A 111,889-nucleotide genomic window follows, 5' to 3' on the forward strand; every position below is an offset into this window, starting at 1 on the left:
TCCCGCCAGAATGGGACGCCTGCGCGCCTACGGCAATGCCATCGTCCCGCAAGTCGCGGCCGAAGTGATCGGCGCCTACATGGAGATCGCAGCATGACGAACCCTGAAACCCCCTCCCCCAAGAACAAAATGGCGCCGTCGCCCGTGGCCTATATCGCGCCGGACATATTCGAGCGCTTGAAGGCTGGCCAAGGCGGCATGTTTCCAATCTCAAACAGCAAGTTCAGAGACGAGGAACTAACGGTCCCCCTATACGCCGAAGCGCCACAAACGAATTTGGCGGGAGGGCAGGCCCTCGCGGATATTGCTGCCGAACGCCGCCGGCAGATCGAAACGGAGGGCTGGAGTACCGCCCGCGACGACGAGCATACAAATGGCGAATTGGCTCTTGCAGCCGGCAGCTACTGCGAAAGTGCGGCGCGATCGAAGCTATTGGCCCGCAAGCCCGGCGGCGCGTTCGCAGTTCCGAAGCTCTGGCCCCTGTCATGGAGCCGGGATTGGTGGAAGCCGAAATCGCCCCGACAAGATTTGGTCCGGGCCGGTGCCCTTATCATCGCCGAGATCGAGCGCCTTGACCGCGCTGCCGCCAGGGGGAACTGAAATGTCTAAATTAGACTGCGCCAGCCCGAACCCATTGGAGCTCGCCATCCACCTCCGGTGCAATTTGAAGATCCGGAATAGCTTTGGGGTACGTCAACATTCTATCCATCGTCTCTTCTACCGTCGGCTTAAACTCCTCGTCATCGCGAACGTCATCCGTGATGCCATGTCGCTCCGAAAGCAAGGCCCGCAGCCTTCGAAAGCCGAACGGCACGCCAATGGGCATGTCCCCTACAAGCGCGTGGACTGCGTCCGTGACGCTGGCCTTCTCCAACTCAGAAAGCATTGTCTCGCTCCCCTACAATCCGAGACCGCACGCTACAACCAAGGCTTGATGAAGGGAAGCTCCGATGCGTAGCTTGGATCATTACCCGAACTGCAAACGCGAGTTTTATGCCAACGCGCAGGACGCCTACTGCGAAGAGTGCTGGCGCGCATGGTGCAAAAATGACGGGACGTTCGAACAGCGCACCAAGCCATGGGCCTCGTTGATCGAAACACCCTCCCCCAAGAACAATGTGGTTGGATGGGTCACCGTCCGCGTCGAGGACACTGGCGACGGTCTCATCATCAACGCAGATGACGCGAAAGAGTGGCGTCTTGCGTCTGACCAGCATTACGAGGGCAGCTTTTTGCCGGATGGCAGGTATCGGATCGCCATCCCGTGCCGCGCCGCCTGCGCCACCACGGAGGGCTCCGACCGTGGATGATAGCAAATTCCCCACCTGGATAATCCATCAGCGCTACGGAATGGTGCCAGATAAAAAAGGCCCGTTCCACGAGACAAAGCGGATCGAGGAATTCCTTCGCGACCTATACAGCCTTTATCCCGGCAGCATTTGCATCGTGGTCAACGACCTCGGCGCGGCCGGATGGCACCCACAACATGGTTTCGAGTGGCTGGATGAGTTTGGCGACAAGCGCCGCCGGCATCCTCGAAAAGATGCGCATGACGGTCAGACTATGCCGATTGGATACCTGCGTGGTAGCGACCGCGAGATGCTCAAGACGGGGTCAGTGTGCCTCTACAAGCGCCGGGACTGGCAAGCCCATATTCCTGTCTACGCCTATCCCTCCCCTGAGACGAACGAGACCTTTACCCGCGAGCAGATGCTTGCCGAGGTTGAACGCCGGGTTGATCGCGCCCTGGCTGCGCAACAGGCTCTGTCGTCGCCCAAGGTTAATATGGATGCAAAGGTCAGCCTACAGCAGCAGTTGGCCGAAATGCGAGCTGAGCGCGACTTACTGCAAGACATCCTTGATAGCCGTCCCGCGATCAATGCTGCTCTTCCTGAAAGCTACAATCGGTGGTCGCAAGCCATCTATTCCGGCGATGTGGTTCGCGCCGCCGGGGGAGGCTCTGATGCTCCGTAAGCTCCTCTGCTGGATTGGCTGGCACGACTTCCAGCCGACCCGTTTCCTCACCTGCAATCCCAGAGACCGGGGCCGGGTCTGCCGGCACTGCTACACGGAGGACTCCGATGTCTGACCACGAGCACCTTTATAGTTTCTGCCGTGTCAGCTTTTGGAAAGACTGGACGGCGTGCAAGGGCGGCGATGACTGGACCCGGTGCACGGTCAGTCCTCTCGGCATGTACACCTACGGCGAGCAGTCTTTCGAAAACAATGACCAAGGCATAGCAGCCCGCGACGCACTCATCGCCTTTCTTGACAAGGCCTACGAGATTGGTCGGTCCCACGCGAAACGCGAGATCCGCGAAGTCCTCGGCGTGAAGGAGCCCCGCTCATGACCGACACACCCAAGGACAATGTAACCGGTAGCCCATTCGTGGCAAGCCTTTCGGCCGACCAGTTACGCATCCACGAGGCGCTTTGCGACAGCCAGTTTATTGCCGGGGCAAAGGCCGGGTGGAATGCCGGGTGCATTGCTGATCCAGAAGCGGCAACAGCAGCGTTCGGTGCGCTCATCAAATCACGCGACGGCCATCTCGAAGGATTTGCCGACGCGAAAGCCGCCTTGGCTGCGCAGCAGGCACCCAAGGATAATTTGCGGGTGGACGTTGACCGCCTTGCCGCTCGTATTGTGACTGCCGCTTGCGAACTGGACGGCCCTGCCGATCCGGCCAGCGACGACACGATCTCTATCACCATGAAAGATTTAGAAGCCGTCGTGCATCGCCACGTCACGGCAGCTGTGGAGGGCGACAAGCTATGAAGCTCATGCTCGGCGACTGCCTGCAGCGCATGCACGAGATCGAAGACGCCAGCGTCGATATGATCCTCTGCGATCTGCCATATGAGACGACCCGGAACGAATGGGATTTCGAAGTCCATCTTCCTGCGTTATGGGCACACTATCGACGCATCTGCAAAGGCGCGATCGTCCTGACGGCGCAGACGCCATTCGACAAGACCCTTGGCGCGTCGAACCTGCGCATGCTGCGTTATGAGTGGATTTGGGAAAAAGGTAACGCGACGGGGCACCTAAACGCGAAGAAGATGCCGATGAAAGCCCATGAGAATGTGCTGGTCTTCTATGATCGCTTGCCGACCTACAACCCGCAGAAGACATTCGGGCACCCGCGAAAGACAGCCCTGCGTGAGGTCAGCGCCAAACAGAGCACCAACTATGGGCGCGTTGAAACCAAGACGCCCTACGACTCAACAGAGCGATATCCGCGCAGCGTCCTGTTCTTCTCGAGCGACAAGCAACGGTCGAAACTGCACCCGACTCAGAAGCCGGTCGCGCTCATGGAATATTTCATCAGCACCTACACCAATCCCGGCGATGTGGTTCTCGATAACTGCATGGGCAGCGGCACAACGGGCGTTGCTTGCAAGCTGACCGGGCGCCAGTTCATCGGCATCGAAAAGGACGCCGAATTTTTCGCAATCGCAGAACAGCGACTTATGGCCGAAAGCGAGGCAGCATGACCGACACACCCAAGAACATTGTGGCGCGCGGCACTCCTGAATACGCTGCAGCCGAAGCTGCCTTCACCGAATACTTCGTCCGGAACTATCCCGGCCCCGACACCATCATCTTCGATCCACGTTGGCACGCACCGAAGCTTTTCGCGGCGGCTGTCCAGGCCGTGCGGGAGGCGCGATGACGATCCACCATCATGGCCTGCCGCTGACGCCCGAAGTGATGTTGCTCGACCTCGCCGGCCGACATGTCTGCATCTCGTTTGCCACCAAGAGGGATCCGCAGGTCGAAATGTCCTTGCGGATGATGCAGTCGATCATGTTCGATTGTGGCGAGTTCACGCACTTCCAGCAAGGTGGGACCGTCGATCGGGAGGCCTATTACAATTGGCTTCGGCCGATGCTGCGCCCTCCACATTGGGCAGTAGTGCCGGATCGGATCGACGGCACGGTCGAAGAGCAGCGTGCGCTTGTCGCGACTTGGCCATTCCCAAAGTCCCGAGGAGCGCCCGTCTGGCACTTGGGGCTGCCGATCTCCTATCTGATCGAGCTTGCGCGCCAATGGACGCGCATCTGCTTCGGTTCCAGCCAGCAATATTGGAAAGTCGGCTCGCCGGTCTGGAAAGGGCGCATGCACGAAGCCTTCGCGGCTCTCGAAGATGCGGGCCTCCAGCCGGAAATCCACGGCCTCCGGATGATGAATGAGGCAGGCAACTGGCCGTTCGCCTCGGTCGATAGCGTCAACATCGCCAGAAATTACAAGGACCGCGAGGATATGCCCGGCCGGATGGCCGACCGGCTGGACCGCGTCAACCCGCCAAAAATCTTTGTCCCTCAGAGGAGGCTCATCACCGATGTCGCTTAAAACCATCGTTTTGACGGCCGCCTTTGCGGCAACCATCCCGCTCGCAAATTGGATGATCGGCAATGTCGGCACGGTCTGCATTCCTGACGGCCCGTGCCTGTTGCCGGTCGGCTTTGGACTCACCGCCCCAAGCGGCGTGCTTGTCGTCGGCGCATCGCTGGTCTTGCGTGACATGGTGCACGAGGCCGGCGGCGCCAAGGCAGCGCTAATCGCCATCGGTATCGGCGGTGTCCTTTCCGCGCTGTTCGCCGCGCCGGCATTGCTGGTCGCCTCTGTCCTGGCATTCGTGCTGGCCGAACTGGCAGACCTCGCTGTCTATGCCCCGCTGCGCGAGCGCCGCCTGTGGCTCGCCGTGCTCCTCAGTGGTATGGCCGGCGCCGTTGTCGATAGCGCGGTCTTCCTGTGGCTGGCCTTCGGCTCGCTTGACTATCTGGCCGGTCAGACCCTCGGGAAACTCTGGATGACGCTCGCCGCGCTGCCGATCCTCTGGCTCGCCAGCAGCCGTCGGAGGATCGCAGCATGACCACCTCTCCCAAGGATAAACTGCTGGTGTCTGCCGATACGGCGGAGAGGAGCGGAGGATGAGCCGAGCTAGGGTATACACGAAGTCCGAAATCTCCGACGCCGCCGCCGCTGCCGCCTTGCATGGCGTCAGGGTCATCATGCATCCTAGCGGCGAGATCGAATTCTCCCCCAAAAGGTTTCCGGCTCGCGAAGGACAAGACGACAGCGCCGAAGCTGCGCTCGATAGGTGGGTAAATGGAAGGCAAGCTGGTCGGCGTGCATAAGTTGAGGGTGAAATTGGCCGATGGCAGTTTCGCAACATACTACTACGCATGGCGGGGCAAAGGCGCTCCCCGCATCATGTCGAAGCCCGGCACCAAGGCCTTCACTCAAGAATTCCTCCGACTTACGAAGGACCGGCAGAAAGACGTCCGAGAAGGCACGATCGGTTCGCTGATCGAGGATTTTCGGAAAACGGCTGGCTACGGGAAATTAGCCCCATCCACCAGGCGCGACTACGAACGGCAGTTGGCAACGATACGGTTGGAATATGAGACATTTCCTATTCGTGCGGTCGAAGCCCGCGGGAGCCGCATGATCTTCATGAACTGGCGCGATGGGATGAAGGAGGCGCCGCGGTCTGCTGACATGCATCTTGCTCTCCTTGCACGCGTTTTTGCCTGGGCCAAGAGCAATGAGATAATCCTGCGCAATCCGCTCGAACGGATCGAACGCCTTCACGAGGGCAGCAGACGCGACATTATTTGGTCGAACGAGCAACTGCGTAAGGTTCTGGACCATGCAGCGCCCCACATTCGAGACGTCGCCAAAATCGCGCTTTGGACTATGCAGCGCCAAACCGACATCTTGTCCATGCCTACCCTTGCCTTCGACGGAGAGAGAGTTTCCATCAGACAAGCAAAGACCGGCGCCAAGGTTCGCGTGGTAGCAGCCATGGATATTTTGCCTATCCTTCGAAAAGCTAAGGAGGCGCAAAGGCAGAGAATCCTCGTGAACTCTTTCGGGCAGAACTGGACGCCAAGTGGGTTCAGGGCCTCATGGAGGAAGGAAATGGCCCGGCTCGGAATCAAGGGCGTCACATTTCACGATCTGCGGGGGACTGCCATTACCTACGCCTACGCTCACCTAGACAGGTCGCACGACGAAAAAATCAAGCTGATCGCCGAGATATCAGGTCACTCCCAGGATGAGGCTGAAGTGATAATACGGAAGCACTATTTGGCAGGCCAGGAGGTGATAGACGCGATTGGTCGAGGAACAAAAAGAAAATGAAATTGTAAAATATCGTGGAACTGTAAAATGAGGCATCAGAACCGCCTCTAAGCGGTTGATTTGGTGGGTGATGTAGGGCTCGAACCTACGACCCGCTGATTAAGAGTCAGCTGCTCTACCAACTGAGCTAATCACCCGTTCCGTCCGCCCCGTTCCGGTGGCGTGATGCGGCGTATAAACAGGATCCGGAGGATTGTCCAGCGGCCTGGCAAAAAAACTTCACAAATTGCCGAAAAAAATTGGGATGACCAAAAAGGCGAGGAAAATCAGAGATCCAGAACGCCGGCCGCGACGCGCACCGCCTGTCCGCCGATGCGTGCCGCAGCGATATCCTGGGCTTCGACGTCGATATGAAGGTGAATGAAAGACGCGCGCCCCATCTCGACGCCCTGCTCGATCACAAGGGCATGATGGCCGTCCGGCAAGGCATCGAAATGATGGATGGGACCGGACAGGGCCGCCACCGCCGAGCCCGTCGCCGGATCCTCCGGAATGCCCATCTCGGGCGAAAACATCCGCGCGTGGAACTTCGCGCCGTGATGGACCCCGCCGCGGCAATAGACATAGGCGGATGCCAGGCGGCCTTCGACGAAGGGCACGGTGCGCTCCCACAGGTGCGCGTCGAATTCCAGGCGCTGCGCCGCACTGAGGTCGTGAACGGGGATCATCAAAAAGGGGAAGCCGGCGCTCCAGACGGAAGGCACGTGGTTTTCAAAACCGATTTCCGTCGACTTCAGGCTCAATGCATCGGCAAGCGCCTGCCGGTCCAGTTTTGCGGCGATCTTCACCGATTTGCGCGGCAGGTCGAATTCCGCGAAACTCGCCTCCTCCGGCTTCAGGCGAACGGCGCAGCGCACCGGCCCGACTTTTTCGTCCAGCACGGACACCAGGTCCAGCGCGCCGGACCGGCCGGAATGCGCCCGCTCGGCAAGGGCGATCGCCGCGCCCACCGTCGGATGCCCGGCGAAGGGCAGTTCCCGCGCCGGCGTGAAGATGCGGATCGTCGCCGCGTGGCCGGGATTGGCAGGCGCTAGACAGAAGACCGTCTCCGACAGGTTCATCTCGGCGGCAATCGCCTGCATGGCCGCATCGCTGAGTCCATCGGCGTCGAAGACCACGGCAAGCGGATTGCCGGCCAGCCTGACATCCGTGAAAACATCATAGATGCTGTAGTCGCGCGCCATGCCGCTCTCCCTTGAATCATTCATCGGCAGTGGCTCAACCTGCCCCAGCCATCAGCTTGGCGCAACAGGCTTTTCTTCCGGCAGCCCCTCGTCGAAAAACAGCCGCAGGATCGGCAGCATCATGGCGTTGTAAGCATGGGCGTCGGCATCAGCGGAACGGATCGCCACCGCCCCGTCTATTTCCTTTTCTTCATCGACCAGCATATGCGCGGCGATGCGCTCCAGCATCTCCTCCGCCGAAAGATCGAAGCGGAAAAAGCGGAAGATGGTGATGCGCCGGTGGCGATGCAGGGCATGGTATCCGGAGAGCGGCTCGGCGACGGCGAGGTCGAGCCCCGTCTCCTCCAGGACCTCGCGCCGCATGTTGCCGGCGATATCGCAGCGGCCGTCGAAGACATCGCTGGCATCGAGCGAGCCTGCGGCGCAATAGACCTGCCCGGGATTGGCCGTATGGCGCCCCATGCGGATGGCGATCACCGCACCGTCGCGCGACACCGGGATCGCCCAGGTGAAAAGATGGACGCCGTCCGGCCGCGGCTTCTTGCGCCACCACATGAAGGTCGAGAACGGCACCATGTGCCCCTGCCCGCGCATGCGCCCGCCCTCAAGCGCCATGCGGGAAAAGAACACCATGGAGCCGTCGTAGAGCGCCGGGTTGGCGGCGATCTCGTCGCGCCAGTTGCGGGCGGCCGCGCCTTTTTCGGCAGCGTGGAACGGATGCTCGCCGGGCAGAACGGCAAGCTCGGCATCGGCGAGCGGGAAAATGGCGTCTTCCGGCGGCCAGCCGTGCGGGTAGTCCGCGGATGCCGGCATCAGACGAGGTCCAGGGTCATGACCACGGGGCAATGATCGGAGGCCTTGGGGCGGTCCCAGCCGGTGCGCGGATACCGCTCCACCTCCTGCCCCGGCGGAAACACCGTGCGGAACGGCTGGCCGCCGCGGATGATCTGCGGCACATGGGTGGCATTGCTGGCCGCCAGCGATGGCGACAGCCAGATGTAGTCTAGCTGGCAGAGATGCTGCTCCTGCGGCCCGCGCGCATGATACAGCGTCCAGCGATCCATGACGTCGCGGCGGCGCATGACGTTTTCGGCAAAGCCGTCATGGCTGAAGACGTCCAGCGCGCTTTCGGGCTCGTCGTGATGAACGAAGCGATAGCCGGTGCGCCGGGTGCCGATCACTTCGATGCGCTCCTGGTAATCGTTCATGTCACCGCAGATGACAAAGCGTTTGTTGGCCGTGTGCCCCTTGCCGAAGCGCCGCTCGATGATGTGGCGCACGGCAAGCGCCTCCGCCCTGCGGATGGGCATGGTCGATTCACGGCCGTCCAGCCCGTCGCGGCTGGAGCCCATCGACTTGAAATGCACCACATAGAGGGTCAGTGGCTGGCCGCCGATGCGCAGGTCCAACTCCAGGCAGTCACGCTTGAAGATCTTGTCGCCGAGGTTTTCCGCCGGGAAAGGACCCAGTTCCGACGGCATGTCGAGAAAGGTCATCATCGCATGGCTCTGCAGGTCGACGAGCTCGATCTTCTGGCCATCGATCGTTTCCTCGCGCATGAGCACCGCGACGTCGATGCCGCGGCTGTCGTTTCCCTGCACCAGGTATTTCTGGCGATAGCCGTTGCCGACCATGCGGAACAGGTAGCCGTATTCGAAGGCCTGCAGGGCGCCCATGTTGTCCACCTCCTGCAAGCAGATGATGTCGGCATCGGCCTCGGCGATCGCCAGCGCGCTGAGCTGGCGGGTATCGTCGGTCGAGGCGATCGTCCGCGCTTCCTCCAGCCGGCGATACTGCTCCTCGCCATTGACCTCGAACAGTTTTAACACGCGGTCCTGCCGCAGCTGGTTGCGAAAGCCGGTGAAATCGAACCGGGTCATGAGGTTTTCGATGTTGAAGGTGGCAAGACGAAGCGACATGAATCAATTCCGATTGAAGCTCCGGCAGTCTAACGGCAGGCGACAGGCCGGGAAAGGCCAACGTCCTGCCGAAAGAGAGAAGGCAAAGCCTCCCAAAAATAGTCGCCTCGCCGCGTTTAACGACCGATTATTTCCATTTCTCCAGACGTCTTTCAGACATATCGTGACAGGTGTCGGGGGACGCCGCCTGCCGCGACACCTGCAACCCATATTCCCTCCTCGGCTGATCAAGGACTCCACCATGAAGATTGGAATTCGCTCCCTTACACTGCTGATGACGCTGGCAGTCGCCGCCACATCCCTCCCGGAGCTGGCTTTCGCGGAAAGCTATGGCGCCATCGCCTATTCGCGCCGCACCGGCGCCCTCGGCTGGTCCTATGACCATCCCTCGCGCCGCAGCGCGGAACGTGCCGCCATGGGCAATTGCGGACGCGGCGACTGCAAGGTCCTGTGGTTCCGCGATGCCTGCGGCGCCGTAGCGGCCGGCCCGGATGGCTGGGGTTCCGGCTGGGGCACGAACCGCCGCCGCGCCGAGCGCGAAGCGATCAACAGCTGCTCGCAATATTCCTACGACTGCGAAGTCATCCGCTGGCAGTGCTCGGGCGCCCGTCCCTGATCGGCAGGGTTTTGCGAGCTGCCATCGGCACATCCGGGCGGAAATGGCCGTCCGACATGCGTCGTAGAAAGGGTCAAGCAAGGCGCCAGGCCGACAGGATGGCGACCGCCAGCTTCTCGCCGGGCGAAACCCTGGCGGCGCTGAACGCCCGCAGGATCTGGCCGTCCGGCAGCGCCAGCCGCAACGCGTAGCGCTCGCCCTCGTAAAGGGCCGAAACGACACGGCACGCGATGCCCTCGGGATCGACCACCACATGCTGCGGGCGGACGAGGATATCCGCGCAAGCGCCGGCGGCATGGCCCTGGAAGAGCGGCCGGAGGGCCGCCCAGTCGAGCAGCCGGGGCGTTCCCTCCGGCAGCGGTAGCTGCAGGATGGCGCCCTGCCCGATCAGGGCACCCGCCATCCGCCCTTCCGGCCTGGCATAGATCTCCTCGGGCGGCGCCAGCTGCACCAGCCTGCCCTCCGACATCACGGCGACCTCGGTCGCCAGCGCCATCGCCTCGCTCTGGTCATGCGTCACGTAGATCATCGTGGCGCCGGAGCGATTGTGAAAATCGCGGAACGTCTCCTCCATTTCCTGCTTCAGGTGGCGGTCGAGATTGGCCAACGGCTCGTCCAGCAGCACTACGTCCGGCGACGTCACCAGGCAGCGCGCCAGCGCCACCCGCTGCCGCTGGCCGCCGGAGAGGTCCGCCGGCTGCCGCTCGGCATGCTCGTGCAGCCGCACCGCCTCCAGCGCGTCGGCAACGGCCTTGCGCCAGCGCTCGCCGGAAATGCCGCGCACCTTCAAAGGATAACCGACGTTTTCGGCCACCGACATATGCGGCCACAGGGCATAGGACTGGAACACCATCGCCATGTTGCGCCGTTCCGGCGGCACCATCGAGGCCGCGTCGGCGAGCAGCCGGTCGCCAAGCAGGATGGAGCCGTCGCTCGGCTGCTCGAAGCCGGCGATCATGCGCAGCACGGTCGTCTTGCCGCAGCCGGACGGCCCGAGCAAAGCGAGGAAACCGCCGGCCCGCACATCGATCGACAAGGACGAAACGGCCGGGCGGCTGCCGCCAAAATCCTTGCCGACATGGTTGAGGATCAGCTTCGCCACGGCAGCACCCCTTTTGGCAGGCGTTTTCCGAAAAATTCCAGCGCCAGCATCATGGCCACCACCATCACCACCACCAGCACGGACAGCGCCGAAGCCAGATCGGAGCCGCCGCTGTCGTCGAGATTGTAGATGACGACGCCGAGCGTCTGGGTGCCGGCCGTCCACAGAAGCGCCGAGACGGTGAGTTCGTTGCAGGCGATCAGGAACACCAGGATGACGGAGGCCCCGGCCGCCGGCGCTACCAGCGGCACGACGATATCGGCAAGCCGCCGGTAGAAACCGGCGCCGGACAGCCGCGCCGCCTCCTCCAGCGCCGGATCGAGCTGCCGGAAGGCACTGACCACCGGTTTCAGGCTGACGGCGAAGAAGCTGGAGAAATAAGCGATCAGGATGATCCAGATCGTGCCGTACAGCGTGACGTTCAGCACCGGCAGGGGGCCGGCAAAAACCAGGATGAAGGCGACGGCAAGCACGATGCCGGGCAAGGCGTAGGGGATCTCCACCAGCGCCGTCAGCACCCGCGCCAGCACGCCGCGTCGCGATGCCAGCTGATAGCCGACCAGCAGCGTCAGCAGAAGCAGGCCGAACGCCGTCGCCGCCGACAGGAAGAGCGAATTGGCGAAGGCCGTGCGTGTCGCCGACTGGCGGAACAGCACTTCCTCGAAAGCATGGAACGACAGGGTCGAAAAGGTCAGCGGCACGCCGTAGGCGGGCACGAGGGCGCCGGCGAGCAACGCCATGAACGGCGCCACCAGCACGAAGAACAACAGCAGCCATAAAAGCGGCGCCACCAGTAGCCCGAGGCCCCCGAGCCGAAACGTCGCGACAGCACCGGCAAGGCCGATGACGCGGTAATCCCGCCCGCGCAGCACCCGTTCCTGGACGGCGAGCCCCACCACCGAAATCAGGGCGATGGCGGTCGACAGCAGCGCCACTTCGCCGAAGGTCCGGCTGCTGAAGGCGGAAAACTTCGAAAAGATCAGCGTCGGCAGCGTGTAGATCGACGCCGGGATGCCGAGGATGGCCGGTATGCCGAAATTGCCGACGCAGGACACGAAGGCGATGGCCGCGCCGGCGATCAGGCCCGGCATCGACAGCGGCAGGACGATATGGCGAAACACCTGCAGGCTGGAGGCGCCGGAAAGCCTCGCAGCCTCGATGCCGTCGCGCGGCAGCGCCATCAACCCGGCCCGCAAGGCAAGATAGACGAGCGGCGCATGCTGGACGCCGAACAGCAGCGCGATGCCGCCGACGGAATAGAGCGGTTGCGGCGACCCGAGCGGCGGGGCGATGTGCAGTGCCTTGAGCAGCGGGCTGGAAGGCCCGGACATCTGCACCCAGGCAAGCGCCGTCACCTGCGGCGGGATCATCATCGGCAGGACGAAGAGGAAACCAAGGACCGAGCGCCCCCTGAGGTCGGTCAGCGTCAGCAGGAAGGCGAAGGCCGCGCCGAGCAGCACGGAGATCGCCGTGCCGAAAAGCGCCGTCTCCAGCGTGTAGCGCAGCGACGACCAGAGGGCGGGGTCAGCCAGAAGCCCGCCGAGATCGCCGCGCCACAAGGCAACAAAACCGGCGACGGCAAGCCGCGACAGCGGCAGGACGCTCAACAGGGCAACGGCAAGGATGACGAAGGGAAGCAGCCAGCGGGGCTGGCTGCTTCCCGAAGCGGATCGGGTCATCTCGGTCTTAGTTCGAGCCGTAAATGCCGGAGAAGGTCTTGAGATCGTCGTCGGTGTTCTTCAGCGCCTCGGCGGCGTCGATCGGCAGGACCTTGATGCTGTCGCGGGCCGGGAAACCGTCCGGCAGCGCCATGCCGTTGCGGGCCGGGATGTAACCGAGCTTGACGAAACCGTTCTGGCCCTTCTCGGACAGGACGTAATCGACGAATTTCTGCGCAGCCTCGGCGTTCTTGGTGGAGGCGAGGATGCCGACCGGTTCGGTCACCGCCGATACGCCTTCCTTCGGGAAGACGAATTCGACGGGCGCGCCCTTGGCCTTCTCGCGGATCGGCATGTAGTCGACGACCATGCCGTAAGCCTTCTCGCCGGAAGCGACCGACTTCAGCACGGCGCCGTTGCCGCCGGCGGCGATCGCGCCGTTGGCAGCGAGGTTCTTGTAGAGATCCCAGCCGAGACCTTCGACGCCGGCCAGCGTCTGGGCGTGGATCAGGGCGGCACCCGAGGTCAACGGGCTCGGCATCGTCACCAGGCCCTTGGCTTCCGGCTTGGTCAGGTCGAGCCAGCTTTCCGGCTTCATGCCGGCCGCCGTGTTGTAGACGATGCCGGTGGTGATCAGCTTGGTGGAGTAATAATAACCGTCGGCATCATAAAGAGCGGCATCATGGTTTGCTGCTTCCGGCGATTTGTAGGCCAGCAGCTGGCCGGCCTGCTTCATGCGCTCCAGCGTCACGGTGTCGGCAATCAGCAGCACGTCGGCGACCGGATTGCCGGCCTCGATTTCGGCCATCAGCTTGGCCATGATCTTCGGCGTGCCGTCGCGCACCCAATCGACCTTGATGTCGGGATTGACGGCCATGAAGCCGTCGACGGTCGCCTGCGCGTCCTCGTTGGGCTGGCTGGTGTAGAGCACCAGATTGGCGGCGTTGGCCGAAAAAGCCATCAGGCCGAAGGCGGCGGCTGCGGTCAGGGCGGAAAGCAAGGTCTTCATGGCGGCGATCCTGTTTTTTGCAAGAAGAGAAGCCGCTAAACCACGGTCAGTTTACATCCATGTGACAGGCGTCACGGACGAGAGCCGTCCGCCGGGTCGCACCATCGCCAAATTGGCGCATGCTGTGACTTTTTCAGGTATCGGCCAAGCGCCAACTCGCTAACCTCGTTGCCAAATTCCGGTCGATCTGCGATTCGGACAAAAAGGAAACATTGATTTGGACTGCCTATGAGCAAGACTACGGGTTGGGGTGCGCGCCTGCGCTACGAGTTCGACAAGAGCATGGCCGCCGGCGCCATCGCGCTGATCGGATGGCTGGCGCTGATATCGGTCATCGTCATCATTCTCGCCGGCGCCTTCCTGGCGATCACGCAGATCGCCCCGGAGGGCGGCTCGCCCGTCAGCTTCATCGAAGGCGCCTGGGAATCGCTGATGCGCACCATGGACGCCGGCACCATGGGCGGCGATGCCGGCTGGGGTTTCCGTGGCGTCTCGCTCGTCGTCACCATCGCCGGCATTTTCGTCTTCTCCGCCTTGATCGGCGTGCTCAGCGCCGGCATCGAGGACAAGCTCGGCGAGTTGCGAAAGGGCCGTTCGCTGGTGCTCGAAAAGGACCAGACCATCATCCTCAACTGGTCGCCGTCGATCTTCGACGTCATTTCCGAACTCGTCATCGCCAACCAGAGCCGAAAGCATCCGCGCATCGTCATCATGGCGAACAAGGACAAGGTGGAGATGGAGGACGAGATCGCCGACAAGATCGAAGACCTCAAGAACACCAAGATCATCTGCCGCAGCGGCGACCCGACCGACCTCTACGACCTCGGCATCGTCAATCCGCAGACCTCGCGGTCGATCATCGTGCTGTCCCCGGAAGGCGAGGATGCGGATTCGCAGGTGATCAAGTCGGTGCTCGCCCTGGTCAACGATCCGAAGCGGCGCGAAAAACCCTACCAGATCGCCGCGGAAATCCGCGAGTCGCGCAACGCCGAAGTCGCCCGCATGGTCGGCAGCAAGGAATTGCAGCTGGTGCTCGCCGACAATCTCATTTCGCGCATCGTCGTGCATTCCAGCCGCCAGTCGGGCCTGAGCGCCGTCTATTCCGAACTGCTCGACTTCGACGGCTGCGAGATCTACACGATCGACCAGCCCGCCATCGTCGGCAAGCCGTTCGGCGCCGCCGCCATGACCTACGAGAAATGCACGCTGATCGGGCTTTGCGATGCCGAAGGCGCGGTGCATCTCAACCCACCGCCGAGCCGCATCATCGTTGCCGGTGAGAAGGCGATCATCATCGCCGAAGACGACGCGGCGATCAAATCAGCCTCGATGGAACTGCGCATCGAAAAGCAGGCCGTCCTGCCGGCCGTCAAACATACGCCCGGCCCGGAACGGACGTTGCTGCTCGGCTGGAACCGGCGCGGCCCGATCATCGCCACCGAACTCTCGCGCTACGTGGCGCCGGGGTCGCTGCTGACGATCGCCGCCGACACGCCGGAACTCGAAGCGGATATGGCAGCCCTGAAAGACATCAGCGGCAACCTGACGATCGACTACCGGATCATCGACACCGGCAGCCGCGCGGCGCTCGACGCGCTCGATATCCCGCAATACGACCACGTGCTGGTGCTCGGCTACAGCGACCACCTGGCGCCGCAGACGGCAGACACGCGCACGCTGGTGACGCTCCTGACCATTCGCCGCATCGCCGAAAAAGCCGGCCGCCACATCAGCGTTGTCAGCGAAATGACCGACGTGCGCAACCGCGAACTCGCCGAAGTCACCCGCGCCGACGATTTCGTCGTCAGCAACAAGCTGGTCAGCCTGATGCTCGCCCAGGCCTCGGAAAACGAGACGATGGCGGCGATCTTCGACGAGTTGCTGGATGAGGAAGGGTCGGAAATCTACATGCGGCCGATTTCCGACTATGTCGCCATCGATGCGCCGCGCGATTTCTACACCGTCAGCTATTCCGCCCTGCGGCGCGGCGAGATCGCGCTGGGCTACCGACGCCAGCGCCCGGAAGATGCCGATACCCGCAATCTCGGCGGCGTGGTCGTCAATCCGCCGAAAGGCAAAAAGGTATCGTTTCTCGAAACCGACCGCGTCATCGTCCTGGCGCGGGATTGATCTGCGTTACGGATCAGGCACTTGAGGCGGCGGTCTCTCGACCGCCGCCGTTTCTTTTACCGCAATCAGGCTGCGGCGATTTCCGAAGCGATGAGGTTTCCGAGGCGCTTGATGCCTTCCTCGATCATCTCGTCATTGGCGCAGGAGAAGCTGACCCGCAGCGTGTTGGCGCCCGATCCGTCGGCAAAGAAGGCCTGTCCGGGCACGAAGGCGACCTTGGCGGTCTCCAGCGACTTCGCCAGCAGCTTGGCGCCGTCGAGGCTCTTCGGCAGCGTCACCCAGACGAACATGCCGCCTTCCGGCTTCGTCCATTCGACGCCGGCCGGCATGTACTTCTGCAGGGCGGACAGCATGCTGTTGCGGCGCTGGCTATAGGCAGCCTTGATCTTGGCGACCTGGGCATCGAAGCCGTGTTCGGCGACATGGGCGATGGCCATCTGGTTTATGGTCGAGGAATGCAGGTCGGCCGCCTGCTTCATCAGCACCAGCTTGCGGATAACCTGGGCGTTGCCGACGATGAAACCGACGCGCAGGCCCGGCGCCAGCGTCTTGGAGAAGCTGCCGCAATAGATGGTGCGGGTTTCCTCGATGCTGCCCTTCCGGGCGATTTCCAGCGCAAGGATCGGCGGCACCGGCTCGCCATCGTAACGCAGCGACTGGTAGGCGGCGTCCTCGATGACGGCGATGTCGAGTTCCTCGGCCAGCGCCAGCAGTTTTTCACGGTCTTCGCGGTTGACGGTCTCGCCGGTCGGATTGGCGAAGTCGGCGGAGAGATAGGCGAACTTCACCTTGCCGCCGTTCTGTTCGGCCGTGGCGCGGTAGGACTCCGGCGTGCGGTTGCCGCCCGGCGTCAGTTGGTCGTAGGACGGCTCGTAGGCGTTGAATGCCTGAAGCGCGCCGAGATAGGTCGGCCAGGTGACGAGCGCCGTATCCTTCGGCGACAGGAACAGCTTGCCAAGATAATCCAGCCCCTGCTGCGAGCCGGACACGATGAAGACGTTGTCGAGGCCGGCCGGAATGCCGAGCTTCGCCAACTCCTTGATCAGCCATTCGCGCAGCGGCTTATAGCCTTCGCTGACCGAATATTGCAGGGCGGAATTGACCGCGGTGCTGTCGAAGATCTCGGCATAGGCCTGCTTGAAATCCTTGTCGGGAAACAAGGCGGGATCGGGGATGCCACCGGCGAACGAAATGATGTCCGGGCGGTCGAGAAGTTTCAGAAGTTCGCGGATTTCGGAGGCGCGCATGCGCAGCGAGCGCGTGGCGAAGATATTGTCCCAATTCAGCATGGGGTTTCCTCAGTGTGTTCTTATGAAGAGAAGAGAAACACGCCGCCCAATTTATGTCAACAATACTGACCTATTTTCTTGTCACCGTGACAAGTGACCGGCAAGCCGTTGCCCGGGCGAAGCATCGGCTGACCTGAAGTCACGACGTTTTCACACCAATCCGGCGGAAAAACGAAGTCTTACGACAAAGGCCGGAGCTTTCGCCCCGGCCCGATTTTCACTTTCGGCGACGATCTTAGTTGACGGCCTTGTCGACCAGCTTGTTCTTGCCGATCCACGGCATCATGCCGCGCAGCTTGGCACCGACTTCTTCGATCTGATGGGCGTCGTTGTTGCGGCGGATACCCTTGAAGCGGGCGGCACCGGCCTTCCATTCCTGCATCCACTCGGAGGTGAACTTGCCGGTCTGGATGTCGGTGAGGACGCGCTTCATCTCGGCCTTGGTCTCGGCAGTGATGATACGCGGACCGGAGACGTATTCGCCCCACTCGGCGGTGTTGGAGATCGAGTAGTTCATGTTGGCGATGCCGCCTTCATAGATCAGGTCGACGATCAGCTTCACTTCGTGCAGGCACTCGAAATAGGCCATTTCCGGTGCGTAACCGGCTTCGACCAGGGTTTCGAAACCGGCGCGGATCAGCTCGACGAGACCGCCGCAGAGAACGACCTGTTCGCCGAAGAGGTCGGTTTCGCACTCTTCCTTGAAGTTGGTCTCGATGATGCCCGAACGGCCGCCGCCGACGCCGCAGGCGTAGGAGAGCGCAAGTTCAAGGGCGTTGCCCGAAGCGTTCTGGTGAACGGCAACGAGGCAGGGAACGCCGCCGCCCTTCTGGTATTCGCCGCGAACCGTGTGGCCCGGGCCCTTCGGCGCGATCATGACGACGTCGAGCGAAGCCTTCGGCTCGATGAGGCCGAAATGGACGTTGAGGCCGTGGGCGAAAGCGATGGCGGCGCCGTCACGGATGTTGCCGGCGATGTCGGCCTTGTAGATGTCGGCCTGCAGTTCGTCCGGGGTCGCCATCATCAGGAGGTCGCCCCACTTGGCGGCTTCGGCGACGGTCATGACCTTGAAGCCGTCGGCTTCGGCCTTCTTGATGGTCGGCGAACCGGCCTTGAGAGCGATGGCCACGTTGGTCGCGCCCGAATCCTTGAGGTTCAGCGCGTGCGCGCGGCCCTGGGAGCCGTAGCCGACGATAACGACGTTCTTGGACTTGATGAGATTGAGATCGGCATCACGATCGTAATAGACGCGCATTTGAATGTCCTTCCCTTGTGCTTGTCTGTTGTACCTGTGTTTCGAGACGGGATCAGGCCGCTGTCAGGCCGGCTTCCGCCAAAGTCTTTGCAGTGCCGTGGAGCTTCAGGAAGGCGCGCACCGCCCTCTCCGCCCGCTGGCTGAAATCGGTCTCCGGGTGATCGCCGAGCAGCATGCGCACATGCAGGTCGGACACGATCAGGCCGTAAAGAGTGCGATAGGCTTCTTCGCCATCGTCGAAGGCGAGCAGGCCGGCGCGCCGGCCGGCGTCGATCAGGGCTCGCGCCCGGCGGTCGATCTGCCGGCGGCCATGCTCCATCAAGAGCCGGCCGAGCTTCGATCCGTCGCGGCTCGCCTGCCCCACCGCGAGGCGGTTGAGCGCCAGCGAGACATCACCGGACAGGACGTCAAGCAGATCCTTGGCGAACACTTCCAGATGGTCCTGCAGGCCGGGCACCGTCAGGCGCTCACCATCCCGCTCGAAGGTCCGGACCTTGCTGGCCTGGAAGGCGATCATCGCCGAGAGCAGGCCGTCGCGGTCGCCGAACCACTTGTAGAGGCTTTCCTTGGAGCAGTTCGCCGCCCGCGCCACGCCGGCCGTCGTCAACGCCTTCTCGCCGCCGTCGACGAGCAGCCGCAGCGCCTGGCTCAGAACGGCGTTCTGGCGCGGCGAAAACTCCGGTGCTGTCGCGCTGTCTGCCTGCAAGGCGCCTCTCCTCGATAAGTACCGTACGGTACGGTTCGTGGTCGTTATGCAGCAGGGACGCGCAGCGGTCAAGCGGGATTCTCGAGGGCAAGAAAAATTTCCGAACCGGTTCTGCCGCAACGAAGAAAATCTTGCCCCGGAACGTCTTGAAGAAGACCCAAAAATGAACAGCGAGCGAACGGGGCAGTATCGGCTTTGTTCCCTCACGCCGGATCCGCAACAGGTCTATAAGTCTTCACATATTCAGCTTTATCGTCTCGGAGGTTTTATGAGACATTTCGTCGCCGCGGCCCTGATTGCAGTTGCCGCTGTCTTCTCCAGCCTGCCCGCGCATGCCGACCAGGATACCGATGTCTTCAATCGGATCGAGGAGTTGCACGGCAATGCGCAGGCCTTCGAGGAGGCGTTCTACCGCCTGACGCAAGCGCTGAACAACGACGATGCGGCGGAACTGGCCGGCATCAGCAATTTCCCGCTACGGGTCCAGGCCAACGGCGAGAGCTACGACGTGCTGGAAGCGCAGGACCTGATCGACAATTACGGTTCGCTGATCATGCAGGAAACCAAGGATGCCGTCGCCAACCAGCGCTACGGCGATCTCTTCGTCAACAGCGAGGGCGTGATGGTCGGCAATGCCGTCTGGCTGAGCGCCGTCTGCGACAACAATTCCTGCAGCAGAAGCCACTGGGCGGTCATCGCCATCAACAATTGACAGGGGAACATCATGAAACGGACTTCTAAACTCGTGGCCGGCCTGCTGGTCCTGTCGGCAAGCGGCATCCCGCCGGCCAAAGCCACCGTCCTGCCCTCCTACGCCGGATCGTGGGATTGCGGCGTCGGCGTCTTCACCTTCACCCGCAACACCTACGACGCCGGCGAAGGCCCGCTGACGGCGCAGAGGGTGGATGTCGAGGACGGCAGCTATCATTTCATCTTCGACGACGGCTACAGCTTCTGGGTGTCGGTGAACGGCCGCGAGATGCAGTGGCTTTCCGATGCCTCGGGCGATTCCTTCACCTGCTCGCGCGTAACGAACTGAAAGCGACGACGATGAAAATGCTCAAGACCATCCTGGCTGCCGCCGTCATCATCGCTGCCGCCGCGCCCGCCATGGCCAAGAACCGCTGCGGCTGGATCCAGAACCCGACGCCGGGCAACTGGTCGCTGTCCGACAAGGACGGGACATGGGTGATCATGTCGCAGGGCGCTGGCGACGAACCGCCCGGCATGGACAACATCCCCGACATCTCCGCCCGCCAATACGTGCGCACCAACGGCAATTACGGTTATGCCTGCGCCTGCATGGAAGTGGATACCGACTGGAACGAAGGCCGGATCACCGAGATCTACTCCTTCCGCCAGTTGTCGCTGAACAAGTGCAACAACGACCCGGCACTCTCTTCGCCCGAATAGGATTTTCGGGCGATCCACAAACAACTTCGTGATCGAAACAGCTCTGTCTTTTTCGTCCGCCCCGTCGTAAAAGGAGGACGCCTCCGGTTTAGCCTTTCCCATGCTGACCGCTATTTTGGGCGCCCTGCCTTCTGCGGCGCGGATCTGCGCCGAATACATCAAGACATTTCATCACGGAGACTGACCATGCCTATCGCCAAGGGATATGCAGCAACCGACGCATCCAAACCGTTGACGCCCTTCACCTTCGACCGTCGCGAGCCCAACGAGGACGACGTCGTCATTTCGATCCAGTATTGCGGTGTCTGCCACTCCGACATCCACCAGGCCCGCAACGAATGGGGCAATTCGATGTTCCCGATGGTGCCGGGCCATGAAGTCGCCGGCACCGTCACTGCCGTCGGTGCCAAGGTGACGAAATTCAAGGTCGGCGACCGCGTCGGCGTCGGCTGCTTCGTCGATTCCTGCACCACATGCGCCAACCGCGACCTCGACTACGAACATTACATGCCCGGCCTGATCGGCACCTACAACGCCGTGGAAGCCGACGGCACGACGCCGACCTTTGGCGGTTATTCCGACTCGATCGTCGTTAGGGAAGGCTATGTTCTGAGCTTCCCGGACAACATCCCGCTCGATGCGGGCGCGCCTCTGCTGTGCGCCGGTATCACGCTCTATTCGCCGCTGCGTCATTGGAACGCCGGCCCGGGCAAGAAGGTGGCGATCGTCGGCATGGGCGGCCTCGGCCACATGGGCGTCAAGCTCGCTGCTGCGATGGGCGCCGACGTGACCGTGCTCAGCCAGTCCCTGTCCAAGAAGGACGACGGCCTGAAGTTCGGCGCTAAGGATTATTATGCGACCAGCGACGCGGAAACATTCACGAAACTGGCCGGCAGCTTCGACCTGATCATCAACACCGTCGGCACCGCGATCGACTGGAATGCCTATCTCGGGCTTCTCAAGGTCGACGGCTCGATGGTGCTGGTGGGGGTTCCCGAACATGCCGTGCCGGTGCACGCCTTCTCGCTGATCCCCGGCCGCCGCAGCCTCTCCGGCTCGATGATCGGCTCGATCAAGGAAACCCAGGAAATGCTGGATTTCTGCGGCGAACACGGCATCACCGCCGAAATCGAGACGATCAACATCCAGGACATCAACGAAGCCTTCGACCGCGTCGTCAACAGCGACGTCCGTTACCGCTTCGTCATCGACATCGCCTCGCTCTGAGGATCGGGCGTCATGCCGAGGGCAGGCCCCGCCCTCGGCGAACTCCTTTATGACGTCCGCGGCGCCGCCAGCCGGAAGGCGTCGCGGATGGCGTTGGCCATGCCGTCGACGACCCCGTCACTGCCGCGGGCCCCGACCAGCAGCACGACGTTGGAAAAATCGATGATCGGATAGCCGTCGGCCACGGTCAGTTCCCGGCACGCTTCCGGAATGCCGCTGCGCGATAGCGGCGCGATCGCCAGGCCCGATGTCGCCGCCGCCGCGAGGCCGGTGTGATTGTCGCTGACATAGGCGATACGGTAGGGCTCGGTGCGATCGTCGAGGCCGGACATGGCGCTGCTGCGGAACCAGCCGGTAGCAGCGAACATGGCGACCGGCACCGGGCTGCGCCGATGCGTTTCATGGATCGTCGACGTCACCCAGACCGTCGGATCGGTCATCAACACTTCATGATGCGTGTTGCTCGCCTGCTCGAAGACGACGGCGATATCCAGTTCTCCCTTGGCCAGGGCAGCGGCATTGGCACGCGAACTGCCATATTGCACCGTCACCTCGACATCCGGGTGCATCATGTCGAAGCGGCCGAGCACTTTTGGCAGGATCGAATGGCCATATTCCTCGGGAATGCCGATCCGCACCATGCCGTGCAACCGCGGCGCCTTCAGCGATGCCGCCGCCTCGTCCAGCATTGCCATGACGCGGCGGGCATAACCGAGCAGCTGCCGTCCCTTGGCCGTCAACGTCACGCCGCGTGATCCCCGCTCGAACAAAAGGTCACCGATCGTCTCTTCCAGTTTCTTGATCTGGATGCTGACCGCCGATTGCGTCCGCCCGGAAAGATCGGCGGCACGGGTAAAATTGCCGGTTTCGGCCACTGCCACGAAGGTGCGCAGCATATCGCTTTCAAGCCGCATGGAAGATGATCTCATCATTAAAAATTATTATGACAGACATATTTTCTATTCGTTTGTCGAATGTCAACTGCCGCCTCATACTGGTCTGGTTCGCAAGCGGGAGAAAGGTCATGGCGCAGTCGTTCAAGACTATCGGGTTTCTGGACATGTTGAAAGGATTGCCATCGAGGCTGTTTCGTAGCCAGGCGGAGACCGAGCGCGACAAGGCCCTGAACGAATTGTTCGCCCGCAACGATCCGCACCTTCTCGACGATATCGGCCTGTCGGCATGCAACAGCAACCAGCCAGACCTGGAGGAGGAACGGCGAAGACATCGGCCCTGGCAACTCTGATGGCATTTTAATGCCGGGCATATCTACGTCAAAGCCGGATTCCGGCTCGTCGCGGAGGAACAGCATCACATGTTCGGTCCTGAACTCAACGGCCAGACCTGGGTGCTGGACCTCTAGCCACCCCTTTCCAGCCAACGACATTCGCGCAGCCCGGCGGCCTCGAACGGATCGACCAGCGTACCGGAGACGATCGACGCCAGTAGCCATGGCGCCGGGGGCACGCGGGCGATGGTGGCGACCAGCCGGTCGCGCAGCCAGGCAAGTGCTGCGGAATCCGACTGGTAGAAAGGCGTGAACATCAGCGACAACATCTGGAAGAGGCGCACATGCGTGCGCCGCGCCGCGGCATAACTCGCCAGCGCCTGCCCCAGATCGTCGTGTCGCTCCAGCGCATGGGCGAGAGCGGCGACGTCGAGCAGGGCCATGTTCGCCCCCTGCCCCAGCTGCGGACTGGTGGAATGAAAACTATCGCCGACAAAGACCAGCCGGCCGCTATGGGGCGTTGCCATGGTCCGGTGCATATAGCGGGCGAGTGTCAGTTGCTCCCAGTCCTGCACCTGGTCGAGCAGCGGCGCGCAGGCCGGCCAGTAGCCCAGCACATCGACCTTCCAGCGATCGAGGCCGCGCCGGCGCACCTCATCGGCCTCGCCGACCTTGACGCTCCAGAAGAAGGCGGCGCGTGCCGGGCTGTCGGCAGACAGACGCCCGACCGGCAGCACGCCGATCATCACCCGCGCCTGATCGTAACGCTGCGTCAGCGCATGCGTATCGAAATGCCCTTCGGCGTGCTCGACGGTCGTCCAGAAGGCGCCGTAGGCCAGGTCGCGCACCGATGGCGCCACCGCAGAACCGGCTGCAAGTGCCGAACGGGCGCCGCTGGCATCGATGACCAGATCGTAAGGACCGCGCTCCTCGCCCTCGGCGCACGACAGGAAGACGCCGTCAGCGTTTTCCCGGGCACCGGTGACGTGGCAACCGGTCGTGATCGGCAAGTGCAATGCGGCGACCGCATCGTGCAGCACGGTGAACAGCGCGGCCCGGTGCACAGCCAGCCCATACCGCCCGCCCGGCCCGGCATCGTAACGGACATCGAGCACGGCGCGTCCGCTTGTGGCATCCGCGCCGTAGAGCCGGTCGATGCGGTTGCCGGCGGCATGGATCGCCGCCCCCAACCCCAGCGTATCGAGAACGGTCAACCCGGTCGGCTGCAGCATCAGCCCGGAGCCCACGGGCGCCGGCGCGTCAAAACGCTCGATCAGCTCGATCCCGTGCCCGGCGCGTGAGAGGAAAAGCGCCGCCGCAAGGCCTGCAGGCCCGGCACCGATAATGGCGACACGACATGGTTTCATCACTGAACTTCTGGATCAGAGGCTGATAGCATCGAAGCGGGCGCGGGCATGACGCACGGCCTCGTGATTGGCCTCCGCCCAATTCAGGAGTTTCGCCAGCGGCTCGTAGAGCGAATAACCGAGATCGGTCAGGCGGTATTCGACGCTCGGCGGTTTGGTGGGAAAAACCTCACGCTCGATATAGCCGTCGCGCTGCAGTTCCCGCAGCGTCTGGGTCAGCATCCGCTGCGAAATATCCGGGATCATCCGCCGCAATTCACCGAAGCGATAAGGTTTCGTCGCCAGTGCCTCGATCAGCAGCGTCGACCACTTGCCGCTGATCTGGTTCAGCATGTCCCGAACCGGGCAGTTGGCGAAATCCAGCTTCGACATGTCGATCTGCCGTTCCGGCTTGCCGGCCTTGTTCGGTTTCAGGCTGAAGATGGAGGCACCCATGATGGTTCCCTTTTGGTAACGTATGGCGAAAAAACTGCCTTCTTTACAGACGCCTGTCAATTCCTATTCTAGTGCTGGTCTCTTTTTGAGACCGCAACGCAGTGGCCGCCGATCCGCCGGCCCGTCGAACAGGATTAGACCATGAGTGAGACCATTCTCGTTACCGGTGCAGCTGGCCAGCTTGGACAGCGCGTGCTTCACCACCTGACGGAAACCTACGGCGTCGCCCCGGCCAGCATCGTCGCCGCCAGCCGCGATCCGCAGAAACTCGCCGCTTTCGCCGCCAAGGGCATCGCCACGCGCAAGGTCGATTTCGACGACACCGCTGGTATGGCTGAAGCCTTTGCGGGCGTCGATCGCCTGCTGCTGATCTCGACCGACGAGCTGGCCACGCCCGGCAAGCGTCTTATCCAGCACAAGGCAGCCGTCGAAGCCGCCGTCCGCGCCGACGTCAAGCATATCGCCTACACCTCGATGCCTTCGCCGGACGATTCGCTGGTGAGCTTTGCCGGCGACCACGCGGGCACGGAGCAGGCGATCAAGGCCAGCGGCCTCGCCTACACAATCCTGCGCGATGCCTGGTATCACGACAACTACCTGCATACGATGCCGCACAACCTGCAGGTCGGCACCTGGTACAGCGCCTCCGGCGACGGCCGTGTGGCTACGATCTCGCGTGACGATTGCGCCAGGGCAATTGCCGCGGCGCTGGCTTCGGGCAAGACCGAAAGCGCGACCTACACGCTGACCGGCACGAAATCGCTGACCGACAAGGAAATCGCCGCGGTAGCCGCCGACGTCACCGGCAAGCCGCTCGCCGTCGTCACCGTGACCGACGAGCAGTTGCATCAGGGCCTGACCGGCGCCGGCCTGCCCGAGTTCGTTGCCAATATGCTCGTCTCAGCCGACGCCAATACGCGCGCCGGCAAGTTCGACATCGTCACCGACGATTTCAAGCGCCTCACCGGCGGCGAACCGCAGCCGCTGCGCGACTTCTTCGCCGCCAACAAGGCTGCCTTGCTCGGCTAATCGTCAGATCGTCTCGCCGCAGGCACGGCGGAAGCGACGCACCGTTTCCGCCATGCCGTATTCCAGCGCATCGGCCGTCAGCGCATGGCCGATCGACACTTCGGCAAGATCGGGTATCCGCACCGCAAGCGCCGGCAGGTTACCCACCGTCAGGTCATGGCCGGCATTGACGCCGAGTCCGACGGCAAACGCTGCGTCTGCCGTCTCTCCCAGCTTCTCCAAAATCGCCTTGCCGCGCACCGGATCGTCGTAGCAGCCGCCATAGGGGCCGGTGTAAAGCTCGATCCGGTCGGCGCCGAGGTCGCGGACGATCTTCACCGCCTCGGCATCGCCGTCGCCATCGGCAAACAGCGAGACGCGGCATCCCTTCTTCTTGAGCTTGCCGACCGCCGTTTCCAGGAACGACCGATGCTTGCGGAAATCCCAGCCATGGTCGGAGGTCGCCTGCGACGGATCGTCGGGCACTAGCGTCACCTGCTCCGGCTCGCTTGCTTCGCACAGCGCCAGGAAATCATCGGTCGGATATCCCTCGATGTTAAACTCCGCCTGCGGAAACTCGTCGTCGATCAGGGCACGGATCACCGGCAGGTCCGAAAAGCGGATATGGCGCTGGTCCGGGCGGGGATGGACCGTCAAGCCGTAGGCACCCGCCTGCAGCGCGATCCGCCCGAGGGCCTCCAGATTCGGCCAGGGCAGGTCCCGGCGATTGCGAAGCATGGCGATGGCGTTGATATTGACGGAAAGCTTGGCGGGCATGGATCTCTTCCGGGTAACGGGACGAATTTCATCCTTCTATGCCAAGCGCCGCCATAATACCAACGCCTTTGCCGTATGAATATATTCGCGAAATTGATAAGCCTTGCCGGCCCGAACAAACCCGACAGATCGTCGCATAAGCAGCTGCGGATGGTGATGCCGGTTGCGTTGGGCCGGTAAACCGGTGTAATTCTCTGATACTTTGGGTGAGATGAGATTCACCCTCAGGGCCGTAGGGAGGCCTTCTGCAAGACAAGATGACACATCCCCGAACCATCGACGGCGAACTGGTCAGATCCAGCCTGAGCAAGATCCTTGGAAGCGAGACGTTTTCTCGCTCGGAACGACTGCGGACTTTTCTCGATTACGTGGTCAAGAAAGAGCAGGAAGGGCTGGGCCACCAGCTGAAGGGCTACACGATCGGCGTCGACGTCTTCGCCCGCACGGAATCCTTCGACCCGGGCGGCGATCCGCTGGTGCGCGTCCAGGCCGGCAAGCTGCGCAAGCTGCTGCAGCAGTATTACGCAAACGAAGGCGCCGAAGACACGATTCGCATCCAGGTTCCGGTGGGCGGCTATGTTCCTGTCTACGAATGGCAGGAACAGCAGGACGGCGGCTTGGAAAACCCGGCCGAAAGCCATGATGGGGATTCCGGAACGATCGGCATTCCCGCAGCGGACATTGCCGGGAATGCCGCAAGTGCAGGCCCGTGGGGGCGGTATCGTCTCGCCTCGGCGGGACTGCTGGCAGTCACCGTGCTCAATATCACCGCACTCGGACTGCATGCCACCAGCCGTTATCTCGTGCCGAAGGAAGCCACAGCGATCAGCAGCCCCTCGGGGTATTATCGGGAGGCCTCGGCCCTGCCCCGCATTGCCGTCGCCAACAATCATACGGCATCGCCGGTCTCCGCGCCGCTTGCCGACGCCCTGCGCCACGCCACCATCCAGCTTTCATCCGTGGAACTGGTCAGCAGCTTCAGCCAGGCGGATGCCCTCGTGCGGCAGGACGAGCAACTCGATTTCATCCTGTCGATCAGTCCCGTCGACGACCAGGGCGGTATCCTGCTGTCGCTGCACCACAAGCCGAGCGGCGAACTGGTCCATTCGGAAACGGTAGCGGAAAAAAGCCTGCATTCGGTCAGTGAGCGAGCCTTCGCGGCAAGCTCGTTTGCAAGCCATAGCCTCGCGGTCAACAGCTCGGTTTATGCTTATGCAGACCAGAATGCGTCCTCAAGCCGCCTGATGCAGTGCCTGAAGGCAACGCAGGATTACCATCTCGAGAAATCCCGCCAGACGTTCCAGGCCGCCTGGGGATGCCAGTCCGAGCTGGTGCCGACCGAGCATCCGGAACGCTTCATCAGCGAACTGGAAACCCTCACCTCGATGGCCCGCGAACGGGAAGCCGGACGCCTGCCGCTCACCGGCGCCTGATCGTCCGGACGCGCCCTGCCATCGACGAATACCGGTACAGCGCCTTGCTTCTTCTATTGTGTCATTCCGTTACATGCCGTATCCGGACGCATTTTTGCGCATCCTGTTTCAGGATGTGATTTACAGCTTAAATACATGAATTCTCTGATGAATTTTCCTTAAACCGGCAGTCTCCGGCAGCGCCGCGATGGTGAATAACTATCCGTTAAATCTTGGACTTACAATTTGGACAATAAACTCTACCGTAAGTCCCACGTAAAATTGACTTGTGTTGAAGGATGTCCGGAAGAGTTCATGCGGTTCGCGTTGCAACAAGGCAGTCGATCAAATCCTCCTTCTGCGTCTGAAGTACAATTTTCAGCGTATTGTTCGAAATACCGTCATGACCATGGAAGGGGTGTTCATGTCTGAAGATGCGGGGCGCTTGCGCAGCCTGGAACCATCGAAGAAGGGTCTCGCAGGTCAATATCGTTTCTTGCCGGATGTCGACCTGCCGCGAAACCTGCCGTCGGGAACCGTGGCCATCGCCGAGATGGCGAATGCCTTCGGCGTCACGCACCGCACGCTGCATTTCTATGAGGAAAAAGGCCTGATCACCGCCAGCCGCATCGGGCCGATGCGCGTCTACGACCATCAGGACGTACTACAGATGTCGGTGATCAACATCTGCCGGGAAATCGGCATGCCGATTTCCGTCATCCAGGAACTGATGGAGGAATTGCAGCAGGCGGAAACCCAGGAGGATGCCGACAGGATTTTCCGGGAGGCCCTGTCGATCCGCAAGCGGGAACTGGTTTCCGGCCTGTCCACGGTGCACCGCCAGATGCAGCAGGTGACGATCCTGCTCGACCGCCAGCCGGCCGAACCCGGCATGGCAACCAACGACAACCGCGAGATATCGCTGTTTTCCGCCGACGAGCAGACGTGCCTGCAACTGATGGCCGAAGGATACACGCCCCATCGGCTCGCCCGCGCATTCGACACCACCGTCAAGGCGATCACCGCGATGGAAACCGGCATCATCCAGAAGCTCAATGCCAACAACCGCTTCCAGGCGATTGCCAAGGCCGTGCTTCTCGGAATTGTCCACTCCTGAGAAAAATCGCGGTCAGCGCACGATGGTCAGCGTTTCCGCCGCACGGGTGACGGCCGTATAGAGCCAGCGTTCCCTCGTATCGCGAAAAGCCCAGCTTTCATCGAAGAGCACGACGTCGTTCCATTGCGAGCCCTGCGCCTTGTGAACCGTCAGCGCATAACCGTAGTCGAACTCGTCGTAACGCTTGCGTGTCGACCAGGGAATTTCGCCCTCGACATCCTCGAAGGCGGCTTTCAGCAGCTTGATCTTCGCCGCGCCGCGATCCATGTCGTCGTCCTCGGGGCGGATCATCAGGTTGATGCCAGGCTTCACGGTTTCTTTCGACGAACTCATCACCTGCCAGAGCGAGCCGTTGAGCAGGCCCTTGGCTGGGTCGTTGCGCAGGCAGACCAGCTTGTCGCCGGATTGCGGATAATCCGCCGTGAACCCCTTCAGTTCGCGAAGACGCTGGTTGTAGCGCCGGCGGGTCTTGTTCGTCCCCACCAGCACCTGGTCGGCCTCGAGCACCAGCGGCTGCGTCACCTCGTTCTTGGAAATCACCTTCGCCGTGCCGTAGTCGCCGTAGAGGATTTCCTTGCCTTCGCGCACATGCATGGCAAGCTGGATGATCGGGTTGTCGCGTGCCTGGCGATGGATGTCCGTCAGCAGGTAGTCCGGCTCCTGCTCGGTAAAATAACCGCCGCCCGAAACCGGCGGCAACTGGCCGGGATCGCCGAGCACGAGGATCGGCGTGCCGAAACTCATGAGGTCGCGGCCGAGCTGCTCGTCCACCATCGAGCATTCGTCGATGACGATCAGCGCCGCCTTGGCGACCGGGCTCTGGCGGTTGATGGAGAACATCGGCGCGATGGAAGTCTTGCCGGTCTCCTCGTTTGCCACTTCCTCCTCGCCGCGCGGACGATAGATCAGCGAATGGATCGTCTTGGCATTGCTGGCGCCGCGCGAGCGCAGCACCTGCGCCGCCTTGCCGGTGAAGGCGGCAAACAGCACCTCGCCGTCGACATGCTCGGCAAAATAGCGTGCAAGCGTCGTCTTGCCGGTGCCGGCATAACCGAACAGCCGGAAGACCGGTTGCCGCCCTTCCTTCAGCCAGCGCGAAACGGCCTTCAGGGCTTCGTCTTGTTGCGGAGCAAATTGCATGGCGGCGACTTGGCAGGATTCGGCGGCGATAGGCAAGCCGGAAAAGCCGCATGGCGGCAATCGTCCCTCGCCTCTTTCAGATCGGACGCCAGCGAAGCTCGGAGATCAGCAGCCCTGGCGCTCGGGATCATTGGCAAGCTCGATCGGCTGCCCGTGCGGCGTTGCCTCGGCTGCCCTTTGCCAGCTTGCCTGCAGCCTGGCGATATCGGCTTCGTGCATAACCCCAAGCCGGACGAGCAGCGCCGAAAGCGCCGCCACCCAGCATTCGAAATAATCGCTGCCATCTTCGGCCCGTCCCGGGCGATGAACCTCCGTCGCCAGCGCCCCGGCCCATTCGCTCCAGGCAAACAGGCCACGTTCGTGAAGATGCACCGTCAGCGCAAAAGCCTCCGCCATCCAGGGCTCGGGAAAGACCGGATCGCCCTCAGCCGACTTCGGCAGGCCCGGAGATTGCGTCAGGACGGAGCGCGGCTCACAAAGGCTCAAGGTAGCTCTCCCAGGCATCGATCGAAATCGTCAGCGTCGGATCGGCGCCCTCGCCCCAGATCTCCGGGCCATCGAAGACCACGGTATAGAGCCATTGCGGGTTTTCGCCGCGGCCGTGGGCATTGTCGTCGGGAAACACGAAAGAGCCCTGCACCACTTCGACGATGCCCTGTTTTGCCCGGGCATAACGCGGCAGGCGAGTGTGGCCGGTCGGGTTGAAATTACGGGTCCGCACCCGGTCCCCGACGGCAAAGGCCGGCTTCGTCCCGGTCGGCCGCTCGCACGGTCCGCCACGCGCCAGCGTCGCCGGCACGTTTTCAGCCTGCAGCACACGTTTGGGCGCCGTGCCGGCACCGGACATGCGGCCGGAGAACAATTCCTCGCGTGTCGCAAAACCATGGCGCTCCAGCAACATGTCGATGCCACGGATCCAGATCTCGTAATAACTCGCCGAAAGATAGTTGGCGGGCGGGATGTTTTCGCGGGCATGACGGCTTTCGTCGATGGTCCAGTGGCCCATCGCGCCGCAGCACAGCGTCAGTCCGAGCGCCCGCTTCTCCCAGTCCGCATGAAAGATCGGCTCGTTGTTTTCCGGCGCAATGGGACCGAAACCCATCTGGCCGCCAAGATCGTGCGGGCCGTTCATGCCTGTTCCTCCGGCGCGCGCACCACGCCGGTGCCGATCATCGCGTCGCGGCTGACCAGATCGGCAAGCGCCTCGTCATCGAGGTGCTCGGTGCCGGCCGGCCGCTCGGGGATGACGAGGTACCGCAGTTCCGCCGTCGAATCCCAGACGCGGATACGGGTCTGCTCCGGCAGCGCCACGCCGAATTCGGCAAGCACGCCGCGCGGATCGATGACTGCCCGCGAGCGATAGGCGGGCGCCTTGTACCAGACGGGCGGCAGGCCCAGCACCGACCACGGATAACAGGAACACAGGGTGCAGACGACGAGATTGTGGATGTCCGGCGTGTTGAAGACGGCCCGCATGTGTTCGCCCTGCCGGCCGGTAAAACCAAGGCTGGCGATCGCCGCCGTGGCATCCCGCTTCAGCCAGTCGGCAAATGCCGGATCGCTCCAGGCCTTTGCCACCACCTTGGCGCCGTTGCGCGGCCCGACCCTGGTTTCATACGTCTCGACGATCGCGTCGATGGCGGCCGGATCGATCAGCCCCTTTTCCGACAACAGGCTTTCCAGCGCTTTTACGCGCGCCTGCATATCGGAATAATGGTTTTCCGGATGATCGTGTCCCTGGTCGTGATCGTGCCCATGGTGGTGATGATGGTCGGCCATGCCCTGCTCCCGATGTTCGAACCGATCCTACTTGAGCATCGGCCACAAACTCAACACCAGCAGCACGGCCATGGTGATATTGAACCATTTGAGCCGCACCGGCACCGACAGCCACTCCCGCAGCGCCGAACCGAAACCTGCCCATGTCGAGACGCTCGGCAGGTTGACTATTCCGAAGGCCAGGCCGACAACCGTGACGGTGAAGAAATACCGCTCGGTGTCGGTATAGGTCGCCATGGCCGTCACGGCCATCACCCAGGCCTTCGGGTTGACCCATTGAAACGCCGCAGCGCCGAGAAACGTCATCGGCCGCGCACCCGCTTCGGCCTCGCCGATCGCCCGCGACGTGCCGATCTTCCAGGCGATCCAGACGAGGTAGATACCACCGGCGAATTTCAGGACTGTATAGAGCAACGGCACCGTGTGCAGCAGCGCCCCGAGCCCGAAGCCGACGCCGAGCAGCAGCGAGAAGAAACCGGCACCGATGCCCAGCATATGCGGAATGGTGCGCCGGAAGCCGAAATTCACACCGGAGGCAAACAGCATCATGTTGTTCGGCCCGGGGGTGATCGAGGTGGTGAAGGCAAACAAAACCAGTGCAAGCAGCGTCTCGAACGGCATTCCATTCTCCGCAAAGAAATTCGGCATACTGAAGTCGTTCCGGTTGCGCCAGACGGAAACTTGTCATTGTGACAAACCGCCTGGCCATTCCGTGGTTTCGTCGCGCTGAGGGCGGCCGCAAATCGCTGGCTGCATCAGGGGAAACCGGATATCGTCACCGCGCCTGCCCGAACGGCGCAACGGAGGAGTTTCATGCACGATCCCATCCCCACCGTCACCTTGCCTTCCGGCATCAGCGTGCCCGCCCTCGGCCAGGGCACCTGGAACATGGGCGAAAACGCCGCCGATGCCGCAAGGGAGATCGAAAGCCTTCAGGCGGGGCTTTCCCTGGGGCTGACCCTGATCGATACCGCCGAGATGTATGCCGAAGGCGGCGCCGAAAAAGTCACCGGTAGCGCCATCGCCGGCCGGCGCGACGAGGTCTTCCTGGTCAGCAAGGTCTATCCCTGGAATGCCAGCCGGCGCGGAACGATCGAGGCCTGCGACCGCAGCCTGCAGCGCCTTGGCACCGATCGAATCGACCTCTACCTTCTTCACTGGCGCGGCGATCATCCGCTTGCCGATACCGTCGCCGCTTTCGAGGAACTGCAGCGGGCCGGAAAGATCGGCGCCTGGGGCGTCTCGAATTTCGACGTCGACGACATGCAGGAACTGCTCGCTGTGCCCGGCGGCGAAAACGTCGCGGCCAACCAGGTTCTCTACAATCTCGGCCGCCGCGGCATCGAATACGATCTCCTGCCGTTCTGCCAGGAGCGCAACATCCCGATCATGGCCTACTCGCCGATCGAACAGGGCCGGCTGCTGCACCACCCTGATCTCATCGACATCGCCAAGGCCTATCAGGCGACGCCGGCACAGGTGGCCCTCGCCTTCGTCCTCGAACGCGAGGGCGTGATCGCCATTCCGAAGACCAGCCATCCGCATCGCGTCGAGGAAAACCGCGCCGCGCTCGATCTTGACATCACCGACGAGGATTGGGCCGTGCTCGACGCCGCCTTTCCGCCGCCGGCGAGGAAGACTTCGCTGGCGATGCTTTAAGCATTGTTACATGCCCTGCGGGCCGCGGTTCATCGCCGCGATCCCAGTGCGGCAAACTTCGATCAGTCCCAGCGGCTTCACGATCGCCACGAACTGATCGATCTTCGACGATTTGCCGGTGAGTTCGAAGATGAAATGCTCGACGGTGGCGTCGATGACCTTGGCATGGAACGCGTCGGCCAGGCGCAGGGCTTCCGCGCGGCTCTCGCCGGTGCCGGCCACCTTGATAAGCGCCACTTCGCGCTCGATCGGCCGCTCCTGCTTGAGATCGCGTGCACGTACCGTCAGGTCGACAACACGGTGGACCGGCACGATGCGCTCCAGCTGCGTCTTGATCTGCTCCAGAACGATCGGCGTGCCGCGGGTGACGATGGTGATGCGCGACAGATGCGATTCGTGCTCGGTTTCGGAAACCGTCAGGCTCTCGATGTTGTAGCCCCGGCCGGAAAACAGGCCGATGACACGGGCAAGGACGCCCGGCTCGTTGTCGACCAGCACCGAAAGCGTGTGGCTTTCGACCTTGGCGGTTTCGGGCGAGATGAAGTAGGCGGAGCCCGTGGGTTGAAGGTGTGCGTTCATGTCGTTTCTATCCGTTGTTTCAGGAATTAGGGTTTCAGGACGCCAGCTCGATGGCGGCGTCGGAATGCAGACAGGCGGGCGAAAATATTCGTATCAGCGGCCGTTTTCCTCATCCCAGCGCCGGCGCGCTTCCTCCTCTATGCCCTTTCGGATCATTTCGTCGGTTAGCGGTGGTCCTTTGTAGACAGGCCGCATCGCGAGAAACTCCTCCACCGTCAGCGTCTTCTTCGGCGGTTCCGCTTTCGCCTCCGCCGGCCGCAGCGTGATCTCCCTGCCGCCGTCGATGACCTCGAATTCGGTGCCTTCGGAAAAGCCATGCGCATCGCGAACCGCCTTCGGAAGCACCACGGCGCCCGCTTTCGACATCTTCGTTCTGCTCATGACATTTCTCCGAAAAAGAGGGGACACGATCAAAGTAACCGCATCCCCCGCGCCGATCAAACCAGCTGCCGCCCCTTCGCGTCGATGGCGTTGGCGACGGCCTCGTCGGTGGCTTCGTCGGGCAGCAGCATCTCGTTGTGGGCCTTGCCCGAGGGGATCATCGGGAAGCAGTTGGCGAGGTTGGCGACGCGGCAATCGAAGATCACCGGCTTCTTGACCTCGATCATCTCCTGGATCTTGTCGTCGAGCTCGCCCGGCTTTTCGCAGCGCAGGCCGACGGCGCCGTAGGCTTCCGCCAGCTTGACGAAGTCGGGCATGGCTTCCGTATAGGAGTTCGACAGGCGGTTGCCGTGCAGCAGCTGCTGCCACTGGCGCACCATGCCCATGTACTGGTTGTTGAGAATGAAGATCTTCACCGGCAGACCGTACTGGATCGCCGTCGACATTTCCTGGATGCACATCTGGATCGAGGCGTCGCCGGCGATATCGATGACGAGGGCGTCGGGATGGGCAACCTGCACGCCGAGCGCCGCCGGCAGGCCGTAACCCATGGTGCCGAGACCACCCGAGGTCATCCAGCGATTGGGCTGCTCGAAACCGAAGAACTGCGCCGCCCACATCTGGTGCTGGCCGACTTCCGTGGTGATGTAGGTGTCGCGGCCCTTGCTGAATTCATACAGACGCTGCAGCGCGTATTGCGGCATGATGACATCGTTGCTCGGCGCATAGGCAAAAGAATTGCGGGCCCGCCAGCGCTGGATGCTCGTCCACCAGTCCTGCGTCTGCGCCTTTTCCGGCTTCTTCGGCAGCGCCCGCCACAGGCGGACCATGTCTTCCAGGACATGGCCGACATCGCCGGTGATCGGCACGTCGACACGAACGTTCTTGTTGATCGACGACGGATCGATGTCGATGTGGATCTTCTTGGAGTTTGGCGAGAAGGCGTTGAGGCGGCCGGTAATGCGGTCGTCGAAACGGGCGCCGACACAGACCATGACGTCGCAATCATGCATCGCCATGTTGGCTTCGTAGGAACCGTGCATGCCGAGCATGCCGAGCCAGTTCGAACCGGAGGCCGGATAGCAGCCGAGGCCCATCAGCGTCGAGGTAATCGGGAAATTGGTGAGCTCGACCAGCTCGCGCAGCAGCTTGGAGGCCTCCGGGCCGGAATTGACGACGCCGCCGCCGGTGTAGAAGATCGGCCGGCGCGCCGTCGCCATCAGCTCGATTGCGGCGCGGATGCTGTTCAGGTTGCCCTGAACCTTCGGCTGGTAGCTCTGCTGCGTCAGGTGCTCGGACGGCGGCTCGTAGAAGCCGGTCGCAAACTGCACGTCCTTCGGAATATCGACGACGACCGGGCCGGGACGGCCGGACTGGGCGATGCGGAAGGCCTCATGGATGACGTGGGCCAGGTCGTTGACGTCCTTGACCAGCCAGTTGTGCTTGGTGCAGGGGCGGGTGATGCCGACGGTGTCGCATTCCTGGAAGGCGTCGGAGCCGATCAGCGAGGTGGGAACCTGGCCGCTGAGGCAGACGAGCGGCACCGAATCCATCAGCGCGTCCTGCAGCGGCGTGACGGCGTTGGTCGCGCCCGGACCCGACGTCACCAGCATGACGCCGACCTTGCCGGTCGAGCGGGCATACCCTTCGGCCGCATGGCCGGCGCCCTGCTCGTGACGCACGAGGATGTGCTGGATATCGTCCTGCTGGAAGATTTCGTCGTAGATCGGCAGCACGGCGCCGCCGGGATAGCCGAAGATATGCTCGACTCCATTGTCCTTCAGCGCCTTGAGAACGATCTCCGCGCCCGTCATCTGTTCTTTGCCCGTCATGCCTGTTTCCGTTCTGCTGCTTTTTCGGGTTGGATGGAAAATTTGGACATAAAAAAAGGCCCCTTAGGAGCCTGTCTGTCGCGCATGGGTGGCTACCGCCGGATGGTTACACCACCCTGCCCATGCGCGTTCCCACCACAATAAGGTTGCCAAAAATCTTCATAGCGCGAAGTGATAGACAGAAATATTCGGCACGTCAACGCGCTTCTTCATAAAACGATGCTGCGCCGCAGCCCGAAACCCGCACAACTGCCTACACCAGTTGTTAAGCCGGCACCGATATGGTCTGCCATGAGGAAGAAGGCCCGCGGCTTACCAATCCGCCCACCAAGCCTTCCTGTTTCCGTATCGGGAGCGACGTTGCTTAATAATGACCTCCAGACATCCGGCAAGGCCGGAGAAAGCGATCGCCGTGACGGGATGCACCCCGGCAACCGCTTTCTCGGAAGGGTCATTGCGTGCAACGGTTCGCGCGCCACCATTGCGGCGGTCGCCGAAGGCGGCGGCACCGATCTCACTGAACTCTGGTCGGTCGGCAGGCTGATCTCCATCTCCGTCGGCAAGAACCGCGTCGTGGCGCTTGCTTATGCCATGGCCGTCGGCGAAAAAAGCTGGGGCGAGCAGCAGGACAACCACTTCCAGATCGAGGTGGAGCTTCTCGGCGAAGTCCAGGTCCATCCCGACGGCAAGGAGCAATTCTCCACCGGCATTTCACGCTATCCCTATCTCGGCGCCATCGCCCACCGCATCCGCGCCAAAGACCTCATCCGCATCTACGACACCGGCAAGACCGATACCTGCGTCGTCGGCAAGCTGACCCAGGACGAGAGCATCGACGCGACGATCCACATCCCGTCGATGCTGTCGAAACATTTTGCCGTCGTCGGCTCGACAGGCGTCGGAAAATCCACGGCCGTCTCGCTGCTCCTGCACCGCGCCATCGCTTCCGATCCGAAGCTGCGCGTGCTGATCCTCGACCCGCACAACGAATTCGCCGCCGCCTTCCCGGATCATGCCGTCGTCATCGATACCGACACGCTCGACCTGCCCTTCTGGCTGATGCGCCTCGAAGAATTCGCCGAAGTGCTGTTTCGCGGCCGGCCGCCGGTGGCGGAAGAGCTGGACATGCTGCGCGACCTGATCCCGGAGGCCAAGCGCGCCTTTCGCGGCAGCGACTCGCCCTTGATGCGCCGCCAGACGGAGAAGAGTTCGGTCACTGCCGACACACCCGTTCCCTACCGCATTGCCGACCTTCTCGCCCTCATCGACGACCGTATCGGCAAACTGGAAGGCCGTAGCGAAAAACCGTTCCTGCGCTCGCTGAAGATCCGCGTCATCTCGGCGATCAACGATCCGCGCTACCACTTCATGTTCTCCAACAATACGATCAGCGACACGATCATGGAGACGATCGCCCATATCTTCCGCATCCCGGGCGACAGCAGGCCGATCAGCACGTTCCAGCTGTCGGGCATTCCGTCCGAAGTGGTCAATTCGGTCGCTTCGGTGCTCTGCCGCATGGCGTTCGAACTGGCGCTGTGGAGCAATGGTGCGGTCCACATGCTCGTCGTCTGCGAAGAAGCGCACCGCTACGTGCCGTCCGATCCGACACTCGGTTTCATCCCGACCCGCCAGGCCATCGCCCGCATCGCCAAGGAAGGCCGCAAGTACGGGGTGTCGCTCGGCATCATCACCCAGCGGCCCGGAGAGCTCGACCAGACGATCCTGTCGCAGTGCTCGACGCTGTTTGCCATGCGGCTCGCCAACGACCGAGACCAGGAAATCATCCGCTCGGCGATCCCCAATTCGTCGATCTCGACCACCAAATTCATTTCTTCGATCGGCAACGGCGAAGCCATCGCTTTCGGCGAGGCCATTGCCGTTCCGATGCGCATGCGGTTTACCCGCGTCGAGGAAAACCTGCTGCCGAAAGCCAACGGCGCAACGGCCAAGTCGACCGACGAGACGCCCGACACGGTCGATCTGCGCGGCATCGTCAGCCGCATGCGGGCCATTTCCGGGCCCGACATCTCGGCATTCCAGCAAAGCTACTCGGCAACGCTGGACGGCGACGATTTCGACGGCGACTATACAATGCCGATGCGCGAGACGTCGGCCCATTCCCCGGGTCGTTCCATTGAGCGCAGCTTGACGCCGCCGGAGCCCTACCGGGCCGACATGCTGCCCCGTGCCGGCTCGCCCGCATCGCCGGAGCCATCGACAGGCTACGACCAGCGCCGGCGGTCCATGGACGAACCGCTCGCCGGGCAACGCCCGGCTTCAACAGCCTATCCCGAGACAAGGCGCATGGTGCCGGATTCCCCGCCGGCGCCCTACCGGGCGGCCCAGCCGGAACCAGACGCCGCCTCCGGCAGCTCGCTTCGCCGCGATCCGGGCATGTCGCTGCGCGAAAGCATCCTGAAGAAGCCGCTCAGCAGCCTCTATCGCAAGGACTGAACGATTTTCAGGGCGTCGAAAGACGCTCCCAGCTGTCATCCATCTGGTTGCGGAACCACGTCATCTGCCGCTTGGCATATTGCCGCGTTGCCGCCGCGCCGCTTTCGATCACCGCCGCCCTGTCCAGCTCCCCGCGCAACAGGCCGGCGATCTGCGACACGCCGATCGCCTTCATCACCGGCACATCGGCCGGCAGGTCGAGCGCAAGCAGGGCGCGAACCTCATCCACCGCCCCTTCCTCCAGCATCCGCTCGAACCGGCGGTTGATACGATCGTGCAGCACGGTCCGGTCGGGCAGGACGACGATTTTTCGCGCCCGGTCGGGATCGATCACCATTGGCCCCGCTGTCTGCTGGAATGTCGAGATCGAGCGGCCGGTGCTGTCCAGCACCTCGATGGCCCGCACGATGCGCTGCCCGTCCTGCGGATTGAGCGTCCCTGCCACCTGCGGATCCCGCTCCATGAGGTCGCGGAACAACGCCTCCGGGCCGAGATCGCGCAGCTTCAGCCGCACGCTGCAGCGGACATCCTGATCGACCTCCGGCATCTGCGAGAGACCGCCGGTCAGCGCCTTGAAATACAGGCCGGTGCCGCCGACGAAGACGGGCAGACGGCCTTGCGCGCGCAGGCGCGGCAGCAAGGCCGTCACATCCCGCAGCCACGCACCGGTGGAATAGGTTTCGCGCGCCGGAACATGGCCGTAGAGAAGATGCGGAACACCACCCATTTCGTCTTCGGAGGGACGTGCCGTCAGGATGCGCAGCGTGTCATAGACCTGCATGCTGTCGGCATTGATCACCACGCCGCCGTGCTCCCGCGCCAGCCTGACGGCAAGCGCGGACTTGCCGCTGGCGGTCGGCCCGGTTATCAGGATCGCGTCCCTATCGTTTTCAAGGTTCTTCATCATGGCTTTCGTTGCCACGCTTATGGCCAATCCGTCAAATCCCGTCCTGTCCCCGTCCATCGCGGAACAGGCCGCAGCCACCGTCGAGGCCGCCGGCCTCTATTGGCTGGCGGACGGGATCGCCTGCGACATCGTGCTTCGCGACGGCAGCGATACGACGGCAGGGGAAGCGGCGATCCGCGCAGTGATCGCCGGCGCCCCCATCGACGTGGCGTTGCAGGATGCCGACGGGCGCCGCAAGCGCTTCCTCATCGCCGACATGGATTCGACGATGATCCAGCAGGAATGCATCGACGAGCTGGCCGCCGAAGCCGGGTTGAAGGACAAGGTCGCCGCGATCACCGCCCGGGCAATGAACGGCGAGATCGCCTTCGAACCGGCGTTGCGCGAGCGCGTCGCCCTGCTGAAGGGCCTGCCGCTCTCGGTGGTCGACGATGTCATTCGCAAGCACATCACCCTAATGCCCGGTGGTCCGGAACTCATCGCCACCATGCGGGCGCGCGGCCACTATACGGCCCTGGTTTCCGGTGGCTTCACGGTGTTCACCGGGCCCATCGCCGCCCGTCTCGGCTTCGACGAAAACCGCGCCAACGTGCTGCTGCAGGAGAACGGTTTCCTGAGCGGCTTCGTCGCCGAGCCGATCCTCGGAAAGCAGGCGAAGGTGGATGCACTGATCGACATCACCAACAAACTCGGCCTCTCGCCGCAGGAGGCGATTGCGGTCGGCGACGGCGCCAACGATCTCGGCATGCTGCAACTGGCCGGCACCGGCGTCGCCCTGCATGCCAAACCGGTGGTTTCGGCACAGGCGAAGATCCGCATCGACCATGGCGACCTGACCGCCCTGCTTTACCTGCAGGGGTATCGCAAGCATGAATTCGTCACCAGCTGAAACGTTCTCCTTCGAAAGCGAGCCGCCATGCGCATTCTTGACGCTGAAAGAGTGCTGTTACGCAACTGGAAAGAAGCCGACCGCGACCTCTTCCACGAGATCAACGCCGACCGCAAGGTGATGGAATTCTTCCCCTTTCGCCGTACCAAGGCGGAATCGGACGCGCTGTTCGACAAGGTCAGGGGAATGATCGATGACACGGGCCTGGGCTTCTATGCCCTCGCCGACAAGGCGACCGACGAACCGATGGGCTTTTGCGGCCTTTCGCGCCCCAATCTCGAACCGCAGCTTGAAACGACGGGCGTCGAGATCGGCTGGCGGCTGGCGACCCGCTTCTGGGGCAAGGGTTATGTAACCGAAGCGGCAGCGGCATTGATCGACCACGGTTTCAGCACCGTCGGCCTTCCGGAGATCGTCTCGTTTGCCGTCAGCGCCAACCGCCGCTCGACGGCGGTGATGGAACGGCTCGGCATGCATCGCGCCCCCGAACGCGATTTCGATCATCCGCGCGTGCCCGACATCCATCCACAATTAAAGCGCCACGTCGTTTACGTCATAAGGGCGGATGAATGGCGCGCCCGCCAGCCGGGAAAGCCCTGAACCGGAAACGCAGCCGTTCGTCACTCCAACGGCAAGGCGACGAAACGCAGGTCGCCGCTGGCGCCGGCGATCATCAGGTGAGCATTGCGCCGGCCTTCGTTTTTCAACTGGGCCAGCTTCTGGGCGACGGCTGCGGGCGTCTCCATGAAGCTTTGAGCCACTTCGACGATGACCTCGCCCTTCTTGACGCCCTTCTGGGCCGCCACGGAACCGTCGGCCACCTCGGTGATCAGGACACCTTCCACACCTTCGGAAATACCGAAGGACTTGCGCCCCTCCGCATCCAGCGCGCCGAGCGTCATGCCGAGAGCCGTAGCCGGCGTCACGTCACCATCCTGCTGCGGCGTGTCGGGAGTCGCCTGCTCATTGTCACCCGTATCCGGAACAGCCTCTTCTTCGCCTTCGGGAACGATGACGGGATCGGTCTGCGCCGCCGCCGTGTCGACACTGTCTTCCAGGCGGCCGAGCGTCACCTTGACGGTCTCTTCCTTGCCGTCGCGCAGGATGATCACGTCGACCGCCTTGCCGACCGGGCTTTCCGCCACGACGCGCGGCAGGTCGCGCACCTCGGCCACCGACTTGCCGTCGAATGTCAAGATCACGTCACCGGTCTTGATCGGGCCGTTCTCGACCGGCCCGCCCTTGACGATGCCGGCGACCAGCGCGCCGCGCGCCCGGTCGAGGCCGAGGCTCTCGGCGATGTCGTCGGTGACCGGCTGGATGCGCACGCCGAGCCAGCCGCGGCGCGTCTCGCCGAATTCGATCAGCTGCTTGACGACATTTTCCGCCAGTTCCGTCGGAACGGCGAAACCGATGCCGATCGAACCGCCGCTCGGCGAGATGATCGCCGTGTTGATGCCGATGACCTCACCCTTCATGTTGAAGAGCGGACCGCCGGAATTGCCCTTGTTGATCGCCGCATCGGTCTGGATGAAATTGTCGTAGGGGCCGGCATTGATGTTGCGCCCGCGGGCGGAAATGATGCCGACCGTCACCGAGCCGCCGAGGCCGAACGGGTTACCGATCGCCATCACCCAGTCGCCGATGCGCATGACTTTCGAATCGCCGAATTTGACCGCCTTGAGCGGCGCCTTCGGCTCGACCTTGAGCACCGAAAGGTCGGTCTTCGGATCGGTGCCGATCAGCTTGGCCTTGAGCTTCGAGCCGTTTGGAAACACCACCTCGATATCGTCGGCGCCTTCGATGACGTGGTTGTTGGTGACGATGAAGCCGGCGGGGTCGATGACGAAGCCGGAGCCCAGCGAATTGACCTTGTGGCTGCCGCTGCCGTCATTGTCGCCCTTGAAGAAATCGTTGAAGAATTCCTGGAATGGCGATCCTTCCGGGATCTGCGGCAGCGGTCCGCTTTCGTCCTTCTCCTTGACGTTCTGCGACGTCGCGATGTTGACGACGGCGTCGAGCAGCCCTTCGGCAAGGTCGGCGACCGAAGCCGGCCCGGTGCCGGGCGCCATCCCCTGTGCCTGCACGCCGGGCACCACAGCGCCGGCAATCAGGCTCGCAGTCGCCAGCATCGCCAGTGAACGTTTCAGGGATGATCGTATCGTCAGCGCCATAGGGCTTCCTCGTGCTGGATCTTCGGGACGCGGAGGCGCCACCATAGTTCGGAATGATCACAGGTTAAATGGCCTTTTCAGGGCAGCGGCATCATATTGCCGCGAGCGGCAGGCTGCGGCGCCCAAGCCATCCAAACGAAAGAGGCCGGAAAACCGGCCTCCTCAGGGATCGTCTGATGGTCGTCCGGCCTCAGTTCGCCGGGACGGCCGCTCCGCCCGTCACCGGCACGGCACCCTCCGTCGACTGAGCCGCGGCACCGGCCGAGTTTTCGAAGAAGCGGAAGAACTCCGAATTGGGCGAAAGCACCATCGTCGTATCCGGGTTGGCAATGGCGGCGACGTAGGCGCGCATCGAGCGGTAGAACTCGAAGAAGGACGGATCCCGCTGGAAAGCATCGGCAAAGACGCGGTTGCGCTCGGCGTCGCCCTCGCCTCGCAGGATTTCCGAATCGCGCTGGGCTCCGGCGATCAGCTCGACCACCTGGCGGTCGGCAATCGCCCGGCGCCGCTGGCCTTCTTCGTTACCGCGGGCACGAATCAGCTCGGCCTCGGCAAGACGCTCGGCCTTCATGCGCTCAAAGGTCTGCTGCGAGACTTCCTGGGTAAGGTCCGTGCGGCGGATACGCACGTCCTCGATGCGCAGGCCGAGCGATTCGGCATCCGGACGCAGGTCGTCGCCGACCTCCTTCATCATCGAGGCGCGGGCATCCGACAGCGCCGCTTCGAAGCCGCGCAGACCGTAGACCCGGCGCAGCGAAGCGTCGAGGCGGGTGCGCAGGCGCGACTCAGCGGCCTCCCGGTCACCCGACACGGTCTCGCGGAACCGGCGCGCGTCGGTGATCTTGTAGACCACGAAAGCGTCGACCTCGTAGAACTTGCCGCCCGAAACCTGGACACGGATATTGTCCAGATCGAAACGCAAGGCCTGGTCCTGTAGGTACTGGACGCGGTCGGCATCCATGAAGGCGAAGGGCAGCTTGAAATACAGGCCGGGCTCCGTCTTGACGTCGCGGATCTGACCGAAGCGGACGACGATCGCCTGCTCGCGCTCGTTGACCACGAAAACCGACGAATAGATGATCCCGAGAACGACGGCGAGGCCGATCAGGAAAGCGGGCAAACGGCCGGACATCATTGCGTCCCTCCCTGCTGCGACTGCGGACGGGTGATCTCGTTGAGCGGCAGGTAAGGCAACACGCCTTGCTTTTCGTCGATGATGATCTTCTTGGAATTCTTCAGCACGTTTTCCATCGTTTCAAGGAAGAGCCGCTTGCGGGTGACGTCGGGCGCCTTGGAATATTCGTCGTAGATGGCGACGAAGCGTTGCGCTTCACCCTCGGCTTCCTTGACGACACGGTCCTTGTAGGCGGCCGCCTCTTCGCGGTTCTGCGCCGCCTGGCCGCGCGCCTGGCCGAGCTTCTGGTTGGCGTACTGGTTGGCTTCCTCGACGAAGCGGTCCTCGTCCTGCTCGGCACGCTGCACTTCGTCGAAGGCGTCGGCGACTTCGCGCGGCGGTGCCGCATCCTCGATCGCCACCGCATTGACCGAGATGCCCGAACCGTAATGATCCATGGTCGTCTGGATGGTGCTCTTCACTTCTGCCGCGATCTGCTGGCGGTTGTCGCGGAAGATGTCCTGCGCCGGACGGCGGCCGACCACTTCGCGCATCGCGCTCTCGGACACCTGTTGCAGGGTCTCGGCCGGATTTTCGAGATTGAAGAGATAGGATTTCGGGTCGCTCACCGTATAGAGCACGGAGAACTGCACGTTAACGATGTTCTGGTCGCCGGACAGCATCAGGCCGGAATTCGACGAGGACGACGCCTTCGAGCCGATATTCTGCTGCTGCTCGGTCACCTTGACGATCTCGACGGTCTCGAACGGCCAAATGTGGAAGTGCAGGCCCGGCATGGCGATTTCCTGCTTCGGCTTGCCGAAGCGCAGTTCGACGCCGCGCTCGTCGGGCTGCACGGTATAGATCGACTGGATGAGCCAGAAGATGACGAGGACACCGGCGAGAATGACGAGCACGCCGCCATTGAAACCACCGGGAATGATGTTCTTCAACTGGTCCTGACCCCGCCGGATGATATCTTCGAGATCCGGAGGGCCGCCATTGTTGCCGCCACCGCCGCCACGCGGGCGGTTCGGTCCCTGGCCCCAAGGCCCCTGATTATTGCCGCCGCCGCCCCCCCAAGGGCCGCCGCCGCCACCATTCTGATTGCTCCAGGGCATCAAAACCTCATCTGTAAGACTTGCGCAAACCGACGCACCGGTAACCCAAACAGCCACCGGCACCCGTTATCCACCTTATAGGTATCGCAGCCAGTGCTTTCAACGCGACATGCTAAACTTGCGGCCAATTAACGGAAAATAGTTAAGCTTCGCGGGTCCGGCGCCGGTAGATGGCAAAGCGGGTGGCATAGCTGTCGCGCTCGCCGGCGGGCACGGCTTCTTCGCTGACCTTTTCCCAGAGCCCCGGATCGATGGCCGGGAACCGCGTGTCGCCGTCCACCGCATGGTCCACGTGGGTGACATAAAGGATATCAGTGCGCCCGATCGCCTGGCGATAGATTTCGCCGCCGCCGATCACCGCGATTTCCGTAGCCCCAACGTCGAGTGCAAGCGTCCCCGCCAGATCGATCGCTGCATCGATATCGTGCACCACGTGGACGCCGGGAAAGACAAAACCCGCATCACGGGTAATGACGATGTTCGGCCGCCCCGGCAGTGGCCTGCCGATCGACTGCAATGTCTTGCGCCCCATGATCACCGGCTTGCCGAGCGTCAGCGCCTTGAAGCGCATCAGGTCCGTCGACAACCGCCACGGCATGTCGCCGTCACGGCCGATGATGCCGTTCTCCGAAACGGCGACGACGATGGAGATGGGAATTGAAGACATAACCCGCCCTCACCAGGAAAACCATTTATAGACTACGAGACCGCGAGCTTAAGAACAAGGAAACCAAAAATGCAAAAGAAAGCTTTCCACAAAAAGAATTCCTCAAAAATGCGTTCCGGAATAAATAAATCGCAAGGAAAAACAGTAATCATGGCCATGAAGCGCGACAGATATGAACGTGCATTGAGAAATATACATTTTATAAACCAAATATCGACGGGTGGATGACATGAGCCGCGAGACCAGATGGCAGCAAATTGAAAGTGGATTTAAGGCAGCGGGCATTTCAGTACCGACAATACAGCAGTTGAAGCTGAAGCTCGATACGAACCAGAGCCGGGCCAACGATTTCTACAATAAATCGATCTTCGCGCTGCTGCGCCCGACTGAGCGTGAAAACCTCGCACGCGCCTTGACCTACCTGCAATATGTCAACGGCATGCTGGCCGCTGATACGGTCGAAGAACTATTCAAGACCAACAAAGGCAAACCGGATCAGGAACTGAACCAGCACATACGCCAGCTTGCCGCGCCTCAGCCCTCCGCGGCTGCCGTACCCATGAGAGAACCTCTGAAGCCCGCCGTGATCAGCGAGGCATCGCCGCCACGCAACCCGGTGATCGTCATGCCCGAGTTGGAGGCGAAGCTCAACAAGGTGATTGGCGCCAAAAGCCTCGTGTCGCGCATGGCCAAAGAGAACGGCGATTTTCTGTTCAAGGAAATCAGCCTGCTGCTGATCGATTTTAACAAGCATCTTGCAAACAACGCGGAAGCCGTCGCGACGATGGGACGCGTCTCCGACGAGGTGCATGAGAACTTCGCCAATGCCTATCGCGCTATCGGCAAGGCGGGCAATGCTCGGCTAGCCCTGATTACCAAGATCGCCGGCTCGAGCGTGGAAATGATCCCCATCATCGGCAAGGTCATCAGTGGTCCCCTGACGGCCGCACTTGAAAAATTCCACTACGATACGGAAATCACATCGGAATTCGAGCGACGGATCAAGACGCAGCGAGACGAGGTAAAGGCGAACAAAGGTGTTGCCGGCCTGATCGCCACGATCGAAGACCGCATTGCAGACGCCACGACACTCGGGCTCAGCGGCGACCAACTGCCAACCAACTTCCAGTTGCATGACTGGCTGGTGTTGCGCATGAAGCAAGCCAGGACGCTCGCCGAGCAGGAACTCAAGGAAGCATTGGTCAAGATGTTTTCGTTCGAGGGGACGCAGACGTCGGGTTTTAACGCGCGGGTCGTGCACAACAACATGATGTCCAACATGCATGCAACGCTTGCGCACCAGAGGGGTGGGCCGGCACCGCACCTCCAGCAAACTTTCCGCGACGGTATGCAACGCGACGTCACCCAACTCCGGGAAGCGATGTCGAATTACTTCAACAGGACAGTGATAACGGATCCGCTCAAATTGCGGCCTTACATCGAGCTTACGCTCTGGGCCGATTACATGAAGCAGAAGATAACACCGGAAAAATTCAATGGCTCCTTCCGGGAGATCCAGAAATTGTCCATCGACATTCCAGACGCCATGGTAACCTCCCTGACCGCGCTGAACGTGATCAGAAAGAAGGCCAGCGGCGAGAAGTCGGCGCAGGTCTATCAGGCGAGCACCGCTTCCGCCGAAGGACACGCAAACCAGAAGGCTTACCAGGCGAACCGCATACCGTATGAAGGACACCCGAACCATAAGATCGGCGTTCTTCTGTTCCTGCAATGGTATGATACAATCAACCCGTTCAACATGTTGTGCAATACAAAATTCACCCCAGAATTGCTGCAGCAACACATGAACAGCTACATTTCCGCCATTGGCACGGCAATCGAAGCTTCGAAGGTCGTTCATATGATCGGTCACAATACGATCAGCGATCCGAGCCGCATTATCGCTGCCCGTGACAACCAGATATCTCAGTTCAACAAGGCTATCGCCTGAACACAACTACAATGCCTATAGGCGGCGCCTCTTTTACACCGCAATCGGCGCCCTGATCGTCGCATCCGCCTCATAGCCTTCGAGGATGAAATCCTCGAAGGCGAAGGCGAAGATGTCTTTCACATCGGGATTGATGCGCATCGTCGGCAGCGCCTTCGGCGTCCGCGAAAGCTGCAGCTTGGCCTGCTCGAAGTGATTGGCGTAAATATGCGCATCGCCGAAGGAATGGACGAAATCACCTGCCTTCAACCCCGTCACCTGCGCCACCATCATCGTCAGCAGCGCATAGGAGGCGATGTTGAAGGGCACGCCGAGGAAGATATCCGCAGACCGCTGGTAAAGCTGGCAGGAGAGCCGCCCGTCGGAGACGTAGAACTGGAACAGGCAGTGGCAGGGCGGCAGGGCCATCTCATCCACCTCGGCCGGGTTCCAGGCCGAAACGATGTGGCGGCGCGAGTTCGGATTGGTCTTGATGCCCTCGATCAGGTTGGCGATCTGGTCGATATGCCGGCCGTCCGGCGCCGGCCAGGAGCGCCATTGCGAGCCATAGACCGGACCGAGGTCACCGTTCTCGTCGGCCCACTCGTCCCAGATCGAAACGCCGTTCGCCTTGAGATAGGCGATGTTGGTGTCGCCCTTCAGGAACCACAGGAGTTCGTGGACGATCGATTTCAGGTGCAGCTTCTTCGTCGTCAGGAGCGGGAAACCCTCGGCGAGATCGAAGCGCATCTGGTAGCCGAAGACCGAGCGCGTGCCCGTGCCCGTCCGATCGCCGCGGTCGCTGCCGGTGTTCAGCACATGGCGCAGAAAGTCGAGATATTGTTTCATCGGATTGCCGCCGTCGATTCCAGTGTCGCCTCAGTCTAGCCGCCAAAGGCGGCCAAACCAAGCAGCCATGCCGGGTATCCCCATCTTCGCCGGCGGCGACGGCTGCCGTTACAGCGAGCCGAGCTTTCCGAGTTCCTTGGCGACCAGGTAGTAGAAGGTCACGCGCGATTTCGAGCGGTCGGCGGCCATTGCCTTGCATGTGGCGTCGATCGCCTTGTCGGCGTCGTCACCGCCGATGCCGAGCTTCTTTTCGCACCATTTTTCCTTGACGCGGGCAAGTTCCGTCGGGTCGGAGGCCGAGACCAGCGAGGAATCGCGGTTGCGCAGCGCAATACCCAGGTGCCGTACGATCTTCTGCACGATGGCCTCGTCGGCATTGCCGTCGTACTTCTTCACGTCTGCGAGATAGTCGGTCGTCATGTGCTCTCCTTCCTTCGGGGTACATCATTGGCGGCACCCGCGCCGCGAGAATGGTGGAAGCGTTTCCCGACGTCAAGCGGCAGCAAAATCCACATGCGCCCCCCTTCCTTTAGCGAACGGAACCTCCTATATGAGGGGTGCCGGCTTTCGGGCCGGCTATGGCAATAAACGGTCGGTGTAATAAACCTATTGGACCCGGGGGCGTTATACAGACAACCCCTGTCAGTTAGTCGACCAGCCAAGTCCCCCCAGATTGAAGCATGCGCGCAGATCGCCCCTAGGCGATCGAACAGCGCGCATTCCGCTTAGAAGACAAGGCCGAGGAGCGGAGCCTACTTCGCAGCGGACGAGGTCTTGTCGTCAAATTTGACACAATAAGCCGGCCGGCAGGCCGTCATTTTCGGCGAAGCCGACTTGGACCCCGACCGAAGGGAGGGGCTTTGAGCGCCCGACCATAGCCATACTGGCATCAATTCCCTAGGCGTTCATCATCATAATAACCGACCACAAAATTGGCTCGAATACCCCAGCCTTCGGCGCCATTCGGCGCGAGAAAAATTACGCCGCGTTTGCTGTAATAGCGGACCAACTTTTCGACGCTTGCAATCCCGGCTGCCCCCTTTTCGATCATGTAGATCGTACGCGGACTGATGCCAGAATCCGCCGCTACCTCGGCCTGAGTTTGACCGAGGATTAGTCGAGCGACAGCAAGCATTCGTGACGGAGGCCTCATGACGCCTTGGTGTCATCAAATGTAACGCTCCGCAAAAGAAATGTTGACAATAGCGATCGAGTCGCGAAAAAGTGCGATAGAAACGCTAAATTGTGCGAAATTTTCGCTAATTATTTGCGAGGCCGCGGTTCGCGAATCACCACGAGAGGATGCAACAGATGAAGTTCGTCTACTTAAGTTCAGAAGACGCGCGGAGACTTTCCGCTGATCTGCACTCAGTTGAATCTGAATTGATTGAGACAATGTCTCTCGATACCGCTCCAATCCTCCAGGCTCATCAAATGTAGACGAGTTGTACTCGTGCCTGCAGAACGGAGACGGCCAGAGGTATGGTCCACCCAGCATCTTGCGGTAGCACCCACCCGAGACCCTCGTTCGACGGCAATCCCTTCAGACCCGCGCGGATTGCATCATGCGACGCGGAGAAGTTATTTGCCACCGCCATCAAAAAACCTCCGAGGCACCACATCTCGTAAAGTAGAGGAGTTTCGGCGATTGGCAGGGAAACCTGCAACCCGTTTTCGCCCAACCCCTGCCGCAGCTTCATCGCTATCGTGAAGGCAGATTTGTAGCTAGGCTTCATCGTGAAGATGTTAGTCGGCCTCAGACTTCGGTCGGGTTCAATGCCGTGGAAGACATCACGGCGTCGCATTTTTTCGATCTTTGCTCGCCAGATTGTAATGTCGGAAAGCAGCATATTGCGGTTGCTACGACCCTCAGCAATGAGGGCAATTGTCAAGCGATTGCAAACACTGTCGAGCCAGTTCAAGAATCCAAGCAGAGCCCGGTGTTCATAGATTGAAGAATGCCTGCTTTGTCGGGGTTGCTGAATCCTTTCGACCAGATGCCCGCCTAACGCAACCACCAGGGCAGGCGCTGCTGCCATCTCCGCGCTCGTGGCGCGGCGGATGCGGGGACTGCGAAGTGCCTTCAAAAGCCCTGCGTTTGTCACCTTCCTTGCGCGGAACAGAGACACTTCCTCGTGCTCTGACGAGTACCGGTTCACGGGGCGGTCAGCGATCCTGTGAATTGCTGTGTCCAGCAGGTCAATGTAGCAGCTTATGAGATTGAAGGTCACAAGCCGGTTGCTTTCCCCAACGGCGGCGCTGGCCGGAATCGTCGCTCCTACCAGACGGTATATGGCCCTCGTCCAACCAGTGAGATCTTCCAGCATCGCGGAATATTGTTCGACGGTCAGTTTGGCGAGAACTGGACTGACAACAACGTTCGCGCTAGCGACAACCTTGTCCTTCCTCATCACCTTGAATGCGAGGGATCCGGCATAAAACCCCAAGTCCAGTACGAAGTACGTCTGGCCGCGGATGATATGGCGCTCCATCGAGAGTGCGCCCACCCGTACCTCCCAGTCCCAAGGGATTTCCGCATCGTCCAGCCTGATGTCGAAGTGGTACTGCCTGTTCTCGCGGATGGCATCGGGCGCCAAGGCATTTCTTGGATAGAGATTTACCAAAGCGCCGGTGTCGGGATCGACGAGGCGAATAGTTACTCCCAAAACTGGAAGCTTCCCAACTTGCCATGATCCGAGATCATTCGTTCCAAGATTTTGAGCGACCTCGAATTTTTCGGGAGCTTTGAGATCGTGGCCTTTATCGAATTCAACGTCGCTGACCATTGATCGCCCTCTCCACGGAGCTTTACGAGCACCTTTTGAGCCAATTGAGCGTCCAAAGCCGCGGCGGCGTCGAGTATTCCGTCGGAGCTGGCGACCGCTTCGTCAATGAAACGGACGATTGCCTTAGCGGTACGGAAGCCGAAGTGCCGATGAACATCTCGAAGGGATTCCCATACGGCGATAAGGGTCGATGCAATCAAAGCCCTGTCCAGATTTTGATCGTCCCCTCAGCATCAGTCTTTGCGAACAAACTTAATAAAATGCGAATGATCAGGTTGCCGCAGGCCAATCGTTAGCAGGCTCTTCGATCACGCTGTCGTCTTCCGCCGGATCTGGATCACGTTCTTTAGCCTTGCGGCGATTTTCGATCTCCTCGCCGATTGCCTTCAGAATGTCCTCGTGTTCGACCCCTTTGGTGACGAACTTGTCGACCAGATCCTCGAACATGAGCCGGAGATCGGCTCTCCATTCATCACTCATCACTTCCTCCTTTTTCTGACAGGCTTTTCAGCGAGTTCAATCCAGACCGGTGCATGGTCGCTCGTGTGCTCCCAGCCGCGCACGTGCTTGTCGACCTCGGCCTTGACGAGCCGGTCCGCGAGATCGTTACTGAGCAGGATGTGATCCAGGCGAAGTCCGGCATCGCGGCCGTAGGCATTCCGGAAGTAGTCCCAGAAGGTGTAGATCCGCTCGTCCGGGTGGAGCGCCCGGACGGCATCCGTCCACCCCTGCCCTACAAGTGCGCGGAATGCTTCGCGCACCTCAGTGCGGAAAAGGGCATCGTCCTTCCAGCGCTCTGGCTTGTAGACGTCGAGATCAGTCGGCATGACGTTGTAGTCGCCCGCCAGAATGACAGGGACCTCGAGATCCAGAAGCTCGGCAGCGTAGGAATGAAGACGCTGGAACCAGCGGAGCTTGTAGTCGAACTTGGGTCCGGGATACGGATTGCCGTTCGGCAGGTAGAGACCGCCGATGACGATGCCGTCGATTACCGCTTCAATATAACGGCTCTGCTCGTCCTCATGTTCGCCGGGAAGCCCTTTGCGCGTCAGGAGCGGCTCAGAGCCACGGGCGAGCATCGCGACGCCATTCCATGACTTCTGACCGTGCCAGACAGCTCCATACCCGGCCTTTTCGATCTCCCTCACAGGGAACTTGGCATCGGGAGCCTTCAGCTCCTGAAGCACCACGACATCGGGTTCGGCCTCGGTCAGCCATCGGAGAAGGACGTCCAGACGGCCGTTCACGCCGTTGACGTTATAGGTGGCGACCTTCACTTGCGCTTGTGATCGCCCTTATCGCCCTCACCCGGCTTCGCATCATGCTTGGCTTCGTGACGCTTGTCGGCGGACAGCGATCTGCCGACATCGACGGACTCCTTGAACTTGCCCTCATCGTCACGGCGGACGTAGCGCTTGTCGGTTCCTGTATCGATCAGTTCACGCTTGCTCATGAGACTCTCCTGCGGTTGCGGTACGCAGATAACTCGCGACACCGCGAAAAGATGCATCGATTCCAGCATCTTGATCCGACTCCTCAGGTTGCAGTGGAAAACTGAATCAAGTCATTGAAAAAGAGTCGCTTTTCGCGCCGGAACGATTCGCACGGTGATTCGGTTGAATCGCCAAAGTTGCGTTCAGTATGGAGAGTTCGATGGCTGGCATGCGCGCTCAATGGAAAGGGTTCATTAAGTTTGGCGAAGTCTCGGCGGGTGTCGCACTCTACACGGCGGCATCGACCTCCGACCGCATAACATTCAACACCATCAACACGGCGACCGGAAACAGGGTCAACCGCGTATTCATCGACAGCGAAACTGAGGAGCGGGTCGAGAAGGAGCAGCAGACCAAGGGCTTCGAGATCGAGAACGGTCAATACATCATCATCGACCCCGATGAGGTGGCCGCCACAATCCCTGAGAGCAACAAGACGCTCGAGATCGAGGCGTTCATACCCTGCTCCGATGTCGACGATGTCTACTTCGACAAGCCCTACTATCTGACACCGGACAAGATGGGGTCGGACGCCTTCGCAGCACTGCGCGACGGGATGCGGAAATCGAAAGTCGCCGCCATCGCCAGGACGGTGCTCTTCCGCCGTATGCGGACTGTCCTGATCCGCCCGCACGGAAAGGGTCTGATCGCGACCACCCTGAACTACGACTACGAGGTTCGCTCGTCGAAGAAGGCCTTCGAGGAAATGCCGAAGATCAAGATCGAGGGCGAGATGCTCGATCTGGCGAAGCACATCATTTCGACGAAGAAGGGCGACTTCGATCCGGCCACTTTCGACGACCGCTACGAGGCCGCACTGGAGGAACTCGTCAAGGCGAAGATCGAAGGCAAATCCCTGCCGAAGCGCAAGAAGGTTGAGGTCTCGAAACCAAACGATCTGCTGGCCGCCCTCCGGGAGAGCGCTGGCATGATGAAGGCTGCCGACGAAAAACCGAAACGCACTGCGGCCAATGCCAACAAGGGCACAGGCCGTCAGAGCGCCGCGCGCGGGGCTGCCGCGAAGTCCGCCGCTTCGAAGGCGGCCCCGCAGCGCAAGTCGGCATGAGGAGGACACAATGGCACTCCGTCCCTATTGGAAAGGCTACCTCAAGCTCTCCCTCGTCACGTGTCCCGTGAACATGACCCCCGCGACGTCGGAATCGGAGAAGGTTCGCTTCCACACCCTTAATAAGGACACGGGCAACCGCGTGGTTTCGCAGTACATCGACTCCGTCACTGGCAAACCCGTGAAGGACGAGAACGAGGCCAAGGGTTATGCCCGGGGTGAGAACGACTACGTGATCCTGACCGAAGACGACCTCGATAACGTCGCGCTCGATACGGTGAAGACTATCGACATCGAGAAGTTCGCGCCTGCCGACAGCATCGAGTGGGTCTACCTGGAGAAGCCGCACTATCTGATGCCCGACAACGCCGTCGGAAACGAGGCCTTCGCGGTCATCCGTGACGCGATGAAGGCAGACAAGGTTGTCGGGATATCGAAGCTTGTGATCGGCCGCCGGGAGAAAGCCGTCGTCCTCGAACCCCGGGACGACGGCATCGTGCTTTGGTCACTTCGTTTTGGAGACGAGGTCCGGCCGGAAGAAAACTATTTCGAAGACATCGACGACGAGGCCGACCCGGACCTTGTCCCCCTCGTCCAGAAGCTCATCAAGCAGAAGACGAAGCGGTGGTCGCCGGAGATGGTCAGCGACCCGATCCAGGAGAGCCTCCTGAAGCTGATCGAGGAGAAGAAGAAGGCATTGAAGCCGAGAAAGAAGACCGCGAAGACCAAAGATGGTCCGGCACCTGCCTCGAATGTTGTGAACATCATGGACGCCCTACGGAAGAGCGTCGCGGACGAACTGAGGAGCAGGAAGGCGGGTTGATGTCCGGTCGGCACGAAATTGAGATCTGCGAGCCCTCCCCGTTCATCTACTACGAGAACGGCCAGATCGCCGTCACCGATGGTGTATCGGTCTGGCTGATCATTGTGACCTGCGAAGCCATGAGAGCTACCGCGCCGCCCCCAGAAAAGTCCCTCAGGAGGCTCGTCCGTTTTGCGGAGTACTATCGCGACATCGCCGCGGCCGCGCTTCATCGTGGCGAAGACGTAGATGGCAGGATCTGGGTGACGGAGGCGATGGTGCTCGCCTCGCCTCCACCAGTCTCCGGACGTAGGGCCGTGATCACGTCGCGAGTAGCTTGCGGCATGAAGGCGGGAAAGAGGTCGGACATGCCCAGCATGGTGCGTGAGTTCGAAGGCTATCGCATCGCGATCTATAGCCCAGGAGGGCACTTCGCGGTCATCACCGCGCCAGCTAACAATCGCGTCTTGGACCTGAAGGAGAAGCAACCCCGGTCCACGGTTGTCGAAGGTCCTCTCGTATGCCTGCAGCGCGCCGAAGCGTTGGTCCAGATTCTCGCGCAAACGGCGGCGGCCGAAAGCAATGGGAACCAAAATCTTGAGAGAGCCGTTTCTTAGACAATTCTAAAGATCGGTTACTTCAATGCACAGCGTCGTCAAGTTCGCCTCCATTGCCTCGATCTGCGGCCTCGTCCTGGGATCATCATTGTCCTCAGCTAGCGCCTTCCAGATCCGGGAACCTGCCTGGAAGGTCAACGCGAGTAGTAGTCAGGGGGCGTCCGCATTCGCCGAAGATGGTCAAGGTTTGGCAAATGCAGGATCCTCAGTTCTGTCCGCTCGCGAGGTCAGGCACATCACGTGGTGCGCTACCGAATATGGGCTGGGATACGATGCCGTGAACAACACTTACCTCGGTCGCGGTGGTGTCAACTTCAAATGCGTCTCCCCGCGTCAGCATGTCGCCGAACCTTGACGATCGTGGTGCCGGCACCATTCTCTTTTCGATGAAAGCAATCGTGCCCCCTCCTGCCGGAACCGCTCCGGACAGATTTCTCAGATGCCAGGAAGCGATCGCCGACGGCGTGTCCGATGTCGCGCTCGCGGCTGTCTCTGCGGGCTGGCGCCCTGAGGAGGTTGCTGCAGCGCTTGTGGAACTGTCCGACAACATCATGCTGGGCATGATCGCCAACCGAGATGTCGAGCGGGATCTTTCAATCCTGAAACGACGCTAATAACGAGTACAGGGATTAGTCCTGGCGCTTCGCACTCCGACGACTCGCAATCCGTCGAGCCGGTCGCAGTTCCTCGATCGTCGGCGGCCACCATTCCGCCTTCTCCAGTGCAGCCGCTTTCGATGGCCATGCATGGACAAGCTCCTCCAGCGTCGGCTTTCTCCAAACGCCCCAGACGTGATCGTCCGTGACTCCGGGGTAGAATTCCGCGACCACTTCTGGATCAACGAGTTCACCGGTGACCTCTTCGAAGACCACCAGCCCGTATTGAACCGCGACAACCCGGCCGATGGGCGGGAGAGCGTCACTCGCCACTGGATATCGTCGCCGCTTCCGTTCGGCCGCCCGGGCTTTCGACTTCGCTTCCTCCTCGGTACCCTTGCGCTCCTCGGCGCGTCGCCGTCGCTCCTGGGGTTCGTTGCGACGTGCTGCCTGTTCGATTTCAGGCCAACGATCACGGAGTTCTTGGAAGGATCGGAATGGGACGTGCCAGAGCTTCATTTCCCCATCCCATCGCGAGTATCGGATCTCCCGAAGTTTCTCGACAACCGTCCGTGAGAAAGGCGTCTTGATTCGGAATCCGGCCCTCCCGACTTCGAGATAGGCGCTTTCGATGGGATCGAATTCGAACGCGTCCCGGCCTTTCGCGTCGGCGAATGCGTCCGCCTCAGCCTCGAGTTCGGCGAGCCATCGGGTAAACCGCTGAGGCGCTGTCCGGCCGGGCACGAACCAGGCCTGGCGAGAGTCACTCCACCGGGCGCGCGGAAATCTTTTCCGGAACTGGTCGACGGTCATCCGGTCGAACGGGAAGGTCACGTCTGCGCCAGGCCGGGCAGCTTCTACAGCCGTTGGTTTGTTAGTATCGGTCTTCGTCTCGTCGGTCATTTGTGCATAACGTCATCAACTCGACGGAGTTCAACCGCCCATTCGAAGCGCGTAAGAGCCGCGCCGAGGACTTCGACGTCGCGGTAACAAGGAACAACACCGCCACTATCGGGTTCACACATCGAAGTTCAACGCAGGGGTCGCGATCGGATGAAAACACTTGGTGTCGCCTACGCCGGAACGCTGTTGTCCTTCCTCCTTATCGATGCGATCTGGCTTGGTGTCGTTGCCAAGACCTTCTATCGCGAACAGCTTGGCGATCTGATGCTACCGTCTCCGAATTTCGCGGTGGCGTCGATCTTCTACCTCTTTTTCGCGGTCGCTATCGTTGTGCTGGCGGTTCGCCCTGGACTTGAGGCAGGTTCGCTCTGGACCGCGGTCGGCTACGGCGCGCTCCTCGGCCTGGCAGCATACGGCACCTACGACATGACGAACCTCTCGACCCTCAAGGGCTGGCCAGTACCGCTGACCGTCGTCGATCTGGTTTGGGGGACCGTCCTGACAGCGGCCGCGAGCGCATGCGGGTATGCAGCGGTTCGGCAATTCGGATAGAGCGGCGTGATTTTCTTCACAGGTGATACCCACTTTGGAGATCCACGCGTTCTCCGCATCGACCGCCGTCCATTTGCAGACATCGCGGAGCACGATGCCGCGCTCATCGAAAACTGGAACAGTGTCGTCGGCCAGGACGACGATGTGTGGCATCTCGGCGACTTCATGTTGTCGAAGGGCGGAGACTGTGCGGAGCTACTCGGCAGACTCAGTGGCCGAAAGCACCTGATTGTCGGCAACAACGATCCGACGACAACGTCAGGATCCGTGGGGTGGGCCAGCGTCCAGCATTACGCCGAAATCAAGGAGGACGGCTATCATCTCATCCTGTGCCATTACGCGTTCCGCACCTGGAACCAGATGGGCAAGGGGTCGATCAATTTGCACGGCCATTCGCACGGGAGACTCAAACCGGTCCCTCGGCAGTTTGATGTTGGTGTCGATGCGCGATCATTGAAGCCTGTGGGCCTCGCCGATATCTTGTCGGCCAAAGTGAAGCGGCGGCCCGCTGAATGAGGTGACCGTCCCCGCCCGGGTGAACGGACGGACATCCTAAACACCTACCTGCGAAAAGCGCTTTGTAGGAACGCGAGCGCCTTGCCTGCCCCGGTCGTCGAGATCGTATGGCCGACGCGCGGCTCCACATCGAGTTCCACACGGAAACCCGCTGACCGAAGCTGTCCTGCCGCAATTGTCGATGCCGCCGATGGAATGGTCCGGTCGTCTGCGCCGTGGATAAGCAGTACTGGTGTCCGACCTCCATCTGGAGGCACCGGACCTGGGGGAAGAAGGCCGGAAAATGCCACTAGAGCACCAATCTTCCAGCGAGCAGACGCGACACCATCCAGCGCTACGATGGCCCCCTGCGACACGCCCACGAACGCGACATGGTCAAGACGACCATCGAATCCTTCCCGGGAGACGACATCGCGGATCTTTCGGTCGAAGGCCTCACGCGCTTGCCGGATCCGCCCAGGATCGAGCTGCATGCCGTCGACCTTGAACCACTGGTGGCCTCCGTAGCTGTTCCGTACGGGAGCATCCGGGGTCGCGAACGCGAAATCTGGCAGGTGAGCGCGCCATGATGAGGCAAGCGGCGCAAGCTGCTCACCGGATGCCCCTATACCGTGGAGGAAGATGATGAGGTGCGACGCTGTCATTGATCTCGGCTTCAGAAACATACAGAGGGCGCTCAACCCGCCATGGGGAGCGCCCTCGTCACCCGCGACGGCGAACGCGCAACCATCATGGTCGCTGCAGGCCGTCGGCAATGTGGGTGGTGACCTTCAGATGAGCATTACCGAACTCGTTTTCAAGATCACATCGCTTTCGCGGTCGTCTCCATCCAGGCCCGGTGCCGCTCCTCGTCCTGGTGTGCCTTCAGGAAGAACGCCTTCGACTGCGGGATCGCATCTTCGTGGCGCGATGCACGCTCGTATGCCGTGACTGTGTCATCCTCGTTGGTCTTCATTGCCTTGAGGATGGCCGCGTCGCCCATGAGGTCGGCCAGCGCAATTTTGCCGGTCGTCAGCATCTGCTTCATGTCGCCTTCTGTTGGGGCCTCGATGCCGAGTTCGCGCGCCATCTCGTTCAGCACAACTACATGCTGGAGATGATCCTGCTTGAATTCGGCGATCTTCGCGCTGAGTGTCTTGTCGTCCAGCCGTTCGATGCAGGAGTCATATGCGGCGATCGCGTCGTGCTCGAGATAGAGCAGATCCTTGACAAGCTTTTCGATGTTGCCTTCGTTGCCGACCATGGTGACCATAGAACTTCTCCGTTTACGTGGTTGGGAACCCGCTAACGATCCGCCGGAAACAATGTTCCTGCGGGAGGACTTCAAGATGCCAAGACGGATCCAGGCTCTCAATGAACGGAGTGGCTTCGCATCCGGTAAGGATGAACGGTTTCGAACTGACGGATAAGATCGGTTGCCTGCTGCATCACCCTTTGGGCGTGACGCGCATCTTCACGTGCGAGTTCATCCGCGTTCAGGCGGATCGCTTCGGCCATATTCTTCGAGAAGATCGCAAACTTTCGATTTCCCTCGATCATCGCTTCGAACGCGGCGCTATCGAGAAGGCGGGCAACGTCCGTGAAGGCCTCTTCCCGCTCTTCAACGGTCATGCTCTGCATGCTGGACTCGAGATACATTGGTAACTCAGCTTATGTTGGGGATGTTGCCGAAGTACGGACAGCCGCTGCCCTCCGCCCGGTACTGGGCGGAGGGCACTGCCGAATACGACGTCAGGTGATCATGCGGCCTGCTGATCAGCCTCGATCTGGAGAACCTGCTTGTCCTGACCGTGGCTGCCGATCTGGATCTTGCGCGGCTTCATGGCTTCCGGGATCTCGCGGCGAAGCGAAACGGTCAGAAGGCCGTTGATGAGGGTTGCATCCTCGACGCGGACATGGTCGGCGAGTTCGAACCTGCGCTCGAAGCCCCGTCCTGCGATGCCGCGATGAAGGTACTCGCCCTGCTGCTCCTCCGAATTCCCGCCCTTCACGACCAGGACGTTGCGCTCCTGGGTGATGTCGAGATCGCCTTCACCGAAGCCTGCGACAGCCATCACGATGCGGTACTCGTCGTCACCGCTCTTGACGATGTCATACGGCGGCCAGGTGTCGATTGCCTGGAGGCGCTGCGGGTTGTTGAGGAGATTGAACACACGGTCGAAGCCGATGCTGGACCGATACAGCGGTGCGAAGTCGAATTCAGTTCTCATGACCAAAACCTCCTTGAAGCGAGTTGGAAAGAGACGCGGAAACCTGCGTCTCCTGGTGCTGTCAGTCCCTTAGAGGCGACTGACGGGAAATGATCTGGTTTCGGCAATTTTCTGATTCAAGACCTGACGTGAAAATTTTTCGAGGCTCGGATCTTCGACCTCTTGAACCCTGATATTGCAGGGACAATCTCTTTTGAACCTGAGAATTTTGACCACCGATTGAAGTTTTTGGGAGACATCCATGAACAGTGACACCCTCATCTCGAAGTCCGGCAGCGGTGCGACCGAGGCCGTTGCCGTTTCGCATTTCGTCCGCCCCCACGACCACTTCGATGACCCCGGCGACATCTTGTCCGCACGTCACCTTTCCATTCAGGAGAAGCGTGCGATTCTCGCATCGTGGGCCTCTGACCTCTATGCCGTCGAATCCGTGCCGGCTCTGCGCCAGCCCCCTGGACTCGATCATCCGGTCCGCTACGCAGACGTGATAGCCGCTTTGATGCAGTTGGACGATGATCGCGAACGGCCGCGGCATCGGGCACATTATCTCCTATGAGGCGGACGATGAGCGAAAAACAGTTACGCGGTGAACTATACGGATCCTCGCTGGCAGAATCCGAGATCGGCAGCCGCCTTATAGTCGCGGAACGGTACGCAGACTGCCTAAGGCGGCTGGCCCGCGCTTCTTCCGAAATCGATCGTCGGCATCTTTCAGAGCAGCTCGAGGACACCGCAGGAAGCCTCGACCGCATGGCGGCGGACATCGCCTCAAGCGAGCACGGAACGGAAATTCTGGCCCGTGCGGGTCGACTAATTCCCGTGGTGGAGAAGCTCGTCGAAAGCAGAAGGAAGGCGATGGCGCTACACTGAGGGCGGATGAGGTTTCGGTCAGCACGGTGTTCGGGCTGAAGCCGCACGGTCCCTGCCTTGTTGACGCTCGACGGCCTAGGGCCCATCTAGTCGAGATGCCGAAGAAAACCACCATCGTCCCCACGCGTGTCCAGGCTTGGACACTGTCGCCGGAAGCTTCGTTCGGATCGGCGGTCCGCGCCAAGGGCATCCTCCTCGAGATCCGGGCGCGGCTTCCCGTCGCGGTCCGAAAGTCGCTTGATGTTGAAGGAATGATCCTGACGCTGGCCCTGCCGGAGGAGCAGGAGGATGATTTCGTGCGGACATCCTCGGCTGTCTCCACGGCACTGATCGGCATTGAAGAGCTTCAAGTCATCCCGCGCGAAATTCAGGACATCCTTGGGATGACAGCCAGCGAGCGGCACCGCTGGCTTGCGGACGGACGTCTCCAGAGTGCAGGTACCAGAACCGTGAGGCTTGCTGGACGCGCCCGGCAGATCACCTTCCATGTCTTCGATCCGAAGGTGGTCGAGGATCTCCTTGACCGTGGTGCTGTCGATGAGTGGCGTGTCGAGGATGCCGAGGCGAAGGCCGAGAAGAGAGCGAAGGCAGCCTACCAGGCGAAGCTGACCCGGATGTCGAAGAAGAGCAAGAGGTCGAAGAAGTCAGGCAGTGGCACAGAGGATTCCGCGTCTGGCCTTCGGGGCTGGGAGGACTTCGACCTTGACGGGCTGCTTCGGTGATCGGGAGGAGATGATGGACATGTCTGGAAACATCAACGAGTTTGAGCTGTATTGCCAAGGCAAGCCGCCGGAAGCCCGGGAAAGTCTTCGTCCCGTCCGACAGATCATATTGGACGCAGTTCCCAGTGTCAGCGAAGGTCGGGTCCACTTTTACCTGGTTTGCCATTTCGGTGGAGGATCAGTCGCCAAGCTTCATCTCGATGCCAAGCAGCAGGTGACCATCACCTTCGTAACAGGCGAAGACCTCACCGATCCTGCGAAGCTTCTCAAGGGATCGAGTTCCGTGCGCACCATCAAGGTCACCTCGGCTGCGGTCCTCGGAAAGCATCGCGACGCCATCGGCGATCTTCTGCGCCAGTCCTTTGCGCTGATCAGCGAGAGATTCGACGGCTCTGAAAATTTCATCACGTTGCGACCTGACCAGCCAAGTCCCTGAATGGTGCAGACCGCAACCTCGAATTTGAAACCAATTGAGTGCCGGGAAGTTCTCGCGGGATGGCAGCGAAACGTTCTAGTCCGCAGTGCATCCCTGCCACGCCCGACGGCCGATATTTCGTCGTGCGCGGTAGGCTTTGGCGCAAGAGCAATCCCGAACTCGGCAATGCCGAACGGGAAAGGCTGGTGAGAGAGTTGATGGCGGCTCGGCGCGCTGTCCGGAATGCCAAAGGCAACAGGGAGGCGATGGCCGAGGCGCGCAGGCGTGTCGATGAGGCGAAGGTCGATCTCGGCGAGCGCGGAGAGGTCTGGTGGACCGATGGATCGCCTGACTACAATCGACACATGGCCAAGAACACGCCTTATGCTGACTGGTTTGCAGGGCCGCCGAAGTAGGTCGCATTCAGAGGAGAAGCGGCGTTTCCGCTGCCGCCTTCTTTTTCGACCAAAGTTCCGTCGTGCGATCCATGACGATCAGCCCTGGCGGAAACGTCCGCTTCTGAAACGCGACCGCGTCATCGAAGCTTCCATGCAACCACCGCTCGTATTCGTCGCGATTAAGCAGGACAGGCATCCGGTTGTGGACCGGGGCGATCGCCTCGTTCGCGTCGGTCATGACACCGGAATACACCGGTCCCCACTCATCGCTGACGCGCCAGAGCCCGGCCCAGGCGAAGATCGGGTCGTCGCGATGCGAGAACCATGTTCTCGTCATGCGACCTTTCTGTCCTTCCGCTTCCGCGAAGCCCGTCACTGGGATCAGGCAGCGCGCCTGCGGCTTCTTCGCAAGCCCCACCCACATACGACCGCCAAGATCGGCGATGTTATTGACGGGCTTTGGCTTGGCTTCCGGCTTCATGTCCTTCAGCCTCAATGGAAAACCCCAGACCATCGAACGCAGTTCGCGCACGCCATCGGCTTCCGTGACGACCATCCCCGGAGTTCCGGGGTAAACCTCCTCGGGGGCATTCGATGCAATCGGGTTCGCTACTCCAAAATGGGCGGCGACCTCGGCGGCCGATTTGCGGACGGTGTACAGGTTGCACATGCGGTCTTCCTCAAGCTGATTCGCCTACAACGTAGAGCGGGACGATTTCCGGGGAATGGATCGGGAGGGTGGAATGCCGCTCTGCCATCTGTCCATGGTCTCGAGCACGGAGAAGTCATCGGAGGGGATCGGCTCGCGGAACTGCAACTTGATGACCTCGTCTATTCCGCCATGAAGCCACCGCTCGTATTCGTCCGGCTTTAGGATGACGGGCATGCGGTCGTTCAGCGGACGGACAAGATCGTTCGCCTCGCCCGTCATCCCAGCAAAGACGGGGCCGAACTCCCTGGTGTTTCGGCAGAAGCCAGCCCATGTCATCAAGGGCTGCCGATGAAGCGAGAACCAGGTCCGCGTTTTCGAACCCTTGGGGCCGTCCGGGTTGGCAAAGTGCGTCATCGGGATCAGGCAGCGGTAACGGGGATCGATAACCGTTTGCTCCCACATCGGGTTCGTCAGGTCGGCGACGAGACCTATGCGGCCGGGAGGCTCGCCGCCTCTGCGCATCTCGCTCGTCTGGCGCGGGAAGCCCCATGGGATAAGTTTCAGGCGGCGAAGGCCGTCCTTCTCGATGACAACGAGTCCATATGTGCCTTCGATCGTCTCGGGTGGCACCTCCAGCGGCGGCACGACATCGACACCGAAGTGGGCGACGATCTCCTCAAGCGATCTGCTGACCGAAAACAGGCGCGACATCAATCCTCCGTTTCGTCATACCACCTTGGTTTCATACCAGTGCTCCGCGTGTCATTGGAAGTTTCTCGACTTCACCTTCAACGTATCGATATGGAGGTCCGGAATGAAGATGTCCCGCACCTTGTTCGGCGATGGCCTATCCCTCGCATCGCCTCCTCCGGTCGAGCCGTGAGCGAACTCGTCGCCTCTGCCGGACGGGTTCTTGAACTCCGTATCGCGGTCCGCCAGCGCCGACAGGTCGCCGGATAGATCGTCAAGCTGACGGGCAATGAGATGAACGACATCGCCCTCACGCTGGATCTTTCCCTGTATGGCCATCATGCTCGCCGAAAGCACGACGTGTCGCCTCTTCTCGAACAGCGACGGCCACACGACGATGTTAGCAATACCGGTCTCGTCCTCGATCGTTATGAACATCACCCCTTTGGCGCTGCCGGGCTTCTGTCTTACCAGGACAAGCCCGGCGACACACAGCCAGCTTTTGTCGCGCGCGTTCATCGCCGCGGCGCAGGTGACTATCCGGCGGGCAGCAAGATCACGTCGCAGGAAACTGATGGGGTGCTCCCTGAGTGTAAGACCGACGTGCGCGTAGTCCTCGACGACGTTGTGACCTTCCGTCATCTGTCTGAGCGTGACTTCCGGCTCCTGCTGCTCGGCGACGGCCTTCTGCTCCCTCTCGGCGGCGGCCGCGAACAACGGCAAGGGCTCGTCGCGTAAGGCTTTGATCGCCCACAGGGCATCACGTCGCTCCAGCCCGAAGGATGGCCTAAACGCATCGGCCTCCGCTAGCTGTACAAGCGCCTCCGCCGGAACCTCCGAACGCCGCCAGACATCGTCCACGGACTCGAACGGTCGCTCGATCCGGGCAGCGATGATCCTCGCGGCATCCGCGACGGCCAGTCCAGACACCTGGCGCATGCCGAGGCGGATCGCGTGGCGGTCGGTGCCCGGAATTTCCTCGAGTGTGCAGTCCCATCGGGAATGCGCGACAGAGATCGGGCGGACCTCGACACCATGCTTCCGCGCATCGCCGATGATCTGCGCCGGAGCGTAGAAGCCCATAGGGAGCGAGTTCATGAGCGCGGCGGCGAACGCATCCGGGAAGTGGCACTTGATGAAGCAGCTTGCGTACGCGATCAGCGCGAAGGACGCTGCGTGCGACTCCGGGAAGCCGTAGCTACCGAATCCTTCGAGCTGTTTGAACGTTCGCTCGGCGAACTCCCGGGTGTATCCGTTGTTGACCATTCCTTCGATCAGCTTGGTCTGGAAGCGGGAGACGCCGCCGGTGAATTTGAAGGTAGCCATCGACTTGCGTAGCTGATCGGCCTCGCCTGCAGTGAACCCCGCGCAGACCATCGCGACCTTCATCGCAGATTCTTGAAAAAGTGGTACGCCCAGCGTCTTGCCGAGCACAGCCTCGAGTTCCGGTGTCGGATATTCGACTGGCTCCTTGCCCTCGCGGCGGCGCAGGTATGGATGAACCATGTCGCCCTGTATCGGACCGGGCCTGACGATCGCCACCTGGACGACGAGGTCGTAGAATGTCCTCGGCTTCATTCGTGGGAGCATTGCCATCTGCGCACGGCTCTCCACCTGGAATGTCCCGAGAGTATCCGCCCTTCGGATCATCGCATATGTCGCCTGATCCTCTTGCCTGACCTTGGCAAGATCAAGATCCTCGTTCTTGTGCTCCCGGATCAGATCGAAGGCCTTCTGCATGCACGTCAGCATCCCGAGGGCCAGCACATCGACCTTCATCATCTTCAGTGCCTCGACGTCGTCCTTGTCCCATTCGATCACCTGCCGATCCTGCATCGCCGCCGGCTCGATCGGGACGAGGTCGTCGAGGCGCGAGCGCGTCAGCACGAAACCGCCGACGTGCTGGCCGAGATGACGGGGAGCGCCCATGAGTTCCCGAGCCAGCCGGAGGGTCAGCACCAGGCGATAGTCGTGAGGATTCAGGTTCAGCTCTCGGACGTTGCGCTCGGTGATCTCCTCGCTCCACGACCACAGGCCCGACGACAACGCCTTTGTCACGTCTTCCGGCAGCCCCATTGCCTTGCCGACGTCCTTGATCGCTCCCTTGGCCCGGTACCGTGTAACCGTGCAGACAAGTGCCGCCCGGTCACGGCCATAGGTCTTGTAGATCCACTGGATCACTTGCTCGCGCCTCTGGTGTTCGAAATCGACGTCGATGTCCGGCGGCTCGTTTCTTTCCTTCGAGACGAAGCGCTCGAACAGGAGGTCGTTGGTCTCCGGATCGATCGACGTGATCCCGAGGATGTAGCAGATCGCGGAGTTAGCCGCAGATCCGCGGCCCTGGCACAGGATGCCCTGTGACCGGGCAAAACGGACAATGCTGTAGACCGTTAGGAAATAAGGTGCGTAATCCATCTCCTTGATGAGATCGAGTTCATGCCGGACTGAACGAATCACCTTCTGGGGCAAGCCTTCGGGATAGCGGATCGGGATGCAGTCGCGGACACACTGCTCCAGGGACTGCTGAGCATCCATCCCGTCGATCAGAGCCTCCTCCGGGTATTCGTAGGTCAGCTCCTCGAGACTGAACTTGCACTGCTCAACGATTTCCATGGTACGCACCAGTGCTTCGGGATATCGGGGGAACAGGCGCTCCATCTCCTCCGGCGGCTTGAGGTAGCGGTCGGCGTGCCGCTCCCTGTCGAAGCCGACATCATCGATCGTGGTGTTGTTGCGGATGCAGGTGACGATATCCTGGAGCTGCCTCCGCGCTGGCTCGTGAAACAGGACGTCGTTGGTGACGACGGTCTTCACCTTGAACTTCGCTGCCATGTTCGAAAGGTCATGGAGCCGCATCTGGTCGTTCGGCCGCCGTCGGAGGCAGAGCGCCACGTACGCCCGTCTCCCGAAGATTTCTGCCATTTTCCTCATCTGCACGGCGCAGGCATCGTCCGCGAGATCCGGCACCAGCATGCCGATCATTCCCTCAGCGTAGTGGACGAGATCCTCGACGTGCAGAATGCAGTTGTCCTTGCCGCCCCTTCCCTTGCCCAGCGTGATCAGCCGGGTCAGCCGGGAGTACGCGGCCTTGTCAGTCGGATAGACGAGGATCGACATGCCGTCCTGAAGATCGAGGCGGCATCCGACGACGAGGCGTAGGCCCGTCTCCCGGGAGGCCTCAAGCGCGCGGACGATTCCGGCAAGCGAGTTCCGGTCGACAACGCCCACCGCCTCGATGCCGAGGTCCTTCGCCTTCTCGAACAGTTCGAGCGCGGATGATGCTCCCCGCAGGAAACTGAAATGGGTGGTGACCTGGAGTTCGGCGTACCTCATGAGAAGATCCCGTGGATGAACCATTTGTGGGACCCGGTCTCGGGATCCACGCCGTCGCCGGACCGGAAGATCCAAAAGCGCTCGCCCGCGTCGTTCTCGATCGCGAAATAGTCCCGCACCGCTTCCAGTTCGTTAGGTGTCCGCCACCACTCGCCGAACACGCGCTCTGGACCGTCCGCGCGCTTGACGCGGTGCTGCCTGCCACGCCAGGTGATGCTGGCTGGCGGATAGTCCGGCATGAGTGCGATCGCCTGGATCTGCTCCGGTCTCGCAAAGAGCCTGATGGGTCTGCGCCAATGGCTCACCCAAGCCGCATTCTCGTCCTCAGCGACAGCCGAAACCCTTCGGACGCTGCGCTCGGGGACGTCCGATGCGAATGGAGCGACTCGGTACACGCGCTGGCCCCTGTTCGCGAAGATGTCGATCAGCGGGGTGAAGTCGGCGGTATCCTCCTCGACGAGTGACGATGCCTTCTGCTCCTCAGCGAGAGGCTCCGCGGCAACAGCGACCAGGACGAGCTTCTCTATGCCGAAGCCCGGCTCGATCTTTTCGGTCCGGTCCCTGAAGAGCTTGGTCAGCCAGGCGATGTCGCGTGCGGGTTTGGCGGTGCCTGCGCGTATCGCCTGGATCGTGTTGTCGACCTTGTGGACGATCAGATCCGTCCTTCGCGCGCCCAGGCCACGCTTCTCCAGTTCGCCGACAAGCTGCACCACCAGCCTGCCGACATACTTGTTGATCGTCTCGGCCGCACCGATGGGTTCCTGAAAGGAGCGAGAGACTTCCACCAGGTCGGCCGTCCGTATCGGATCAATGGGATCCGACATCCGTCCATACATCTGGTCGAGCCTGCGGCCGACCTCGGGGCCGAAGCGTAGCGCGAGCGGCGCTCTCGGAGTGTTCGACAACTCGCCGATCGTCTGGAAACCGAGCACGCGCAGATCCTGGACGACCTTCTCCGGCAGCCTGAGCAGTGAGATCGGAAGCTTCTCGACGGCGCGCACGATCTCGCCTCGGGGAACGATGACCATGTCGCGGGTGATGGCGCGGACGCAGGCATGGGCCGCTCCCCATGTATCGGCGATTGCAACCTTCGCGGTCAGCTTCCGTGATCGGAACAGATTGACGATGCCAGTGATCATCGGCATTTCGCCGCCCTGCAGGTGATCGGCGCCCTCCGTGTCCATGACGAGACCGTTGGTTCCGTCGACGGCGACGATCGGCGAATAGTGCCCCAGCGCCCAGAGTCCCAGACGGTCGAGCGCCGCCGCGTCCGCAACGGGATTGGCATCGACAAGCATCAGTCCGCGGAAGATAGCCTGAGCTTTGGCGGCTGGCATGCCCACACGGACGCCGATCTTCCTCGCGGCGGCATCGGCAGCCGAGACCCAACGCTTCGATCCGCTCCTTGCGATAACCGCGATCGGCTGGTCATCCGGTATGGCGGGATCGTCCCGCCTGATCCTGTCGGTGGCCAGGTCCGGAAGATATATGGATACGACCCTTGTCATCACACGCTCCGACGTAAAACTCAGCACACTCGCCCGCACGCGATCTCATCAGTTCCAAGAACCATCGTGGCCTCCCGATGCCGGGCACCGGGAGCTCCTCCGAGGGAAGCTGGCTCACCCGCCATCGGGTCGCCGCCGCCGTCGGCTGTCCGAAGTCGTTCGCCTCTGTCTGCCGCCTCCACCGCCGCACCACCAGCGCTAGCGTTCCAGTTCGCTCGGCGACGAGCTGGAGCCGCCTGCTGACGACCATCGGCAGCCGCACCATCTCGCCGACCACGGCGCCGAGACCGCCATAGGACAGCGCCTCCTCCATGCTGGCGGCGACATCCTCCTCCTTGTCGCCTTCCACGAAGATTACCCGCCGCGGATGCAGCCCCGCCTGGGCGAGGGCCGGAAAGAACAGGTCTGGCCTGGTCAGACACCACACGATCTGCCCCTTCGTCCGCGCGGCGATCCCAGCCGCGAACAACGCTGCGGCGGCTCCGTCGACAGTTCCAGATCCTCCACCTGCGAATTCGTGGAGAGCTCCGTTAGCAAGTCCACCTCCCGGAAGGATGCTGTCGATCTCGGCAACGCCGAACGGCAGACAGCCAGCTTTCTTCGCGCTCTCTCCTTCTATGGACGAGATGCGGTCGCGCAGGTCGGCAAGGACTTGATCGCGGGCAGCCGACATTGTTCGCGGAATCCTTCCGGTTCGCGTTGGTTGGAAATGACGACATCATGCCGCCCAGAATGCTTGATGTTCCTCTTCTGTTCCTTCATAAACCCAGAGTCAAGCCGGTCAAAAGTAGGAATACAGTCTCACAACTTTAGCGAATCTGCAGATTTTCGTTTTGAATCAGATCGCTAGGACATGCTCATAAGTGACCGACTTTATTGGAGAAATTTTCGTTGACACTACGACGTGGGATAGTCAGGACCTTGAACAAGCTCCGAACCAGGATATGGTCGAGCCCGCGGACTGCCGGATGTCCGTATCGCACCATCGTTCGCGGAGTCGCATCATGGCCATCTCGATTTCGCGCATTGTTGATTTCTTCCGCCGGAGGAAGCCGACTTTCGCGGAGGCTCTCGCGAAATCCGGCTTCAGGCCGGCCTGCGCGGCACGCATTGCGGTCGGCGAACGGCGAAATCGGGAACGGCTGCTTCGGCATCGAGGCTGACGGAGTGGGCCGATGAGCCGGAAGGCATCCCAACTCGACCTGACGGCGACGCTGCGTCAGGTCCGCGACCCGGTCATTACGGTCGAGTGTCGGCTTTGCGGGCGCAGTGGGCAGCTAGAGCGGGCCACGCTGGTGAAGAAACACGGAGCCGGCGTCTCCTTCGGGAGGCTGCGTCGAATGGCAGCGATGGGATGCGAAAGGCTGGTAAGTGAGGATGGGGATCGATGCGGGACACGGTTCCCGTGCCTCGATTGAGGGGCGCATTGGTAAACTTCTCGGGGTATGTTCATAATCGAGGCGGGCTCCAATAACGACGGCATGGGGCTGTCGGGAATGACCAAAACGGGATGGCTGGCTATCGTGGGCGCAATGCTTCTCGGTGTCGCCGGGTCTGCGCGCGCGGCCGAAATCGAGAAATTCGATCTCCCGGGAATGGTAGTCCCGTTTGTCAGCGTCCGAGGCCCAATTGAAGCCGGTGACGGGGATAAGTTTGAGACAGTCGTCCGTGGGTTGAGCCGTAACCGCTGCTCCGCTCCCACGTTGTGCTCACCGCCTTGATCTGTGATCGCCTATCCATGGATGAGCAACGGGAGTTTCTCCATGGAGACTACATTGGAGGTTCTCACAACCAGGAAGTCTGGACGTGAGGCGCATCGGCATTGGCCAGACGACGTTAAGGCGCAGATCGTTTCCGAGAGCCTTCGGCCAGGTGCCTTGGTCAACGAAGTTGCAGAGCGACATGGCTTGAAGCCGAACCACCTGTCGACCTGGCGGACAATGGCACGGCAGGGCAAGCTGGTTCTGCCAGCACCCGAGGATGCGGTGGAGTTTGCAGCGGTTGTCGTCGATCCACCCGTTGCGGAGCCGCCCATCAAGAAAGCCAGCCGTCCCGAGATCATCGTCGGCGCTGTCACCATCCGCTTGGAAGAAGGCGCGTCCGCCTACCGGATTGCCGCTGTCGCGCGTGCATGCGCGGTTCCCGCATGATCTTTCCATCGAACCGGGTTCGGATCATGGTGGCGACCAAGCCTGTCGATTTCCGCAAGGGTCATGACGGCTTGGCGGCGCTGGTCAAGAACGAGCTGCATAAGGACCCATTTACGGGGACGGTCTTCGTATTCCGGTCACGCAAGGCGGACCGATTGAAGCTGATCTACTGGGATGGCAGCGGTCTGGTGATGGCCTACAAACGGCTGGAGGAGCACACGTTCGCCTGGCCAGACATCCGGGACGGTCTGATGACCTTGGGCCATGCCCAGTTCGAGGCGCTATTTGCGGGGCTCGACTAGCGGCGCGTCCGCTCCGTTGAGACAAGAGCGCCGACAGCAATCGAGTAGGTGCGTCACGATGACTCGGTTCGCACATTCCGGCGGCGAAACGATGCCAGATTTGATAGACTTTCTGCATGTTGGATGCGGTCGATCTTCCAGACGATATTGCTGCCCTGAAGGCGATGTTGATCGCGTCGCAGCTTCGTGAAGTCCGCAAGGATGAGCGGATCGAGCGGCTGGAGAAGTTGGTCGCAGCTTTCAAGCAGGCTGCCTTCGGCCGCAAATCCGAGAAGACCGATCCTGAGCAATTCGATCTTGCACTGGAAGACTTGGAAACGGCCATTGCGGCGATCCATGCTGAAGACGAGGCCGACAGCGCTCCGGGTAAGCCGCAATCCAAACCACGCGCCGCCAATCGGGGCTCTCTTCCTGCCCACCTTCCTCGTGTCGAAGAGGTCATCGAGCCGGAAAGCTTGATCTGCACCTGTGGCGGCGGCTTGCATTGCATTGGGGAGGACGTGTCCGAGCGACTCGATATCATCCCGGCACAGTTCCGCGTCATCGTCACTCGTCGTCCCAAATATGCCTGCCGTGCCTGCACCGATGGAGTGTCCCAGGCTCCAGCGCCTGCACGATTGATTGCCGCCGGATTGCCGACCGAGGCGACCATCGCGCATGTGTTGGTGTCCAAATATGCCGATCACCTGCCGCTCTATCGGCAGGCTCAGATCATGAGCCGACAGGGCGTCGATCTCGACCGCTCCACGCTAGCCGACTGGGTCGGCCGTGCGGCATTCGAACTCCGCCCGGTCTTCGACGCTCTCATCGCTGACTTGAAGCGATCGACCAAGCTGTTCATGGACGAGACCCGTGCGCCAGTCCTCGATCCTGGCTCCCGCAAGACCAAAACAGGATACTTCTGGGCGCTGGCTCGTGACGACCGATCATGGAGTGGAGGTGCGCCACCCGGCGTGGCCTTTACCTACGCACCGGGGCGCGGCGGTCAGCATGCCGAGCGGATACTGCAAGGGTTTACGGGCGTGCTTCAGGTCGACGGCTACGCCGGATATAATCGGCTGATCGCACTGGATCGTGTCGGTCCCGACATCCAGCTTGCCTATTGTTGGGCCCACGCCCGTCGCAAGCTGGTCGAGATAACGCGCAGCGGATCGGCACCAATTGCCGAGGATGGCGTCAAACGGATCGGTGAACTCTACCGGATCGAGGCCGAGCTACGCGGACTTTCCGTCGATGCTCGCTTGGCTGGGCGGCGCGAACGATCAGCGCCATTGATTGCGGATATGCGAACTTGGCTGACACATCATCGCGCCCGCGTCGCTGGCAAGTCGCCGCTCGGCGAAGCGCTTTCCTACATCGCCAAATATTGGGATGGCCTCTGCCTATTTCTCAGCGACGGACGCATCGAGATAGATAACAATACCGTTGAGCGAACCATCAGGCCGATTGCGTTGAACCGAAAGAATGCTCTTTTTGCCGGACACGATGCGGGACCGGAGAACTGGGCGACCATCGCCTCGCTGATCGAAACGTGCAAGCTAAATGTCGTCGATCCGTTGGCCTACCTGTCCGCAACGCTCACTGCTATCGTCAATGGCCATAGGCAGAGCCGTATCGAAGAGCTGATGCCGTGGAATTATTCACGGCGGTCAAACGGCTATAGTCTGCTGTTGGGCACAAAGCAGACTTCACGGACGCAGCAGGTGGGTTGCTTACCAATATTTTGGAACGTAGTGTCCTCGATTTGGCGGGCGGCAGGACCTTAAATGAACGATGAACTCATATCGCAGTTGCGGAGCGACATCCCTTACATTCACGACAAGATATACGTCGATAATGCCTCGGTAACGCCCATACCGACACAGGTGCAGCTAGCCAGCGAGCACTACAACAGGATCGTATCGGAAAGGCTGCGGGAATACCGCGCTGCATCACTCCCGTTCTTCGACAAAGGACGTGCTCTTGCGGCAAAGCTTGTCGGGTCACGTCCCGACAATATCGCTTATGTCCAGAATACTGCGCATGGGCTCTCGCTGGTCGCCCTTGGCGTGGGCTGGCGTCCAGGTGACAACATCGTCGTTTGCGCGGAGGATTTTCCGTCAAACTATCTTTGCTGGGTGCAGTTAGCCGAGATGGGTGTCGATGTTCGGCAGGTCGACTCCAGGGCGGGACGCATCGATGTCAGTGATGTGCGCGAAGTCATCGATAGCCGGACCCGTGTCGTCTCGGTGAGCCACGTCCAATTCTACAGCGGGTTCCGTGTTGATGTTGCAGCCCTTGGGGAAATCTGCGCCGCCTCCGGGGCTCTCCTTGTTGTGGACGGCACTCAATCCACCGGGGCAATCAAGCTTGATGTCTTAGCCGCAGGTGTCGACGTGCTTGTCGTCAGCGCTCACAAGTGGATGATGGGACCGCGCGGGATCGGTTTTGCCAGTTTCTCCGAACGCGCTCTGGGTGCGATCACCCCGAGGGTTGTCGGTTGGCTGAGTGTCAACGATCCGTTCGCCTTCAACCGCAAGCTCGACTTCCTGCCGGATGCCCGGCGGTTCGAGCCCGGGACAGCCAATGGTTCAGGCATCCTTGGGTTGGCCGAAAGGCTTGCCCAGATCGACGAACTGGGCATTGACCGGATCGAGGAGAGGATTTTGTCGCTCAGCAGGCTGCTTCGTGAACGCGCACGAGAGCAAGGTCTCGAACTGGTCTACGATTTTGACGGCAGGAACGGCTCGGGGATAAACCTTCTCAGGAAGCCCGGAACGCCGACCTCTGAAACCCATGCCAATCTGACCGCCAACGGCATCTTCGCCAGCATTCGCAATGATGCAATCCGGATATCACCGCACTATTACAATACATCAGACGAGATCGAGCGCATCGTGATGGTGATGTCGAGTGAACGGCACGGACCCGCATGACCGCTTGTGGCGCTTTATTGCCGTCAATGCTACAGCGGTAGCTTCGGAGCGGCCCACCGCACCTGGTCAACGTGCGAGGAAAACACCGCTTACGTTGAGCCGGGCATCTGTCATTCTTCAGAGCCCCGGCGGCCTCGTGAAGGAAGCCCTGCATATCGGCGCGACGATCCGGATGGAGGGCTTCGCGACGATGGTGCCCGCCGACAAGCAATGCTTCTCCGTTTGGGGCCTGATCTGGGTATCCGGTGTCCGGCGATACATCTCCGATACATCGCTGATCGGTTTCCATGCAGCCTATAGAGAAGAGAACGGCGAATACCGAGAGAGCGGTGTCGCGAACGCCGATGACCTCTATCGAGCAATTGACAGCGACGGCAGATCGGCGACGTCGAATACTTTCCTGCTCACGAGCGGATTCGAAGAGAGAGACCGATGAGCAAAGCCTGACGTGCCCCTCAATTTCGCAAGAGCGTTAGAGGTCGGGCAACGAGCGGATCGCGGCATCAACAACATCCTCTATTTGCCGAGATTTATGGATCATGTCGTCGGTCCCATAATGATTCTCTGCGAAGGTGTCGCCGTAGATGATGGAAATGCACGTATCTTCGGTCACTGGCGGAAAGCGAGTGCTCGCAGCCGACGATCGCCCATCGTTTCAGGATCGAGCACAACGATATCCGGATCCGTCACTGATCCAGAGACTCCGCATCTTAATCCGTGAGAAGAGTGACCTTCGCACCAGAAGACTCGAACGCCTCCACGATTCTGTTTCCAACGTCAGTTGCGTCGATCACTAACACGCTGAGTTCTTCAAGCCGAGTCTGTGGATCAACCATGATCGTTCCTGCTAGTTTTTCGGAGTATGCGCATCCCTAAGGCAGAACTGTTTCGCTTGGGTTACCGAGTTTCAGTAAGGTCTGAAATGGCTTAGCCACAGCATAATGCGTCTAGTCCCGAGCTAGGGCAATCCATGGGGCTAAGGACTTCGTGGCGAAGGCTAGACCGAAGCATTAGATGGATCGATTGGACCAAGGAATGGTTAGTCGCTAGGCCAACTTCCTAACGTGCGATGACTCCGGTCTACCTGAATCCTAGATGGCATGACGGTCGATCTTTTCTGCCTAGGCCTTCCCCCTCCCTCGCCGCCAACAAAAGTCGACCGATTGCGCCGGGGCACGGTCGAATACTCCTATGCAGAACCGTTGCGACGTTTCAAAGATTCGAAAAGGAAAACACGAGAACGGAGTTCCGCAGTTCCGCAACATTCTCTCGCACTATCCGGAAATCCGACGGATACACAACATGTCCGCGGGAAGTGCGGGGTTGCAGAGGAGCTGTGGGCAAAAGGACGCGAGAGGGCGGTCTGCGTGAGTTACCGCATACCCTCTCCTTGGAGCGCGCGTAGCTCCTGAGCGAGGAAGTGATAGATGCTATCATCGACAGGGACAATGCGGCAGACGCACCGCGCGCGATGGAAACCAATCTGAGCCGATCCGGCCGGCTGTCTGTCGGAGACAACTTCGCGCCGCAGCGTCCGCAAATCTTCCGTCTTGAGAATCTGAGCTCAGCGTGACTGACGGCAAAGACGTGAGGAGTGCGAACCGGAACGGCGGTCCGCGCACCGTTTAAGATTATGGGCGTGCGCGTTCCGCTTCACCCTTTTCCATTACAACGGAACGCAACATCTCAGTTGCATCAAGAATCCAATCCTTGAACCTGGCACTTCGGCCACCACAACAATGCTGCCAGCAGGATTCGACCTCGAGTCCTTCTCTAATTGTTGACACTAACTATCTGTTTATAACCGGCTTTTTTGCTTCACTCATCGGAGAAATTCCGATAAGCCAAACCTAATGTGGCGCATGCTCGGACGGATGGCAAAACATCACACCCCGCTACGAGCGCGACTGTGAAGGGAAACAGATGGCGTTCGTTCATTGGCCGACGGAGGTGCACATGAAGCCGATGAGTGTCCTGAAGGTTGGACACCCATTTATCATGGAGGCCGACGGCGGCTACCCCGACGGCGTAAACTGGTACCTCTTCGAACGTTGCCGAGGGAGGATAGACCCTTCGGATCTGACGAAACCCCGTACGGCACCGGACGAGCCCTCTCACAACAGCGTTGAGTCGATTGTCTACGCAATCGCCAACGTATTGACGTGGGGGGAAACGCTCGAAGCGCACCCCTCGTGTGGCGTTCTTCGGTGGCACCAACTGAAATTATGGCACGTCACAGAGCTCTATTCGGACGCTCTTGCCCGCGGCTACTGGACGCAAGGATATTGGGAAACTGGAATCCCTTCGCCGCTGCATCCCGAATCGACAATACAGCCTCGACTCAATGAGATCTTGCTGTGTTGGTATTGGATGGAGCGATATGGCCTTATCGCGAAATTCGATGAACCGTCGCCTCTCCGTGCCATCGGCACTGCGAAAAACAAGGCGAACCAATCGTACGCCACGCGCAGCGCGGCACTAAAAGAAACAAGCCCGAAGAAAAAGCAATTCCGCAGAAATCGCGCGAAACCGGGCGACGGAGTCATGCCTGGGATGGACCACCTACTTGACTGGATTGAACGCATTCCATCGGAGACACCGCGCAGGGCCGTGCTTCATATCCTTGATCGTGGTCTACGCATTGAAGAACATGAAGAGAACACTCTTCTTCCAGGGATCGTACATGCGCGCGACTTGAGCCACATTCGACGCGATGTACGGCATTATTCATGGACGGACGAACCGAGACTACTGAAGTACAGCCTGACCGATGACCACATGATCGGCGTTCTCCCCGACCGCAAGACAGCGTTTTCCAGCGACGCCCTTATCAGTCAGCGGATCATTGGCAAGGGAAAAAAGATCAGGCTGGCTCACATGACTCGCGGCTGCGCCCAGGCACTGTGGGGATACGCCGACGGCACCCGGAGGGTTATCCTACAACGAAACGGTATCAAACCCTCGAAAGCTAGCGCGCACCTGTTCCTCAATCGAGATGGTCGTCCCCTGACAGCGGGGGCACTTGCCAAGGCGATTAGCAGGGCGAACGAGGACATGAGTTCACCATTTCGCATAACGGCACATGTTTTACGCCACCTCTTCGCCTGCTTCTTCCTGAAGAACGCGATTGAAGGCCACGCATTCCGCGAAGGTTTGACTGTGGCTCAACTCACTTACGAGCAAATCGAAAAGATTGCCGAAAATCCAGCCCGGGTTCTGCAGCTTCACCTTGGGCACGCCGACTTCGAGGATACTGCTGGATACATCAAGCTACTGATCGATTGGTGGCTTACACCGATGTATTTTGACATGTGGAACGATTTCCTGGATGGACAGCATGCCTAGAGGGCCGCGTATCGGATTGAAAACTAATCAACCTGAGTGTCTGGCCTTTCCCAAGCCAATCGCGCCTCATCCATACAACACCGAAAATGCACGCGAACGTGCGCTTGATTTTGAAGAGTTCAAGGACTGTTCTCTAATTTACCTAAATGCCAGCGAAATTCACGACGAGTTTCTGAAGGGAAAAAACCTAAATAAAGAAAAGCAGAAAATACGTGTAGTTTGCGACTTTATAAGATACTATGAACAAAAAATGAATATAAAGGTCACCTCAACAAAAAACATTAATGTTTCATTCTGCGTTGATTACATCATTTATTGTATAAATAGATTTAAATCACCAGCCATTAAAATCCGTTTTTGCTGGCGCCTGCTTCGAACTATCGGCGTTTCATCTGACATTATACCCCCTAATCCTACCAGAGAAGCCGTTGGCGATGCACGGGAGGAGCTAGACGCACAGAGCGCCCGGAATTTTCTGAACAGGGCAAAGCAGGAAGCAAGGGTGATTATTGAGCGTTTTCACCAGGCAGAAGAAATGAATGCGAGGGGACGCGACCCGCGTCGCGCGGCTGGAGCGAGACTTGGCGCCTGGGATCAACTCGAAAATCGTCTTTGGGTCTGCAGGGAGTTGCTAGGTCTGCAGGCGAGGACTGAGAGAGATCTGATCGAAGTCGGGCACCGAAACATTATCAGATCGATGGCAAAACGATCTGGTGCTGTGGTGATCGACCCAGTACGCGGCGCAGTCCAACAGACTGGCCTGGCTGCGCATTTCCGTTTTTATCACCCTAGCGTAGCTGATCTTGCGCCGTTCATCGCACTCCTGTTGATCAGAGCCAATGTCAACCTACAGACCGTCGCCGACCTGCAGGCGTCTTCAATGTGGTGGAAGCCTTATGCGCGTGCATTCTATCACGAAGAGGAGCCAGAACGATGGGTGTCGATCATCCTACCAAAACTCCGCGGCGCTCAAGGCGGCAGACGCAAGCGCCGAGACGGGACGAAGGTCGGAAAAGCTGATGTCAAGTCACCTGCAACGATCAGTATTCCCAGCCTGAAGCGACCGTGGTCACATCCTTTCCAAATTCTCACCTTTCTTCAGGAGATGACACAGCCTCTCAGGAATGAAATTAAAAGGAGGATTGATGAACTTTCCGCGAAAGCGGACCGTTCAGAGCAAGAGAGACGAGAGCTTGATAGGCTGCATTTTATTAAAGACGATATGTTTGTCTATCGCAGCGAACAGGAAGTCACCTCGCTTAAATTTGTGACGCGAGAGCAGCAAGTGACACCTCGCCCCCTTGTTGAGGTGTTAAAAAGGTATGGCTTGACCGCTGGAGTGAAACAGCTCCGTGATGCGGGCCTGCAGTTTGGATTTCGAGTATCGGGAAATAACCTACTCATACTTCATCTGTTAGCGCGCCATTCTAGCCGTGAGACAGCCGCCGCGTACGCGCGTCGTCGGGAGTTCTTCCGGAGAAGCGAGGAGCTATTTATAGCGATCTTCGAAAAGTCTGTCGCACTGGTCCGATCATCCTCCTACTCCATCGCGAACCTCAGAGCAGCACTGAGAAGCTCGGGGCTTGATGACTGGCAGATTACAAACATTCTGAATCCCGACAACCGAAGTCGCTATGGCAACCGATGCGGTGGCCCCAACTCGCCCCCGGAACCCTTTAACAAGGGCACGCCCCCCGGCCAACTCTGTCGTAGTCAGGACTGCATTGACGGCTGTCCTCTGGCCCGCTTTTTACCCGACGCCCTCCCTTTCTTGGTCAGGATATGGAGTTCCATCGTGCAGCAATTATCGAATGTCGGTATCGCGGCAGCGTTTGACAACTCGCTTCAGCACCGGCTCCAGAGGCTGGAGAGGATTCTTGATAAATATCCCCGAGAGGACGTGTTGGCTGAAAAGAATAAACTCGCGACAGAAGAAGGGGGCAACCGATGATAGATGCCGCGATCGAGAACTATTCTCTTCTCGAAGAAACCGAGGCAAGCCTCTGGCTCGCGTTGTCGCGATCTCAAAATGCGTTGCGTCCGCCATACGCGCCGATGATGCAGGTCACGCCCTTATCTGTGTTTGTCCAGAACCAATGGCTCCTTCCAATTTCCTGGTTTCCAGCGGGGTCACATCCTAAGGCCAAACTGAATTTTCTAGGGAGGGTATTTTTATCAAACGGACGTACAAGACGTCTGGATCAAGGATCGTTTTTGATTCAGCAACTGAAAGAGATCACATATTCCCTCCTACACATAATACACATCTTTTCCGACGCTCGAAAGCCGTCAACGGTGTCCAATACGTTCAAGCTAGTCCGAAAATTAGTCAACGCGGCAGCCGAAGTTGGATGCAGTAGTCTCTCCGAAATTACTCCCGCCAATGTCCAGAGCATCATTGAACTTGCCGGTGTGGGAATTGCAAATATTCAGCAGACGGCGTGGCTGGACAATATAGTTGAACTGAGCCGAAGGGGGTATGTAACTGACGGCGTCCAAAACTACGACTTTGAGATCGATATCGTAATTCCCAACGTGGACGTATCTCGACCAAGAGGCAAGCAACCACTCAATGATGATGAGCGGGCGCTCCTCTTAACTAGGCTATTGCTGGTCACCGATCATCAAGATGAATTCATTTCCTGGACGGAAGATTGCCTCGCAACACCGACAGCAATTTTTTCTGCAAGGGAATGGCTTTCAAAGGTCTTTCCGAAAGCAGCGGACACGGACTACGCGTATCCGGACATCTTGATACATTTATACCAGGCTGCAGTCGGGCTATTAATCGGCGACTCGGTAGGCCCCCGCCCCTCCGAACTCCTATCGATAGAAAAGGGTTTCGTTCAGCGCCACGGCCCGAACTCATTTTTCTCGCTCGATTATTTTACTTTGGATGCGGTCACTACCAAATCCATTGAAAAAATTGGTGGTTTACGGAGACGCCTCCGCATTCCGGAACTCATCTATAAGGCAGCGGCTGGACTGGAGGAGATGCACTCCTTGTTGGGCCAAAGGACAACAAGGCTTTTTTCTGGGGTCGCCGAGGAGCTGGAATACAGCACAAACAGATGGAATTGGATTCTACGGAGGTTCTGCGAAGTCGCGGATCTTCCATTTCGGGTTACACAGTACACTGGTCGCAAAACTTTAATCTCCAACGTCGCGCGGACTGTCACGAACGGTCTGGCCGCAGCACAAGTCGTGATGGACCATGAGGATCGCGGAACCACTGCAGGATATGGCCTTTCAAATCCTTTCGTCCGCGAAGAGATATACGCAGAGTGCCTCGACGCCTTTCGAAATGGGACACGAACACTCCTCGAGACGACCGTAGCTGCAGGAGGCCCAGGCCTCGGCGGAAAGGGCGGAGCCCGACTTGAAGCGAGCGTCGCATCCCTTGCAGGCCATGATGGCGTCGTTGTGCCCGAGGCGATCGAAACATTTGTCGAGGAACTGCTTCAAGAGGGCGTCCTGCCGATCCCGGTCGCGCGAGGAGTACTTTGCATGAAACAGGCCACAGCCAAGGGCGAATGCGGAAGTGTCATCCCTGATATTGGGGGATGCAAACCCACATGCCCTGCGCAGGTGCAACAACAGAACAGGCGGGACCTGATGCGCTGGGAATTCGAGATGGTGCGCTCAGGCGGCCTGGACGAGCAATCTGTACTTCAGCGGGCATTCTGGTTGAACGAAATCGAGAGCCAATTGGCAGCGTGGCCAGACATGAGACCAGATTTCGAGGGAATTGTGACTGCCGTTCCGGCACTGAAAGGAATCCGATGACGTCGCAGAGCTTCAACCCCAAGACGAAGGCCTTGGATGGTCTCAGGAATGCAGCTTCCTCGCGGACGGAAGAGGCGCTGCGGAAGATACACTCTGGTATGACATTGATCGAGGAAGAACTTCAGACCGGGCAACTTTGGCAAAGGCTAGGCGATAAAGCCGAGCTCGAACAGGGAGACTTCATGATTCTGTGCGGGCTAGGATGGAATTTTCTTAATGGTTCGAAACACAAGGAAACAACGAAACCCGATGTCCTAGACTTCCTGGCTCGCGTGAACCGGGCGCTGCGCATGCAACTTGCTGATCTTCCGGACATCAAGACAGGAAGTTTTCCTACTAAGGCGTTCGTCCAGCTCCAGGCTCGGTACGAGCGTCTGAAAGCGGAACGAGATGGATTGCGCGACTACCTCGATCGCGTGCTCACTCGCACACATGAATGGCATTTAGAGCGCCTCCAGGCCCTTCGAATGGTGCGAGAGCTGAAAGAGGCTGCGGGAGTATCAGTTGTACATCTTCACCGTCGATAGCCATTGAAAGTCATGTGAAAATACACTATCTCATGGGTGCCTCCGCAATGAGGCTATGGTGCTAAACCTTATGTGCAATAGATGTACAGGACGCGGCTTCGAAGCCGCCGCCTCCACCAAGAACAGCCGAAGCCGACTGCTGTTGATGGGGGCGAAATGGGATCGACTGGCATTGAAAGACATAAGCTGTGCTCGGCATGATACCACCGTTATCGGGTCAAAAAGTGTAGTTGCAAACGACAACAACGCTAAGGAATACGCTCTCGCTGCCTAATGGCGGTGCGGGAATTCCGCTCTAAGTCCTTTGAGGTAGCACTTTAAGGCGGGGTTCGGAGGTACCTGGCAACAGAAACCTCCACCTTCTCACGCTCTACAGTTAGTCCACGTCGCGGCGGGCTTAAATCAATGATTTAGTTATTCTTTTCTCGTCAACTAACTCGTTAGATGTCCTTATAAGGTTCGGTACCCGGCGCCTCCACCAAAAACCGGTCGGTCTGTTCGGACCGGCTTTTGATGGGGGCGAAATAGGATCGACAAGGGCGTAAAGATCGAACTTTTGCTCGGCATGATACCGCCGTTATCGGGTCACAAGTGTAGTTGCAAACGACAACAACGCTAAGGGTTATGCTCTCGCTGCCTAATGGCGGTGCGGGAAACCCGACCTAAGTCCTTGCGGTTAGCACCGTAAGGCGGGGTCCGAAGGCACCAGGCAACAGAAGCCTTCACCTTCTCCATTCGCTTCAAATTATATATGATGGTCTGACTCGGCCCTTCGGGGGTTTCCCACGGCGCGCCAACATGGCATATAGCCTTGATTTGCGACGGTAAGTACAGAAAGACAGGACAAGATGGGGCAGGACCACATCCGTTACGACATTCTCGCGCAGGACGCGCTCCGCGGCGTGATTCGCAAGGTTTTGACCGAAGTCGCTGCCACCGGCCGCCTGCCGGGCGACCATCATTTCTTCATCACCTTTCTGACCGGAGCGCCGGGCGTGCGCATCTCGCAGCACCTCAAGTCGAAATATGCCGAGCAGATGACCATCGTCGTCCAGCACCAGTTCTGGGATCTCAAGGTGTCCGACGTCGGCTTCGAGATCGGCCTTTCCTTCTCCGACACGCCGGAAAAGCTGGTCATCCCGTTCAACGCCATCCGCGGCTTCTACGATCCGTCGGTGAATTTCGAGCTGGAATTCGACGTGCCGCTGGCGGCAGAAGAGGAAGATCTCGGCGGCGCCGAAATCACCGCCTATCCGGTCGCCAGCGAAAAACCGGAGACGGAAGCCAAGCCCGCCGGCGGCGACGACAAGAAGCCGGCCTCGGTCGTGTCGCTCGATTCCTTCCGCAAGAAGCAGTAAAAATTCAACGCCGGGCGCCCAAAAGCGCCCGGTGCCGTTTCGGGAGACATGCATGAGCGGAGATCTCGTCAATCTGCGCCAGTTCCGCAAGCAGAAGGACCGCCGCGACCGCGAGGCGCAGGCAGAGCAGAACCGCATTTCCTTCGGCCGCACCAAGGCGGAAAAGACGCTGACCCGGGCCCTGAACGACAAGGCCGAAAAAGCCCTCGAGCAGGGCCGGCTGGAGCGCGAGCCGGACGCGGAATAAGGCGCCCTTCTCCCGACCCCAACAGGTTTTTCCCGAATGCCCGCGTTCGGATCGATACGTGATTTCAATGTGTTGAACATCGAACCGGAATCAGCTTCGCAGCTGCTTGAATCGCTTTCTCAGGCCAGGATGATCAGAAAACACTCCGCCACACTGCATGGCCACCGCACCAGCTTCTCGCTCGAAGACGCGTTCTGGGACGAATTGAACGCCATCGCCACGCAGAAAAACATGCCGCTGGCGGCCCTGCTCCGCGAGATCGACGACGGTCGCAGCCCCGACAGCAACCTCTCTTCCGCCCTGCGTGTCTTCGTGCTGGATTGGGTCAGGCAGGCGCGATAGAGCGGTTTCGCGTTTCTTCAAACGCTGCCGCAGAGCGAATGGTTACGAACCCGGCGGGCTTCTCCAAAACGGCCGAAGGTGAGGACGCAGCACGCCTGCCTACTGTTGCTGCATCCCTGGCAAGGCATCGAAATTCAACCCGTCCGGCGCGACAAGCTCGCCGCCGCGAATGACCTTTTCTTCCTGGCCGACGGGCATGGAGCGGCGTTGGACCTCGCGTGCCGCTTCGTCTCTGGCGGCTTTTTCCGCTGCCGCACGCGCTTCGGCTGCCGCCTTTTCCTGTGCTGCCTTTTCCGCCGCCGCGCGCAGCTCCGCCTCGGCCTTTTCGCGCTCCGCCCTTTCGGCCGCAGCCTTTGCATCCGCTTCGGCCTTGCGCTGCGCCTCTCTTTCGATTGCCAGCTTTCTCAGACGAAGCTCCTCGCCGCTGCGGATGCGTTCCTCTTCGGCAGCCCGCTCGCGCGCCGCGCGCCGTTCGTCGGCACGGAACTTGTAGAGCGCCACCTCGCGCCGCAGGCGCTGTTTTTCGAGGACGTTGGATTGCAGCCGCTCGACCCGCCGCCGCTCACGCTCGAAAGCGCGCATCGACAGGAAATTGGTGACGTCGGTGACGTCGATCGCCTGCTCCGGCGCCGCCAGCGGCCCGGAAAACTGCAGGTGGATGCCGGGCTCGGTTCCGGTCGGCGCATCGACGGGCGGCGTGAAGGCGATGTTCATCGCCGCTTCCAGCGTGTGGGCGGCAATATCGATCGTCGCATCGGCGGTCAGCCGGGCGAATTCGTTGGCCGCGGTGATGTTTTGCACTCGCAGCATACCGGATGTCAGGTTGAACGGAACGCTCACGGCACCCAGCGATGCCGTTTCGCCGGCAACCAGGCTCTTGACCACCGGCAGGATGCGATCGGCACCGAGTTCGCCCTGCATGCCGTCGGCAGCCGCCATCAGCGGCTGCAGCAGGCCGAGATTGAGGCCCTGCACCGTCGTATCGGCGAGATTGAGTTCGCCGGAACCGCTGGCGCCATGGACGATCTCCGCCACCGACCGCCCGGTCGCCTCGGCCGTCATCGTCAGGCCGAAGCGGCCGTTGGCAACGGATGTCCCGCCGTGCGTCCAGGCGATGGCGGCGGTATCGCCGTCCTCGACGTCGAAACGGGTCTGCAGGAAACCGGCGCCTTCGGAATTGCCCATCAGCACCCGGCCGGACAGCTTGCCGCCGCTCCATGCACCGTCGATGTCGTCCAGCACCAGCTGGTCGCCCTTGAAATTCAGGTTGCTGGTAAAATCACGAACCGGACCGAAAACACCCGGCCAGAAACTGCTGGCGCGCAGCTTCACATTGGCATTGAGCCCGCCCAGCAGCTTCGGCAGCGGCGCCGAGGAAAAATCGCCGGTGACGGGGTCGAGCAGCGGACCGTAGATCGCCTCCGCCATCCAGCCGAGATCGGCCGTCGTCACCTTGACGTCGCCGGAAGCCGTCAATACGGCCTGCTGCCGGTCGAAGGTGATGCCGCCGGACAGCATGTTGCCGCCGCCCTCGATCTTGGCGTTGGAGAAGGTCATCTGCGCCGGGTCCACCGAGAGATCCGATGTCGCCTTGATCGGCAGGCCAGAGCCGATCTGCGGCAGGCCGATGCCGTTCATGATCAGGTAGGGCTCGATATCGCCGCTCTCCAGCGTCATCTTCATCTGACCCGAGAGGAACCGCTCCGCGGCCAGGTCGATATTGCCCGAGGCGTTGAACGAGGTCTGTTTCGTCGTATAGGCCACCGTCGCATCCGCGGTCGTGCCGCCGGAGCTGGCGATCTTCAGCGCCACCACGCCGTTGCTGTCGGCTTCCAGCGGCAGCGGATCGAAACCCGCCTGCCCGAACAGGATCGACGTCACCGGATTTTCGAGCGTCGCCTCCAGGTTGACCCCGTCGGAAATGCTGAGCAGGTCCTGCAGCTTGAAATCGAGGTTGACGCGGCTGCCGTTGGTGGTGCCGGCGAGCTTGACGGAGAGACCCTGCCCCTGCTCGCCGCCGATCGCCAGTGTCAGCTTCAGGTCGGCATTGGCAAACCAGGCGGCGTTGCGCACCAGCCGGTCGATGACGGGATGGTGCGGCAGATGCGCCTGCAGCATTGCCAGGAACGGACCGGGATCGAAGGCCTGGAATGTCATGCGGCCGGTGCCGGAATAGTCCGTCAGCGCTCCTTCGGCGCGTCCGATCGCGGTCAGCGCCGCGCCGGACAGGTTGCCGATCGTCAGCCGCTCCAGCGACAACGCGCCGTCGTCGACGGTAAACACCGTATCGACATTTTCGGCTTCGACGCCAAAGGCGATGAATTTCGACGCCTTCATCTGTGCAGCGATGCGATGCTCCAGGAAACCGCTGTCGGCATCCTTGCCGGCGAAGATGCCGGCCAGCGCCCGCAACACGTCGAGATCGATGGCATTGCCGTTGAGATCCATCGACAGGCTCGGCCGTTCGCCGGCGGCTGCCTGCCGCTCGATACGGCCGCGCATCACCTCCTGGCCGACCACGAACTCCAGCCGCTCGAAGCGCTGCAGTTCGGGCGTCAGGCTGACGGAGGCGGAAAAGCCCGCCGTCTTCAACTGGCGGATGACCGGATCGACATTGCCGGACAGCCAGCTCGACAGGCCGGAAGGCTGCGTCGAGGCCACCAGCATGTCGCCGGTGAAGGACGGCTCGCCGCGCAGCACGAGATTGCCCTTGGCCTCCACCTGGGTGCGTCCCGGGAAGATCGCCACGGCGTTGTCGATCGCCCAGCCGCCGCCATCAGGACGCACGTCGAGGCGCACGTCGCGGATGGTGGTATCGCCGACGACGATGGCGGGGAGTTTCAGGCTGGCCCGCCCCGGCACCTGCGGCACGGGGATATCGGCAAGGATGCCGATCAGCGTATTCAGACGCTGGTGCGCCGAAATGGCGGCATCCCGCCCGGTCTTGCCTTCAGTGCCGCGATTGCCGATCCGGTTGACGTCGATCTGCTGGCCATCGGCCGTCAGCAGGAATTCCGGCTGCTTGCCGGTATCGAGCGTCGCCTCGCCGGTGACGACGTATGGATCCTGCGTGTCGCCGATCTCCAGGCGGTATTCGGGCACGCGCATGCGCTCATTGGTCAGCTCGAACTGCCCCGACAGGCGGGGGGCCGGCGCGGCCTGCTTGTTGTCGGTCTTTTCCAGCGAAGCGGCGGTAAAGGTGCCCTGATAACTCGGCTTGCTGTCGACGATCTTCAACTCGCCATCAAGATCGACGCTGAGCTCGCGGCCGTTCGGCACGATGCGGGTCTTCAGCCGCATCGCATTTCTGATCTCGTCGGGCTGCGTGCTCGTCAGCGAAAAGGCGCCCTTTTCGCCGTCCAGCGCTGCACTTCCTTCCACGCGCCACGGCCCGGCCAGCGATTTCGCCGACATTTCCGCGTTGAGATCGGAGATACGCCGCGTGCGGCCGGACTGCTCGTCGATGAAATCGATCTGCCCGCCGGTGATGTGGACGTTTTCGAGCACGACGGACCGCGCCGGGATATCGGCCTGGCTGCCGCGCATCCAGTCGAGCGTGCCATCCTGCAACAGGCGAATGCGGGCGACCGGCTCCTCGATACGCATGTCGAAGATCAGCGCCTCGCCGCTGAGAAAGGGGGCAAGCTCGGCGTCCATGGAGAAACGCTCGACCTTGACCAGCGGCGTGCCGTCCTCTTCCTGGCCGACACGCACGTCATGCAGGGTCACCGACGGAAAGGGAAGGATACGGGCATCGACGGCGCCGTGAACGACCACCTTCTTGCCGATGATGCGGCTGGCCTGCTGCTCAAAATCCTTGCGGAAGTCGGTCCAGTCGACAAAGAGCGGTGCGAGAAGCGCTGCAAACAGCAGCACCACCAGCACGCCGCCGAGGAACACCAGAATCCGTCCTAGCACCGCATCGTCTCTCCGTTGCGCATGAAGGCCCCACGTCCAACGGAGCAGGCTCTGACAAGTTCATGCGCATATTCAAAATGTTAGAGCATCCTGCCGGATCACTCCAAAAGCCCTCGGCAGGAACACTAACCGCATTCCCGACAGGAGCAAGCCGCCATCGCGAAAAATGCAGCTTTTCAGCCGAGATAGAAGATCTTTCCGGGGTTGAAGATGTTGTCCGGATCGAGCGAGCGCTTGATCTGCCGCATCAGCTCGACCGTGCCGCCAAGCTCCTGTTCCAGATAGGGTATCTTGCCCTGGCCGATGCCATGTTCGCCGGTGCAGGTGCCGTCCATGGCAAGTGCCCGCGCATTAAGCCGCGCGACGAATTCTTCCGCTTTCTTCACGTCGGCGGGGTCCTTGTCGTCGAGCACCAGGCTGACGTGGAAATTGCCGTCGCCGGCATGGCCGACGATCGGCGCGATCAGCCCGTGGGCGTCGATATCCTCTTCGGTCTCGGCGACACAATCGGCAAGCCGTGAGATCGGCACGCAGACGTCGGTCGCAATCACCGCCGCACCCGGCTTCAGGTTCTTGGCGGCGAAATAGACGTCGTGGCGGGCTTTCCACAGCTTGGCGCGAGCCAGCGGATCGGCCGTCCATTCAAACGCACCACCCCCGCATTCGGCAACGATTTCGGCGAACTGCTGCGATTGCAGCGCCACACTTTCCTCATTGCCGTGGAACTCGACGAACAGCGTCGGCCGCTCGGCCAGTGTCAGCCCGGAATAGGCGTTGCAGGCCTTGATCTGCAGGGTGTTGACGAGTTCGATGCGGGCGACGGGAATGCCGAGCTGGATCGTCATGATCACCGCATTGGAGGCATCCCGGAGCGACGGAAAGCCGCAGACGCCGCCGGCGATGATGGCCGGAATGCCCTGCAGCTTGAGCGTCACCGAAGTCAGCACGCCGAGCGTGCCTTCCGCGCCGACGAAAAGCCGCGTCATGTCATAGCCTGCCGACGACTTGCGGGCGCGCCGGGCGGTGCGGACCTCCTCGCCATTGGCAACGACGGCGGTCACCGCCAGCACATTGTCCTTCATCGTGCCGTAGCGCACCGCGTTGGTGCCGGACGCCCGCGTCGAGGTCATGCCGCCGATCGAGGCGTTGGCGCCGGGATCGATCGGGAAGAACAGGCCGGTGTCACGCAGGTAGACGTTCAGCTGCTCGCGTGTGACGCCGGGCTCGACCGTGCAGTCCAGATCTTCCGGATTGACCTCGATAATGCGGTTCATCCGGCTGAAATCAATCGATATTCCGCCGGACGGCGCATTCACCTGGCCTTCGAGGGAGGAGCCGGTGCCGAACGGAATGACAGGCACCCGGTGGTCGGCGCAGGCGCGCACCACCGTCTTCACGTCATCGGCACTTTCGGCAAAGACGACCCCATCCGGCAGCTGCGCCGGAATGTAGGTTGTGGTGTGCGCATGCTGATATCGCAGCGTCTCGCCCGTCTGAAAACGCTCGCCGAACGCCTGCTGCAAAATGCCCAGAACACTGGCGATACCGGCTTCGTTCCGCTCGCCCGCGCGGAGATCCGACAATGCCATGATTACTCTTCCCCACTCATCGTCATGTTACGCTTGTGCCGTCTCGATCAGCCCGCCTTGATCGGTGCGATCATGATCTCGACACGGCGGTTCTGCGCCCTGCCCGCTTCGGTGCCGTTCGAGGCGACAGGCTGGCTCGGGCCGAAACCCATGGCCGACATGCGGCGCTGGTCGATGCCCTGGCTTCCGAGATAGCTGGCGACGGAGATGGCGCGGCGCTGCGACAGATCCTCGTTATGCGCCAGGCTGCCGGTGGAATCCGTGTGGCCGTTGACGTCGACGAGGGTCTGGTTGAACTTGCGCAGCACGATGGCAACGGAATTCAGCGTCTGGAAAAAGGCCGGGCTGATCGAATCCTGGTCGGTCGCAAAGGTGATGTTCGACGGCATGTTCAGGATGATGCGGTCGCCGGCGCGGGTCACCGAAATGCCGGTGCCTTGCAGCTGGGCGCGCAGTTCCGCTTCCTGGTTGTCCATGTAGTTGCCGATGGCGCCGCCGGCCAGGGCGCCGATGCCGGCACCGATCAGGGCCGCATTGCGCCGCGAAACCGCCGAATGGCCGACGGCGAGACCGCCCAGCGCACCGAGGCCGGCACCGATCATCGCGCCGCCCGCGGTGTTCGACACCTTCTGATCACCGGTATAGGGATCGGTGGTGGTGCAGCCGGACAGGTAGACGGCGGCAAGGCCGGCGACGGCAATTTTCTTCATCATGGAATCAGGCTCCCTCTTCAGGCTTGAACCTTCGTCATATCACGAATCACGGCAATTTCATGGGTAGCGACCATCGCACGCGCAACCCTCGCCCGGTGTGATCGCAAAACCACATTTTTTACCCGAACATTACTGCCGCCAGCTCCGGCTTGACATCGGACAGCGTGCGTGGAAATTTTTTAATCACGATAGAACAATGCCTAATTTAAAGGCAAAAGAAACAAAGGGAACTGCGACAATGACCAGCATGAGCGAATTTCTCGCCCGCGTGCCAAAAATCGAGCTTCATCTTCACCTGGAAGGCAGTATCCGGCCGGAAACGGCGCTGGCACTCTCGGTCAAGAACGGCGTAAAGCTTCCGCCCTTCCAGGAGGTCAAGGACCTCTATCGCTACGAGACGCTGGAGGAATTCCTGGCGATCTACACGGCGGTCTCCGACAGCGTCGTCTCCGCCGACGACTACCGCCGCATCACCTATGAAATGCTGCAAAGCTGCGCCGGCAGCAACGCCCGCTACGTCGAATTCTTCTTCTCGCCGCAGGTGCATTTTCCAAACGGCATCTCCTTCGATACGCAGATGGACGGCATCACCGCCGGCATGGCCGACGCGGAGCGCGATTTCGGCATCGTCAGCCGCGCTGCACCGGGCGTGAACCGCGAACTCGGCCCCGCCGCCGGCGAAGAGCTTCTGGACATGATTCTCGTCCGCGGCGACCAAAAGCTGATCGGCATCGGGCTCGATTTCAACGAAGCGCCCTTCCCGCCGGAGCCCTACGGCCCGCTCTTCGCCCGTGCCCGCGAGGCCGGCCTCAATGTCACCGCCCATGCCGGCGAAACCGGCCCCGCCGATTTCGTCCGCAGCTCGATCGATTCTCTCGGTGTCCGGCGCATCGACCACGGCTACCACGTCGTCGATGACGAGGACCTGATGAAACGCTGCCGCGACGAAGGCATTCTTTTCACCGTCTGCCCCTCGACCAGCGCCGTCACCTCGCCGTGGCACGACCTGTCTGCGCCCGACCACGCGATCCGGCGCATGAAGGATTTCGACTTGAAGGTGATGATCAACAGCGACGACCCGCCGATGTTCTTCACCGATCTGGGCGGCGAATATGAAAAAGCGGCAGGGCCACTCGGCTTCTCGCCGGCAGACATCCGCACGTCGATCCTCACCGCTATCGAGGGATCCTGGCTCGACGAGGAGACGAAGAAGGACTGGACCGCGTCCTGGGCAGCAGAGATCGACACGCTGATCGCCGAGCTCGCCTGAGGCAGCAGCGCTATCGCAGATGGAATGAGAGGGCGGCGCACGGCGAAACCTGTCCGTTTGGCCCCTCTGCCGGGCGGAGCGATCCTTGTTGCCGTCGCGGAAAGGCAGAGCGGCTTGATTTGATGTGAGAATCACCGAAGGCACCGGCGAATCGGAATGAAACCAGAACATGGGTTCTGGCCTTTCAATCCCGAATCACTACATTACGCCGCATGAGCAACGGTTTTGACGATATTCCCTTCTTCGACGAAGAGCCAGACGAGGCTCCGCGCCGGCCACAGCAACCCGTCCAGGCTCCGCAGCCGGCGGGCGGCATTGCGGCGCGTGCCATGGCCGCCCGCGACGGCAATCGTCCGCCGGCCGCCTATCTGAACGGCCTCAACCCGGAGCAACGCAAGGCCGTCGAGACAGTGGACGGACCCGTTCTGGTGCTCGCCGGCGCCGGCACCGGCAAGACGCGGGTATTGACCACCCGTATCGCCCACATCCTCGCCACCGGCAGCGCCTATCCCTCGCAGATCCTCGCCGTCACCTTCACCAACAAGGCGGCGCGTGAAATGAAGGAACGCATCGGCGTGCTCGTCGGCGAGATGGTCGAGGGCATGCCGTGGCTCGGCACGTTCCACTCGATCGGCGTCAAGCTGCTGCGCCGCCATGCCGAACTCGTCGGCCTGCGGTCCGATTTCACCATCCTCGATACCGACGACGTCGTCCGGTTGATCAAGCAGTTGATCCAGGCCGAAGGCCTCGACGACAAGAGATGGCCCGCCCGCCAGTTCGCCGGCATGATCGATACCTGGAAGAACAAGGGCCTCGGCCCGGCCGACATTCCGGAAGGCGATGCGCGGGCTTTCGCCAACGGCAAGGGCCGCGAGCTTTACCACGCCTACCAGGCCCGCCTGAAGACGCTGAATGCCTGCGATTTCGGCGACCTGCTGATGCACCCGATCAGCATCTTCCGCAACCATCCCGATATTCTGAAGGATTATCACGCCCGCTTCCGCTACATCCTCGTCGACGAATACCAGGACACCAACACGGCGCAATATATGTGGCTGCGGCTGCTCGCCCAGCGGCCGAAGGGCGTGCCGCAGAATGTCTGCTGCGTCGGCGACGACGACCAGTCGATCTACGGCTGGCGCGGCGCCGAAGTGGACAATATCCTGCGCTTCGACAAGGATTTCCCAGGCGCCGTCATCATCAAGCTGGAGCGCAACTATCGCTCGACCGAACATATCCTCGGCGCCGCCGGCCACCTGATTGCCCACAACGAGGGCCGTCTCGGCAAGACGCTGTTCACCGAACGCGCCAACGACGACGACGAAAAGGTCGTCGTCCATGCCGCCTGGGATTCGGAAGAGGAGGCCCGCGCCGTCGGCGAGGAGATCGAGCGGCTGCAGCGCGGCGATGCCGACGGCAAGAAGCACAATCTCAACGACATGGCGATCCTGGTGCGCGCCTCCTTCCAGATGCGCGAGTTCGAAGACCGTTTCGTCACGCTCGGCCTGAATTACCGCGTCATCGGCGGCCCGCGCTTCTACGAGCGCCTCGAAATCCGCGACGCCATGGCCTATTTCCGCCTCGTCTGCCAGCCGGCCGACGACCTGGCGCTGGAACGCATCATCAACACCCCGAAGCGCGGCCTCGGCGACACGACAGTGCGCGCCCTTCACGACTACGCCCGCGGCCGCGACACGCCGATGCTCGCCGCCGCCGCCGAGCTGATGGATACGGACGAACTGAAGCCGAAGGCGCGCAAGGCGCTGTTCGACGTCGTCACCGATTTCCGCCGCTGGCAGAGCCTTCTCGAAAACACGCCGCATACCGAACTCGCCGAGCAGATCCTCGACGAGAGCGGCTACACCGCCATGTGGCAGAACGACAAGTCGGCGGAAGCGCCGGGACGCCTGGAAAACCTCAAGGAACTGATCCGTTCCATGGAGGCCTTCGAAAGCATGCGCGGTTTCCTCGAGCATGTCTCGCTGGTCATGGACGCCGAGCAGAACGAAAACCTCGACGCCGTCTCGATCATGACGCTGCACTCCGCCAAGGGCCTGGAGTTCGATACCGTCTTCCTGCCCGGCTGGGAGGAAGGCCTGTTCCCGCACCAGCGCGCCCTCGACGAGGGCGGCCGCTCGGGGTTGGAGGAAGAACGCCGCCTCGCTTATGTCGGCCTGACGCGCGCCAAGCGGCGCTGCCACATCTGGTTCGTCTCCAACCGCCGCATCCACGGTCTCTGGCAATCCACCCTGCCCTCGCGCTTCCTCGACGAACTGCCGCCGGCGCATGTCGATGTCTCCGCCTCGGACAGTTCCTATGGCGGGTATGGCGGCCGCGGCGGTTACGGCCAGTCGCGCTTCGACAAGGCCGATTCCTTCTCCAACACCTATTCGACGCCCGGCTGGAAACGCGCCCAGGCCAACAAGACCGACGCGACGCGCAACAATTGGGGCACGCGCTCCGGCCATGCGGTGGAGCGGATCGGTTATGGGGAAAGCGGCCCGAAAAGCCGCACGATCGAGGGGGAACTGGTTGCGAAATCGACCAGCGATACGCCGTCGAAATTCACGGTCGGCGACCGGGTCTTCCACATCAAGTTCGGCAACGGCAATGTTTCGGCGATCGAAGGCAACAAGCTGACCATCGATTTCGACCGCGCCGGCCAGAAGCGTGTCCTGGAAGGATTTGTCGAGCGGGCCTGAGCCCGCCCGACTGTCTCTTGTCGGAGGGCTGCGACTATCGCAGCGCGCGCCGCTTTTCGCCAGCCTTGCCGTCGTCGGCGGAAGCCGTGAACGAGCGCCAGCCGGCCATCTTCGGCACGATGACCATCGTATCCACTTCGCCGCGCTGGAAGGCCTTCAAAAATTTCGGATAGTTGGCGAAGGCGACGCAGCCATGCGAATCGCCGCGGCGCTTCAGGAGGTAGCTGTGGGCCAGCAGGCCGGTACGGCCGAGCGGCGCGATGCCGTTGGTCGGCGTCAGGCGGATGGCGGCAACCCCGTGGAACAGGCTTTCCCGCATCGACAGGCGGTAGGTGCCGGCCGGTGTCGGCCCGCGCATTTTCACATGCGTGAACTTCGGATTGTCGCGCATGGCGCCGATGCCCGAATGCGCCTCCAGCTTCTCGCCGTTCGGCATGTAGACCACGCCTGCCGAGATATCGTAGTAGGCGACCTTGCCCTTGCGGCGCGGGATGACCGCATCGTCGTCGTCATCCATGGAGGCATCCGGTCTTGCATAGGCAAGCTCGCGCTTGCCCGGACGCTTGCCGTCTTCCTTGTCCTTCTCAGGCTTCTGGATCTCGACTTCCGCCTGGATTTCCGGACGGGACACCGGCAGCGGAATCGAATCCGGCAGATCCGTCATGGTGGCCGCGGGATCTGCGAGAACCAGGTTGAACGGCTTTGGCAGGATATCCCCCTGAACCGCCGTCGGTTCGACCAGCGCGGTCGCCAGGATCGGCTGCACGACAGCCGTGGCGCTGGCCGCAAAACCCTTGTCCATCTTCGAGCCGGTGATCGCGGCCACCGCCACGACCGGCGTCGTATCGACAAGTTGCTTCACCGGCTTGATCGATGCCACCGCCGTCATGCGGGTGTGCGACGAGCGGATGGCGTCCGCCGTCAGCTTGTTGCCCCGGCTATTCTCCACGCCCGAAACATCGAGCCGCGCCAGCACCGCCATCTTTTCCCGCGACGAGCGGATGGCATCGGCGGTGAGACCGCTCTGGGCGATCTTTTCCGACAGGGGCAGTTGCATGCGCGAGAATTTGCTCGGTTGAACCCGGCGCTCTGCCGGTATGGCCCGGATGATCGGGTTCAACGCCAGCGACGCTTCCAGACGATTTCCGGAACCGGGAGCATGGGATGTCGCCATGGTCTGCACCGTGGCAAGTGTCGCCATCATCCAGGAAACGGCGGCGATGCCGGCACAGGCGGTGATAACCCCGCCCAGAAGCCGGCGGCCATGTTTCCGCCGGCGAATTGCGACTGATGAAGTTTCGGATCGACCGAACTGTTCGACGCTGGACGCCATGATACTCGTTACCCAATACGCATTACTCGATCCGGCTCTCGCCTTGTGGGGCTGCGCGCCGGGGCCGGTACACTGGCGACCGGCAATGCGCTTTGCGCTCTTCTGCCGCGTCGACTCGGGGGAAGAATGACAAACTATGGTAACCAAATCCTTTAAACGGAGTGGGCAATTCGCCGGAAGTCCTGGCCTGGTACACGCTCGGCGCGACATCTCCATACCGAAGGACGACAGACAGCATTGCCACCACGACGCATGCCGGGCAGGTGCAAGCTTCAGATTCGGATGTACTTTCAGGCGATGCGGCTGCGTATCCAGTAAATGCGTCATGAAAACGGCACGGAATATGCTTGCCGGCAAAAATCCCGCAAAAAATCACATTTTGCCGCTTCGCATCACCGGCAGATACAACTACACGTCGAGAATCGGCAATCGGCCGAGCCAGGCCGTCCGCGCTTCGTAAGCTGCGGCCGCCTGCAGCACCGCACGGTCCGCTCTCGGCCGCCCGATGATCTGGATGCCCGCCGGCAACCCGTTTCCGCCGAAACCGGCGGGCATGGCGGCGACAGGAAGCCCGGCCATGGTCGGCCCGATCACCACCTCCATCCAGCGATGGTAGGTGTCCATCATCCGCCCGGAAATCGCCTTCGGCCAATCGAGCGTGACATCGAAGGGGAAAACCTGCGCCGATGGCAGGATCAGGAAATCATAGGCCGCAAAAAGATCGCAGAGGTAACGATACCAGTCGCTGCGCGCACCGGAGGCGGCGTGAACCTCGGCGGCGGAAAGCCGCTGGCCGTTCTCGATTTCCCAGATCATTTCCGGCTTCATGAAAGCGCGTTTTTCCGGATCGGCATAATCGGCCTTCTGTCCGCCGGCGACAAGGAAGTGACGCAGGACCAGCCAGCTTTCCCAGAGTCGGCCCATTTCGAAGGTTTGCGTCACGTCTTCGACATGGCATCCCATGTCGGAAAAGACGGTCAGCGACTGGCGGCAGAGCTCCAGCACGCCGTCCTCGAACGGCAGGTAACCCTTGTAGTCGCCGAGCCATCCGATGCGGGCGCCGGAAAGATCTGGCAGCGGATCGATCGAAAAATCCTCCGACGGCAGCGACAACGGATCGCGTTCGTCATAACCGGCCTGCACGGCAAGCAGCGCCGCGACATCCCGCACCGTCCGGCCCATCGGCCCGTTGACGGCAAGCTGGCCGAGGAACAGCTCGTTGCCGAGCGCCGGCACGCGCCCGACACTCGGGCGGAAGCCGACGACATTGTTGAAGCCGGCCGGATTGCGCAGCGACCCCATCATGTCGCTGCCATCGGCCACCGGCACCAGCCGCAAGGCCAGTGCGGCAGCAGCCCCGCCGCTCGAACCTCCGGCGCTTTTCGTCGGGTCGTAGGGATTGCGCGTCGGCCCGAAGACGGAATTGTAGGTATGGGAGCCCAGTCCCATTTCCGGCGTGTTGGTCTTGCCGATGATAATCGCCCCGGCCGCACGGATGCGCTCGACCTGGATATCGTCGAAATCCGGCACGAAATCGCGGTAGATCGGCGAGCCGAAGACGCAGGGCAGCCCCTTGGCCTCGGACAGGTCCTTCACCGCGTGCGGCATGCCGTGCATCCAGCCACGCGAACGGCCGGCTTCCAGTTCGGCATCGGCCGTGGCCGCCTCGCCGAGCAGCGCATCCCTGTCCCGCAGGCTGACGATCGCGTTCACCTTCGGATTGATCGCGGCGATGCGGTCGAGACAGGCGGCCATGACCTCGCGGCAGGAAAACTTGCGGTCGTGGATGGCGGCGGAAAGGTCGAGGGCGGAAAGCGAGGTGATGTCGGTCATGATGGCTTCGTTGGCTCGTCGGATATCGATGGTAGAGGTCTAGCAGGAATAGCGGCGCTTGCCTGCGGAATTTTGCGCCGCCGACGTTCTTGATCTTGCGACGCGATCTTGGCATCGTGCAGCCGTCGTCCCGCCGGAAGGAAAACCGCCCATGAAAGCCCTGCTGCTCATCGACATCCAGAACGGTTTCTGCCCCGGCGGCAACCTTCCCGTCGCGGAGGGCGACCAGGTGGTGCCTGTCGCCAACAGCCTGATCGACAGCGGCCGCTACGACCTGATCGTCGCCTCGCAGGACTGGCATCCGGCCGGCCATGGCAGTTTCGCTTCCGCCCATCCCGGCAAGGCGCCGTTCGACATGGGCGAACTGTCCGGCAAGCCGCAGATGATGTGGCCGGATCATTGCGTCCAGGGCACCCGCGACGCCGAGTTCCATCCCGGCCTGAAAACCTCGGCCATCGACCATGTGCAGCAAAAGGGCCAGAACCCGGCCGTCGACAGCTATTCCGCCTTCCGCGACAACGACCAGGCGGCCCTCACCGGCCTTGCCGATTACCTGCGCAGCAAGGGCGTGACGGAGCTGGATATCTGCGGCCTTGCGACCGACTATTGCGTCAGGTTTTCGGCGCTCGATGCGGCGGATATGCTGCCCGGCGTCAAGATTCGCTTCATCGAGGATGCAAGCCGCGGCATCACCGCCGAGGGCGTGGCGGACGCCATCGCCGACATGCGCGCCGGCGGCGTCGAGATCACCGACAGCAAGGCCGTGCTCGGCGCTTAGCCATCTGGTCTGCATCGCGGTCCATCACTCCGCCGCAACGCACGGCCTTGGCGGTTTGCCCCCGTGCGCCAGCCGCTTTCCAGGCGGGGTTTCCTGTTTTAGCCGCATTGAAAACAAGGCCGCCCACTCCCATTTGCATAGATATTAAGCCGATTGCCTTTTTGCACTGCACAGGTTAGGAAACAGCCGCATTTCTTGGGGTATGAGCGGTGTTGCGGGGAGATTATGCCGCACTGCCGCAAAGACGGAGGACCCGGCATGGAGATCATCACCAGCATTGCTGCGCTGCGCGAACGTCTTGCCATTCATCGGCGCGCCGGGCGGTCGATCGGCCTGGTGCCGACCATGGGTTACCTCCATGTCGGCCACATGCAGCTCGTCGCCCGCAGCCGCGCCGACAACGACGTCACCGTCGTCTCCATCTTCGTCAATCCGCTGCAGTTCGGCGCCAATGAGGACCTCGCCAAATATCCGCGCGACCTCGAGCGCGACGCCGCCATGCTGCGCGCCGCCAAGGTGGATTTCCTGTTCGCCCCCGGTGTCGAGGACATGTATCCGCGGCCGATGGAGACGGTGGTCGACGTGCCGTCGCTCGGCGCCGAGCTGGAAGGTGCCGTCCGGCCCGGCCATTTCGCCGGCGTCGCCACCGTGGTCACCAAGCTGTTCAACATCGCGCAGCCCGACAAGGCCTATTTCGGCGAAAAGGACTACCAGCAGGTCGTCGTCATCCGCCGCATGGTCGAAGACCTGGCGCAGCCGGTGCGCATCGTGCCGGTGCCGACGGTGCGCGAGGCCGATGGCCTCGCCTGCTCCTCGCGCAACGTCTACCTGAATGCGCCGGAGCGCGCCGCGGCGGTGATCGTGCCGAAAACGCTGGCGGAGGCCGAACGTCTCTATCGCAGTGGCCTGCGCGACGTTGCCGCCTTCGAGGATGCGCTCAGGCGTTTCGTCGCCACCGAACCGTTGGCCGATCCCGAAGTCGTCGCACTGCGCGATCCCGATACGCTGGAAGAAATCGAGACCATCGGCGACCGTCCGGCGCTGGTGCTGCTCTACATCCGCATCGGCAAGACGAAGCTGCTCGACAATTGCCTGATCGGCAGGTCGCTGGCCGAAACCCACCGGGCCGCCTGAGATGAGCGCCGTCGGAGCCCAGCGGCGCCTCAGCCCCGCCGCCATCACCGCCCTGAAGGGCGAGCGTCCCATCGTCTCGCTCACCGCCTACACGACGCCGATCGCCCGGCTGCTCGATCCGCATTGCGACCTGCTGCTGGTCGGCGATTCGCTCGGCATGGTGCTCTACGGCCTGGACAGCACCGTTTGCGTCACCATGGAGATGATGATCGCCCACGGCCAGGCGGTTATGCGCGGCGCCAAAAAATCCTGCGTCATCGTCGATTTGCCCTTCGGCAGTTACCAGGAATCCAGGGAACAGGCCTTCCGCAATGCCGCGCGCATCCTCAAGGAAACCGGCTGCGACGGCGTCAAGCTGGAAGGCGGCGAGGAAATGGCCGAAACGGTCGTCTTCCTCACCAGCCGCGGCATTCCGGTCTTCGGCCATGTCGGGCTGATGCCGCAGCAGGTGAACACGACAGGCGGTTACCGCTCGCTCGGCCGTTCGGACAAGGAGGCGGCCAAGATCCGCCGCGACGCCCGCGCCATCACCGAGGCCGGCGCCTTTGCCATCGTCATCGAAGGCACGGTCGAACCGCTGGCCCGCGAGATCACCGAAACCATCGCCATCCCGACCATCGGCATCGGCGCCTCGCCGGCCTGCGACGGGCAGGTGCTTGTCTCCGACGACATGCTTGGCCTGTTCAACGACTTCAAGCCGCGTTTCGTCAAACATTTCGCCGAATTGGCCCCGATCGTCTCGAAGGCCGCGGAAGAGTATGCCCGCGAGGTCAAGGAGCGCCGCTTCCCGGGGCCGGAGCATACGTTCCAGGTGAAGAAGTAGGCCGGCTACCGCCGCTCCTCCACCGGCTTTTCGAGCAGATAGACGGCATCCGCCACGTCGTCCATCTTGGCGATGAACGTTTGATGCGCGTCGCGCAATCCCTGATTGTAGTGATAAGGGCCGATCAGCTCCGACATGAGATCGAGCAGCAGTTCGGCCGGCAATGCGCCGATCTCCTGGCCGAGTTCGTCGTCGAAATAATCGCGGATGCGCGCGACCAGCAGCGCTTTCGCCGGCTTGCCAATCTCGACCTTCATGAGCCTCCTCCCCGCGCGGACAGCGCGATGCTTCAATGGAATCAATCGATCCATAAGCCATATTTGATTGCGGCAACAAGCGCATCGCATTAAGGCTGCCTGATCTTCAGGGAAAGCGGTTCATGGACAGATCGGAATTTATGGAAGGCCTGCGCGGCGGGTTTCCCGTCATGGTCTCGGCAGCGCCGTTCGGCGCCCTTTTTGGCGCCGTCGCCGTCGCCAACGGCCAGACGATCGCCGAAGCGACGCTGATGAGCGCCACGGTGTTTGCCGGCGCCAGCCAGCTCGTCGGCATCGAGCTGTTCGGCCACAAGGTACAGCCCTGGCTGATCGTCCTGTCCGTGCTGGCGGTGAACTTCCGCCATATCCTCTATTCGGCGGCGATCGCCCGCTTCATCCGGCATTTTTCGCCGCTGGAAAAATTCCTGACCTTTTATGTGCTGACCGATCCGCAATTCGCCCAGACGGTGCAGCGCGGCGAAACCGGCCGCAAGGTGACCTTCGCCTGGTATGCCGGCTTTGCCGTGATCATCTATTTTCCCTGGCTGGTAATGACGGCGCTCGGCGGCGTTTCCGGCAGGCTGATCGGCGATCCGAAAATCATCGGCCTCGACGTGCTGCTGCCGATCTATTTCATGGCGCTGGTCATGGGGTTCCGCAGGAAGCCGAACTTCATCCCCATCGTCGCCGTCAGCGCCATCGCCTCGGTACTGGCGCTGCAATTCGTCGGTTCGCCCTGGCATGTCAGCATCGGCGCCATCGCCGGTATCGTGCTTGCCGCCCTGCTGCCCGTCGACAAGCAGGCAGCCGCTGCCCAGTCAGCGGAACAGGAGGCGTAGGCCGATGGAAAACCTGTTCAACAGCGACATGGTCATCCTCATCCTGCTCTGCGCCGTCGCCACCTTCGCGACGCGCATCGGCGGCTATGTGCTGATCACCCGGCTGAAAAGCATCCCGCCACGGCTCGACGCCGCCCTGAACGCCGTCCCCGCCGCCGTGCTGACCACGCTCGTGGCGCCGGCGTTTTTCGCCGGCGGCATCGAAGTCAAGGTGGCGATGGCCGTCGCCCTGGTGATCGGCCTGCGATTCTCGGCCATGCCGATGCTGGCCATTGGCTGGCTGGTCGTCATGGGGTTCCGTCACATCCTCAATTGAGCGGCCGGGTCGCCTGCTGCAGCCAGCTGCGCACCGCGTGATCCTCGATCAGCGGCGACAACGTTTCATGCGTCTTCGCATGGTAGGCATCGATCCAGTGCACTTCGTCGAAGGTCAAAAGCTCCCGCAGGATGAGATTGCGGTCGATGGGGCAATAGGTCAACGTCTCGAAGCCCAGCATCGGCTGGTCGCCGCCATCGACATCTTCCGCCTCGCGCACATAGATCAGGTTCTCGATGCGGATGCCGAAACTGCCGGGGCGGTAATAACCGGGCTCGTTGGAAAGGATCATCCCGGGCAGCAGTTCCTGCGTCGAAAGCCGCGAGATGCGCTGGGGCCCCTCATGCACCGAGAGATAGGAGCCGACGCCGTGGCCGGTGCCATGGGCGAAATCCGCTCCGGCCTTCCACAGGTTGATGCGGGCGAGCGGATCGAGGTCGCAGCCGCGCGTTCCCTTGGGAAAGCGGGCTGTCGAAATGGCGATCATGCCCTTCAGCACCAGCGTGAAGAAGCGCTTGCGCTCGTGATCGACGGCGCCGATAGCCACGGTGCGGGTGATGTCGGTCGTGCCGTTGATGTATTGCGCGCCGGAATCGATCAGGAAAAGCTCGCCGGGCGCGATGAAGCGGTCAGTATCGACGGTGACGCGGTAATGCATGATCGCCGCATGCTCGCCGGCGCCGGCGATCGTATCGAAAGAAATGTCCTTCAGCGGATTCTGCATCGCCTGGCCGACGCGGCCTCGCACCTCTTCCAGCTTCTTCGTCGCATCGATCTCGGTGATCGTGCCGGGCTTGGTATCCTCCAGCCAGGCGAGGAACTCGACCATCGCCGCGCCGTCCTGCACATGCGCCGCCGCCGAACCGTTGAGCTCCACAAGGTTCTTGCAGGCGCGCGGCAGCTTGGCCGGATCGTTGCCTTCGACCACCTCGCCGCCCTTGGCGCGGATCAGTTCAGCCAAAGCGAAAGGCGTCAGGTCGGGATCGACGAGGATGCGGGCACCGTCGGCCGCAACGGCAGCGAGACGTTTTTCCAGCGTATCCGGCGCCACCTGATGGCTGAGCTGCGCGAGATAGGCTTCCGCCTCGATATTGGTCTTGCGCTTATCGAGGAAAAGTTCGGGCTTGCCGTCGGCATGGATGATGGCGCGCGCCAGCGGATGCGGCGTATGCGGCACGTCCTTGCCGCGGATGTTGAAGATCCAGGCAACCGACGACGGATCGGTGATCAGCGCTGCCGCAAGATTCTTCTGCTTGAGGTCATGGGCAATGGCGCCGATCTTTTCGGCCGCCAGCACGCCGGACTCGCCGAGATTCTGGATCGTCACCGCTCCCAGCGGTTCGGCCGGACGCGAGACCCACAGGCGATCGAGCGGATTGTATTTCAGGAAGACGAGCGCGCCACCGATATCGTCGAGCGCTTTTTCCAGGCGCCGCACTTCGGCGCCGGTGTGCAGCCACGGATCGATGCCCAGCCGGAATCCCTTGGGAGCATGCTTCTTGATCCAGAGATGCGGCGGCTCGCCGACCAGGTCCCCGCCAGTGAACACCGCGCCGTCCACCTGTTCGGCGAGCTGGGTGACATAACGACCGTCGACGAAAACCACCGCCTGCCCGCGGCCGATCAGCGCCACGCCCGCCGATCCGGTGAAACCCGTCAGCCAGGACAGGCGCTCGGACGACGCCGGCACATATTCGCCCTGATATTCATCGGCACGCGGCACCAGGAAAGCGTCGATGCCGAGTTCGTCGAAGGTGGCGCGCAAAGCCTCCACCCGCTCGCGACCGAACTGGGGCGTGGATGTGACCTCGAAAGACTGAAACATGGCGGCTTTCCAATTGTGCTGAACGATTCCAAACCGCAGCATACTATCCGGCCGAAGCAAGGGCGGAAAGGCCAAATGACCGCCACCGCCGGCATAGGCATATCAGCAGGCGCTGCATTACATATGCAACAGACGCATGGCATCCATGTGGGATTGCCTCTGGGCAGACAAAAAAATCTGAGTATAGTGCGCGGCAACGAAAGGGGTTCGAACGAACCTCATTCGAAAAAAAGCGAAAGAGCTACGCGCCCTGAGCGAAATATCCGGTCGGTCACTCCTCCTCCCTCCTCCGATCGGGTATTCAGGGTGCTAGATGTCCGCTCGAGCATCTCCTCCTCTAAGGCTCGCGGACGACGATCAGGTCAGACTGATCGGCAGGCGGTGCCACTGGCACCGCCTTTTGCTTTTTCAGGCTCCCTGAAACCCCTGTCACCCGGCCCGATCGAGATGGATGGTCACCCAGCCGTTGCGCCAGATGGTGCGGACATGGCGGAGATGTTCGCCGTTATAGGCGGCCAGAACCTTCCAGCGTTGCGCCGCCAGAATCCCCGACAGGATCACCGAACCGCCCGGCGCCAGATGGGCGGCAAGCTGCGGCGCCATCCTGATCAGCGGCCGCGCCAGGATGTTGGCGATGATCAGGTCGAACGGGCCGTGGCGGCGAAAGGCATCCGAATGGAAACCCGGCGCTGTTTCGGTGGTGATGCCGTTGGCGATGCCGTTGCGGCGCACGTTCTCTCGGGCGACGCGGGTGGCGATGGGATCGATGTCGGTCGCCAGCACCGGAATGTGCCGGAGCTTGCGCACCGCAATGGCGAGCACGCCGCTGCCAGTGCCGAGATCGAGCGCATTGCGCACCGTGCGGGCGCGCATCACCGTCTCGATCACCTCCAGGCAGCCGGCCGTCGTGCCGTGATGGCCGGTGCCGAAAGCCTGGCCGGCATCAATCTCGATGCCGATGTCGTTGATGGAAACCTTGTCGCGGTCATGCGAGCCGTGCACGAGGAAACGCCCTGCCCTTACCGGTTTCAGGCCTTCCAGCGACTTCGCCACCCAGTCGATGTCGGGGATGACTTCGCGCATGATCGACAGGTCGGCAAAACTGCCCGCCACCATGGCGTCCAGCCGGGCGCGGACATCGGCCTCCTCATCCAGCATCATATAGATGGAGGCTTCCCAGATATCGCGCTTCTCGTCGATTTCCGTCGTGGCGATCGCCAGATCTTCCTCGCCGAAAACCTCGCTCATAAGGTCGAGGACCTCTCCGGCCCGCTTTTCGGTCGTCGTAACGTAGAGGCGAATATCCACGGCGGTCGGTCACTTTCTCGGATTTGCGATCTTCACCGCCGTCTTTAGCGGCAAACGCCCCCCGACCGCAATCGCGGTCCAGAGCATTTTGTTCTACGCAATTCCGGACGCAAAACCGCTGCGCATTTTTGCTGGACCTTGCCCTATCCCTTCGCGGCAAGGTTCTCCAGCTTCTTCACCGCCGTATCGGGATTTTCCTGATAGGCGATGGTGCCGGAGAATCGACCCTGCGAATCGAGCAGGAAGACGGAGGCCGTGTGGTCCATGGTGTAGTCGCCGTTCGGATCCTTCTCGTCGAGCGGCACCTTCTTGGCATAGACCCGGAAACCCTTGATCACCTCGGCGATCTTGTCCGGCGAACCGGAGATCCCCTTGATACGGCCGGACACGTTTGAAATGTACTGGCCGAGAAGTTCCGGCGTGTCGCGCTCCGGATCGACGGTGATGAAGTAGGCCTGCAGCTTCGTTCCATCCGGATCGACCTTGGCCAGCCAACCGTCCAGTTCGTAAAGCGTCGTCGGGCAGACTTCAGGGCAATGGGTGAAGCCGAAGAACAGAGCGGTCGGCTTGCCGCGCAACGCCTGCTCGGTGATCGGCTGGCCATCTTGGGCGACGAGCTGGAACGGCACGCCGAACGGGCCGTCCGCCAGTTCCTGCTTCGAGCGCGTCATTTCCAGCGTCAGCCAGCCGAGCACGCCGGCAAGCACCACGACAGCGGCCCAAAGGATAATGCGTACGGTTTTCATGCCAATCCCCGCGATCACGGCGCCCAGATGCGCCCTTTGCCGCCAGATATCGCGTCTCCCGCCGGGAGGCAAATCAAGTTCCGCGTTATCTGCCGGCCCGCGCGGATTTGTCTCGATTGCATCATCCAGCAAGTAAACATGCGTCATCTGCAGACATTCCGGCTGCCGGTGCGAATATCGTTAGCGAAGGTTTAAGCAATTTTTGAGAATTTTGGAGTGCGTTAGCGGTCTTCCAACTGCCTGACATGATGTCTGCCGGCTGTTGCCGGCCTCCGCATGGGTGAATTCGGGGTTGCGGAAGAGCGGTGTACGGTGCCGCGGGGGCAAGACAACACATGTCGACGAGCAGCATTGAAAAAACATTGTCCGTGCGCCAGCGCCTGTTGTCGCTCAGCGTCGCGGCGATCATCGGCTTCGGCTCCGTGATTGTTGTCGGCTGGTATCAGAACAGCCAGGTCAACACCGCCCTCGACCGCGCCAACACCATCCAGACCAGCGTCGGCATCGTCAACGAAATGCGGACCGCCAATCTCGAGCTCGTGCTGGCGGCGATGGACACGATCATAGACCGCGACGAGAAGACGATCCAGCCCGAACGGATGCAGACCATCCAGGCCTCGATCAGCACCCTTTCCGACGGTCGGCAGATCCTGCGCGATCTCGCAGCAGACCTCGGCGCGGAAGCGCTCGTCGGCACCTACGAAGCCGATCTCAAGCAATTGCAACAGGCCATCGCCGTCGATCTGAAATCCATGGTCGAGAAGGGCGCGCCCGTCGAGGAATATGGCAAGCTCGATGACGCAGTCGACGGCGCCGGCGCGCGCATGGGCGCGGTTCTGAAAACCCTGTCCACCGACGGCGGCAAGCTGGTGGTGAAAAGTGTCGCCGACGCCGAGGCGATCTCGAGTTCGGCGCTGCTTTATCAGCTGGCCTTCGGCCTCATCGCCCTGCTGACCATGACGGCGCTGCAGAAATACCATGGCGGATCGCTGCGCCGCGGCATCTCCGCCGTCCGCCAGAGCATGCAGCAGATCGTCGATGGCGACACGACGAGGCCGGTCTCCGAAACCAGCCGCGGCGACGAAATCGGCGACATGGCGCGCGCCACGGAAGTCTTCCGCCTGGCAGCCGTCGAGAAGCTGTCGCTGGAGCAGCAGGCGGACAACAATCGCCGCCGCGACGAAAGCGAGCAGAAAATCCGCGATGCCGAACGGCGTGCCGAAGAAAAGGCCATCAAGGCGGTCGTCGATGCGCTGGCGAATGCGCTGAACCGTCTTTCCGAAGGCGATGTCACCGTCAGCATCGACAATCCGTTCCGCACCGATTTCGAACAGCTGCGCGCCGACTTCAACCGGACGACCGCGCGGCTTCGCCAGGTGCTGATCGAAATCCGCGAAAACGGCACCTCGATCGAGGCAAACAGCCGTCAGATGCGTGTCTCCGCCGACGATCTCGCCCGCCGCACGGAGCAGCAGGCCGCATCCCTGGAGGAAACCTCGGCCGCGCTCGACCAGATCACCGCCACCGTCCGCAGCGCCACGGTTCGCGCCGAAGAGGCGAGCCACATGGTAGACGAGATCAAGCGCGATTCGGAAAAGTCCGACAAGATCGTCAGCGACGCGATGGCGGCCATGGAGCGCATCGAGGATGCCTCGCGGGAAATCGGCAAGATCATCAACGTCATCGACGAAATCGCCTTCCAGACCAATCTTCTCGCCCTCAATGCCGGTGTCGAGGCCGCCCGCGCCGGCGAAGCCGGCAAGGGTTTCGCCGTCGTCGCCCAGGAAGTGCGTGAACTCGCCGGCCGCGCCGCAACGGCTGCCAAGGACATCAAGACGCTGGTCGGCAAATCCAGCACCGAAGTCAACAGCGGCGTGCAGCTGGTCACTGCCACCGGCGAATCCCTGAACAAGATGGGCGAGAACGTGCTGCGCATCAACGACCACGTGCAGTCGATCGTCACTTCCGCGCGCGAGCAGTCCGTCGGGCTTTCGGAAATCAACACCGCCGTCAGCCAGATGGACCAGGCGACGCAGAAGAATGCCGCCATGGTCGAAGAGACCAACGCCGCCAGCCACACCCTGGCCAGCGATGCGGAAAACCTGGCCCACCTGATCGGCCAGTTCAATATCGGCGGCGGAGCTTCCTCCGCACAGATGCCGCGACCGGCCACCGCCGCCTCGCGTCCGACACCGTCCCCCGCAAAGGCCCTGCTCAACAGGGTTGCGGGGACTTTCAGCAACGGCAATGCCGCCCGCAAGCCCGCGCCTGCGGCGGTCAGCGAAGAATGGGAAGAGTTCTGATCATGTCCAACGCCATCAAGCAGTCGGGAGCCTATCTCGAAATCGTATCGTTCCACCTCGGCGACCAGGAATTCTGCATCGACATCATGGCCATCCGCGAGATCCGCGGCTGGGCACCGGTGACGCCGATGCCGCATACCCCGCCCTACGTGCTCGGCCTCATCAACCTGCGCGGCGCGGTGATCCCGGTCATCGACATGGCCTGCCGCCTCGGCATGAAGATGACCGAGCCGTCCGAGCGCTCGGCGATCATCGTCACCGACATCGCCGGCAAGCTCGTCGGCCTGCTGGTCGAACAGGTCTCCGACATGATGACCATCCGCAGCGAAGACCTGCAGCCGGCGCCGGAAATCATTCCGGAAGCCCAGCGCGCCTTCTGCCGCGGCATCGTCGCCCTGGAAAAGACCATGGTCTGCTTCCTCAACCTCGACACGGTCATCGCCGACGAGCTGGCGCAAGCCGCTTAAAAAGCCTTCCTGCAGACCTTCCCGGTCAGCCGCCTCGTCCTCGACGGGGCGGCCGAAGGCGTTTGCGGGACAGGCATGCCGAAATTCCTTGCCAATTGGTTAAGACCCGCGGAACAACCTCAGGTTCCGCGCGTTTCATCGGTTGACTCCGCTCGAACCGGCAAGGACCACGGTCATGAAGACCATCTCTGCAGCGCTTTCCGTCCTACTCACCCTTTCCGCCGCCGGCGGAAGCGCGCACGCGGCCGATCCCAAGGGTCCGAGGCTGGGGGCAGCGATAGCGGATCAGACCATACCGGGCACGGATGCCATGACGACGGGCTCGATTGCGCCTACCCTTTTCAGCGTCATCTTCGTTGCCGATCTCGACCGCAACGACCCGAAGCGCCGATTGATCGAACAGAGGGCGCAGAACCTTGTCGAGGTCAACAGGGCGCGAAAAGTTCTGAACGACGATCCGCTGGCGGTAGCGCAACTGCGCGACCAGAATATTGACGTGATCAACGTCATTGCCGTCGGCCAGGATAGCGATGGATCGAACGTGTTTTATGTCGAATAGGAAAGATCACATGCCCCGGACGCGAACGGCGTCCAGGGCTGTGATTGGTGCTGACGGATGGGGTTGAACCACCAGGCCAATGGGGCAAGACAAGAACAGGTCGCGAAAACAGAACAACTTTAGCACGACATGCCGGTGTCCAGCCGCAGTTTGCATCAGTATGAATTGCAGGAAAAGAACAGCGGCGATGAAAAATTCGTGATTTCGAAGCCGTTGCGCGACCATTTTTGGTTCGAACGCTGCGGCGGCCCTCAGGGCTTGCCGTTTTTCCATTCCACCGGCTGATTGTAGAGCGGTATGGTCGAAATCGCCATCTTGGCGGAGCCATCCGTGAGTTCGCGGGTATGAACCAGATAGATCAGCGTGTCGTTGGTCTTGTCGTAGATGCGGTTGACGACCAGCGATTTCCAGATCAGCGACATGCCTTCGCGAAACACCTCCTCGCCATCCTTCGACAGGTCGATGTTGCCGATGGTGATCGGCCCCGTCTGGCGGCAGGCGATGGAGTTGTTGGAGGGATCTTCGAACCAGTTGCCGTTCTTCAGGCGATCGATGATGCCGCGCTCGAAATAGGTGACATGGCAGGTCACGCCGGAAATCTTCGGATCCGCCACCGCTTCGACGATGATATCGTTGCCGATCCAGTCGACGCCGACCTCTCCCACCACTTCCGCCCGGGCGGGAAGAGCAAGGCAAACCAGCGAAGCGAACGCAACGGCAACGCGGCGAAAAACTATTCCCATGAACGGCCCCTCCTTATCGGTGACGCCCTGTAGATAGGCATGGGCCACGGCAATGCAAGAAGGTCAACCTCCCGAGACGATCGCATACGGAATGAAGGGATGCCGCCTGCCCCCTTCTCCCCTCGGGGAGAAGGCCGCGGCAGCGGGATGAAGGGGTGTCACACGGCAAAACCTGCACTCCTGGCCTCCCCCTCATCCGACCCTTCGGACCACCTTCTCTCCGCGGGGAGAAGGGGAAAGGCGAAACCACGCCAAAAGCGATCGCCACAAATGCCAAAAACCTCAGCCGCCGATGAGGGCCAGCCACTCGTCTTCGTCCATCGTCTGGATGCCGAGTTCCGCCGCCTTGGCGAGCTTGGAGCCGGCGCCCGGTCCGGCGACAAGAATATCGGTCTTCTTCGATACCGAACCGGCCACCTTGGCGCCCAGGCGCTCGGCATTGGCCTTCGCCTCCTCCCGCGTCATCTTTTCCAGCGAGCCGGTGAACACCACTGTCTTGCCGGTAACCGGACTGCCCGTCGTGGCCGGTTGTTCCGCCGTCTGGGGCGTCACTTCCGCAATCAGCTTGCCGATGACCTCGGTGTTGCGCGGCTCCTTGAAGAATTCGACGATGGCGCGCGCCACGACCTCGCCGATGCCCTCGATATTGTTGAGATCGGTCCAGGCATCGCCGCTGAAGTCGGCTGCCTCCGCCATCGCCGCCTGCAGCGCTTCATAGGTGCCGTAGGAGCGCGCCAGGAGCTTGGCGGTGGTTTCGCCGACATGGCGGATGCCGAGCGCATAGATGAACCGGTGCAGCGCGATGCTGCGCCGTTCGTCGATCGCATCGTATAACTTGCGCACGCTGACCTTGCCGAAACCGTCGATGTTTTCGAGCTTTGTGAGCGAAGCCTCCTGCCGGCGTTTCAGCGTGAAGATGTCGGGGGCGGTGCGGATCGACAAAGCCGGATCGTCCGCCTCGAAGAAGAAATCGACCTGCTTTGCGCCCAGCCCTTCGATATCGAAAGCATTGCGCGAGACGAAATGTTTCAGATGTTCCGTCGCCTGCGCCCGGCAGACGAAACCGCCGGTGCAGCGTGTCACCGAATCGAGCTTGCCGGTCTTTTCATTGCGTTCGCGCACCGCGTGGCTGCCGCACACCGGGCAGCGCTTCGGGAAATCATAACGCGCGGCATCTGCCGACCGCTTCTCCATCACCACATCCAGCACCTGCGGGATGACGTCGCCGGCGCGCTGGACGATCACCGTGTCGCCGATGCGGATATCGTGCCCTTCCTCGCGGATGCGCTCGCCGCCGTTGCCGATGCCCTCGATGTAATCGGCATTGTGCAGCGTCGCATTGGTCACCACCACGCCGCCGACGGTCACCGGCGTCAGCCGCGCGACGGGTGTCATCGCCCCGGTGCGGCCGACCTGGATGTCGATGCCCTCGACGGTGGTAAATGCCTGCTCGGCCGGGAACTTGTGCGCCGTCGCCCAGCGCGGGCTGCGCGAGCGGAAACCGAGACGCTCCTGCAGCGCCAGCTGGTCGACCTTGTAGACGACGCCGTCGATGTCGTAGTCGAGGCCGGGCCGGGCCAGGCCGATCTCGTGATAATGCGCCAGGATCTCCTCGACGGAGCTGAGCCGCTTCATCATCGGATTAACGGGAAACCCCCAGTCCTTGAACACCTGCACCATGCCGAACTGCGTATCCGCCGGCATTTCTGACATTTCGCCCCAGGCATAAGCGAAGAACCGCAGCTTGCGGCTCGCCGTCACCTTGGCGTCGAGCTGGCGCAGCGATCCCGCCGCGGTGTTGCGCGGGTTGACGTAGGTCTGCTTGCCCTCGGCGACCATCTGCTCGTTGAGGGCCAGGAAGTCGCTTTTCGCCATGTAGACTTCGCCGCGGATTTCCACGACGTCGGGCGCGCCAGCCGGCAGGACGTTGGGGATCTCCCGGATGGTTTTGATGTTTTCCGTGACGTTCTCGCCCGTCGTGCCGTCGCCGCGGGTGGCGGCATTCACCAGCCTGCCGCCCTCGTAGCGGATCGACATCGACAGCCCGTCGATCTTCGGTTCGGCGGTAAAGGCAATCGAACCGTCCGGAAGCCGGCCGAGGAAACGATAGACGGAACCGATGAAATCGCGCACGTCCTCGTCGGAAAACGTGTTGTCGAGCGACAGCATCGGCCGCGAATGGGTGATCGGTGCGAAGGTCGGCAACGGCGCCGCCCCGACGTGCAGGGAGGGGCTGTCGGCCCGCAAAAGCTCCGGAAACCGCTGCTCGATCTCCTCGTTGCGGCGCTTCAGCCCGTCATAGTCGGCATCGCTGATCTCCGGCGCATCCTTGCCGTGATAGAGCTCGTCGTGATGGGCGATCTCTTTTGCCAGACGCTCCAGCTCGGCTGCGGCCTGCTCGGGCGTCAGGTCTTCGACGGCGATGGTTTCGGTCGGCATGGGGTCTCACTCCGGACAATCTGGAAAGGTTTTAGAGCAAAATTCTGCGATTGAAAGGGAGCCGCCGGCAATTGCAAAGGATGATGCCGCGGCGCACCGCGAACGCCTAGCCGCCGCCCGAAAGCAGGCGTTTTGCCGCCGCACGCGCCTCATCCGTGACAGAAGCGCCGGCCAGCATCCGGGCGATCTCCTCGGTGCGGTCCGAAGGCGCCATGGTGGCGACGCGTGTGGCGATCTTGTCGGAATTGCCGCCGGCCGGTCCCTTCGAGATGAGGAAATGCGTGGCGGCGCGGGCCGCCACCTGCGGCGCATGCGTCACGGAGAGAACCTGCACCCGTGCGGAAAGCCGCTTCAGCCGCTGGCCGATGGCATCGGCCACCGCCCCGCCGACGCCAGTGTCAATTTCGTCGAA

The 111,889-nt window shown here is 61.3% G+C and carries 115 protein-coding genes, 1 tRNA gene, 2 other RNA genes and 2 pseudogenes (1 of these 120 cut by a window edge); 63 read left to right on the top strand and 57 right to left on the bottom strand.

Going from position 1 to position 111,889, the window contains the following annotated elements; translation table 11 throughout:
- Positions 1-93 precede the first annotated feature (93 nt).
- Positions 94-600: a hypothetical protein gene (locus DEM27_RS19840; protein WP_109459999.1), complete on the top strand. Its 507-nt coding sequence runs from the start codon at positions 94-96 to the stop codon at positions 598-600.
- Positions 601-610: 10 nt separating this feature from the next.
- Here DEM27_RS19840 and DEM27_RS19845 read toward each other — a convergent pair whose 3' ends face one another.
- The gene (locus tag DEM27_RS19845) at positions 611-886 is read right to left on the bottom strand and encodes a hypothetical protein (RefSeq protein ID WP_109460000.1); all 276 of its coding nucleotides are present in this window, start codon (positions 884-886) and stop codon (positions 611-613) included.
- Between the two features lie 64 nt (positions 887-950).
- Here DEM27_RS19845 and DEM27_RS19850 point away from each other — a divergent pair, with 64 nt between their 5' ends.
- From DEM27_RS19850 to DEM27_RS19890, 10 genes are all read left to right on the top strand, one after another.
- Complete coding sequence (locus DEM27_RS19850; RefSeq protein ID WP_109460001.1) at positions 951-1,310, top strand: hypothetical protein; 360 nt, start codon at positions 951-953, stop codon at positions 1,308-1,310.
- A complete protein-coding gene (locus DEM27_RS19855) occupies positions 1,303-1,974 on the top strand; it encodes a hypothetical protein (RefSeq protein ID WP_109460002.1) in 672 nt (223 codons plus the stop codon). Before DEM27_RS19850 ends, DEM27_RS19855 begins: the two co-directional genes overlap by 8 nt.
- Positions 1,964-2,089, top strand: a complete 126-nt coding sequence (locus tag DEM27_RS34975) for a hypothetical protein (protein WP_280954527.1) — start codon at positions 1,964-1,966, stop codon at positions 2,087-2,089. The genes DEM27_RS19855 and DEM27_RS34975 overlap by 11 nt, the downstream gene beginning before the upstream one ends.
- Entirely contained in the window at positions 2,082-2,351 is a 270-nt protein-coding gene (locus tag DEM27_RS19860; RefSeq protein WP_109460003.1) for a hypothetical protein, read from the top strand. Before DEM27_RS34975 ends, DEM27_RS19860 begins: the two co-directional genes overlap by 8 nt.
- Positions 2,348-2,776: a hypothetical protein gene (locus DEM27_RS19865; RefSeq protein WP_109460004.1), complete on the top strand. Its 429-nt coding sequence runs from the start codon at positions 2,348-2,350 to the stop codon at positions 2,774-2,776. The genes DEM27_RS19860 and DEM27_RS19865 overlap by 4 nt, the downstream gene beginning before the upstream one ends.
- Complete coding sequence (locus DEM27_RS19870) at positions 2,773-3,495, top strand: DNA-methyltransferase (protein ID WP_205908932.1); 723 nt, start codon at positions 2,773-2,775, stop codon at positions 3,493-3,495. The genes DEM27_RS19865 and DEM27_RS19870 overlap by 4 nt, the downstream gene beginning before the upstream one ends.
- On the top strand, positions 3,492-3,674 hold the full coding sequence (locus tag DEM27_RS19875; protein WP_109460005.1) for a hypothetical protein: 183 nt from the start codon (positions 3,492-3,494) through the stop codon (positions 3,672-3,674). Before DEM27_RS19870 ends, DEM27_RS19875 begins: the two co-directional genes overlap by 4 nt.
- Before the next feature lie 38 nt (positions 3,675-3,712).
- On the top strand, positions 3,713-4,354 hold the full coding sequence (locus DEM27_RS19880) for a hypothetical protein (protein WP_128755534.1): 642 nt from the start codon (positions 3,713-3,715) through the stop codon (positions 4,352-4,354).
- Positions 4,344-4,877: a VUT family protein gene (locus tag DEM27_RS19885; protein WP_109460007.1), complete on the top strand. Its 534-nt coding sequence runs from the start codon at positions 4,344-4,346 to the stop codon at positions 4,875-4,877. The genes DEM27_RS19880 and DEM27_RS19885 overlap by 11 nt, the downstream gene beginning before the upstream one ends.
- 236 nt (positions 4,878-5,113) lie before the next feature.
- Positions 5,114-6,151 (top strand): tyrosine-type recombinase/integrase, encoded by a 1,038-nt coding sequence (locus tag DEM27_RS19890; RefSeq protein WP_109460008.1) that lies wholly within the window; start codon positions 5,114-5,116, stop codon positions 6,149-6,151.
- A gap of 61 nt (positions 6,152-6,212) precedes the next feature.
- Here DEM27_RS19890 and DEM27_RS19895 read toward each other — a convergent pair.
- The 4 genes from DEM27_RS19895 to DEM27_RS19910 all read right to left on the bottom strand — a co-directional run bounded on the left by DEM27_RS19895 (position 6,213) and on the right by DEM27_RS19910 (position 9,254).
- A tRNA-Lys gene (locus DEM27_RS19895) sits at positions 6,213-6,288 on the bottom strand.
- A 129-nt stretch (positions 6,289-6,417) separates the two neighbouring features.
- Entirely contained in the window at positions 6,418-7,335 is a 918-nt protein-coding gene (locus DEM27_RS19900; RefSeq protein WP_109460009.1) for a PhzF family phenazine biosynthesis protein, read from the bottom strand.
- 51 nt (positions 7,336-7,386) lie between these two features.
- Entirely contained in the window at positions 7,387-8,148 is a 762-nt protein-coding gene (locus tag DEM27_RS19905) for a DNA mismatch repair protein MutT (protein WP_109460010.1), read from the bottom strand.
- The gene (locus DEM27_RS19910) at positions 8,148-9,254 is read right to left on the bottom strand and encodes an endonuclease/exonuclease/phosphatase family protein (RefSeq protein ID WP_109460011.1); all 1,107 of its coding nucleotides are present in this window, start codon (positions 9,252-9,254) and stop codon (positions 8,148-8,150) included. Before DEM27_RS19910 ends, DEM27_RS19905 begins: the two co-directional genes overlap by 1 nt.
- Before the next feature lie 241 nt (positions 9,255-9,495).
- Between DEM27_RS19910 and DEM27_RS19915 the strand changes: the two genes are divergently transcribed.
- Positions 9,496-9,870 carry a DUF4189 domain-containing protein gene (locus DEM27_RS19915; protein WP_109460012.1) on the top strand — a complete coding sequence of 125 codons (375 nt, stop codon included), beginning with the start codon at positions 9,496-9,498 and terminating at the stop codon, positions 9,868-9,870.
- Between the two features lie 73 nt (positions 9,871-9,943).
- Here DEM27_RS19915 and DEM27_RS19920 read toward each other — a convergent pair whose 3' ends face one another.
- The 3 genes from DEM27_RS19920 to DEM27_RS19930 are packed head-to-tail and all read right to left on the bottom strand — an operon-like array spanning position 9,944 to position 13,639.
- The gene (locus DEM27_RS19920; protein WP_109460013.1) at positions 9,944-10,972 is read right to left on the bottom strand and encodes an ABC transporter ATP-binding protein; all 1,029 of its coding nucleotides are present in this window, start codon (positions 10,970-10,972) and stop codon (positions 9,944-9,946) included.
- Positions 10,960-12,651 carry an ABC transporter permease gene (locus DEM27_RS19925; RefSeq protein WP_109460014.1) on the bottom strand — a complete coding sequence of 564 codons (1,692 nt, stop codon included), beginning with the start codon at positions 12,649-12,651 and terminating at the stop codon, positions 10,960-10,962. Before DEM27_RS19925 ends, DEM27_RS19920 begins: the two co-directional genes overlap by 13 nt.
- 7 nt (positions 12,652-12,658) lie before the next feature.
- The gene (locus DEM27_RS19930; RefSeq protein ID WP_109460015.1) at positions 12,659-13,639 is read right to left on the bottom strand and encodes an ABC transporter substrate-binding protein; all 981 of its coding nucleotides are present in this window, start codon (positions 13,637-13,639) and stop codon (positions 12,659-12,661) included.
- 228 nt (positions 13,640-13,867) lie between these two features.
- Here DEM27_RS19930 and DEM27_RS19935 point away from each other — a divergent pair, with 228 nt between their 5' ends.
- Positions 13,868-15,769, top strand: coding sequence for a CASTOR/POLLUX-related putative ion channel (locus tag DEM27_RS19935; RefSeq protein WP_109460016.1), 1,902 nt, complete (start codon positions 13,868-13,870; stop codon positions 15,767-15,769).
- Between the two features lie 65 nt (positions 15,770-15,834).
- Here the strand turns inward: DEM27_RS19935 and DEM27_RS19940 are convergent, their stop codons facing one another.
- The 3 genes from DEM27_RS19940 to DEM27_RS19950 all read right to left on the bottom strand — a co-directional run bounded on the left by DEM27_RS19940 (position 15,835) and on the right by DEM27_RS19950 (position 19,019).
- A complete protein-coding gene (locus DEM27_RS19940) occupies positions 15,835-17,058 on the bottom strand; it encodes an aminotransferase-like domain-containing protein (RefSeq protein ID WP_109460017.1) in 1,224 nt (407 codons plus the stop codon).
- A 235-nt stretch (positions 17,059-17,293) separates the two neighbouring features.
- A complete protein-coding gene (gene ilvC / locus DEM27_RS19945; protein ID WP_109460018.1) occupies positions 17,294-18,313 on the bottom strand; it encodes a ketol-acid reductoisomerase in 1,020 nt (339 codons plus the stop codon).
- A 52-nt stretch (positions 18,314-18,365) separates the two neighbouring features.
- Entirely contained in the window at positions 18,366-19,019 is a 654-nt protein-coding gene (locus DEM27_RS19950) for a TetR/AcrR family transcriptional regulator C-terminal domain-containing protein (RefSeq protein ID WP_109460019.1), read from the bottom strand.
- A gap of 268 nt (positions 19,020-19,287) precedes the next feature.
- On the opposite strand from DEM27_RS19950, the gene DEM27_RS19955 reads away from it, so the two are divergent.
- From DEM27_RS19955 to DEM27_RS19970, 4 genes are all read left to right on the top strand, one after another.
- Entirely contained in the window at positions 19,288-19,731 is a 444-nt protein-coding gene (locus tag DEM27_RS19955) for a hypothetical protein (RefSeq protein WP_109460020.1), read from the top strand.
- A gap of 12 nt (positions 19,732-19,743) precedes the next feature.
- Positions 19,744-20,058 carry a hypothetical protein gene (locus DEM27_RS19960; protein ID WP_128755535.1) on the top strand — a complete coding sequence of 105 codons (315 nt, stop codon included), beginning with the start codon at positions 19,744-19,746 and terminating at the stop codon, positions 20,056-20,058.
- 11 nt (positions 20,059-20,069) lie between these two features.
- Complete coding sequence (locus tag DEM27_RS19965) at positions 20,070-20,432, top strand: DUF4087 domain-containing protein (protein ID WP_165823501.1); 363 nt, start codon at positions 20,070-20,072, stop codon at positions 20,430-20,432.
- Between the two features lie 186 nt (positions 20,433-20,618).
- Complete coding sequence (locus tag DEM27_RS19970) at positions 20,619-21,659, top strand: NAD(P)-dependent alcohol dehydrogenase (RefSeq protein ID WP_109460022.1); 1,041 nt, start codon at positions 20,619-20,621, stop codon at positions 21,657-21,659.
- A gap of 47 nt (positions 21,660-21,706) precedes the next feature.
- Here the strand turns inward: DEM27_RS19970 and DEM27_RS19975 are convergent, their stop codons facing one another.
- On the bottom strand, positions 21,707-22,573 hold the full coding sequence (locus tag DEM27_RS19975) for a LysR family transcriptional regulator (protein ID WP_109460023.1): 867 nt from the start codon (positions 22,571-22,573) through the stop codon (positions 21,707-21,709).
- Between the two features lie 110 nt (positions 22,574-22,683).
- Here DEM27_RS19975 and DEM27_RS19980 point away from each other — a divergent pair, with 110 nt between their 5' ends.
- Complete coding sequence (locus tag DEM27_RS19980; RefSeq protein WP_109460024.1) at positions 22,684-22,905, top strand: hypothetical protein; 222 nt, start codon at positions 22,684-22,686, stop codon at positions 22,903-22,905.
- Between the two features lie 21 nt (positions 22,906-22,926).
- Positions 22,927-23,022: pseudogene (locus DEM27_RS34695) on the top strand (MarR family transcriptional regulator); the annotation flags it as partial.
- Here the strand turns inward: DEM27_RS34695 and DEM27_RS19990 are convergent.
- Positions 23,019-24,254, bottom strand: coding sequence for an FAD-dependent oxidoreductase (locus DEM27_RS19990; RefSeq protein WP_109460025.1), 1,236 nt, complete (start codon positions 24,252-24,254; stop codon positions 23,019-23,021). The pseudogene DEM27_RS34695 and the gene DEM27_RS19990 overlap by 4 nt on opposite strands.
- Positions 24,255-24,269: 15 nt before the next feature.
- Entirely contained in the window at positions 24,270-24,689 is a 420-nt protein-coding gene (locus tag DEM27_RS19995; RefSeq protein WP_109460026.1) for a winged helix-turn-helix transcriptional regulator, read from the bottom strand.
- A gap of 141 nt (positions 24,690-24,830) precedes the next feature.
- On the opposite strand from DEM27_RS19995, the gene DEM27_RS20000 reads away from it, so the two are divergent.
- Positions 24,831-25,718 carry an SDR family oxidoreductase gene (locus DEM27_RS20000; RefSeq protein WP_109460027.1) on the top strand — a complete coding sequence of 296 codons (888 nt, stop codon included), beginning with the start codon at positions 24,831-24,833 and terminating at the stop codon, positions 25,716-25,718.
- 3 nt (positions 25,719-25,721) lie between these two features.
- Here the strand turns inward: DEM27_RS20000 and DEM27_RS20005 are convergent, their stop codons facing one another.
- Positions 25,722-26,474: a pyridoxine 5'-phosphate synthase gene (locus DEM27_RS20005; protein WP_109460028.1), complete on the bottom strand. Its 753-nt coding sequence runs from the start codon at positions 26,472-26,474 to the stop codon at positions 25,722-25,724.
- A gap of 257 nt (positions 26,475-26,731) precedes the next feature.
- Here DEM27_RS20005 and DEM27_RS20010 point away from each other — a divergent pair, with 257 nt between their 5' ends.
- Positions 26,732-27,907 (top strand): hypothetical protein, encoded by a 1,176-nt coding sequence (locus DEM27_RS20010; protein ID WP_109460029.1) that lies wholly within the window; start codon positions 26,732-26,734, stop codon positions 27,905-27,907.
- 403 nt (positions 27,908-28,310) lie between these two features.
- Positions 28,311-29,003 (top strand): MerR family transcriptional regulator, encoded by a 693-nt coding sequence (locus DEM27_RS20015; RefSeq protein ID WP_109460185.1) that lies wholly within the window; start codon positions 28,311-28,313, stop codon positions 29,001-29,003.
- 12 nt (positions 29,004-29,015) lie between these two features.
- Here the strand turns inward: DEM27_RS20015 and DEM27_RS20020 are convergent, their stop codons facing one another.
- The 5 genes from DEM27_RS20020 to DEM27_RS20040 all read right to left on the bottom strand — a co-directional run bounded on the left by DEM27_RS20020 (position 29,016) and on the right by DEM27_RS20040 (position 32,543).
- Complete coding sequence (locus DEM27_RS20020; protein ID WP_109460186.1) at positions 29,016-30,143, bottom strand: ATP-dependent DNA helicase; 1,128 nt, start codon at positions 30,141-30,143, stop codon at positions 29,016-29,018.
- 105 nt (positions 30,144-30,248) lie between these two features.
- A complete protein-coding gene (locus tag DEM27_RS20025; protein WP_109460030.1) occupies positions 30,249-30,629 on the bottom strand; it encodes a nitrile hydratase accessory protein in 381 nt (126 codons plus the stop codon).
- Positions 30,616-31,275: a nitrile hydratase subunit beta gene (gene nthB, locus DEM27_RS20030; RefSeq protein ID WP_109460031.1), complete on the bottom strand. Its 660-nt coding sequence runs from the start codon at positions 31,273-31,275 to the stop codon at positions 30,616-30,618. The genes DEM27_RS20025 and nthB overlap by 14 nt, the downstream gene beginning before the upstream one ends.
- On the bottom strand, positions 31,272-31,922 hold the full coding sequence (nthA, locus tag DEM27_RS20035) for a nitrile hydratase subunit alpha (RefSeq protein WP_109460032.1): 651 nt from the start codon (positions 31,920-31,922) through the stop codon (positions 31,272-31,274). Before nthA ends, nthB begins: the two co-directional genes overlap by 4 nt.
- Positions 31,923-31,949: 27 nt before the next feature.
- Positions 31,950-32,543, bottom strand: a complete 594-nt coding sequence (locus DEM27_RS20040) for a LysE family translocator (RefSeq protein WP_109460033.1) — start codon at positions 32,541-32,543, stop codon at positions 31,950-31,952.
- A gap of 192 nt (positions 32,544-32,735) precedes the next feature.
- Here DEM27_RS20040 and DEM27_RS20045 point away from each other — a divergent pair, with 192 nt between their 5' ends.
- Positions 32,736-33,581: an aldo/keto reductase gene (locus DEM27_RS20045; RefSeq protein ID WP_109460034.1), complete on the top strand. Its 846-nt coding sequence runs from the start codon at positions 32,736-32,738 to the stop codon at positions 33,579-33,581.
- A 6-nt stretch (positions 33,582-33,587) separates the two neighbouring features.
- Here DEM27_RS20045 and ilvN read toward each other — a convergent pair whose 3' ends face one another.
- The 3 genes from ilvN to DEM27_RS20060 all read right to left on the bottom strand — a co-directional run bounded on the left by ilvN (position 33,588) and on the right by DEM27_RS20060 (position 36,355).
- The gene (ilvN, locus tag DEM27_RS20050; RefSeq protein WP_109460035.1) at positions 33,588-34,160 is read right to left on the bottom strand and encodes an acetolactate synthase small subunit; all 573 of its coding nucleotides are present in this window, start codon (positions 34,158-34,160) and stop codon (positions 33,588-33,590) included.
- 93 nt (positions 34,161-34,253) lie between these two features.
- Positions 34,254-34,541: an AbrB/MazE/SpoVT family DNA-binding domain-containing protein gene (locus tag DEM27_RS20055; RefSeq protein WP_109460036.1), complete on the bottom strand. Its 288-nt coding sequence runs from the start codon at positions 34,539-34,541 to the stop codon at positions 34,254-34,256.
- 56 nt (positions 34,542-34,597) lie between these two features.
- On the bottom strand, positions 34,598-36,355 hold the full coding sequence (locus tag DEM27_RS20060) for an acetolactate synthase 3 large subunit (protein WP_109460187.1): 1,758 nt from the start codon (positions 36,353-36,355) through the stop codon (positions 34,598-34,600).
- A 378-nt stretch (positions 36,356-36,733) separates the two neighbouring features.
- Between DEM27_RS20060 and DEM27_RS20065 the strand changes: the two genes are divergently transcribed.
- Entirely contained in the window at positions 36,734-38,830 is a 2,097-nt protein-coding gene (locus DEM27_RS20065; RefSeq protein WP_109460037.1) for an ATP-binding protein, read from the top strand.
- Between the two features lie 7 nt (positions 38,831-38,837).
- Here DEM27_RS20065 and miaA read toward each other — a convergent pair whose 3' ends face one another.
- Positions 38,838-39,737, bottom strand: coding sequence for a tRNA (adenosine(37)-N6)-dimethylallyltransferase MiaA (miaA, locus tag DEM27_RS20070; protein ID WP_420028842.1), 900 nt, complete (start codon positions 39,735-39,737; stop codon positions 38,838-38,840).
- Between miaA and serB the strand changes: the two genes are divergently transcribed.
- Together serB and DEM27_RS20080 are read left to right on the top strand one after the other, a co-directional pair.
- Positions 39,736-40,626, top strand: coding sequence for a phosphoserine phosphatase SerB (gene serB, locus DEM27_RS20075; RefSeq protein ID WP_109460039.1), 891 nt, complete (start codon positions 39,736-39,738; stop codon positions 40,624-40,626). The two genes, miaA and serB, sit on opposite strands and share 2 nt — an antisense overlap.
- Positions 40,627-40,653: 27 nt before the next feature.
- Positions 40,654-41,226, top strand: a complete 573-nt coding sequence (locus DEM27_RS20080) for a GNAT family N-acetyltransferase (protein ID WP_109460040.1) — start codon at positions 40,654-40,656, stop codon at positions 41,224-41,226.
- 20 nt (positions 41,227-41,246) lie between these two features.
- Here the strand turns inward: DEM27_RS20080 and DEM27_RS20085 are convergent, their stop codons facing one another.
- The 4 genes from DEM27_RS20085 to DEM27_RS20100 form a co-directional block, all read right to left on the bottom strand.
- The gene (locus DEM27_RS20085) at positions 41,247-42,800 is read right to left on the bottom strand and encodes a Do family serine endopeptidase (protein ID WP_109460041.1); all 1,554 of its coding nucleotides are present in this window, start codon (positions 42,798-42,800) and stop codon (positions 41,247-41,249) included.
- Positions 42,801-42,990: 190 nt separating this feature from the next.
- A complete protein-coding gene (hflC, locus tag DEM27_RS20090) occupies positions 42,991-43,935 on the bottom strand; it encodes a protease modulator HflC (protein ID WP_109460042.1) in 945 nt (314 codons plus the stop codon).
- Positions 43,932-45,035, bottom strand: a complete 1,104-nt coding sequence (gene hflK / locus DEM27_RS20095) for an FtsH protease activity modulator HflK (RefSeq protein ID WP_109460043.1) — start codon at positions 45,033-45,035, stop codon at positions 43,932-43,934. The genes hflC and hflK overlap by 4 nt, the downstream gene beginning before the upstream one ends.
- Before the next feature lie 142 nt (positions 45,036-45,177).
- Complete coding sequence (locus DEM27_RS20100; RefSeq protein WP_109460044.1) at positions 45,178-45,702, bottom strand: dihydrofolate reductase; 525 nt, start codon at positions 45,700-45,702, stop codon at positions 45,178-45,180.
- A gap of 229 nt (positions 45,703-45,931) precedes the next feature.
- Here DEM27_RS20100 and DEM27_RS20105 point away from each other — a divergent pair, with 229 nt between their 5' ends.
- Complete coding sequence (locus tag DEM27_RS20105; RefSeq protein ID WP_128755536.1) at positions 45,932-47,653, top strand: hypothetical protein; 1,722 nt, start codon at positions 45,932-45,934, stop codon at positions 47,651-47,653.
- Between the two features lie 33 nt (positions 47,654-47,686).
- Here DEM27_RS20105 and DEM27_RS20110 read toward each other — a convergent pair whose 3' ends face one another.
- From DEM27_RS20110 to DEM27_RS20145, 7 genes are all read right to left on the bottom strand, one after another.
- Positions 47,687-48,481, bottom strand: coding sequence for a thymidylate synthase (locus DEM27_RS20110; RefSeq protein ID WP_109460046.1), 795 nt, complete (start codon positions 48,479-48,481; stop codon positions 47,687-47,689).
- A gap of 108 nt (positions 48,482-48,589) precedes the next feature.
- Positions 48,590-48,901 (bottom strand): DUF2853 family protein, encoded by a 312-nt coding sequence (locus DEM27_RS20115; protein ID WP_109460047.1) that lies wholly within the window; start codon positions 48,899-48,901, stop codon positions 48,590-48,592.
- Positions 48,902-49,370: 469 nt separating this feature from the next.
- Positions 49,371-49,616 (bottom strand): helix-turn-helix transcriptional regulator, encoded by a 246-nt coding sequence (locus tag DEM27_RS20120; protein WP_165823502.1) that lies wholly within the window; start codon positions 49,614-49,616, stop codon positions 49,371-49,373.
- 295 nt (positions 49,617-49,911) lie between these two features.
- Positions 49,912-51,267 (bottom strand): DUF2357 domain-containing protein, encoded by a 1,356-nt coding sequence (locus tag DEM27_RS20125; protein WP_109460049.1) that lies wholly within the window; start codon positions 51,265-51,267, stop codon positions 49,912-49,914.
- Between the two features lie 270 nt (positions 51,268-51,537).
- A complete protein-coding gene (locus DEM27_RS20135) occupies positions 51,538-51,750 on the bottom strand; it encodes a hypothetical protein (RefSeq protein ID WP_109460051.1) in 213 nt (70 codons plus the stop codon).
- The gene (gene xth, locus DEM27_RS20140) at positions 51,747-52,544 is read right to left on the bottom strand and encodes an exodeoxyribonuclease III (RefSeq protein ID WP_109460052.1); all 798 of its coding nucleotides are present in this window, start codon (positions 52,542-52,544) and stop codon (positions 51,747-51,749) included. The genes DEM27_RS20135 and xth overlap by 4 nt, the downstream gene beginning before the upstream one ends.
- Complete coding sequence (locus tag DEM27_RS20145; protein WP_109460053.1) at positions 52,541-52,720, bottom strand: hypothetical protein; 180 nt, start codon at positions 52,718-52,720, stop codon at positions 52,541-52,543. Before DEM27_RS20145 ends, xth begins: the two co-directional genes overlap by 4 nt.
- A gap of 200 nt (positions 52,721-52,920) precedes the next feature.
- Between DEM27_RS20145 and ku (DEM27_RS20150) the strand changes: the two genes are divergently transcribed.
- From ku (DEM27_RS20150) to DEM27_RS20165, 4 genes are all read left to right on the top strand, one after another.
- Positions 52,921-53,826, top strand: a complete 906-nt coding sequence (gene ku / locus DEM27_RS20150; RefSeq protein ID WP_109460054.1) for a non-homologous end joining protein Ku — start codon at positions 52,921-52,923, stop codon at positions 53,824-53,826.
- Positions 53,827-53,836: 10 nt separating this feature from the next.
- The gene (gene ku / locus DEM27_RS20155; RefSeq protein ID WP_109460055.1) at positions 53,837-54,649 is read left to right on the top strand and encodes a non-homologous end joining protein Ku; all 813 of its coding nucleotides are present in this window, start codon (positions 53,837-53,839) and stop codon (positions 54,647-54,649) included.
- Positions 54,649-55,245 (top strand): hypothetical protein, encoded by a 597-nt coding sequence (locus tag DEM27_RS20160; protein ID WP_109460056.1) that lies wholly within the window; start codon positions 54,649-54,651, stop codon positions 55,243-55,245. The genes ku (DEM27_RS20155) and DEM27_RS20160 overlap by 1 nt, the downstream gene beginning before the upstream one ends.
- 338 nt (positions 55,246-55,583) lie before the next feature.
- The gene (locus tag DEM27_RS20165; RefSeq protein WP_109460057.1) at positions 55,584-55,859 is read left to right on the top strand and encodes a hypothetical protein; all 276 of its coding nucleotides are present in this window, start codon (positions 55,584-55,586) and stop codon (positions 55,857-55,859) included.
- A 15-nt stretch (positions 55,860-55,874) separates the two neighbouring features.
- Here the strand turns inward: DEM27_RS20165 and DEM27_RS20170 are convergent, their stop codons facing one another.
- On the bottom strand, positions 55,875-56,744 hold the full coding sequence (locus tag DEM27_RS20170; RefSeq protein ID WP_165823503.1) for a hypothetical protein: 870 nt from the start codon (positions 56,742-56,744) through the stop codon (positions 55,875-55,877).
- Between the two features lie 150 nt (positions 56,745-56,894).
- On the opposite strand from DEM27_RS20170, the gene DEM27_RS20175 reads away from it, so the two are divergent.
- Together DEM27_RS20175 and DEM27_RS20180 are read left to right on the top strand one after the other, a co-directional pair.
- On the top strand, positions 56,895-57,296 hold the full coding sequence (locus DEM27_RS20175; RefSeq protein ID WP_109460058.1) for a DUF2177 family protein: 402 nt from the start codon (positions 56,895-56,897) through the stop codon (positions 57,294-57,296).
- A gap of 6 nt (positions 57,297-57,302) precedes the next feature.
- Complete coding sequence (locus DEM27_RS20180; protein ID WP_109460059.1) at positions 57,303-57,812, top strand: hydrolase; 510 nt, start codon at positions 57,303-57,305, stop codon at positions 57,810-57,812.
- A 44-nt stretch (positions 57,813-57,856) separates the two neighbouring features.
- Here DEM27_RS20180 and DEM27_RS20185 read toward each other — a convergent pair whose 3' ends face one another.
- The 4 genes from DEM27_RS20185 to DEM27_RS20200 all read right to left on the bottom strand — a co-directional run bounded on the left by DEM27_RS20185 (position 57,857) and on the right by DEM27_RS20200 (position 60,022).
- Positions 57,857-58,477, bottom strand: coding sequence for an alpha/beta hydrolase (locus DEM27_RS20185; RefSeq protein WP_337250478.1), 621 nt, complete (start codon positions 58,475-58,477; stop codon positions 57,857-57,859).
- 137 nt (positions 58,478-58,614) lie between these two features.
- Positions 58,615-59,064 (bottom strand): DUF892 family protein, encoded by a 450-nt coding sequence (locus tag DEM27_RS20190; protein ID WP_109460060.1) that lies wholly within the window; start codon positions 59,062-59,064, stop codon positions 58,615-58,617.
- A 98-nt stretch (positions 59,065-59,162) separates the two neighbouring features.
- Positions 59,163-59,432 carry a hypothetical protein gene (locus DEM27_RS20195; protein ID WP_245445962.1) on the bottom strand — a complete coding sequence of 90 codons (270 nt, stop codon included), beginning with the start codon at positions 59,430-59,432 and terminating at the stop codon, positions 59,163-59,165.
- Positions 59,433-59,551: 119 nt separating this feature from the next.
- Positions 59,552-60,022, bottom strand: coding sequence for an Hsp20 family protein (locus DEM27_RS20200; protein ID WP_109460062.1), 471 nt, complete (start codon positions 60,020-60,022; stop codon positions 59,552-59,554).
- A gap of 241 nt (positions 60,023-60,263) precedes the next feature.
- On the opposite strand from DEM27_RS20200, the gene DEM27_RS20205 reads away from it, so the two are divergent.
- The 5 genes from DEM27_RS20205 (at position 60,264) to DEM27_RS20225 (ending at position 62,445) form a co-directional block, all read left to right on the top strand.
- Positions 60,264-60,578 (top strand): hypothetical protein, encoded by a 315-nt coding sequence (locus DEM27_RS20205; protein WP_109460063.1) that lies wholly within the window; start codon positions 60,264-60,266, stop codon positions 60,576-60,578.
- An 8-nt stretch (positions 60,579-60,586) separates the two neighbouring features.
- Complete coding sequence (locus DEM27_RS20210) at positions 60,587-60,892, top strand: hypothetical protein (RefSeq protein ID WP_128755537.1); 306 nt, start codon at positions 60,587-60,589, stop codon at positions 60,890-60,892.
- A gap of 95 nt (positions 60,893-60,987) precedes the next feature.
- The gene (locus tag DEM27_RS20215; RefSeq protein WP_109460190.1) at positions 60,988-61,614 is read left to right on the top strand and encodes a hypothetical protein; all 627 of its coding nucleotides are present in this window, start codon (positions 60,988-60,990) and stop codon (positions 61,612-61,614) included.
- A gap of 19 nt (positions 61,615-61,633) precedes the next feature.
- Positions 61,634-62,050, top strand: a complete 417-nt coding sequence (locus DEM27_RS20220) for a DUF1801 domain-containing protein (RefSeq protein ID WP_165823504.1) — start codon at positions 61,634-61,636, stop codon at positions 62,048-62,050.
- A gap of 59 nt (positions 62,051-62,109) precedes the next feature.
- Positions 62,110-62,445, top strand: a complete 336-nt coding sequence (locus tag DEM27_RS20225; protein WP_109460066.1) for a hypothetical protein — start codon at positions 62,110-62,112, stop codon at positions 62,443-62,445.
- A 7-nt stretch (positions 62,446-62,452) separates the two neighbouring features.
- Here the strand turns inward: DEM27_RS20225 and DEM27_RS20230 are convergent, their stop codons facing one another.
- From DEM27_RS20230 to DEM27_RS20250, 5 genes are read right to left on the bottom strand one after another with little or no spacing between them, the layout of a single operon-like run.
- Entirely contained in the window at positions 62,453-63,097 is a 645-nt protein-coding gene (locus DEM27_RS20230) for an SOS response-associated peptidase (RefSeq protein ID WP_109460067.1), read from the bottom strand.
- A gap of 24 nt (positions 63,098-63,121) precedes the next feature.
- The gene (locus tag DEM27_RS20235; protein WP_109460068.1) at positions 63,122-63,790 is read right to left on the bottom strand and encodes an SOS response-associated peptidase family protein; all 669 of its coding nucleotides are present in this window, start codon (positions 63,788-63,790) and stop codon (positions 63,122-63,124) included.
- A gap of 51 nt (positions 63,791-63,841) precedes the next feature.
- Positions 63,842-67,102, bottom strand: a complete 3,261-nt coding sequence (locus DEM27_RS20240) for an error-prone DNA polymerase (RefSeq protein ID WP_109460069.1) — start codon at positions 67,100-67,102, stop codon at positions 63,842-63,844.
- Positions 67,099-68,610 carry a Y-family DNA polymerase gene (locus DEM27_RS20245; protein ID WP_109460070.1) on the bottom strand — a complete coding sequence of 504 codons (1,512 nt, stop codon included), beginning with the start codon at positions 68,608-68,610 and terminating at the stop codon, positions 67,099-67,101. Before DEM27_RS20245 ends, DEM27_RS20240 begins: the two co-directional genes overlap by 4 nt.
- On the bottom strand, positions 68,531-69,283 hold the full coding sequence (locus DEM27_RS20250) for an ImuA family protein (RefSeq protein ID WP_109460071.1): 753 nt from the start codon (positions 69,281-69,283) through the stop codon (positions 68,531-68,533). The genes DEM27_RS20245 and DEM27_RS20250 overlap by 80 nt, the downstream gene beginning before the upstream one ends.
- 331 nt (positions 69,284-69,614) lie before the next feature.
- On the opposite strand from DEM27_RS20250, the gene DEM27_RS34075 reads away from it, so the two are divergent.
- The 15 genes and pseudogenes from DEM27_RS34075 (at position 69,615) to DEM27_RS20330 (ending at position 83,582) form a co-directional block, all read left to right on the top strand.
- Positions 69,615-69,773, top strand: coding sequence for a hypothetical protein (locus DEM27_RS34075; RefSeq protein WP_165823505.1), 159 nt, complete (start codon positions 69,615-69,617; stop codon positions 69,771-69,773).
- A gap of 612 nt (positions 69,774-70,385) precedes the next feature.
- Complete coding sequence (gene tnpA / locus DEM27_RS33805; RefSeq protein WP_245445966.1) at positions 70,386-70,760, top strand: IS66-like element accessory protein TnpA; 375 nt, start codon at positions 70,386-70,388, stop codon at positions 70,758-70,760.
- Positions 70,757-71,062: an IS66 family insertion sequence element accessory protein TnpB gene (tnpB, locus tag DEM27_RS33810; protein ID WP_133251700.1), complete on the top strand. Its 306-nt coding sequence runs from the start codon at positions 70,757-70,759 to the stop codon at positions 71,060-71,062. Before tnpA ends, tnpB begins: the two co-directional genes overlap by 4 nt.
- A gap of 116 nt (positions 71,063-71,178) precedes the next feature.
- Positions 71,179-72,702 (top strand): annotated as a pseudogene (gene tnpC / locus DEM27_RS20275) (IS66 family transposase); the annotation flags it as partial.
- A 126-nt stretch (positions 72,703-72,828) separates the two neighbouring features.
- Positions 72,829-73,977, top strand: coding sequence for an aminotransferase class V-fold PLP-dependent enzyme (locus DEM27_RS20280; protein WP_109460075.1), 1,149 nt, complete (start codon positions 72,829-72,831; stop codon positions 73,975-73,977).
- Positions 73,955-74,413, top strand: coding sequence for a hypothetical protein (locus DEM27_RS20285; protein WP_128755538.1), 459 nt, complete (start codon positions 73,955-73,957; stop codon positions 74,411-74,413). The genes DEM27_RS20280 and DEM27_RS20285 overlap by 23 nt, the downstream gene beginning before the upstream one ends.
- Positions 74,414-75,933: 1,520 nt before the next feature.
- On the top strand, positions 75,934-77,322 hold the full coding sequence (locus DEM27_RS20290; RefSeq protein ID WP_165823506.1) for a site-specific integrase: 1,389 nt from the start codon (positions 75,934-75,936) through the stop codon (positions 77,320-77,322).
- Positions 77,306-79,273: a hypothetical protein gene (locus DEM27_RS20295; protein WP_128755539.1), complete on the top strand. Its 1,968-nt coding sequence runs from the start codon at positions 77,306-77,308 to the stop codon at positions 79,271-79,273. The genes DEM27_RS20290 and DEM27_RS20295 overlap by 17 nt, the downstream gene beginning before the upstream one ends.
- Complete coding sequence (locus DEM27_RS20300) at positions 79,270-81,108, top strand: hypothetical protein (RefSeq protein WP_109460079.1); 1,839 nt, start codon at positions 79,270-79,272, stop codon at positions 81,106-81,108. The genes DEM27_RS20295 and DEM27_RS20300 overlap by 4 nt, the downstream gene beginning before the upstream one ends.
- The gene (locus DEM27_RS34080) at positions 81,105-81,635 is read left to right on the top strand and encodes a hypothetical protein (protein WP_165823507.1); all 531 of its coding nucleotides are present in this window, start codon (positions 81,105-81,107) and stop codon (positions 81,633-81,635) included. The genes DEM27_RS20300 and DEM27_RS34080 overlap by 4 nt, the downstream gene beginning before the upstream one ends.
- Positions 81,635-81,995: a transfer-messenger RNA gene (gene ssrA / locus DEM27_RS20310) on the top strand. The genes DEM27_RS34080 and ssrA (DEM27_RS20310) overlap by 1 nt, the downstream gene beginning before the upstream one ends.
- A 33-nt stretch (positions 81,996-82,028) precedes the next feature.
- Positions 82,029-82,362: a transfer-messenger RNA gene (gene ssrA, locus DEM27_RS20315) on the top strand.
- 121 nt (positions 82,363-82,483) lie between these two features.
- Complete coding sequence (locus DEM27_RS20320) at positions 82,484-82,993, top strand: SspB family protein (RefSeq protein WP_109460081.1); 510 nt, start codon at positions 82,484-82,486, stop codon at positions 82,991-82,993.
- A 52-nt stretch (positions 82,994-83,045) separates the two neighbouring features.
- Complete coding sequence (locus DEM27_RS20325; protein ID WP_109460082.1) at positions 83,046-83,240, top strand: DUF4169 family protein; 195 nt, start codon at positions 83,046-83,048, stop codon at positions 83,238-83,240.
- A gap of 129 nt (positions 83,241-83,369) precedes the next feature.
- A complete protein-coding gene (locus DEM27_RS20330; RefSeq protein ID WP_109460191.1) occupies positions 83,370-83,582 on the top strand; it encodes a ribbon-helix-helix domain-containing protein in 213 nt (70 codons plus the stop codon).
- Between the two features lie 99 nt (positions 83,583-83,681).
- Here DEM27_RS20330 and DEM27_RS20335 read toward each other — a convergent pair whose 3' ends face one another.
- The 3 genes from DEM27_RS20335 to DEM27_RS20345 all read right to left on the bottom strand — a co-directional run bounded on the left by DEM27_RS20335 (position 83,682) and on the right by DEM27_RS20345 (position 89,802).
- Positions 83,682-87,500 carry an AsmA family protein gene (locus DEM27_RS20335; protein ID WP_109460083.1) on the bottom strand — a complete coding sequence of 1,273 codons (3,819 nt, stop codon included), beginning with the start codon at positions 87,498-87,500 and terminating at the stop codon, positions 83,682-83,684.
- Between the two features lie 176 nt (positions 87,501-87,676).
- Entirely contained in the window at positions 87,677-89,089 is a 1,413-nt protein-coding gene (locus DEM27_RS20340; protein ID WP_109460084.1) for an FAD-binding oxidoreductase, read from the bottom strand.
- Positions 89,090-89,136: 47 nt separating this feature from the next.
- A complete protein-coding gene (locus DEM27_RS20345; protein ID WP_109460085.1) occupies positions 89,137-89,802 on the bottom strand; it encodes a YiaD family glycine zipper/OmpA-like lipoprotein in 666 nt (221 codons plus the stop codon).
- A gap of 238 nt (positions 89,803-90,040) precedes the next feature.
- On the opposite strand from DEM27_RS20345, the gene add reads away from it, so the two are divergent.
- Both add and DEM27_RS20355 read left to right on the top strand, forming a co-directional pair.
- Entirely contained in the window at positions 90,041-91,072 is a 1,032-nt protein-coding gene (gene add / locus DEM27_RS20350) for an adenosine deaminase (RefSeq protein WP_165823508.1), read from the top strand.
- Between the two features lie 212 nt (positions 91,073-91,284).
- Complete coding sequence (locus tag DEM27_RS20355) at positions 91,285-93,774, top strand: ATP-dependent helicase (RefSeq protein ID WP_109460087.1); 2,490 nt, start codon at positions 91,285-91,287, stop codon at positions 93,772-93,774.
- A gap of 34 nt (positions 93,775-93,808) precedes the next feature.
- Here DEM27_RS20355 and DEM27_RS20360 read toward each other — a convergent pair whose 3' ends face one another.
- Both DEM27_RS20360 and DEM27_RS20365 read right to left on the bottom strand, forming a co-directional pair.
- A complete protein-coding gene (locus tag DEM27_RS20360) occupies positions 93,809-95,107 on the bottom strand; it encodes a DUF2778 domain-containing protein (protein ID WP_165823509.1) in 1,299 nt (432 codons plus the stop codon).
- 408 nt (positions 95,108-95,515) lie between these two features.
- On the bottom strand, positions 95,516-96,940 hold the full coding sequence (locus tag DEM27_RS20365) for an amidase (protein ID WP_109460089.1): 1,425 nt from the start codon (positions 96,938-96,940) through the stop codon (positions 95,516-95,518).
- 151 nt (positions 96,941-97,091) lie between these two features.
- Between DEM27_RS20365 and pncA the strand changes: the two genes are divergently transcribed.
- From pncA to panB, 3 genes are all read left to right on the top strand, one after another.
- Entirely contained in the window at positions 97,092-97,718 is a 627-nt protein-coding gene (gene pncA / locus DEM27_RS20370) for a bifunctional nicotinamidase/pyrazinamidase (RefSeq protein ID WP_109460090.1), read from the top strand.
- 258 nt (positions 97,719-97,976) lie between these two features.
- Positions 97,977-98,852 (top strand): pantoate--beta-alanine ligase, encoded by an 876-nt coding sequence (gene panC / locus DEM27_RS20375; protein WP_109460091.1) that lies wholly within the window; start codon positions 97,977-97,979, stop codon positions 98,850-98,852.
- Position 98,853: 1 nt separating this feature from the next.
- Positions 98,854-99,675 carry a 3-methyl-2-oxobutanoate hydroxymethyltransferase gene (gene panB, locus DEM27_RS20380; RefSeq protein WP_109460092.1) on the top strand — a complete coding sequence of 274 codons (822 nt, stop codon included), beginning with the start codon at positions 98,854-98,856 and terminating at the stop codon, positions 99,673-99,675.
- A 5-nt stretch (positions 99,676-99,680) separates the two neighbouring features.
- Here the strand turns inward: panB and DEM27_RS20385 are convergent, their stop codons facing one another.
- Positions 99,681-99,932 carry a DUF2164 domain-containing protein gene (locus tag DEM27_RS20385; RefSeq protein WP_109460093.1) on the bottom strand — a complete coding sequence of 84 codons (252 nt, stop codon included), beginning with the start codon at positions 99,930-99,932 and terminating at the stop codon, positions 99,681-99,683.
- Between the two features lie 122 nt (positions 99,933-100,054).
- Here DEM27_RS20385 and DEM27_RS20390 point away from each other — a divergent pair, with 122 nt between their 5' ends.
- Together DEM27_RS20390 and DEM27_RS20395 are read left to right on the top strand one after the other, a co-directional pair.
- Positions 100,055-100,771, top strand: coding sequence for an AzlC family ABC transporter permease (locus DEM27_RS20390; protein WP_109460094.1), 717 nt, complete (start codon positions 100,055-100,057; stop codon positions 100,769-100,771).
- Positions 100,772-100,775: 4 nt separating this feature from the next.
- Positions 100,776-101,087 (top strand): AzlD family protein, encoded by a 312-nt coding sequence (locus tag DEM27_RS20395; protein WP_109460095.1) that lies wholly within the window; start codon positions 100,776-100,778, stop codon positions 101,085-101,087.
- On the opposite strand, the gene DEM27_RS20400 is transcribed toward DEM27_RS20395, so the two are convergent.
- The 3 genes from DEM27_RS20400 to DEM27_RS20410 all read right to left on the bottom strand — a co-directional run bounded on the left by DEM27_RS20400 (position 101,080) and on the right by DEM27_RS20410 (position 104,966).
- Complete coding sequence (locus DEM27_RS20400; protein WP_109460096.1) at positions 101,080-102,912, bottom strand: aminopeptidase P family protein; 1,833 nt, start codon at positions 102,910-102,912, stop codon at positions 101,080-101,082. The genes DEM27_RS20395 and DEM27_RS20400 overlap by 8 nt on opposite strands.
- A 429-nt stretch (positions 102,913-103,341) precedes the next feature.
- The gene (locus DEM27_RS20405; RefSeq protein ID WP_109460097.1) at positions 103,342-104,220 is read right to left on the bottom strand and encodes a 50S ribosomal protein L11 methyltransferase; all 879 of its coding nucleotides are present in this window, start codon (positions 104,218-104,220) and stop codon (positions 103,342-103,344) included.
- A gap of 143 nt (positions 104,221-104,363) precedes the next feature.
- Positions 104,364-104,966 (bottom strand): SCO family protein, encoded by a 603-nt coding sequence (locus DEM27_RS20410; protein WP_109460192.1) that lies wholly within the window; start codon positions 104,964-104,966, stop codon positions 104,364-104,366.
- Between the two features lie 335 nt (positions 104,967-105,301).
- Between DEM27_RS20410 and DEM27_RS20415 the strand changes: the two genes are divergently transcribed.
- The 3 genes from DEM27_RS20415 (at position 105,302) to DEM27_RS20425 (ending at position 108,295) form a co-directional block, all read left to right on the top strand.
- The gene (locus DEM27_RS20415) at positions 105,302-107,269 is read left to right on the top strand and encodes a methyl-accepting chemotaxis protein (protein WP_109460098.1); all 1,968 of its coding nucleotides are present in this window, start codon (positions 105,302-105,304) and stop codon (positions 107,267-107,269) included.
- A gap of 2 nt (positions 107,270-107,271) precedes the next feature.
- A complete protein-coding gene (locus tag DEM27_RS20420) occupies positions 107,272-107,736 on the top strand; it encodes a chemotaxis protein CheW (RefSeq protein WP_109460099.1) in 465 nt (154 codons plus the stop codon).
- A 175-nt stretch (positions 107,737-107,911) separates the two neighbouring features.
- Positions 107,912-108,295, top strand: a complete 384-nt coding sequence (locus tag DEM27_RS20425; protein ID WP_109460100.1) for a hypothetical protein — start codon at positions 107,912-107,914, stop codon at positions 108,293-108,295.
- Positions 108,296-108,546: 251 nt separating this feature from the next.
- On the opposite strand, the gene DEM27_RS20430 is transcribed toward DEM27_RS20425, so the two are convergent.
- From DEM27_RS20430 to recN, 3 genes are all read right to left on the bottom strand, one after another.
- Positions 108,547-109,038 (bottom strand): CreA family protein, encoded by a 492-nt coding sequence (locus tag DEM27_RS20430; protein WP_205908934.1) that lies wholly within the window; start codon positions 109,036-109,038, stop codon positions 108,547-108,549.
- 282 nt (positions 109,039-109,320) lie between these two features.
- Positions 109,321-111,477 (bottom strand): NAD-dependent DNA ligase LigA, encoded by a 2,157-nt coding sequence (ligA, locus tag DEM27_RS20435; protein ID WP_109460101.1) that lies wholly within the window; start codon positions 111,475-111,477, stop codon positions 109,321-109,323.
- A gap of 106 nt (positions 111,478-111,583) precedes the next feature.
- Positions 111,584-111,889: the end of a DNA repair protein RecN gene (gene recN / locus DEM27_RS20440; RefSeq protein WP_109460102.1), read on the bottom strand. The gene runs 1,368 nt beyond the window's last position; only the last 306 of its 1,674 coding nucleotides appear in the window; its start codon lies beyond the right edge, outside the window; its stop codon occupies positions 111,584-111,586.

Source organism: Rhizobium album (assembly GCF_003122325.1).
GTDB classification, from domain to species: domain Bacteria; phylum Pseudomonadota; class Alphaproteobacteria; order Rhizobiales; family Rhizobiaceae; genus Metarhizobium; species Metarhizobium album.

Bases quoted from the DNA above. Each gene is read 5' to 3' on its own strand.
- DEM27_RS19840 (WP_109459999.1), top strand. From the start codon at position 94: ATGACGAACCCTGAAACCCCCTCCCCCAAGAACAAAATGGCGCCGTCG.
- DEM27_RS19845 (WP_109460000.1), bottom strand. From the start codon at position 886: ATGCTTTCTGAGTTGGAGAAGGCCAGCGTCACGGACGCAGTCCACGCG.
- DEM27_RS19850 (WP_109460001.1), top strand. From the start codon at position 951: ATGCGTAGCTTGGATCATTACCCGAACTGCAAACGCGAGTTTTATGCC.
- DEM27_RS34975 (WP_280954527.1), top strand. From the start codon at position 1,964: ATGCTCCGTAAGCTCCTCTGCTGGATTGGCTGGCACGACTTCCAGCCG.
- DEM27_RS19860 (WP_109460003.1), top strand. From the start codon at position 2,082: ATGTCTGACCACGAGCACCTTTATAGTTTCTGCCGTGTCAGCTTTTGG.
- DEM27_RS19865 (WP_109460004.1), top strand. From the start codon at position 2,348: ATGACCGACACACCCAAGGACAATGTAACCGGTAGCCCATTCGTGGCA.
- DEM27_RS19870 (WP_205908932.1), top strand. From the start codon at position 2,773: ATGAAGCTCATGCTCGGCGACTGCCTGCAGCGCATGCACGAGATCGAA.
- DEM27_RS19875 (WP_109460005.1), top strand. From the start codon at position 3,492: ATGACCGACACACCCAAGAACATTGTGGCGCGCGGCACTCCTGAATAC.
- DEM27_RS19880 (WP_128755534.1), top strand. From the start codon at position 3,713: ATGTTGCTCGACCTCGCCGGCCGACATGTCTGCATCTCGTTTGCCACC.
- DEM27_RS19885 (WP_109460007.1), top strand. From the start codon at position 4,344: ATGTCGCTTAAAACCATCGTTTTGACGGCCGCCTTTGCGGCAACCATC.
- DEM27_RS19890 (WP_109460008.1), top strand. From the start codon at position 5,114: ATGGAAGGCAAGCTGGTCGGCGTGCATAAGTTGAGGGTGAAATTGGCC.
- DEM27_RS19900 (WP_109460009.1), bottom strand. From the start codon at position 7,335: ATGGCGCGCGACTACAGCATCTATGATGTTTTCACGGATGTCAGGCTG.
- DEM27_RS19905 (WP_109460010.1), bottom strand. From the start codon at position 8,148: ATGCCGGCATCCGCGGACTACCCGCACGGCTGGCCGCCGGAAGACGCC.
- DEM27_RS19910 (WP_109460011.1), bottom strand. From the start codon at position 9,254: ATGTCGCTTCGTCTTGCCACCTTCAACATCGAAAACCTCATGACCCGG.
- DEM27_RS19915 (WP_109460012.1), top strand. From the start codon at position 9,496: ATGAAGATTGGAATTCGCTCCCTTACACTGCTGATGACGCTGGCAGTC.
- DEM27_RS19925 (WP_109460014.1), bottom strand. From the start codon at position 12,651: ATGACCCGATCCGCTTCGGGAAGCAGCCAGCCCCGCTGGCTGCTTCCC.
- DEM27_RS19930 (WP_109460015.1), bottom strand. From the start codon at position 13,639: ATGAAGACCTTGCTTTCCGCCCTGACCGCAGCCGCCGCCTTCGGCCTG.
- DEM27_RS19935 (WP_109460016.1), top strand. From the start codon at position 13,868: ATGAGCAAGACTACGGGTTGGGGTGCGCGCCTGCGCTACGAGTTCGAC.
- DEM27_RS19940 (WP_109460017.1), bottom strand. From the start codon at position 17,058: ATGCTGAATTGGGACAATATCTTCGCCACGCGCTCGCTGCGCATGCGC.
- ilvC (WP_109460018.1), bottom strand. From the start codon at position 18,313: ATGCGCGTCTATTACGATCGTGATGCCGATCTCAATCTCATCAAGTCC.
- DEM27_RS19955 (WP_109460020.1), top strand. From the start codon at position 19,288: ATGAGACATTTCGTCGCCGCGGCCCTGATTGCAGTTGCCGCTGTCTTC.
- DEM27_RS19960 (WP_128755535.1), top strand. From the start codon at position 19,744: ATGAAACGGACTTCTAAACTCGTGGCCGGCCTGCTGGTCCTGTCGGCA.
- DEM27_RS19965 (WP_165823501.1), top strand. From the start codon at position 20,070: ATGAAAATGCTCAAGACCATCCTGGCTGCCGCCGTCATCATCGCTGCC.
- DEM27_RS19970 (WP_109460022.1), top strand. From the start codon at position 20,619: ATGCCTATCGCCAAGGGATATGCAGCAACCGACGCATCCAAACCGTTG.
- DEM27_RS19975 (WP_109460023.1), bottom strand. From the start codon at position 22,573: ATGCGGCTTGAAAGCGATATGCTGCGCACCTTCGTGGCAGTGGCCGAA.
- DEM27_RS19980 (WP_109460024.1), top strand. From the start codon at position 22,684: ATGGCGCAGTCGTTCAAGACTATCGGGTTTCTGGACATGTTGAAAGGA.
- DEM27_RS19990 (WP_109460025.1), bottom strand. From the start codon at position 24,254: ATGAAACCATGTCGTGTCGCCATTATCGGTGCCGGGCCTGCAGGCCTT.
- DEM27_RS19995 (WP_109460026.1), bottom strand. From the start codon at position 24,689: ATGGGTGCCTCCATCTTCAGCCTGAAACCGAACAAGGCCGGCAAGCCG.
- DEM27_RS20000 (WP_109460027.1), top strand. From the start codon at position 24,831: ATGAGTGAGACCATTCTCGTTACCGGTGCAGCTGGCCAGCTTGGACAG.
- DEM27_RS20005 (WP_109460028.1), bottom strand. From the start codon at position 26,474: ATGCCCGCCAAGCTTTCCGTCAATATCAACGCCATCGCCATGCTTCGC.
- DEM27_RS20010 (WP_109460029.1), top strand. From the start codon at position 26,732: ATGACACATCCCCGAACCATCGACGGCGAACTGGTCAGATCCAGCCTG.
- DEM27_RS20015 (WP_109460185.1), top strand. From the start codon at position 28,311: ATGTCTGAAGATGCGGGGCGCTTGCGCAGCCTGGAACCATCGAAGAAG.
- DEM27_RS20020 (WP_109460186.1), bottom strand. From the start codon at position 30,143: ATGCAATTTGCTCCGCAACAAGACGAAGCCCTGAAGGCCGTTTCGCGC.
- nthB (WP_109460031.1), bottom strand. From the start codon at position 31,275: ATGAACGGCCCGCACGATCTTGGCGGCCAGATGGGTTTCGGTCCCATT.
- nthA (WP_109460032.1), bottom strand. From the start codon at position 31,922: ATGGCCGACCATCATCACCACCATGGGCACGATCACGACCAGGGACAC.
- DEM27_RS20040 (WP_109460033.1), bottom strand. From the start codon at position 32,543: ATGCCGTTCGAGACGCTGCTTGCACTGGTTTTGTTTGCCTTCACCACC.
- DEM27_RS20045 (WP_109460034.1), top strand. From the start codon at position 32,736: ATGCACGATCCCATCCCCACCGTCACCTTGCCTTCCGGCATCAGCGTG.
- ilvN (WP_109460035.1), bottom strand. From the start codon at position 34,160: ATGAACGCACACCTTCAACCCACGGGCTCCGCCTACTTCATCTCGCCC.
- DEM27_RS20055 (WP_109460036.1), bottom strand. From the start codon at position 34,541: ATGAGCAGAACGAAGATGTCGAAAGCGGGCGCCGTGGTGCTTCCGAAG.
- DEM27_RS20060 (WP_109460187.1), bottom strand. From the start codon at position 36,355: ATGACGGGCGCGGAGATCGTTCTCAAGGCGCTGAAGGACAATGGAGTC.
- serB (WP_109460039.1), top strand. From the start codon at position 39,736: ATGGCTTTCGTTGCCACGCTTATGGCCAATCCGTCAAATCCCGTCCTG.
- miaA (WP_420028842.1), bottom strand. From the start codon at position 39,737: ATGATGAAGAACCTTGAAAACGATAGGGACGCGATCCTGATAACCGGG.
- DEM27_RS20080 (WP_109460040.1), top strand. From the start codon at position 40,654: ATGCGCATTCTTGACGCTGAAAGAGTGCTGTTACGCAACTGGAAAGAA.
- DEM27_RS20085 (WP_109460041.1), bottom strand. From the start codon at position 42,800: ATGGCGCTGACGATACGATCATCCCTGAAACGTTCACTGGCGATGCTG.
- hflC (WP_109460042.1), bottom strand. From the start codon at position 43,935: ATGATGTCCGGCCGTTTGCCCGCTTTCCTGATCGGCCTCGCCGTCGTT.
- hflK (WP_109460043.1), bottom strand. From the start codon at position 45,035: ATGCCCTGGAGCAATCAGAATGGTGGCGGCGGCGGCCCTTGGGGGGGC.
- DEM27_RS20100 (WP_109460044.1), bottom strand. From the start codon at position 45,702: ATGTCTTCAATTCCCATCTCCATCGTCGTCGCCGTTTCGGAGAACGGC.
- DEM27_RS20105 (WP_128755536.1), top strand. From the start codon at position 45,932: ATGAGCCGCGAGACCAGATGGCAGCAAATTGAAAGTGGATTTAAGGCA.
- DEM27_RS20110 (WP_109460046.1), bottom strand. From the start codon at position 48,481: ATGAAACAATATCTCGACTTTCTGCGCCATGTGCTGAACACCGGCAGC.
- DEM27_RS20115 (WP_109460047.1), bottom strand. From the start codon at position 48,901: ATGACGACCGACTATCTCGCAGACGTGAAGAAGTACGACGGCAATGCC.
- DEM27_RS20120 (WP_165823502.1), bottom strand. From the start codon at position 49,616: ATGCTTGCTGTCGCTCGACTAATCCTCGGTCAAACTCAGGCCGAGGTA.
- DEM27_RS20125 (WP_109460049.1), bottom strand. From the start codon at position 51,267: ATGGTCAGCGACGTTGAATTCGATAAAGGCCACGATCTCAAAGCTCCC.
- DEM27_RS20145 (WP_109460053.1), bottom strand. From the start codon at position 52,720: ATGAGCAAGCGTGAACTGATCGATACAGGAACCGACAAGCGCTACGTC.
- ku (WP_109460054.1), top strand. From the start codon at position 52,921: ATGGCTGGCATGCGCGCTCAATGGAAAGGGTTCATTAAGTTTGGCGAA.
- ku (WP_109460055.1), top strand. From the start codon at position 53,837: ATGGCACTCCGTCCCTATTGGAAAGGCTACCTCAAGCTCTCCCTCGTC.
- DEM27_RS20160 (WP_109460056.1), top strand. From the start codon at position 54,649: ATGTCCGGTCGGCACGAAATTGAGATCTGCGAGCCCTCCCCGTTCATC.
- DEM27_RS20165 (WP_109460057.1), top strand. From the start codon at position 55,584: ATGTCGCCGAACCTTGACGATCGTGGTGCCGGCACCATTCTCTTTTCG.
- DEM27_RS20170 (WP_165823503.1), bottom strand. From the start codon at position 56,744: ATGACCGACGAGACGAAGACCGATACTAACAAACCAACGGCTGTAGAA.
- DEM27_RS20175 (WP_109460058.1), top strand. From the start codon at position 56,895: ATGAAAACACTTGGTGTCGCCTACGCCGGAACGCTGTTGTCCTTCCTC.
- DEM27_RS20185 (WP_337250478.1), bottom strand. From the start codon at position 58,477: ATGTTTCTGAAGCCGAGATCAATGACAGCGTCGCACCTCATCATCTTC.
- DEM27_RS20190 (WP_109460060.1), bottom strand. From the start codon at position 59,064: ATGGTCACCATGGTCGGCAACGAAGGCAACATCGAAAAGCTTGTCAAG.
- DEM27_RS20195 (WP_245445962.1), bottom strand. From the start codon at position 59,432: ATGCAGAGCATGACCGTTGAAGAGCGGGAAGAGGCCTTCACGGACGTT.
- DEM27_RS20200 (WP_109460062.1), bottom strand. From the start codon at position 60,022: ATGAGAACTGAATTCGACTTCGCACCGCTGTATCGGTCCAGCATCGGC.
- DEM27_RS20205 (WP_109460063.1), top strand. From the start codon at position 60,264: ATGAACAGTGACACCCTCATCTCGAAGTCCGGCAGCGGTGCGACCGAG.
- DEM27_RS20210 (WP_128755537.1), top strand. From the start codon at position 60,587: ATGAGCGAAAAACAGTTACGCGGTGAACTATACGGATCCTCGCTGGCA.
- DEM27_RS20215 (WP_109460190.1), top strand. From the start codon at position 60,988: ATGCCGAAGAAAACCACCATCGTCCCCACGCGTGTCCAGGCTTGGACA.
- DEM27_RS20220 (WP_165823504.1), top strand. From the start codon at position 61,634: ATGTCTGGAAACATCAACGAGTTTGAGCTGTATTGCCAAGGCAAGCCG.
- DEM27_RS20225 (WP_109460066.1), top strand. From the start codon at position 62,110: ATGGCAGCGAAACGTTCTAGTCCGCAGTGCATCCCTGCCACGCCCGAC.
- DEM27_RS20230 (WP_109460067.1), bottom strand. From the start codon at position 63,097: ATGTGCAACCTGTACACCGTCCGCAAATCGGCCGCCGAGGTCGCCGCC.
- DEM27_RS20235 (WP_109460068.1), bottom strand. From the start codon at position 63,790: ATGTCGCGCCTGTTTTCGGTCAGCAGATCGCTTGAGGAGATCGTCGCC.
- DEM27_RS20240 (WP_109460069.1), bottom strand. From the start codon at position 67,102: ATGAGGTACGCCGAACTCCAGGTCACCACCCATTTCAGTTTCCTGCGG.
- DEM27_RS20245 (WP_109460070.1), bottom strand. From the start codon at position 68,610: ATGACAAGGGTCGTATCCATATATCTTCCGGACCTGGCCACCGACAGG.
- DEM27_RS20250 (WP_109460071.1), bottom strand. From the start codon at position 69,283: ATGTCGGCTGCCCGCGATCAAGTCCTTGCCGACCTGCGCGACCGCATC.
- DEM27_RS34075 (WP_165823505.1), top strand. From the start codon at position 69,615: ATGGCCATCTCGATTTCGCGCATTGTTGATTTCTTCCGCCGGAGGAAG.
- tnpB (WP_133251700.1), top strand. From the start codon at position 70,757: ATGATCTTTCCATCGAACCGGGTTCGGATCATGGTGGCGACCAAGCCT.
- DEM27_RS20280 (WP_109460075.1), top strand. From the start codon at position 72,829: ATGAACGATGAACTCATATCGCAGTTGCGGAGCGACATCCCTTACATT.
- DEM27_RS20290 (WP_165823506.1), top strand. From the start codon at position 75,934: ATGAAGCCGATGAGTGTCCTGAAGGTTGGACACCCATTTATCATGGAG.
- DEM27_RS20295 (WP_128755539.1), top strand. From the start codon at position 77,306: ATGGACAGCATGCCTAGAGGGCCGCGTATCGGATTGAAAACTAATCAA.
- DEM27_RS20300 (WP_109460079.1), top strand. From the start codon at position 79,270: ATGATAGATGCCGCGATCGAGAACTATTCTCTTCTCGAAGAAACCGAG.
- DEM27_RS34080 (WP_165823507.1), top strand. From the start codon at position 81,105: ATGACGTCGCAGAGCTTCAACCCCAAGACGAAGGCCTTGGATGGTCTC.
- DEM27_RS20320 (WP_109460081.1), top strand. From the start codon at position 82,484: ATGGGGCAGGACCACATCCGTTACGACATTCTCGCGCAGGACGCGCTC.
- DEM27_RS20325 (WP_109460082.1), top strand. From the start codon at position 83,046: ATGAGCGGAGATCTCGTCAATCTGCGCCAGTTCCGCAAGCAGAAGGAC.
- DEM27_RS20330 (WP_109460191.1), top strand. From the start codon at position 83,370: ATGATCAGAAAACACTCCGCCACACTGCATGGCCACCGCACCAGCTTC.
- DEM27_RS20340 (WP_109460084.1), bottom strand. From the start codon at position 89,089: ATGGCATTGTCGGATCTCCGCGCGGGCGAGCGGAACGAAGCCGGTATC.
- DEM27_RS20345 (WP_109460085.1), bottom strand. From the start codon at position 89,802: ATGATGAAGAAAATTGCCGTCGCCGGCCTTGCCGCCGTCTACCTGTCC.
- add (WP_165823508.1), top strand. From the start codon at position 90,041: ATGACCAGCATGAGCGAATTTCTCGCCCGCGTGCCAAAAATCGAGCTT.
- DEM27_RS20355 (WP_109460087.1), top strand. From the start codon at position 91,285: ATGAGCAACGGTTTTGACGATATTCCCTTCTTCGACGAAGAGCCAGAC.
- DEM27_RS20360 (WP_165823509.1), bottom strand. From the start codon at position 95,107: ATGGCGTCCAGCGTCGAACAGTTCGGTCGATCCGAAACTTCATCAGTC.
- DEM27_RS20365 (WP_109460089.1), bottom strand. From the start codon at position 96,940: ATGACCGACATCACCTCGCTTTCCGCCCTCGACCTTTCCGCCGCCATC.
- pncA (WP_109460090.1), top strand. From the start codon at position 97,092: ATGAAAGCCCTGCTGCTCATCGACATCCAGAACGGTTTCTGCCCCGGC.
- panC (WP_109460091.1), top strand. From the start codon at position 97,977: ATGGAGATCATCACCAGCATTGCTGCGCTGCGCGAACGTCTTGCCATT.
- panB (WP_109460092.1), top strand. From the start codon at position 98,854: ATGAGCGCCGTCGGAGCCCAGCGGCGCCTCAGCCCCGCCGCCATCACC.
- DEM27_RS20385 (WP_109460093.1), bottom strand. From the start codon at position 99,932: ATGAAGGTCGAGATTGGCAAGCCGGCGAAAGCGCTGCTGGTCGCGCGC.
- DEM27_RS20390 (WP_109460094.1), top strand. From the start codon at position 100,055: ATGGACAGATCGGAATTTATGGAAGGCCTGCGCGGCGGGTTTCCCGTC.
- DEM27_RS20395 (WP_109460095.1), top strand. From the start codon at position 100,776: ATGGAAAACCTGTTCAACAGCGACATGGTCATCCTCATCCTGCTCTGC.
- DEM27_RS20400 (WP_109460096.1), bottom strand. From the start codon at position 102,912: ATGTTTCAGTCTTTCGAGGTCACATCCACGCCCCAGTTCGGTCGCGAG.
- DEM27_RS20410 (WP_109460192.1), bottom strand. From the start codon at position 104,966: ATGAAAACCGTACGCATTATCCTTTGGGCCGCTGTCGTGGTGCTTGCC.
- DEM27_RS20415 (WP_109460098.1), top strand. From the start codon at position 105,302: ATGTCGACGAGCAGCATTGAAAAAACATTGTCCGTGCGCCAGCGCCTG.
- DEM27_RS20420 (WP_109460099.1), top strand. From the start codon at position 107,272: ATGTCCAACGCCATCAAGCAGTCGGGAGCCTATCTCGAAATCGTATCG.
- DEM27_RS20425 (WP_109460100.1), top strand. From the start codon at position 107,912: ATGAAGACCATCTCTGCAGCGCTTTCCGTCCTACTCACCCTTTCCGCC.
- DEM27_RS20430 (WP_205908934.1), bottom strand. From the start codon at position 109,038: ATGGGAATAGTTTTTCGCCGCGTTGCCGTTGCGTTCGCTTCGCTGGTT.
- ligA (WP_109460101.1), bottom strand. From the start codon at position 111,477: ATGCCGACCGAAACCATCGCCGTCGAAGACCTGACGCCCGAGCAGGCC.